The organism is Dyadobacter psychrophilus, from assembly GCF_900167945.1.
Classification (GTDB): domain Bacteria; phylum Bacteroidota; class Bacteroidia; order Cytophagales; family Spirosomataceae; genus Dyadobacter; species Dyadobacter psychrophilus.
In genome coordinates this window covers 57,672-173,014 of sequence record NZ_FUZA01000001.1, presented here as the reverse complement: position 1 = coordinate 173,014, position 115,343 = coordinate 57,672, and the positions used below count along the sequence as shown (strand labels likewise).

106 protein-coding genes and 1 other RNA gene (1 of these 107 only partly in view) are annotated in these 115,343 nt (G+C 44.6%); 49 read left to right on the top strand and 58 right to left on the bottom strand.

The window, feature by feature from the left end; all coding sequences use genetic code 11:
* Nucleotides 1–20: 20 nt before the first annotated feature.
* Entirely contained in the window at nt 21–1,244 is a 1,224-nt protein-coding gene (locus B5X68_RS00805) for a M20/M25/M40 family metallo-hydrolase (protein WP_082212781.1), read from the top strand.
* Here the strand turns inward: B5X68_RS00805 and B5X68_RS00800 are convergent.
* On the bottom strand, nt 1,241–1,753 hold the full coding sequence (locus B5X68_RS00800) for a metallophosphoesterase family protein (RefSeq protein WP_082212780.1): 513 nt from the start codon (nt 1,751–1,753) through the stop codon (nt 1,241–1,243). The genes B5X68_RS00805 and B5X68_RS00800 overlap by 4 nt on opposite strands.
* Nucleotides 1,754–2,028: 275 nt before the next feature.
* On the opposite strand from B5X68_RS00800, the gene B5X68_RS00795 reads away from it, so the two are divergent.
* From B5X68_RS00795 to B5X68_RS00775, 5 genes are all read left to right on the top strand, one after another.
* The gene (locus tag B5X68_RS00795) at nt 2,029–4,833 is read left to right on the top strand and encodes an outer membrane beta-barrel protein (protein ID WP_310588562.1); all 2,805 of its coding nucleotides are present in this window, start codon (nt 2,029–2,031) and stop codon (nt 4,831–4,833) included.
* 17 nt (nt 4,834–4,850) lie between these two features.
* Nucleotides 4,851–5,603 (top strand): GLPGLI family protein, encoded by a 753-nt coding sequence (locus tag B5X68_RS00790; protein ID WP_082212778.1) that lies wholly within the window; start codon nt 4,851–4,853, stop codon nt 5,601–5,603.
* A gap of 188 nt (nt 5,604–5,791) precedes the next feature.
* Nucleotides 5,792–6,679: an OmpA family protein gene (locus B5X68_RS00785; protein WP_082212777.1), complete on the top strand. Its 888-nt coding sequence runs from the start codon at nt 5,792–5,794 to the stop codon at nt 6,677–6,679.
* Between the two features lie 76 nt (nt 6,680–6,755).
* Nucleotides 6,756–7,709: a threonine ammonia-lyase gene (locus tag B5X68_RS00780; RefSeq protein WP_082212776.1), complete on the top strand. Its 954-nt coding sequence runs from the start codon at nt 6,756–6,758 to the stop codon at nt 7,707–7,709.
* A 143-nt stretch (nt 7,710–7,852) separates the two neighbouring features.
* Nucleotides 7,853–8,329, top strand: a complete 477-nt coding sequence (locus B5X68_RS00775) for a hypothetical protein (RefSeq protein WP_082212775.1) — start codon at nt 7,853–7,855, stop codon at nt 8,327–8,329.
* A gap of 309 nt (nt 8,330–8,638) precedes the next feature.
* Here B5X68_RS00775 and B5X68_RS00770 read toward each other — a convergent pair whose 3' ends face one another.
* Genes B5X68_RS00770 through lpxK form a run of 4 tightly spaced genes read right to left on the bottom strand, consistent with a single transcriptional unit; the run spans nt 8,639 to nt 15,257 of the window.
* Nucleotides 8,639–11,545: a PD-(D/E)XK nuclease family protein gene (locus tag B5X68_RS00770; RefSeq protein WP_082212774.1), complete on the bottom strand. Its 2,907-nt coding sequence runs from the start codon at nt 11,543–11,545 to the stop codon at nt 8,639–8,641.
* Nucleotides 11,546–11,565: 20 nt separating this feature from the next.
* On the bottom strand, nt 11,566–12,165 hold the full coding sequence (locus B5X68_RS00765; RefSeq protein WP_082212773.1) for a MiaE family protein: 600 nt from the start codon (nt 12,163–12,165) through the stop codon (nt 11,566–11,568).
* Between the two features lie 15 nt (nt 12,166–12,180).
* Nucleotides 12,181–14,196: a putative porin gene (locus tag B5X68_RS00760; protein WP_082212772.1), complete on the bottom strand. Its 2,016-nt coding sequence runs from the start codon at nt 14,194–14,196 to the stop codon at nt 12,181–12,183.
* A gap of 8 nt (nt 14,197–14,204) precedes the next feature.
* Entirely contained in the window at nt 14,205–15,257 is a 1,053-nt protein-coding gene (gene lpxK, locus B5X68_RS00755; protein ID WP_082213923.1) for a tetraacyldisaccharide 4'-kinase, read from the bottom strand.
* A 67-nt stretch (nt 15,258–15,324) separates the two neighbouring features.
* Here lpxK and B5X68_RS00750 point away from each other — a divergent pair, with 67 nt between their 5' ends.
* The gene (locus tag B5X68_RS00750) at nt 15,325–16,407 is read left to right on the top strand and encodes an o-succinylbenzoate synthase (RefSeq protein WP_082212771.1); all 1,083 of its coding nucleotides are present in this window, start codon (nt 15,325–15,327) and stop codon (nt 16,405–16,407) included.
* Here the strand turns inward: B5X68_RS00750 and hemF are convergent.
* The gene (gene hemF / locus B5X68_RS00745) at nt 16,378–17,295 is read right to left on the bottom strand and encodes an oxygen-dependent coproporphyrinogen oxidase (protein WP_082212770.1); all 918 of its coding nucleotides are present in this window, start codon (nt 17,293–17,295) and stop codon (nt 16,378–16,380) included. The genes B5X68_RS00750 and hemF overlap by 30 nt on opposite strands.
* A 378-nt stretch (nt 17,296–17,673) precedes the next feature.
* Here hemF and B5X68_RS00740 point away from each other — a divergent pair, with 378 nt between their 5' ends.
* Nucleotides 17,674–20,910 (top strand): SusC/RagA family TonB-linked outer membrane protein, encoded by a 3,237-nt coding sequence (locus B5X68_RS00740; protein ID WP_082212769.1) that lies wholly within the window; start codon nt 17,674–17,676, stop codon nt 20,908–20,910.
* A gap of 34 nt (nt 20,911–20,944) precedes the next feature.
* Entirely contained in the window at nt 20,945–22,708 is a 1,764-nt protein-coding gene (locus B5X68_RS00735; protein WP_082212768.1) for a RagB/SusD family nutrient uptake outer membrane protein, read from the top strand.
* 75 nt (nt 22,709–22,783) lie between these two features.
* Here the strand turns inward: B5X68_RS00735 and B5X68_RS00730 are convergent, their stop codons facing one another.
* A complete protein-coding gene (locus B5X68_RS00730) occupies nt 22,784–23,218 on the bottom strand; it encodes a PepSY-like domain-containing protein (protein WP_082212767.1) in 435 nt (144 codons plus the stop codon).
* Between the two features lie 159 nt (nt 23,219–23,377).
* On the opposite strand from B5X68_RS00730, the gene B5X68_RS00725 reads away from it, so the two are divergent.
* From B5X68_RS00725 to B5X68_RS29345, 7 genes are all read left to right on the top strand, one after another.
* Nucleotides 23,378–25,687, top strand: a complete 2,310-nt coding sequence (locus B5X68_RS00725; protein ID WP_082212766.1) for a TonB-dependent receptor — start codon at nt 23,378–23,380, stop codon at nt 25,685–25,687.
* 235 nt (nt 25,688–25,922) lie between these two features.
* Nucleotides 25,923–26,294, top strand: a transfer-messenger RNA (tmRNA) gene (ssrA, locus tag B5X68_RS00720).
* Between the two features lie 247 nt (nt 26,295–26,541).
* Entirely contained in the window at nt 26,542–27,756 is a 1,215-nt protein-coding gene (locus tag B5X68_RS00715) for a site-specific integrase (RefSeq protein WP_082212765.1), read from the top strand.
* 312 nt (nt 27,757–28,068) lie between these two features.
* Nucleotides 28,069–29,121, top strand: a complete 1,053-nt coding sequence (locus B5X68_RS00710; RefSeq protein WP_082212764.1) for a DUF932 domain-containing protein — start codon at nt 28,069–28,071, stop codon at nt 29,119–29,121.
* 550 nt (nt 29,122–29,671) lie between these two features.
* Nucleotides 29,672–30,145: a helix-turn-helix transcriptional regulator gene (locus tag B5X68_RS29390; RefSeq protein WP_082212762.1), complete on the top strand. Its 474-nt coding sequence runs from the start codon at nt 29,672–29,674 to the stop codon at nt 30,143–30,145.
* 169 nt (nt 30,146–30,314) lie between these two features.
* Complete coding sequence (locus tag B5X68_RS00695) at nt 30,315–31,499, top strand: hypothetical protein (RefSeq protein WP_082212761.1); 1,185 nt, start codon at nt 30,315–30,317, stop codon at nt 31,497–31,499.
* A 114-nt stretch (nt 31,500–31,613) separates the two neighbouring features.
* Nucleotides 31,614–31,745: a hypothetical protein gene (locus B5X68_RS29345; RefSeq protein WP_255712325.1), complete on the top strand. Its 132-nt coding sequence runs from the start codon at nt 31,614–31,616 to the stop codon at nt 31,743–31,745.
* A 108-nt stretch (nt 31,746–31,853) separates the two neighbouring features.
* On the opposite strand, the gene B5X68_RS00690 is transcribed toward B5X68_RS29345, so the two are convergent.
* Nucleotides 31,854–33,116: a Y-family DNA polymerase gene (locus B5X68_RS00690; protein WP_082212760.1), complete on the bottom strand. Its 1,263-nt coding sequence runs from the start codon at nt 33,114–33,116 to the stop codon at nt 31,854–31,856.
* Nucleotide 33,117: 1 nt separating this feature from the next.
* Complete coding sequence (locus B5X68_RS00685; RefSeq protein ID WP_082212759.1) at nt 33,118–33,558, bottom strand: LexA family protein; 441 nt, start codon at nt 33,556–33,558, stop codon at nt 33,118–33,120.
* Nucleotides 33,559–33,721: 163 nt separating this feature from the next.
* Between B5X68_RS00685 and B5X68_RS00680 the strand changes: the two genes are divergently transcribed.
* Nucleotides 33,722–34,429, top strand: a complete 708-nt coding sequence (locus B5X68_RS00680; RefSeq protein ID WP_082212758.1) for an SOS response-associated peptidase — start codon at nt 33,722–33,724, stop codon at nt 34,427–34,429.
* A gap of 101 nt (nt 34,430–34,530) precedes the next feature.
* Here the strand turns inward: B5X68_RS00680 and B5X68_RS00675 are convergent, their stop codons facing one another.
* From B5X68_RS00675 to B5X68_RS00660, 4 genes are all read right to left on the bottom strand, one after another.
* Entirely contained in the window at nt 34,531–36,642 is a 2,112-nt protein-coding gene (locus B5X68_RS00675) for an ATP-binding protein (RefSeq protein WP_082212757.1), read from the bottom strand.
* A 249-nt stretch (nt 36,643–36,891) separates the two neighbouring features.
* A complete protein-coding gene (locus tag B5X68_RS00670) occupies nt 36,892–37,695 on the bottom strand; it encodes a HEPN domain-containing protein (RefSeq protein ID WP_229208239.1) in 804 nt (267 codons plus the stop codon).
* 64 nt (nt 37,696–37,759) lie between these two features.
* On the bottom strand, nt 37,760–38,104 hold the full coding sequence (locus tag B5X68_RS00665; RefSeq protein WP_082212756.1) for a nuclear transport factor 2 family protein: 345 nt from the start codon (nt 38,102–38,104) through the stop codon (nt 37,760–37,762).
* A 151-nt stretch (nt 38,105–38,255) separates the two neighbouring features.
* The gene (locus B5X68_RS00660; protein WP_082212755.1) at nt 38,256–39,200 is read right to left on the bottom strand and encodes a hypothetical protein; all 945 of its coding nucleotides are present in this window, start codon (nt 39,198–39,200) and stop codon (nt 38,256–38,258) included.
* A gap of 119 nt (nt 39,201–39,319) precedes the next feature.
* Between B5X68_RS00660 and B5X68_RS00655 the strand changes: the two genes are divergently transcribed.
* Nucleotides 39,320–39,541, top strand: a complete 222-nt coding sequence (locus tag B5X68_RS00655; RefSeq protein ID WP_082212754.1) for a helix-turn-helix domain-containing protein — start codon at nt 39,320–39,322, stop codon at nt 39,539–39,541.
* A 185-nt stretch (nt 39,542–39,726) separates the two neighbouring features.
* On the opposite strand, the gene B5X68_RS00650 is transcribed toward B5X68_RS00655, so the two are convergent.
* From B5X68_RS00650 to B5X68_RS00625, 6 genes are all read right to left on the bottom strand, one after another.
* On the bottom strand, nt 39,727–40,173 hold the full coding sequence (locus tag B5X68_RS00650) for a DUF6691 family protein (RefSeq protein ID WP_229208317.1): 447 nt from the start codon (nt 40,171–40,173) through the stop codon (nt 39,727–39,729).
* Nucleotides 40,174–40,321: 148 nt separating this feature from the next.
* Nucleotides 40,322–40,885 carry a YeeE/YedE family protein gene (locus B5X68_RS00645; RefSeq protein ID WP_082212752.1) on the bottom strand — a complete coding sequence of 188 codons (564 nt, stop codon included), beginning with the start codon at nt 40,883–40,885 and terminating at the stop codon, nt 40,322–40,324.
* A gap of 16 nt (nt 40,886–40,901) precedes the next feature.
* Nucleotides 40,902–41,207 (bottom strand): rhodanese-like domain-containing protein, encoded by a 306-nt coding sequence (locus B5X68_RS00640; protein WP_082212751.1) that lies wholly within the window; start codon nt 41,205–41,207, stop codon nt 40,902–40,904.
* Between the two features lie 4 nt (nt 41,208–41,211).
* On the bottom strand, nt 41,212–41,403 hold the full coding sequence (locus B5X68_RS00635) for a YgaP family membrane protein (RefSeq protein ID WP_229208316.1): 192 nt from the start codon (nt 41,401–41,403) through the stop codon (nt 41,212–41,214).
* Between the two features lie 66 nt (nt 41,404–41,469).
* The gene (locus B5X68_RS00630) at nt 41,470–42,891 is read right to left on the bottom strand and encodes an MBL fold metallo-hydrolase (protein ID WP_082213921.1); all 1,422 of its coding nucleotides are present in this window, start codon (nt 42,889–42,891) and stop codon (nt 41,470–41,472) included.
* A gap of 109 nt (nt 42,892–43,000) precedes the next feature.
* Nucleotides 43,001–43,801 (bottom strand): sulfite exporter TauE/SafE family protein, encoded by an 801-nt coding sequence (locus tag B5X68_RS00625; RefSeq protein WP_082212750.1) that lies wholly within the window; start codon nt 43,799–43,801, stop codon nt 43,001–43,003.
* Between the two features lie 113 nt (nt 43,802–43,914).
* Here B5X68_RS00625 and B5X68_RS00620 point away from each other — a divergent pair, with 113 nt between their 5' ends.
* The 3 genes from B5X68_RS00620 (at nt 43,915) to B5X68_RS00610 (ending at nt 45,940) form a co-directional block, all read left to right on the top strand.
* Nucleotides 43,915–44,550 (top strand): Crp/Fnr family transcriptional regulator, encoded by a 636-nt coding sequence (locus B5X68_RS00620; RefSeq protein WP_082212749.1) that lies wholly within the window; start codon nt 43,915–43,917, stop codon nt 44,548–44,550.
* Between the two features lie 192 nt (nt 44,551–44,742).
* Nucleotides 44,743–45,015: a hypothetical protein gene (locus tag B5X68_RS00615; protein WP_082212748.1), complete on the top strand. Its 273-nt coding sequence runs from the start codon at nt 44,743–44,745 to the stop codon at nt 45,013–45,015.
* Nucleotides 45,016–45,073: 58 nt separating this feature from the next.
* The gene (locus B5X68_RS00610) at nt 45,074–45,940 is read left to right on the top strand and encodes a universal stress protein (protein ID WP_170916547.1); all 867 of its coding nucleotides are present in this window, start codon (nt 45,074–45,076) and stop codon (nt 45,938–45,940) included.
* 473 nt (nt 45,941–46,413) lie between these two features.
* On the opposite strand, the gene B5X68_RS00600 is transcribed toward B5X68_RS00610, so the two are convergent.
* The 7 genes from B5X68_RS00600 to B5X68_RS00570 form a co-directional block, all read right to left on the bottom strand.
* A complete protein-coding gene (locus tag B5X68_RS00600; protein ID WP_082212745.1) occupies nt 46,414–46,950 on the bottom strand; it encodes a hypothetical protein in 537 nt (178 codons plus the stop codon).
* A 45-nt stretch (nt 46,951–46,995) separates the two neighbouring features.
* The gene (locus B5X68_RS00595) at nt 46,996–47,517 is read right to left on the bottom strand and encodes a flavodoxin domain-containing protein (protein WP_082212744.1); all 522 of its coding nucleotides are present in this window, start codon (nt 47,515–47,517) and stop codon (nt 46,996–46,998) included.
* 112 nt (nt 47,518–47,629) lie between these two features.
* Nucleotides 47,630–48,091, bottom strand: coding sequence for an Hsp20/alpha crystallin family protein (locus B5X68_RS00590; protein ID WP_082212743.1), 462 nt, complete (start codon nt 48,089–48,091; stop codon nt 47,630–47,632).
* A 124-nt stretch (nt 48,092–48,215) separates the two neighbouring features.
* Entirely contained in the window at nt 48,216–48,920 is a 705-nt protein-coding gene (locus tag B5X68_RS00585; protein ID WP_212567969.1) for an ABC transporter ATP-binding protein, read from the bottom strand.
* Nucleotides 48,917–50,176, bottom strand: a complete 1,260-nt coding sequence (locus tag B5X68_RS00580) for an ABC transporter permease (RefSeq protein WP_082212742.1) — start codon at nt 50,174–50,176, stop codon at nt 48,917–48,919. The genes B5X68_RS00585 and B5X68_RS00580 overlap by 4 nt, the downstream gene beginning before the upstream one ends.
* On the bottom strand, nt 50,173–51,279 hold the full coding sequence (locus B5X68_RS00575) for an efflux RND transporter periplasmic adaptor subunit (protein ID WP_082212741.1): 1,107 nt from the start codon (nt 51,277–51,279) through the stop codon (nt 50,173–50,175). The genes B5X68_RS00580 and B5X68_RS00575 overlap by 4 nt, the downstream gene beginning before the upstream one ends.
* Nucleotides 51,279–52,154 carry a DUF6544 family protein gene (locus tag B5X68_RS00570; protein ID WP_082212740.1) on the bottom strand — a complete coding sequence of 292 codons (876 nt, stop codon included), beginning with the start codon at nt 52,152–52,154 and terminating at the stop codon, nt 51,279–51,281. The genes B5X68_RS00575 and B5X68_RS00570 overlap by 1 nt, the downstream gene beginning before the upstream one ends.
* A gap of 507 nt (nt 52,155–52,661) precedes the next feature.
* Between B5X68_RS00570 and B5X68_RS00565 the strand changes: the two genes are divergently transcribed.
* The gene (locus B5X68_RS00565) at nt 52,662–53,015 is read left to right on the top strand and encodes a hypothetical protein (RefSeq protein ID WP_082212739.1); all 354 of its coding nucleotides are present in this window, start codon (nt 52,662–52,664) and stop codon (nt 53,013–53,015) included.
* A gap of 52 nt (nt 53,016–53,067) precedes the next feature.
* Here B5X68_RS00565 and B5X68_RS00560 read toward each other — a convergent pair whose 3' ends face one another.
* The 3 genes from B5X68_RS00560 to B5X68_RS00550 form a co-directional block, all read right to left on the bottom strand.
* Nucleotides 53,068–54,264, bottom strand: coding sequence for a S1C family serine protease (locus B5X68_RS00560; protein WP_082212738.1), 1,197 nt, complete (start codon nt 54,262–54,264; stop codon nt 53,068–53,070).
* A 46-nt stretch (nt 54,265–54,310) separates the two neighbouring features.
* A complete protein-coding gene (locus B5X68_RS00555; protein ID WP_082212737.1) occupies nt 54,311–54,793 on the bottom strand; it encodes a hypothetical protein in 483 nt (160 codons plus the stop codon).
* 69 nt (nt 54,794–54,862) lie between these two features.
* A complete protein-coding gene (locus B5X68_RS00550) occupies nt 54,863–55,696 on the bottom strand; it encodes a universal stress protein (RefSeq protein ID WP_082212736.1) in 834 nt (277 codons plus the stop codon).
* Nucleotides 55,697–55,933: 237 nt separating this feature from the next.
* On the opposite strand from B5X68_RS00550, the gene B5X68_RS00545 reads away from it, so the two are divergent.
* Nucleotides 55,934–56,401: a DinB family protein gene (locus B5X68_RS00545; RefSeq protein WP_082212735.1), complete on the top strand. Its 468-nt coding sequence runs from the start codon at nt 55,934–55,936 to the stop codon at nt 56,399–56,401.
* A gap of 14 nt (nt 56,402–56,415) precedes the next feature.
* Here B5X68_RS00545 and B5X68_RS00540 read toward each other — a convergent pair whose 3' ends face one another.
* Nucleotides 56,416–56,661: a hypothetical protein gene (locus B5X68_RS00540; protein WP_082212734.1), complete on the bottom strand. Its 246-nt coding sequence runs from the start codon at nt 56,659–56,661 to the stop codon at nt 56,416–56,418.
* Between the two features lie 262 nt (nt 56,662–56,923).
* Here B5X68_RS00540 and B5X68_RS00535 point away from each other — a divergent pair, with 262 nt between their 5' ends.
* Nucleotides 56,924–57,493 carry a DUF4136 domain-containing protein gene (locus tag B5X68_RS00535; protein ID WP_082212733.1) on the top strand — a complete coding sequence of 190 codons (570 nt, stop codon included), beginning with the start codon at nt 56,924–56,926 and terminating at the stop codon, nt 57,491–57,493.
* Here B5X68_RS00535 and hemA read toward each other — a convergent pair.
* From hemA to B5X68_RS00485, 10 genes are all read right to left on the bottom strand, one after another.
* Nucleotides 57,490–58,758 (bottom strand): glutamyl-tRNA reductase, encoded by a 1,269-nt coding sequence (gene hemA / locus B5X68_RS00530; protein WP_082212732.1) that lies wholly within the window; start codon nt 58,756–58,758, stop codon nt 57,490–57,492. The two genes, B5X68_RS00535 and hemA, sit on opposite strands and share 4 nt — an antisense overlap.
* Nucleotides 58,751–59,785, bottom strand: coding sequence for an alcohol dehydrogenase AdhP (gene adhP, locus B5X68_RS00525; protein WP_082212731.1), 1,035 nt, complete (start codon nt 59,783–59,785; stop codon nt 58,751–58,753). Before adhP ends, hemA begins: the two co-directional genes overlap by 8 nt.
* Nucleotides 59,786–59,906: 121 nt before the next feature.
* On the bottom strand, nt 59,907–60,971 hold the full coding sequence (locus B5X68_RS00520) for a response regulator (protein ID WP_082213919.1): 1,065 nt from the start codon (nt 60,969–60,971) through the stop codon (nt 59,907–59,909).
* A 53-nt stretch (nt 60,972–61,024) separates the two neighbouring features.
* A complete protein-coding gene (locus B5X68_RS00515) occupies nt 61,025–62,290 on the bottom strand; it encodes a PAS domain-containing sensor histidine kinase (RefSeq protein ID WP_082212730.1) in 1,266 nt (421 codons plus the stop codon).
* Between the two features lie 82 nt (nt 62,291–62,372).
* Nucleotides 62,373–62,819, bottom strand: coding sequence for a DUF1801 domain-containing protein (locus B5X68_RS00510; RefSeq protein ID WP_082212729.1), 447 nt, complete (start codon nt 62,817–62,819; stop codon nt 62,373–62,375).
* Between the two features lie 120 nt (nt 62,820–62,939).
* Nucleotides 62,940–63,242, bottom strand: coding sequence for a YtxH domain-containing protein (locus tag B5X68_RS00505; protein WP_170916546.1), 303 nt, complete (start codon nt 63,240–63,242; stop codon nt 62,940–62,942).
* A gap of 54 nt (nt 63,243–63,296) precedes the next feature.
* Complete coding sequence (locus B5X68_RS00500) at nt 63,297–64,142, bottom strand: universal stress protein (RefSeq protein WP_082212727.1); 846 nt, start codon at nt 64,140–64,142, stop codon at nt 63,297–63,299.
* A 107-nt stretch (nt 64,143–64,249) separates the two neighbouring features.
* Complete coding sequence (locus B5X68_RS00495; protein ID WP_229208238.1) at nt 64,250–66,754, bottom strand: cation-translocating P-type ATPase; 2,505 nt, start codon at nt 66,752–66,754, stop codon at nt 64,250–64,252.
* An 83-nt stretch (nt 66,755–66,837) separates the two neighbouring features.
* Complete coding sequence (locus tag B5X68_RS00490; protein ID WP_082212725.1) at nt 66,838–67,506, bottom strand: BON domain-containing protein; 669 nt, start codon at nt 67,504–67,506, stop codon at nt 66,838–66,840.
* Nucleotides 67,507–67,638: 132 nt separating this feature from the next.
* Nucleotides 67,639–68,505 (bottom strand): universal stress protein, encoded by an 867-nt coding sequence (locus tag B5X68_RS00485; RefSeq protein ID WP_170916545.1) that lies wholly within the window; start codon nt 68,503–68,505, stop codon nt 67,639–67,641.
* 164 nt (nt 68,506–68,669) lie between these two features.
* Here B5X68_RS00485 and B5X68_RS00480 point away from each other — a divergent pair, with 164 nt between their 5' ends.
* The 9 genes from B5X68_RS00480 to B5X68_RS00445 all read left to right on the top strand — a co-directional run bounded on the left by B5X68_RS00480 (nt 68,670) and on the right by B5X68_RS00445 (nt 77,835).
* Nucleotides 68,670–70,373, top strand: coding sequence for an alpha-amylase family glycosyl hydrolase (locus tag B5X68_RS00480; RefSeq protein WP_082212723.1), 1,704 nt, complete (start codon nt 68,670–68,672; stop codon nt 70,371–70,373).
* A 74-nt stretch (nt 70,374–70,447) separates the two neighbouring features.
* The gene (locus B5X68_RS00475) at nt 70,448–70,945 is read left to right on the top strand and encodes a P-loop nucleotide/nucleoside kinase family protein (RefSeq protein WP_082213918.1); all 498 of its coding nucleotides are present in this window, start codon (nt 70,448–70,450) and stop codon (nt 70,943–70,945) included.
* On the top strand, nt 70,938–71,951 hold the full coding sequence (locus B5X68_RS00470) for a hypothetical protein (RefSeq protein WP_082212722.1): 1,014 nt from the start codon (nt 70,938–70,940) through the stop codon (nt 71,949–71,951). The genes B5X68_RS00475 and B5X68_RS00470 overlap by 8 nt, the downstream gene beginning before the upstream one ends.
* Before the next feature lie 143 nt (nt 71,952–72,094).
* Nucleotides 72,095–72,247, top strand: a complete 153-nt coding sequence (locus B5X68_RS28775) for a hypothetical protein (protein WP_170916544.1) — start codon at nt 72,095–72,097, stop codon at nt 72,245–72,247.
* A gap of 3 nt (nt 72,248–72,250) precedes the next feature.
* Complete coding sequence (locus B5X68_RS00465; protein ID WP_082212721.1) at nt 72,251–73,126, top strand: DUF6544 family protein; 876 nt, start codon at nt 72,251–72,253, stop codon at nt 73,124–73,126.
* Between the two features lie 112 nt (nt 73,127–73,238).
* Nucleotides 73,239–75,749 (top strand): magnesium-translocating P-type ATPase, encoded by a 2,511-nt coding sequence (gene mgtA / locus B5X68_RS00460; RefSeq protein ID WP_082213917.1) that lies wholly within the window; start codon nt 73,239–73,241, stop codon nt 75,747–75,749.
* Nucleotides 75,750–75,881: 132 nt separating this feature from the next.
* Entirely contained in the window at nt 75,882–76,733 is an 852-nt protein-coding gene (locus B5X68_RS00455; protein WP_082212720.1) for a universal stress protein, read from the top strand.
* Nucleotides 76,733–77,002 (top strand): BON domain-containing protein, encoded by a 270-nt coding sequence (locus B5X68_RS29410; protein ID WP_082212719.1) that lies wholly within the window; start codon nt 76,733–76,735, stop codon nt 77,000–77,002. The genes B5X68_RS00455 and B5X68_RS29410 overlap by 1 nt, the downstream gene beginning before the upstream one ends.
* A 14-nt stretch (nt 77,003–77,016) precedes the next feature.
* Nucleotides 77,017–77,835, top strand: coding sequence for a universal stress protein (locus tag B5X68_RS00445; protein ID WP_170916542.1), 819 nt, complete (start codon nt 77,017–77,019; stop codon nt 77,833–77,835).
* A 28-nt stretch (nt 77,836–77,863) separates the two neighbouring features.
* Here B5X68_RS00445 and B5X68_RS00440 read toward each other — a convergent pair whose 3' ends face one another.
* From B5X68_RS00440 to B5X68_RS00410, 7 genes are all read right to left on the bottom strand, one after another.
* Nucleotides 77,864–78,700 carry a universal stress protein gene (locus tag B5X68_RS00440; RefSeq protein WP_082212717.1) on the bottom strand — a complete coding sequence of 279 codons (837 nt, stop codon included), beginning with the start codon at nt 78,698–78,700 and terminating at the stop codon, nt 77,864–77,866.
* Nucleotides 78,701–78,711: 11 nt separating this feature from the next.
* Nucleotides 78,712–79,551: a putative universal stress family protein gene (locus B5X68_RS00435; protein WP_082212716.1), complete on the bottom strand. Its 840-nt coding sequence runs from the start codon at nt 79,549–79,551 to the stop codon at nt 78,712–78,714.
* A 29-nt stretch (nt 79,552–79,580) separates the two neighbouring features.
* Nucleotides 79,581–79,982, bottom strand: coding sequence for a hypothetical protein (locus B5X68_RS00430; RefSeq protein ID WP_082212715.1), 402 nt, complete (start codon nt 79,980–79,982; stop codon nt 79,581–79,583).
* A 21-nt stretch (nt 79,983–80,003) separates the two neighbouring features.
* Nucleotides 80,004–81,536, bottom strand: coding sequence for a succinyl-CoA:acetate CoA-transferase ScpC (scpC, locus tag B5X68_RS00425; RefSeq protein WP_082212714.1), 1,533 nt, complete (start codon nt 81,534–81,536; stop codon nt 80,004–80,006).
* 4 nt (nt 81,537–81,540) lie between these two features.
* Nucleotides 81,541–82,056, bottom strand: a complete 516-nt coding sequence (locus B5X68_RS00420; RefSeq protein ID WP_082212713.1) for a hypothetical protein — start codon at nt 82,054–82,056, stop codon at nt 81,541–81,543.
* Between the two features lie 3 nt (nt 82,057–82,059).
* Complete coding sequence (locus B5X68_RS00415; protein ID WP_082212712.1) at nt 82,060–83,190, bottom strand: L,D-transpeptidase family protein; 1,131 nt, start codon at nt 83,188–83,190, stop codon at nt 82,060–82,062.
* Between the two features lie 120 nt (nt 83,191–83,310).
* Nucleotides 83,311–84,450: a sensor histidine kinase gene (locus B5X68_RS00410; RefSeq protein WP_082212711.1), complete on the bottom strand. Its 1,140-nt coding sequence runs from the start codon at nt 84,448–84,450 to the stop codon at nt 83,311–83,313.
* Nucleotides 84,451–84,658: 208 nt separating this feature from the next.
* Here B5X68_RS00410 and B5X68_RS00405 point away from each other — a divergent pair, with 208 nt between their 5' ends.
* The 13 genes from B5X68_RS00405 to B5X68_RS00340 all read left to right on the top strand — a co-directional run bounded on the left by B5X68_RS00405 (nt 84,659) and on the right by B5X68_RS00340 (nt 101,659).
* Nucleotides 84,659–85,405, top strand: coding sequence for an SDR family NAD(P)-dependent oxidoreductase (locus B5X68_RS00405; protein ID WP_082212710.1), 747 nt, complete (start codon nt 84,659–84,661; stop codon nt 85,403–85,405).
* A 530-nt stretch (nt 85,406–85,935) separates the two neighbouring features.
* Nucleotides 85,936–86,934, top strand: coding sequence for a 2-hydroxyacid dehydrogenase (locus tag B5X68_RS00395; RefSeq protein ID WP_082212708.1), 999 nt, complete (start codon nt 85,936–85,938; stop codon nt 86,932–86,934).
* 31 nt (nt 86,935–86,965) lie between these two features.
* Nucleotides 86,966–87,526 carry an NAD(P)H-dependent oxidoreductase gene (locus B5X68_RS00390; RefSeq protein WP_082212707.1) on the top strand — a complete coding sequence of 187 codons (561 nt, stop codon included), beginning with the start codon at nt 86,966–86,968 and terminating at the stop codon, nt 87,524–87,526.
* Nucleotides 87,527–87,540: 14 nt separating this feature from the next.
* Nucleotides 87,541–90,201, top strand: a complete 2,661-nt coding sequence (locus B5X68_RS00385; RefSeq protein ID WP_082212706.1) for a cation-translocating P-type ATPase — start codon at nt 87,541–87,543, stop codon at nt 90,199–90,201.
* A 183-nt stretch (nt 90,202–90,384) separates the two neighbouring features.
* Entirely contained in the window at nt 90,385–91,068 is a 684-nt protein-coding gene (locus B5X68_RS00380) for a response regulator transcription factor (RefSeq protein WP_082212705.1), read from the top strand.
* Nucleotides 91,065–92,444 (top strand): sensor histidine kinase, encoded by a 1,380-nt coding sequence (locus B5X68_RS00375; RefSeq protein WP_082212704.1) that lies wholly within the window; start codon nt 91,065–91,067, stop codon nt 92,442–92,444. The genes B5X68_RS00380 and B5X68_RS00375 overlap by 4 nt, the downstream gene beginning before the upstream one ends.
* A 94-nt stretch (nt 92,445–92,538) precedes the next feature.
* Complete coding sequence (locus tag B5X68_RS00370; protein ID WP_082212703.1) at nt 92,539–92,979, top strand: Rieske 2Fe-2S domain-containing protein; 441 nt, start codon at nt 92,539–92,541, stop codon at nt 92,977–92,979.
* Entirely contained in the window at nt 92,979–93,893 is a 915-nt protein-coding gene (locus B5X68_RS00365; RefSeq protein WP_082212702.1) for a DUF5777 family beta-barrel protein, read from the top strand. The genes B5X68_RS00370 and B5X68_RS00365 overlap by 1 nt, the downstream gene beginning before the upstream one ends.
* On the top strand, nt 93,883–94,443 hold the full coding sequence (locus B5X68_RS00360) for a YceI family protein (RefSeq protein WP_229208237.1): 561 nt from the start codon (nt 93,883–93,885) through the stop codon (nt 94,441–94,443). Before B5X68_RS00365 ends, B5X68_RS00360 begins: the two co-directional genes overlap by 11 nt.
* 41 nt (nt 94,444–94,484) lie before the next feature.
* Nucleotides 94,485–98,843 (top strand): CusA/CzcA family heavy metal efflux RND transporter, encoded by a 4,359-nt coding sequence (locus B5X68_RS00355; protein WP_082212701.1) that lies wholly within the window; start codon nt 94,485–94,487, stop codon nt 98,841–98,843.
* A 9-nt stretch (nt 98,844–98,852) separates the two neighbouring features.
* Nucleotides 98,853–99,980 (top strand): efflux RND transporter periplasmic adaptor subunit, encoded by a 1,128-nt coding sequence (locus tag B5X68_RS00350; RefSeq protein ID WP_082212700.1) that lies wholly within the window; start codon nt 98,853–98,855, stop codon nt 99,978–99,980.
* A gap of 51 nt (nt 99,981–100,031) precedes the next feature.
* Nucleotides 100,032–101,132 carry a VIT1/CCC1 transporter family protein gene (locus B5X68_RS00345; RefSeq protein ID WP_082212699.1) on the top strand — a complete coding sequence of 367 codons (1,101 nt, stop codon included), beginning with the start codon at nt 100,032–100,034 and terminating at the stop codon, nt 101,130–101,132.
* Nucleotides 101,133–101,167: 35 nt separating this feature from the next.
* Nucleotides 101,168–101,659 carry a heme-binding domain-containing protein gene (locus B5X68_RS00340; protein ID WP_082212698.1) on the top strand — a complete coding sequence of 164 codons (492 nt, stop codon included), beginning with the start codon at nt 101,168–101,170 and terminating at the stop codon, nt 101,657–101,659.
* Nucleotides 101,660–101,811: 152 nt separating this feature from the next.
* On the opposite strand, the gene B5X68_RS28770 is transcribed toward B5X68_RS00340, so the two are convergent.
* The 11 genes from B5X68_RS28770 to B5X68_RS00290 all read right to left on the bottom strand — a co-directional run bounded on the left by B5X68_RS28770 (nt 101,812) and on the right by B5X68_RS00290 (nt 112,108).
* Nucleotides 101,812–102,090 carry a hypothetical protein gene (locus tag B5X68_RS28770; RefSeq protein WP_170916534.1) on the bottom strand — a complete coding sequence of 93 codons (279 nt, stop codon included), beginning with the start codon at nt 102,088–102,090 and terminating at the stop codon, nt 101,812–101,814.
* A gap of 135 nt (nt 102,091–102,225) precedes the next feature.
* On the bottom strand, nt 102,226–102,540 hold the full coding sequence (locus tag B5X68_RS00335; RefSeq protein WP_082212697.1) for a metal-sulfur cluster assembly factor: 315 nt from the start codon (nt 102,538–102,540) through the stop codon (nt 102,226–102,228).
* Nucleotides 102,527–103,807, bottom strand: a complete 1,281-nt coding sequence (locus tag B5X68_RS00330; RefSeq protein ID WP_082212696.1) for a hypothetical protein — start codon at nt 103,805–103,807, stop codon at nt 102,527–102,529. The genes B5X68_RS00335 and B5X68_RS00330 overlap by 14 nt, the downstream gene beginning before the upstream one ends.
* A 5-nt stretch (nt 103,808–103,812) precedes the next feature.
* Nucleotides 103,813–104,646 carry a DUF2249 domain-containing protein gene (locus B5X68_RS00325; RefSeq protein WP_082212695.1) on the bottom strand — a complete coding sequence of 278 codons (834 nt, stop codon included), beginning with the start codon at nt 104,644–104,646 and terminating at the stop codon, nt 103,813–103,815.
* Nucleotides 104,647–104,665: 19 nt separating this feature from the next.
* Complete coding sequence (gene ric, locus B5X68_RS00320; protein WP_082212694.1) at nt 104,666–105,619, bottom strand: iron-sulfur cluster repair di-iron protein; 954 nt, start codon at nt 105,617–105,619, stop codon at nt 104,666–104,668.
* Between the two features lie 62 nt (nt 105,620–105,681).
* Nucleotides 105,682–106,449 (bottom strand): ABC transporter permease, encoded by a 768-nt coding sequence (locus B5X68_RS00315; protein WP_082212693.1) that lies wholly within the window; start codon nt 106,447–106,449, stop codon nt 105,682–105,684.
* Nucleotides 106,449–107,210, bottom strand: a complete 762-nt coding sequence (locus B5X68_RS00310; protein WP_082212692.1) for an ABC transporter ATP-binding protein — start codon at nt 107,208–107,210, stop codon at nt 106,449–106,451. Before B5X68_RS00310 ends, B5X68_RS00315 begins: the two co-directional genes overlap by 1 nt.
* On the bottom strand, nt 107,207–108,454 hold the full coding sequence (locus B5X68_RS00305) for a nitrous oxide reductase family maturation protein NosD (RefSeq protein WP_212567968.1): 1,248 nt from the start codon (nt 108,452–108,454) through the stop codon (nt 107,207–107,209). The genes B5X68_RS00310 and B5X68_RS00305 overlap by 4 nt, the downstream gene beginning before the upstream one ends.
* A 24-nt stretch (nt 108,455–108,478) precedes the next feature.
* Nucleotides 108,479–109,516, bottom strand: a complete 1,038-nt coding sequence (locus B5X68_RS00300) for a nitrous oxide reductase accessory protein NosL (RefSeq protein ID WP_082212690.1) — start codon at nt 109,514–109,516, stop codon at nt 108,479–108,481.
* Between the two features lie 124 nt (nt 109,517–109,640).
* Nucleotides 109,641–111,617: a Sec-dependent nitrous-oxide reductase gene (nosZ, locus tag B5X68_RS00295; RefSeq protein ID WP_082212689.1), complete on the bottom strand. Its 1,977-nt coding sequence runs from the start codon at nt 111,615–111,617 to the stop codon at nt 109,641–109,643.
* A 29-nt stretch (nt 111,618–111,646) separates the two neighbouring features.
* Nucleotides 111,647–112,108: a c-type cytochrome gene (locus B5X68_RS00290; RefSeq protein WP_082212688.1), complete on the bottom strand. Its 462-nt coding sequence runs from the start codon at nt 112,106–112,108 to the stop codon at nt 111,647–111,649.
* A gap of 287 nt (nt 112,109–112,395) precedes the next feature.
* On the opposite strand from B5X68_RS00290, the gene B5X68_RS00285 reads away from it, so the two are divergent.
* From B5X68_RS00285 to B5X68_RS00275, 3 genes are all read left to right on the top strand, one after another.
* On the top strand, nt 112,396–113,040 hold the full coding sequence (locus tag B5X68_RS00285; protein WP_170916541.1) for a Crp/Fnr family transcriptional regulator: 645 nt from the start codon (nt 112,396–112,398) through the stop codon (nt 113,038–113,040).
* Nucleotides 113,041–113,219: 179 nt separating this feature from the next.
* Nucleotides 113,220–114,275: a hypothetical protein gene (locus B5X68_RS00280; protein WP_082212686.1), complete on the top strand. Its 1,056-nt coding sequence runs from the start codon at nt 113,220–113,222 to the stop codon at nt 114,273–114,275.
* 1,049 nt (nt 114,276–115,324) lie between these two features.
* Nucleotides 115,325–115,343, top strand: partial view of a PAS domain S-box protein gene (locus B5X68_RS00275; RefSeq protein ID WP_082212685.1) — the start only. It continues 2,429 nt past the right edge of the window; only the first 19 of its 2,448 coding nucleotides appear in the window; it begins with the start codon at nt 115,325–115,327; its stop codon lies beyond the right edge, outside the window.

Below are 115,343 nucleotides of genomic sequence, written 5' to 3'. Positions count from 1 at the left end.
GCCTAACCCTGAGTTTTTCCATGAAATATATCCTTTGGTTCGTCTTTGCCTGCACTTCTTTGTCGTCCTATGCACAAAAATTTCAAGCGGCGTCCATCCGTAAACACATTGAATTTCTTGCTTCCGATGAAATGGAAGGACGTGGAACGGGAAGTCTGGGAGAGATCAGGTCGGCTAATTACATTGCTACGATCTTTGGTGAACTGGGCTTGAAACCTGCCGGAATTGACGCTGGCTTTTTCCAGCCGTTTCAGGTTAAATACTCAATTGAAGGCAATCTCCACCAGGTAACAGGAAGAAATGTGGCTGGTTTTTTGGACAATGGTGCTAAAAAGACGATCGTGATCGGCGCGCATTATGATCATTTGGGGAAAGGTTTTCAGGGAAGCTCACTTTCACCGGATAGTCGTAATAAAATCCATAATGGTGCGGACGATAATGCTTCGGGAACAACGGGGCTGCTGGAACTGGCCGGATATTTTGCCAAAAACAATATTACTGAAAAGCATAATTATCTTTTCTTAGCCTTTTCGGGTGAGGAACTTGGCCTGCTGGGATCCAAACATTTCACTGATAATCCAACCATTCCACTTGCGTCCATTTCCTGCATGATCAACATGGACATGATTGGCCGGCTGAGCGATGAAAAAGGCATTATCGTTTCGGGCTGGGGGACAAGCCCGGTTTGGGGGAAATTGATTCCTGAACTTGCCAAAGCGCAGAACCTGAAATATACCGTTGATTCCTCGGGCGTAGGAGCATCAGACCACACATCATTCTATTTGAAAAATATTCCTGTTGTCCAATTCTTTACGGGCGGACATGGAGATTATCATAAAGTGAGCGATGACATTGAACGCATTAATTTTGACGGCGAGGCTAAAATCCTCACCATTATAACCGGCCTGCTCGAAAATATTGATAAAGAAACCACTGATCCGCAATTTGTGACGGCCGCAAACCCGCACACAGGCAACAGAACTACAGATTTCAAAGTCACATTAGGCGTAATGCCCGATTACAGCTATTCCGGAAAAGGTCTCAAAATAGACGGCGTTTCAAAAGCGCGCCCGGCCGAAAAAGCGGGAATACAAGCCGGTGATATCATTACCAAACTGGCCGGAAAAGAAATCACATCCATTTATGATTATATGGAAGTGCTCGCAAAGCATGAGAAGGGCGAGAAAGTAGAAGCAGAATTCCTGCGTGGTTCCGAAACCAAAAAGGTGTCTGTAACTTTTTAATCAACGATCGCCCCGCGTTTTCCCAGTTCAATCGCCTCCATCTGGCTGATAAGCCCTTCGTGCAGATTGAAACGCAGCAATGTCCGGAATTTGTGAAAGCCTTCGCGACCAGCCGCGCCGGGGTTAATGTAGAGCATATTATTTAACGATTTGTCGCGGATCACGCGCAGAATGTGTGAATGCCCGCACACAAAAATGTCCGGTGTCCGGGATTTCAGTTCCGGCATCACCAGCGGGTTGTAGCGTGGTGGCGCGCCGCCAATGTGCGTGATCCACACCCGGAACCCTTCCAGTTCAAAATGCAGATTTTCCACCGTCCTGGCCCGGATATCATTATTGTCGATATTCCCGAAGACAATCCGGCAGGGTTTGAATGCTTCGAGCTGATCAATAATTTTGACTGATCCGATATCCCCCGCATGCCATATCTCATCGCAGTTTGCAAAATGGTCGAACATTCGCTCATCCAGATAACCGTGCGTGTCTGATATAAGGCCAATTGTTTTCATTTGTTCAAAAAATATTTGGTGTCATGGCGGATAGCATCCGCATTTTGTAACCGCAAAATAAATTAATTTATTTTTCTTTGAGATTTAAGTAACTTATATATAACGTTTTTATATATTGGGGCATTGAATCTTAATTTAAGTTAATTTTTTATTAACATCTTATAAAACAGCCGTCAAACTAATTAGTTAGTTGTAAAGTTGCAGCAGTTTGTATATTATTGCGTATTGTAATTTATCAGTTACATCTACTACTCACATAACCACCAAAACCAGCCTTGAAAAAAATCCTACTTCTGTTCTACTTATGTCTTCAACTAATGGTTGTGCACGCACAAACCGGAGGACGCTTCACGCTTAAAGGCGTGGTCACGGATACCTCGGGCGCGGTGTTACCCGAAGCCACGGTAATGCTGCTGCTACCCAAAGATTCATCGCTGGTCAACTTTGGAAGAACGAACAAAGAAGGTGTATTTGAATTAAAAAACCTGAAACGTGCACAATACATTTTCAAAGTTTCCTATGTAGGCTTTGTTCCTTATCAGGAAACGGTTAATCCAAAAGATGGCGATGTGACCGATTTAGGCAGAATGAAAATGAAAGTGCTTCAAAAGGAGCTTTACGAGGTCGTTATTAAAACCGCGAGGGCGCCGCTAAGCATACGGGGCGACACAGTGGAGTTTGACGCCCGTGCATTCAAAGTTCCGCCAGGATCAACGGTGGAAGACCTGCTCCGGAAATTGCCGGGTATGCAGGTTGATGCAGACGGAAACATTAAAGCCCAGGGAGAAGAGGTCAAACGTGTAACGGTAGACGGTAAGCGGTTCTTTGGCGATGATCCGAAGATGGCAACGAAAAATCTTCCCGCAGAGGCTATTAATAAAGTTCAGGTTTTCAATGGCAAAACGGAGCAGTCCAAAGTGACCGGTGTGGATGATGGAAAACGTGAAAAGACGGTCAATCTGGAATTGAAAGACAGCCATAAGAAAGGCGGTTTCGGAAAGGCGATTGCGGGAGTAGGAACGGATAAGCGACTGGAAGGGAAAGTGAGCTACAACCGGTTCGATGATAAGCAGCAATTTGCCCTGCTGGGATTTGGAAATAATACGAACCAGTCGGGTATTGCCCGGAACGATTACCAGGACTTCAAAGGAAGCCAGTCGTTCAACTGGGGTGATGACGGTGATTTTGGTTTCAACAGCGGTCGTTATTATGGAGGCGATGACATTACTATTCAGCCCAACTGGGGTGGAGGGGGATCAGAAGGCTTTACCAAAAATTTCGCAGGCGGGGCCAATTATAATTATGATAACAAGAAAACGAAGCTGAGCACGAGCTACTTTTACAACCAGACCAAGGCGATCATGGACGTGCGTTCAAGCACAGAAAATTTCCTGACAAACGATTCGTACAGCTCGTTAGCCAACTCCAAAACAATCGGATTTACAGGAAACCATCGCCCAAGCTTCCGTTTTGAAAAAAATATTGACTCGCTTAATACAATCATCCTGATCAGCAATTCAAGGATCAATGCAGGTGATGATCATTTCGACAGTTATCAGCGGTCCTTCCGTAACGAAGGCGTGGTCACCAACCAGTCGACTGTGAAGAATTTCAGCGAATACAGTTCATTCGCAATGGCTAATCTGCTCCTTTACCGGCATAAGTTTAAGAAAAAGGGCAGGAATTTCGCAGCAAGTATCGGGTACAACATCAATAATGCGGATGAGAATAAGGACCTAAGCTCAAACAATGTCTTTTTCCAGGATTCTGCGAGAAACAGCATCATTAACCAGCTCAATGAAACGGAAAGCACCAGGGGCAATTTGAAAGGCAGTTTATCATACATCGAGCCTTTTGCTAAGAAATTTTTCTGGGAGACATTCTACAATTACAGCATGCGCAAGGACAAAGTGGACCGTGATGTGTTTGATGTCTCAGATGCGGGACGGGAGGTTAATCCGCTGCTGACGCGGTTTTATTCCAATGATTTTACTTACAACCGCGTAGGAACCAGCGTGCGTTACTCAAACAAAGGACTCAATCTGTCGGCCGGGCTCGCTGGTGTCCAGTTTGAACTGAGAGGAAAGTTCGCCGCGGATAAAGCCGCTTCTGACTTTATGCGGGTGACCAAAAGCTATTTCACACTCGTACCAAACGTTTCTGTGAACTACGATCTGAAAAATAACCGCTATCTGTACGCAGAATATGGTCTGAATGTCCGCGAACCATCGATCACCGACTTGCAGCCTATTGTGGATAACAGTAACCCGCTTTTCATCACGGAGGGAAATCCGGATCTGATCCCGTCATCCACACACAGCGTGTATGCAGGCTATAACATGTTCAATCCTGCGAATTTTATCAACCTTTACATTGGCCTTTCATATAATTATAATGTAAATCAGATCGTCTACAACCGGACTGTGAATGTCGAGAACCTGATCACGACTACGAGGCCGATCAATGTTTCCGGCGGATACAGTTACGGGAGTTATGGTGGATTTGGCTTTCCGTTGAAGAAAACCAAAGCGACAATGAACCTTAATGCGAGCATTAATTATAACAACAACATCACTTACATTAATGATGTTGAAAATGAGACCAATACAAACAGCTACAATTTCGGGACCCGCCTTGACCTGACGCCAAGCGATGCTTTTACTTTTTATGGTAATGCCAACTGGGGTTTCAGCAATTCGGAATATTCAATTAATACGAATCAAAACCAGAAGATCTTCAATGCAACTTATGGAGCGGATGTGAATGCGAAGGGGCCGAAAGACATTTACTTTAATGCAAAGTTCAATTACAGGATCTATAAAAACGATCAGTTCGGCTTTGATCAGAAACTGCCGATCCTGAATCTTTCTGTCTACAAAATTGTCCTAAAAAGTAAAAAAGGGGAAATCCGCCTTACTGCCAATGACGTGTTCAAGAAAAACCTGGGCATTACGCAAAACGTGAACCAAAATTATTACACAGAGAGACGCGTGGCGACCTTATCCAGATATTTTATGCTGAGCTTTACGTATAACATGCGGGGTGTAACTGCTTCTGTACGTCGCAGTAACAACTATTAAACACTGAAACAAAACCTATGAAAGCCGTTTTAATATCAATATTGTTGCTTGTTACTGTCGTGTTTTACGCCGATGCGCAAAAGACGGAGGGGGAAATCACGTACGAGAGGGTTTTCCACTGGACGCGGGTGTATTCACGGCTAAGTTATATGAGCCAGGAAGAGAAGGACAGGATGAAACTCACCTGGGGCAATGATGACGAATCAAAGCAGGAAATGCTGCTGATTTTTAATGATAAGCAAAGTTATTATAGCTATCCCAAAGTGGAAACACTGTCAGAGGGTGGTTATTCCTGGACCAAGGAAGAATTTAAAAGTTATCGCGATTATGAAAATGGTAAAATGACGGATTTGATCGCCATGTTAGGAAAAACCTACCTTATTGAGGATTCATTGCAAACATTTAATTGGAAAGTGATGAACAAGATTAAGGAAGTGGCAGGTTACATGTGTATGATGGCAGTTACGGAAGACACCGTGAAAGGTCAAAAAATAACAGCCTGGTTTGCAGACAATATTCCGGTGTCGGGAGGGCCGCAATTATTCGGAGGTTTGCCGGGAATGATCCTTGAACTGGATGTGAATGACGGCGACATTGTGACGACTGCAAAAGAAGTGAAATTCCGGCCGGTAACCGAGGAAGAGCTTGCCATTCCAAAAAAGTTGAAGGGCAGGAAAATTAATCATGCAAAATACCAGGAATTAATGAGCACGCATATCCGGGACAGCATTAAAGCTCACCGAAATCCTTTCTGGTCAATACCTTATTAGTTTTTCATTAGAATTATTCTAAAACCTGAAAAAGGAAAGATTGTTCCGGACAATCTTTCCTTTTTTTGTACCTTTGCGACTTGAAAGCGGCCGTGACCCACAGTGGTTTGGCTCGATATTTTTAGAAACCGTTCACGTACCAATTTTTTTATACTTAACTCAATAGCTTTAATTAACCACCCTTTATTATGAAAAAAACGCTTTTGGCCGTTGCTATGCTCTTTATTCTTGGCTCTTGTGCGAGCAAGAAAAAGTTGCTTACTGCACAAAAACAAGCCAGTGAAATCCAGATCCAACTAGATAAGGCGCGCGCTGATCTGAATGATTGCGATAGCAGAACTGCCGGACTTAATAATGATTTGAAGGCGAAAAATGACGAGCTTACCAGCAAAAATGCAAAATTGAAAGAGCTGGAAGAACAAGTTGAATTCTTGAAAAAGAACAATAACAACCTGCTGGACCGTATGTCTGACCTTTCTGTTATCAGCAAGGAAGGATCTGAAAGTATCAAAAAATCGCTTGCTATGATGGATGCGCAGGGCACTCAGATCCGTGATCTGAATTCCAGCATTCAGAAAAAAGATTCTTTGAACATGGCGTTGGTATTGAACCTGAAACGTTCATTAGCTGATGTTAGCGACGAAGATGTTCAGATCGAGGTGAAGAAAGGTGTAGTTTACGTTTCACTTTCTGACAAAATGTTGTTTAAATCCGGAAGCTCGGTAATTAATACACAGGCTGAATCGGTGTTGAGCAAAGTTGCCAAGATCTTGAACGACTACAAAGAAATCGAAATCCTGATCGAAGGACACACGGATAATGTGCCTATCGCTACGGATAAAGTATCTGACAACTGGGATCTTAGCGTTTTGCGTGCTACATCGGTTGCACGTACGCTTCAAAAGAAATATGGTGTTGAGCCTGTTCGTATGATTGCTGGTGGTCGTGGCGAATATTTACCCAAAGTGGCAAATGATTCAGCGCCTAACCGCAGCTTGAACCGTCGTACTGAAATTATCATTACGCCGAAATTGGATCAATTCTTTAACCTGTACACGCCAAACGCTGGCAAGTAACAGTTTGATTGCATTATTTCCAGAGCCCGTCCGGTACGACGGGCTCTTTTTTTGAGAAAATCAAAACACAAATCCAATGTCTGACACTGTACCAAATCGCGAAACCATCGAGAAAGCGCATAAGCTGATCGCGCCATACATTCACCACACGCCGGTTCTTACTTCCAGTTTTTTGAATGACCTGTGTGAAGCGGAAATATTTTTCAAATGTGAGAACCTGCAAAAAATTGGTGCATTTAAGGCAAGGGGAGGGCTTAATGCAATCCTTACACTCACGGAAGAGCAGCTGAAAAACGGCGTTACCACACATTCAAGCGGAAACCATGCGCAGGCCATCGCGTTTTCGGCTGCCAAAGTAGGAGCGAAGGCGTACATTGTCATGCCCGATAATTCGCCGTTGGTTAAGATCAAAGCGGTGGAAGGTTACGGAGGAGAAATTACTTTTTGTAAAAACACACCCGAGGAACGTGAGCATACAGTTCAGGAAATTATAAAAAAGACCGGCGCTGCTTTTATCCATCCATTCAACAATTATGCGGTGATAGCCGGGCAGGCAACGGCGGCAAAGGAACTCATCGAAGATTGCCAGGAAAAGCTGGACATGATTTTTGCGCCGGTCGGCGGAGGCGGGCTGTTGAGCGGCACTGCCTTATCTGCACATTATTTTTCGCCGGACACGAAAGTTTACGCAGGCGAGCCGGAAGGCGCGGCCGACGCAGTGCTTTCATTCAGAAGTGACAGGATCGAAAAAGCGCCGTATGTCAAGACAATCGCGGATGGTTTGCTGACGTATCTCGGCGATAAGACATTCCCGATCATCAAGCAGCATATTACAGACGTTTTAACTGTTTCAGACGAGGAGATCATTCAGTCGATGCGTTATTTGTGGGAGCGGATGAAGCTGGTTGTGGAGCCTTCCGGGGCTGTTTCTTTGGCCGCCTTCATCAAGAATAAGGATCATTTCAAGGGCAGGAAGGTAGGCATAATACTTACCGGAGGGAATGTGGACCTCGGGAAATTGCCGTTTTAGGCCCTTTCGGGATCGACTTTTGTAATAAAATGTAATTTAGTTGCGGCTGAATATGCGGTTAACACTGCATTGCCGTTATTAGTAGAAAATTGCCGCACTCCGGCTTATTGAATTTAGATGTTATTTACTCTTAATGTTAATGTATGAAAAAGCTGATTTTTTGCTGCCTGGTTGTTTTGATGGGTTCCTGCAAAGATAAAAATGATGATCCGGAACCGGAAGTAGACTACGCACCGGAATATGTGGGAAGCTACGGAACGCTTGTTGTGGACGGGCCAACGTCGGTTCAGAATGACTGGGTGATCACGGCTACTGGAAAAAATCAATTGAAAATTGTTTACACAAGGAACATTCATGTCGAAATAGCCGGAGCAGAGGTCGATGTAGTACAGGAGTACAATCTGGTTGATGTTAAATCCACCAAAGACTCATTTACAATAAATGAGACTGTGGATGTTATACAGAGTACTGGAAAGCCGCTACGCCACTTGGTAACCGGGCTTGCGACAAAAGTCGCTGGCGCATCAGGTGAGCCACAGCTAAATACAAACATTAAGCTGGCTGATCCGTCCAACGGGAAGTCCTCCTATGAAGGTTATCTGGAATTCAAAAAGAAATAATAGGGCCTCAATAAATGAAAAAAGCGATTGGTTCTCCAATCGCTTTTTTCGTTTTCAATCGCCACGTCTCTTTGATTTTATCAAACCGAAGTCCCGTCTATCACCGTCCTCAGCTTTTCATATATTACGATCAAAGGAAATACCGTGCCCATCACCAGGCAGGTCAATGCAAAGGCCACTAGCCACAAAATAAAGAGGGTTAATTTAGCAAGAACGACCATATTTAATTGAATTTTATTTCTCTAAAGATCGCTCTGAATGGCATTTGGTTGCAAGCTGAAAATGTTATTTTTTGTTAATAAAAAGCCGCTATCTGCCGCAGATTCCAACGAAATCACAATATTGGCAACTGCTGAGATCCGGCGTTTTCCGGAAAGGAACATCCGGGTCCAGCAGCACATTTAAAATGTCGGTTAAAATCACTTCGGACTTCTCGATAAACTCCCCGGGAGCGAGCTCTTCGGTCAGGTCCAGCGGATTTGAAATCAGATTTTTGGGGTCGCGAAATGAATAAAAACCGGACTTTACAGCATAGTCTCCGAAAGCGTAATTTTTATCACCGATTTTCAAGCCCTGCTCATCCAGCATCTTCCGGTACATCAGATATTCGTACATCCAAAGCTGTCTGACGTAACCCATTTTGCGGTCGGGATCACTGCGGAGAACTTCTTCGCGCCTTACGGGATCGGCAAGCTTTTGCTTTCCGGTCAGTTCCACACTTCCGGTTTTGTAATCCATCACATACAATGTCCCGTCTTCGCTTTGTTCAATACGGTCGATTTTCCCGCCGATGCGCACCGGCGTGTAAGCGCCTTGGAGGATCAGCTGGATTTTTGTGCTTAATGGTTGTTCAGCCGCCAGGATTTCCCTTCTCGGCCGCTGCGACATCTGGTGTTTCAGAAAAACAAGGATCTGGTTTTCACCTACCTGATAATAAATCCTGTTCAACCCCATATCCGTCACGTAGCCCTTGAATTGATCATCAAATTCTTCCCTTAAAACTGTTTTGATCTGTTCCTCGGACGGGTCTGTCTTTTGGAGAAAAAATTCTTTATCCAATCTTTCCAGCGCCGCGTGCAGCCAGGTTCCGATCTCGTCCATTCCCAGCTCTTCTTCCACCTCTTCCTTCTCCTTCACACCCACAATGTGTTTGAGATAAAACTGCATGGAACAGCGGATGAACTCATTTAAATGCGTTGGAAAAATGCCCTTACCGGCCAGATAATGTCTGATCACAGCGAGCATTGCTTCATCCTTATATACTACTTCTTCCAGCTCGTCCTGCTTGCGGTTTTCTAAAACAACCGTTCTGTTCTGAATTTTGATAAGCGGATTGTATTGCGCCAGTTCATATTCCACCTGTCTGATAAAGCGACTTTTTTCGCCGCCACCGGGCGCATCATTTGTGCTTGTATAAAGCATATGCACTTCTTTTGCGCGTTGCAGCAACCTATAAAAATGGTAGGACATAACCGCTTCCTGGTGCTGATGCGTGGGCAGTCCAACTGCCTGTGCCGCGTCATACGGAATGAGCGAGTTCTGGCGTTTGGACTGTGGGATCATTCCTTCATTCACCGAAAGAATGATAATCCGCTCAAAATCAAGCGCCCGGGTTTCGAGCATTCCCATAATTTGCAGATTACTCACCGGCTCACCGCTGAACGGGATTTTCGTTTGCCGGATCAGTTCAAACATAAACGACCGCAATGTCCGCAAGGTAATCAGCTCCGATTTTTCCTCGATCGTCTGTTCAAACTGTTTCAGTAGCGTGTAAAAAAGATAGAGATATTCCGTTTCCAGCGCATTCTTGTAATCTTTGTACACTTCCCTGAGCAACTCAATAAGCTGGTAAAATGTCTGAATAACCTGTCGCGAGTTGTTTTTTTGCCAATGTGTAAAAAGGATTTTGAACAACGGATGATTGTCGCTAAGCGCCATCAGGTCTACCGGGCTCAGAAACACCTGGTTGCCGCTCGTTATAGCCCAAAGCGTTTTCTGAATGATCGTTTGTCCATCATTGAGCGGGCGTAACGCAACATGCTCGTAATGTCGTATAAACGGGTGGTTAAGGACTTTATTTATAGATTTGTACCCGAATTTGGGAATGCGGACTAATTGACCTTTTTTGTTTTTAAATTCAACCACATTCTGCTGCAATTCGAAAATGCTGTCTATCAAAGTGTAAAGCAGCGAATTCCGCATGGAAAGTCCCATAGTGACATTCAGGTCCCGGACGCTTTCGTCCAGCGAATACAACATGGGCGACAGTAAATTTTCATCCGCAAGCACGATGGCGGTAGGGATGGCCTCACCCTGCGCGTCCAGCTCCCGCATTTGCTGATAAAGCTGCCCAGCCACTTTTGTCTGCAATGTCGCGTTGGGCACGCCGTAAATTGAAATCTGTTTTTCCGACGACATTAAATGATCCGTCGTCCAGCTCCATGTGCCAAATGCTTTGCTTTTTTGATATTCCCGCAGGCTCTTTCCAGCTTCCACGCCCACATTTTCAGACATATAATAGCGGTCCGTGTCCCAAAGCACCTCCGCTTTGTGGGCTTTGATCAAGGCGCTAACGATCACTTTTTCGGATTCTGTAAAAGCATTGAATCCTGCAAAATATAGTTTTTCGAAATCGCCTTTCCCCAGCAAAAGTCCTTCAACATCTTCTGCAACTTCACGGTAAGCCATGCCCCGGTAAGCCTTGCCCTTGCCGAGTAAGCGGTTGCGAAATGAAATGTAAACTTTATTGATATTTTCAAAAAGCGAGAAATATTGCTTTGTTCCGCCCTCGGTTTGAAGCGTTTTGCCAGCCGGCATGCTTTCCTGCCAGCGCGTTATGGCGTGCGCTTCTGTCAGATATTCAAACAGATAGGAGGTTTTTACAAGATATTGATCGATTCGGTCGAGGTCATTGAGCAGCACCGAAGCCCAGCCCATGAAACGGTCAAACTGCACGTCGGGGTCAATCTCCTTGAATGTTTCATAGAGGTCAAACAGCAAATGCACCGGATCTTCGATTTCCAATGTGGACATGCTTTCTACGAAATCATCCACAGCCACCACATTCGGGCTCATAATGGCCTCTGTTGTTTCCTTTGCCAGTTCCTGCATCAGGAAAAAAGCAGCCCTCCGTGTGGGCACAATGATATTTACCCTTTCCAATGTTGCATGGTTGCCGAGAATGTGTTTTGCAACGAGATTAAGAAAGGATTGCATAGGAATATATTCGTAAAAAGTTAATGTATCCTGTCGCCTCTGGGTGTCAGCGACCGCATGATTTCGGCTTCCTGGTGGAGCAATTCTTTCCACCGCAACCTCACTTCTTCAACCGGTGTGTATTTTTCTGCGAGTTCAATAAACGTGCGGTAATGACCTGCTTCCGAGATCATTAGTTCCCGGTAAAATTTTTGAAGCGATTCGTCTTCGAGGGATTCGGATAGCAACTTGAAGCGTTCACAGCTCCGTGCTTCGATTAGTCCGCTGATGAGCAGACGGTCCAGTAAAGCGCCTTCATAGTCACCCTTATTACGCACCAGTTTCATGAGTTGGCCTACATACTCATCTTTGCGTTGCCGTCCCAACGGAATGTTTCGTTTTTTCAACTCCTTCAAAACACGCTGAAAATGGCCCCATTCCTCCGCCACGATCGGCGTTAGCGTTTCTACCAGTTCTGTTTTCTCCGGATAATGCACGATCATGGAAATGCAGGTGGAAGCTGCTTTTTGCTCACAATACGCGTGATCAATTAAAATTTCATCCAGCTGCATAGCCACGATGTCAGTCCAACGCGGATCGGTTGGCAGTTCAAGTCCCAGTGTGGTGAGCGATACAGCCATAATGTTCAAGAATGATTAGTCAAATAAGGGCCAGTTGACGCCGAAAGAAAATGATCTTGCAAGCCCGAGATAATTGGGAGCGATATAATAGCCTTTTGGAAAAAGCCCGAAGTTTCCGCCCTGGTTTAAATATTGCATTTTGAAAAACAGCCTTACCCGTTTGATCCGCACATTGGCAAAACCATCCACGATAAGATTATCACCTAAGCGGTAATCATTTTGGATGTGGAACTGCTGGGTAACAGGCATATAGCTGTCTGCGAGGTAACCCGAGCGATAGCGTGCCGCTAAACCCAACTGGATAAAAAGCACTTTGGCATACACAAAATCATAGGTAACCTCTCCGCTGGCAAACAACGCCGGAATGCGGATTACATCGCTGTTATCATTCAATGTCAGGAAGCCCATGGTTGTGAAATTCCATTTTTTGAGGTTGATACCCGAATTAAATCCAATCCTTAGCAATCGAAAACCGGAGTTCAGCTGTTTGGGCAGCGCCAGCGTATCATAATAAATATAGTCATTGACCTGATGGATCTGGATTTCGGGAACGAATGATATTTTGTTTGTTTTCAAAGGCAATGACGCATAAATGGTCTGCACTTTGGTGGGGTCGAAATTATTCCGCCAGTCAAAATGATTACTCAAATAACGCTGAGCGAGCAGATCAGGAGCCGTTTGAATGCTTTGGAAACCAGCTTTTCCCCATCGCGTGCTCAGTTCTGCTTTCAGGCGGTATTCTACATTGGCAGCCAGGTTAAGGTCGGCTTCCGCGGTTAGATAGTTAACAGAATCTTTTAAATAATAGCCCAGCCAGGCGCCGATAATGTTGTCAAATTTCAAACCGGTCCGGTAAGTCGTGTAAGTTTCACCGATCTCGTTGCCCAACTGCGTGGCCGCACGCATGCCGTAAAAACGCTGGCGAATGTAGGCGCGATAATTAAAGCCCGAATAAAAGCCCTTGATCCCGATTTTGTTATCAAAAAGCTTATAATAAATGTCCTGCCGCGTTTTTGCGGAATCGTATTTTGCAGCCGGATATACTTCTTTTTCCAGCCCACGCGCAATTGCAAGATCGGTGTAACGATCAATGACAGTGGAGTAATCCGCTTGCTGGAACACCTGGAAACCATTGGCAAGCCGATATTGCTGATAAATGTGAAGTCCCTGGCGCCGTTCCCACGAATTGGCATCGTCGCTGATCCGGGCCGCGCCGTCATAAGAATATTTGTCCACAACGCCATCTTCTCCCACATTCGGGATCACGCCGCCCTGCTCGCGCACTTTCGTGTTCATGTGTCTGTAATGTGCGAGGATCAGGTATTTTTTGTTTTTGGAAAAAAAACTAGTGTGCATGAGCAGCGTCCAGTTTTGACCGAGAAATGCTCCTGAATTTAATGTGTTGACAAATCCATATTGTTTATTGGAAGTAAGCCTTCGAAAACCCAGCCCAAAATTGAAACGGGAATGTACATTCTGGGTGTAAGAAAAGCTTCCTAAGGATGTCTTACGCGCACCGGAAATGAAATTCAGTTCCGTATGCTGCGATTTTGTATCCATATATTGCACTTCCTCTGGTTTGATCGCATAGGCGTCGTAAGATCTGAACCCTAGTTGTGTTCCAATATCTTCACGTGGCTGAAAAAGCAGGTTTCGGGTCGCGGTAACTGTGTTGCCCAGATCCGTAAGCTTTCCCCACGAACGGTCCACGGGCGTCCAGCGATGGAAGTTTGTCAAGTTGGTATCCACTCGGTAACGCGTTGAATCCCGGTTATTAAGGATGTCGTTTTCGAAATAATGGTGGGTTGTGGCCGGGCCGTAAATGTTCTTCGTACTGTCATCGAGGATCACGCCTCCGGTTTGCGAACCGCCGGTGGTGCCTGTGTTGCCCTGCTGGCCACGGGACCCGCTGCTGCCCGTGTTACCCGGCATCTGCATGCCGCCTGGCATCCTTACCTGCGCCTGTATGGTCGGGGTGAATAAAATGAAGCTGCCTAAAAAACACAGTGTTATATAAAAAGCAATTCTCATAGAGGAAACTATCGTTCTGCCTGAAAAAGGTGACCGGTTTGTTTGAAAATCCATTCATGGAAGCGTCCGGTATCACTGCCGAAACTCACTTTAACAGGAATATAGGCAAACTTTCCTGCCGCGCCCGACGCTTCAACCAAAGGTTTTAACTTGACCATATCCTTTTCGGTTGTTACCACAAAAGTATCGTTTTTTAAGTTCTTAATCAGTTCTTCCACGTCTGCGGGCGTGTAATTATGATGATCCCGAAAAACAACTTCATCTGTAACGTCAAACCGTGCCCGCAGATATGCAGCGAAGGGCAAGGGATTTGCTATGCCGGCGGCCATTTTAACTTTCTTTAACGAAATGTCACCTCCCGCGTAGCTTTTTGGGGCTCCATATTCAAGAGATGAAAAAAAAATGGGTGTTTCAGGTTTGCTGAACTGGCGAATGGCCCGGGTAATGTCTTCCCGCAAATGGCCTGCGAGCGTGAGTGGCGCTTTCGTAACAATGATGGCATCGGCTCGTTTGGCGCCGTTTCTGGTTTCGCGCAAACGTCCGGCAGGGAAGGGAAGATCCTGATAGAACGGCCTTTGAAAATCATTCAACAATAAATTGACATCCCTTGCAATGGCTCTGTGCTGAAAGGCGTCGTCCAGCAGCAGCAGCTTTCTTTCCGGGGCACTCAGCGCAATGTTTTCAGCACCTACGAAGCGGTTTTCACAAACAGCCACCAGCACATCCGGATTGAATTTCAGAAAATACTGCATTGGCTCATCGCCGATCTCAGCAGGCGTTGAAGCTGAACCGGCTTCGATGAAACCGCGTGTTTGCCGTCCATATCCGCGGCTTAGTATTGCTGTGGGGGCATTGCCAGAGAAAAGACTTGTGAGATATTCAGTAACAGGCGTTTTGCCCGTTCCGCCGACGGTCAGGTTGCCGATGGAAATGACAAATTGGGAGGCTTTTTTTGAGGCGAATAACTGGTGATCATAACCCAGATTGCGAAGGTTGGTAATCAAACCATATACCCACGAAAACGGTGTCAATGCGATTTTTATCCAATTATGTTCTTTCATAACTGGTGCATAATTACGTATTTTTTGGCTAATATTGTGCCCCGAAAAAATCTGACACCTCAAAAACATGCCTCTAAAAATTGTGTATAAACCCTACACGCTGCATTTTCGCAATGAAGCGCGCACCTCCCGAGGGGTCCTTACACAAAAGACTTCGTGGCTGCTCAAAATAACCGATTCCGATAAGCCGGGCGTGGAAGGTTATGGCGAATGCGGCCCGCTGCCAGGTTTGAGCGTGGACGATATGCCCGATTATGAACCGCAATTGGCAGCAGTCTGTGATCTTTTCAATGATATGGATCTGGACGTTTTTCCTTTCAATCTTGGCATCATTCTCGACCAGGTTATCCCACAGCATTTGCCTTCCGTGCGGTTTGGTGTTGAAATGGCTTTGCTGGACATTATGAACGGAGGCGAAAGGGTTCAGTTCAAAAATGCTTTTTCAAGAGGTGAAAGCGGCATCCTAATGAATGGACTGATCTGGATGGGCTCCTATGAAAATATGTCAGAGCAAGTGCAGGACAAGTTGGAGCAGGGTTTTTCTACATTAAAAATGAAAGTCGGCGCGATCAATTTTGACCAGGAATGCCGCATTCTGGAATCAATCCGTAAGCGTTTTGACAAAGAGAACATTACATTAAGAGTGGATGCCAACGGCGCATTCGAAGCGGATAATGTGGACGATAAGCTGAAAAGGCTGGCGGAATTTGACCTGCATTCGATTGAGCAGCCTGTGAAGCCGGGACAACATCAGCTCATGCAGGAGTTGTGCGTTTCATCGCCGATTCCCGTTGCCCTGGATGAAGAGCTGATCGGCATTTTCGATTACCGTGAAAAATTCGCCATGCTCAAAAAGCTGATGCCTCCTTTTATTATTTTAAAACCCACATTACTGGGTGGTTTCCGGCATACGGCAGAATGGATCGAAATCGCGAACCGGCTCAACATTGGCTGGTGGATCACTTCTGCTTTGGAATCCAACATTGGCCTCAGCGCAATTGCCCAGTTCACGGCATCTTACAATAACCCGCTTCCACAGGGTTTGGGAACCGGCCAGCTTTATACCAACAATTTCGAATCGCCGCTGAGTGTCGAAAACGGTTATCTGATCTACGACAAATCAGGAAGCCCAATTCAGCCCTTTTTTTAATGCTTCCAAGGTTTTGGCTTCCGGCGAGCCAGCTACCGGCTCGAAATTATATTCCCAATTAGCCTGAGGCGGCAAGCTCATTAATATAGATTCCGTGCGGCCATTGGTTTCCAACCCAAACTTCGTCCCACGGTCCCAAACCAAATTGAACTCTACATAACGGCCGCGTCGCAGGAATTGCCATTGTTTTTGCTCTTCCGTATAGGGTTCGTCGCGGTGCTTTTGCATCAATGCCGTGTATATCGGAGCAAACGACTCGCCGATTTCCTTCACAAATGCAAACAACGCTTCCTTAGACAAATTGTTTCCGTTTCCCGCATCATCCGGTTTCAAATAATCAAAGAAGATGCCGCCTATGCCGCGGGTTTCATTTCTGTGCTGGATAAAAAAATAATCGTCGGCCCACGTTTTAAACTTAGGATAAAAATCAATGTGGTGCCTGTCACAGGATTGTTTCAGGTAATTGTGAAAAAATGCTGCATCAGCTTCATTAATATAATGAGGAGTTAAATCAATGCCTCCGCCAAACCAGCAGGTTCCGTTGCTCAGCTCAAAATAGCGCACATTCATATGGATAATGGGCACGTGCGGATTATAAGGATGCATCACGATCGAAACGCCGGTCGCCGTGAAATGAAAGTCGTCGTTTTCACCCAGGTTCATTTGCTGGCGAAGTCGCGGGTGTACTTCTCCCTGCACCTTGGAAAAATTAACGCCGCCTTTTTCCAGCACGCTTCCATGCTGGATCAGCCGCGTCCTGCCGCCTCCTCCTGAATGGTGTTCCCAAAGATCTTCTTTGAATTTTCCTGTCCCGTCCGTCTCCTCAATCGCGCGGCAAATGTTGTCCTGCAATTCTTTAAAAAATCCTTCTATCTCGTCAACCTTCATACTTAACCGTTATCGTAGCAGGCAAAATTACGATAAATCTCAAAACGCCTCGTGTGAATGTTTGAAACCGGCAACGTCAATCATCAAAGCAATTTGCGTATATGCTTATAAAATTGGATTAAGTAAATTTTACAGTTGAATCGTTATAAAAAAGTATACAAATGGTGACTTATGACCGAAAAAATGCTCACAACGTCGTTTGAAAGATATTGTTGTCAAATCCGATGCGATTTTCTTGATATCTATGATTTTTTCTATAATTTGCCAGTAATAGCCTATTTTCCATCAGACGCCCGTTTTCAGCCCAGCCCTGTTATGTGACAGTAGGTTACAAATTCTTCTTTTTTTATTAATATTTTAAACAAACCCGAACAGTTAATGAAAAAAAATCTCTACCTGACTATCTTACTGTGTTTCTCTGTCCTGCACGTCTGGGCACAAAACCAGCTAAGCGGACGCATTACTGATGCAGCCGAAAATGTGCCTTTACCCGGGGTAAGCGTCCTGTTAAAAGGAACGACAACCGGAACAACTACGGATGCAGACGGTCGTTTCTCGCTTGCTACTCCATCCTCCTCAGGAACACTTGTTGTCTCCTACATCGGTTACTTTACCCAGGAAGTTGAAATCGGAAACCGCAGCACAGTTGACATTGCCATGAGCGCGGATGTGAAATCACTTACGGAAGTGGTTGTAACGGGTTATGCCGCACAGCGCAAAAAGGACATTACCGGTGCTGTAACGGTAATTAATACGAAAGAACTGACTGCTGTGCCTTCTGCGAGTGTTACACAAATGCTGCAAGGGCGTGCGGCAGGTGTGACCGTTGGAAACGATAACTCGCCGGGCGGAGGAACAATGGTCCGTATCCGTGGTTTCGGGTCTATCAACAACAACAGCCCGCTGTATGTAATCGACGGTGTGCCTACGCAGGGAACACTTAACCAGCTGAACCCGAATGACATAGAGTCCATGCAGGTTTTGAAAGATGCTTCTGCTGCTTCTATCTATGGTGCGCGTGCGGCAAACGGGGTTGTGATCATTACCACCAAAAAAGGAAAGCAAGGCGATCCAAGCATTACATTTGACTTCTACACCGGCACGCAGCGACCAGGCAAAATGCTTGATTTGTTGAATACGCAGGAGTTGGGTCAGTATTTGTATCAGTCTGATCTCGGCGCTGGTAAAAATCCTTCTGCGACTTCACCCTCTGTTCAGTACAAATTTGATGAAAACGGCAACCAAACCATCGCGGATTACATTTATCCAAACGTGTATGGTGAGTTGCCTGCCGGCACTACTTACACCAACGACATTGCAGATCCGGCGCTTGGTAAAACTGCCTTCAATATTACGAAAGCCAACAAAGAAGGAACTGACTGGCAGGACGTGATCTTCGATCCCGCTCCGATTTCCAATTATCAGATCGGCGCGAGTGGCGGTTCAAAATCTGCAAAATATGCGATTTCTGCTAACCATTTCAAGCAGGACGGTATTTTGAGATATACCAAATACAAAAGGTATTCTGTGCGTGCCAACACCGAGTTTACAAAAGGTAAGATCACTGTGGGAGAGAACCTTACATTCTCTTATGATGAAAGACAAGGCATTACCAATAATGATGAGGGTAACCCGATCATGTTTGCGATCCGTGTTCACCCGATCATTCCTGTGTTTGACATTACAGGCGGCCCGACTGCTTTGGGTGGAACCAACACCTCTGCTTACAACGGATTTGCAGGAAGCCGCGGTAGTAACCTGGGTAATGCGCCAAACCCGCTGGCACGTCTCTATCGCGAAAAAGACAACATTACAAGAGGTACGCACGTGTTCGGAAACATGTTTGCGCAAGTGGACATCTTGCCTGGACTGGTAGCGCGCACAAGCTTTGGTCTTGAATACAACCAGACAAACCGCTCGGAGTATTTCCACCGGGACATTGAAGCAGCGGAATCCAGAAATGCCAACAGCATGAACGTAATCAATAACCTGGACCGTTCGATTACGTGGTTCAACACATTGAATTATGCCAAAACTTTTGGTGTACACAACTTCAATATTTTGCTGGGAACAGAAGCTGTTAAAACCTATTTTGCCGCCTTCCAGGCTAGCAGGAGTGGTTTTGCATTCGATGACCTGGACTACCGTTACCTGGATGCAGGTTCGGCGGCAGGTTTGGCCAATGCAGGGGCAGGTGCGGAAAGAACTGCGCTTTTCTCGCAATTTGGTAAAATCAACTACGGTTTCAAAGAGCTGTTGCTGGCTGACTTTACATTGCGCCGAGATGGTTCTTCCCGTTTCTCGGAAGCCAATCGTTACGGTATTTTCCCTGCATTCTCTGTGGGTTTAAGGTTGACGGAGCTGGAATTCATGAAGCCAACCAAAAAGGTTTTGGATGATCTGAAACTACGTTTTGGCTGGGGTAAAACAGGTAACCAGCTGATCCCGAACGTTTACAATGCTTACACACTGTATGCGCCGGACCCTCAAAACAATGCTTATGATATCAACGGAACAGGAACATCTATCGTGGGTGGATTTGACCTTGTGCAGTTTGGTAACAACAATGGTAAATGGGAAACCAACACTTCTACCAACATTGGTCTCGACGCCGTGTTGCTGAACGGTAAACTGGAATTTGTGCTTGACTTATACAACCGTAAAACAACGGATATGTTGACGCAGATTGCCATTCCAAGAACAGCCGGAACAGGAACGATCCCTTACACGAACATTGGTGAAGTAAGCAATAAAGGATTTGACATCGGACTTAATTTCCGTGATAAAAAAGGAGATTTCTACTATGCAGCAGGCGTGAACTTCGGTCACTACAAAAATGAAGTGATTAAGCTGAACAACGACCCTAATGCAACGATCTTCGGTTTCACAACACGTCTTCCGGCTATGTCGGCCTCCAAGGCAGGTTATCCGATCGCGAGCTATTATGGCTATTTTGTTGATGGTGTAATCAAAGACCAGGCAGAAGCGGATGCCGCGCCAAAATTCGGTTCATATACACGTGAAGGAACTTTCAAATTCCGCGACGTGAACGGTGACGGTATCATTACTGCTGCTGACCGTACCATCATTGGCAGCCCGCACCCGGATTTCAACTACGGTGTGAACCTGAATGTGGGTTACAAAGCATTTGACCTGACTGTGTTCGGTCAGGGAGTTCAAGGCAATGAGATCTTCAATTATGTGAGATACTGGACAGATTTCAATGTTTTCCAGGGTAACAGGTCGAAAGATATGCTATACAATTCCTGGAAAAAATCAGGTGATGACGCCAAATTGCCGCGCCTGAACTCAGGTGATGCAACAAGCCAGCAGGTTTCTTCCTACTTCCTGGAAGATGGTTCTTATTTCCGTGTGAAAAACGTTCAGTTGACTTACACTTTGCCGGTTAAATTGCTGAAAAGGGTGAAAATCGCTTCGGCGCAGGTTTATCTGCAAGGCCAGAACCTGCTGACATTCACCAAATACACAGGACTTGATCCGGACATTAACCTGAGAAGATCTGGTAACAACAACGAAGACAAGCATATGGGTGTGGATGAAGGTGCTTATCCTGTATCTAAATCCTATCTGGTAGGCTTACGTTTTGGTTTCTAATCCTCTGACATTCACGAAATATCATATCATTACAATGAAAAAAATAACCATATTAATCGTTTTAATTGGACTGAGCTTTTCCTGCTCTGACAGCTTTTTCGATCTAAAACCACAAGGGCGCGCTTCCCTGGAACAATTAAGCAACAAGAATGGCGTAAACGCCTTGCTAATAGGCGCTTATTCGCTTGTTGACGGTGTTGGGTCCGGAAATACAGGCCGCCAGTCTACGGTTTCAAACTATGTGTTTGGCGGGATTGCGAGTGACGATGCCGTGAAAGGAACAGATGCGGGTGACCAGCCTGAACAGTCTTTCATTGAACAATACAACTGGCTTTCGGATAACACCTATTTCCTGGGCAAATGGTGGCATCAGTATGACGGCGTTGCAAGATGTAACGAAGTGATCCAGATCGCAAGGGGGGAATTGATAAAGGATATGACCGAGGCAGAGATCAATCAGGTTGTTGCAGAGGCGCGTTTTTTAAGAGGTTACTTCCATTTTGAGGCTAAGAAAATGTGGAACAACATTCCGTATATCGATGAAACGGTATATGTGTCTGCTGATCCCAATTCTACCAAAATTCCTAATACAACGGATATTTGGCCTAAAATTGAAGAAGATTTCAAATTTGCAGCAGACAATTTGCCAACGGTCCAGGCGCAAAAAGGAAGAGCAACACAGTGGGCTGCCAAATCCTTCCTGGCCAAATCATTATTATTCCAAAAGAAATGGGCCGCAGCAAAAACTTTGCTGGATGACGTTGTGAAAAATTCAGGTAAAAAACTGGTTGCCAATTATCATGACAATTACAGAACAACCGGAAACAACAATACCGAATCTATCTTCGAAGTTCAGTTCTCTGTGAACGACGGAACGAATGGTAATAATGGTAACGCAGGTGACAACCTGAACTGGCCATACTCTGCCGGTGCTCCGGGACGTGGCTGCTGCGGTTTTTACCAGGCCTCACACAACCTTGTAAATGCTTTCAAGACCGAAAACGGTTTACCAATGATCGGTGCAGCAGGCGATGGTTCGCTTGACACTTATAACAAAGTGGATCTGCCAAATGATCAGGGAATAGTAAGCTCAGCTGCATTTACACTGGACAAAACAGTTCCCGTAGATCCGCGTCTTGACTGGACAGTTGGCCGTCGTGGCGTTAATTTCCTGGATTGGGGCCCTATGCCTGGCTCAGCCTGGATTCGTGATCAGGTTTATGCAGGTCCGTTTACTGGTAAAAAATGGATGTATTACCTGGCCGAGGAAAACAGCACAACGCATTCAACCAGCAAGCGTAACGTAAACAACAACTTCCGTATGATCAAGCTTTCACACGTGTTGTTATGGCTGGCAGAATGCGAAGTTGAACTTGGAAATCTGGCGGTTGCAGAAGGTTATGTAAACCAAATCCGTCTGCGCGCCAAAACAGGTTCAGTTCAGGATGCTTCGGTAACTTACAAAGTGGAGCCATATCCGGCAGGAACATTCGCAAGCAAGGGAGCTGAATATGCAAGAAATGCTGTCCGCATGGAGCAGAGACTTGAATTTGCGATGGAAGGCCACCGTTTCTTTGACCTGGTTCGCTGGGGCATTGCAGCCAAAGTGCTTAACAAATATGCTGCCGAAGAAGCCGTTCCGGGCAAGGAACCATCTGGTCGCACATTTAGCAAAAGAGGCTACATGGCCGGAAAGACCTTTACTGAGAAAAACAATTACTATCCACTTCCACAGGATGAGATCCTGAACAGCCAGCTGGATGGCAAGCCTACATTGACGCAGAACCCAGGTTATTGATCTGCTTAAAATAACAAACGAGGGCGGCCAATTGGTCGCCCTCGTTTTGTTATTACACCCACCAAATAATATGAATTAATCGTCAATTCGAAGGAATGTGCCGCTCAAATTGAAGACAAGCTCTTTATTATCCGACAAACTTACTTCCTGCGTTGTTTTATTTTTCTCCCAGTCGGTAATGAATTTATCAGAATGGTTTTTCTGAACATATTCCAGGATTTTCAGTGGGATCACGCTGTCTGGTAATTTGTCATTTGCATTGCCATCCACACTGAAACATTCTCCCTGCTTATCAAATTCCAGCTCAACCTGATTGTCGAGGATCACGTCAAAACTGGTAAGCAGGTCGTCGCGGTCGCGCACGACACGGGCAATGCGGGCATTCGGAAAATGAGCTTCAATGAACTCGGAGGCTTGTGGCGGCAAGTTGGTTTCGTCTACAACTTTCTCATTATCACAGCCCGACACGGCCAAAAGGATCAGTAAGAAGTAAATTGAGAGCGCTTTCATTATTTTATAATTGGTTAAATTGAAACATTACTTCGCCTTTTGACAACTCAAAAACAAGATCCCCCTACGCAGTTTGCATGTTTTTTGAATTTTTTTGAGCAGGACAGTTAGTAAACAGGAAGACACTATTTTTGTGGACATTACTTTACTCGTTCTCAAATGCTCAGAATTTTACTCTGCCTGCTTGTTTTTGCCACACCAGGGCTCGCCCAAAGTTTCACTTCCACCATTCGCGGGACAATTAAAGATGCCGATACTGGCATGCCATTACCAGGCGCTACGGTTTTACTTTCTCCCACCCAAACAGGTGCGATCACAGACTCCCAAGGCGCATTCAGGTTTGAGAACATTAATGTGGGCCGTTACCAGTTGAACGTTTCTTACCTGGGTTACACAACCGCTCTGATTTCGGAATTGCTTTTGGAGTCAGGAAAGGAAAATGTGCAGCAGATAAGACTGCTCCCGTCCGGAAAGCAATTGAACGAGACAACCGTGACTGCGACCCGGCCGGTTTCGTATAACAGCATTCAGGAAATTACAATAGAGCAAACATTCAGGTACGCAGCCACTTACATGGATCCCGCACGGGTGGCTACGTCTTTTCCGGGAGTTGCTGCCGCTAATGATCAAGCAAACGGACTGGTAATCAGGGGAAATTCGCCCAATAGTATGCAATGGAGACTGGAAGGTGTTGAGATCGTGAACCCTAACCACTTGTCCAATGCAGGCACTTTCAGCGATCGCCCGACGTCAACAGGCGGCGGTGTAAACATTTTAAGCACCCAACTTTTGGGGACGTCCCAGTTTTTATCGGGAGCCTTTCCGGCACAGTACGGCAACGTGAACGGCGGGATCCTGGATATGCATTTGCGAACCGGGAACGATGAGAAAACAGAATTTACCGCACAAGCCAGCTTGCTAGGGCTCGATTTTGCGGCGGAAGGGCCATTTTCCAAAAAATCAAAGGCATCCTATCTCATCAATTATCGCTATTCATTTACCGGTTTGCTCGGAGCCATGGGTGTCAAGTTTGGCGGAGAAGATATTCGGTTTCAGGATTTGTCATTCAATCTCAATTTCCCGACGGTCAAAGGGGGGAAGCTTACAGTTTTTGGAATGGGCGGAGTGAGCAGCAACACTTTCGAGCCTGAGAAGGATACCACAACCTGGGAGTTTGCGAAGGATGGACAAAGTATTTTATACAAAAACAGAATGTTCGCCAGTGGATTAACATTCGAGCAACCGCTCGGCAACAAATTGTCGTTCCGCGCAGCACTGGTAGGCTCGACATTATATAGTTCCAGGGTCGCATATGCCGTCAACAGCAGGAATTTTGAAAAAAACGAGCTTCTGGATGATCAGCAACTTATTAACGGTAAAGTTTCGCTGAACACGACATTAACTTATCGCTACAACCCGCGATTCAGATTTCAGGGAGGACTTTTTGTAACATTGAATCACTATAAGACAGATGTCTGGTCCGCGAATACTGACCTGAAAAGCCTGGTTATTCAGCCATTTGTGAAATGGTCATTCCAGATTGCACCCAGAATTTCAGCGGAAGTTGGACTTCACGCAATGCTCAGCCAGGTGGAAAGAACCGATAAATTAAGTGCATTGCCGGAGCCGCGCGCTGCGGTCAAATGGCAGTTTAATGAGACGGATCAGCTCAATGCATCTTTTGGCCTTTACAGTCAAATGCAAACGGCCGGTTTGTATGCCACACATATTTATGATACAGATTATTACAATAACAGAAACCTTTCTCCGACACGTTCACAACAAATTGTTTTGGGGTATCAAAAATCACTTCCAAAAAACAGCAGCCTGAAAATAGAGGCCTACTATCAGCATTTGTTTGACGTGCTGATAGGACAGGGGTTGCGAGATAATTACTCGGGGGTCAATTTGGTTGAGGAGGTTCCTTATGAATTTTTGAAAAACAGCGGAACTGCCAGGAATTATGGTGTCGAGGCAAGTTTTCAAAAACTCCTGACCAATGACTATTATATGCTGGTTTCCGCTTCACTGTATGATGCCACTTACGTCGATTTGTTCGGTGAAAGGCATGAAGCGCGCTTTAATGGAAGGCATACATTCAGCTTTACAGGTGGGAAAGAATTCAAGTCGGGCAGTGAAAATTTGTGGGGTGTTAATGTGAAAGTACTATGGCTGGGCGGATTTCGGGATAAGCCCATTGATGTGAAATATTCCGAAACGCTAAAAACCACGCTTTACGAGGCGCAAAGTCATTACTCTGTCAAAATGAAAGACTATTTCCGGCCCGATCTCCGGATTTACTGGAAAAAAAGCAAAGCAAAATTCAGCAGAACTTTGGCGATCGACCTGCAGAATGTTTCCGGGACAAAAAATGAGGCATATCGTTATTTTGACAAGCGAAAGGATGCAGTTGTAACACAATATCAGCTTGGTCTGATTCCGGTTCTGAGTTATCGGTGGGAGTTTTGAAATAATGAGTTGATGGTTGAATGTGTGAATGAATGTGTGAAGGATTTGGGTTAAATAATTTGTGGTTGCAGTGGGTTGTTGTTCAGTGTTTTAGGAATTGTTACTTGAATTTTTGATGCCTGTTAAAATATCTGCTGAACTTTTTGGATTTAAAAAGTGTAACTTTCTATGCAATGAAACTTTAACCTGGCAGCGTTTAGCTGCTATTGTGAAGTCCGAATGCCAACTTAATAATGGGGGTGACTGGAATTGACAGCGGGTTGGAAGTCTGTGTGTAAGCATGTCGGGAGTTGAGATTACCTCCCGTAAATAATGGTCTCAAACAATAACTGGCGAATCTACTTACGCCATGGCAGCCTAATCCGGAGGATTTAGCTAATGCCATCATCCCTCCAACCTACGTGCTGATGGTTGGGCTCGGGGGTGTCGCAAATCAGCGCTGGTTGAAATAGTGATACGGAAATTCAACGAGACACCAGTATCTAAGGTCATGACGCGGGTCCGCCGCGAACCTTGTCTGGCCCGACAACCTAATCGAGGATAAGCATGTAGAAGGCGCAGGGTTTCCCTGTTCTGGACCAGGGTTCGACTCCCTGCATCTCCACTAGTACCAATTACAAAAAGTATCAAAAGCCTGCAAATCAATGATTTGTGGGCTTTTTCTTTGTTAATGCTAGCTCAAAACGTTCAATAATTCTCAATTATGTGGTGAGCGTTTCGGTGAGCAAATTTTTACACTGAAAAGTGCTCACCAGAATTAGCTTAACATATTGATTAATAAGATGTTCACCGCATGTACATCTTGATTTTAAATAGCTGCAATTTTATTTTTATCAATCTTAAATTGCTAAGTTATGCTAACAAAAAGCTTCACGCTGCTCTTCTATTTGAAAAAACGCAGCAATTACTTAAAAGGGAAACTCCCAATCTACATGCGAGTTACGGTAGATGGAAAACGTGTGGAAATCGCTACAAAGCGAGAATGCGAACCTGCAAAGTGGAATTCGTCTGCCGGAAGGGTATCGGGCAATAAGGAAGAGGTAAGAAGTACAAATTCATATTTGGATGTGCTCCAATCCAAAGTTTATGAGCTTCATAGAAAACTTATTGCATCGGAAATTACTATAACCGCAGAATTGTTTAAAAATAAGTTAGTTAATGATGATGAGCAAAAGAAAATGATCCTGGAAATTTTTGAGAAGCATAATCGTGATATGGCTTGTTTGGTAGGTTCCGAATACTCAAAGGTGACTTTGGTTAGATATAAAACCTCACTGGAACATACTCGAAATTTCATAAAATGGAAATACAATTTGAGTGATTTAAGCATTCAAAGCCTGGATTACGACTTCATTGCACAGTATGAGTTTTGGCTTAAAAGCCAACGAAGATGCGGGCACAATGCTACGATGAAATACCTTGCAAACTTCAAGAAGATTGTATTAAGCTGTGTAAAAAAAGGCTGGCTAAGTAGAGATCCCTTCTACGGATTCAAATTTGCCAAACGTGAAGTGGATCGGTCTGCATTGTCAGAGAGCGAACTCGAGAAAATTATGAAGAAAGGTTTTGATAGTGCGAGATTAGATCAAGTAAGAGACATTTTTCTATTTTGCTGCTTCACAGGCTTGTCATATGTTGACGTCTTCAAGCTGCAACGTTCGGAGGTTATTGAAGGGCATGGAACTGAGCTTTGGGTAACTATTAAAAGACAGAAAACAGACACAGCATCACGGGTGCCAATATTACCAGCGGCTCGCAAAATATTACAGAAGTACGAAAATCATCCGCAATGTTCTGTGAAGGGTCAGCTTTTACCGGTACTTTCAAATCAAAAAATGAACTCTTATTTAAAAGAGATTGCGGACGTGTGTCAGATAAACAAAAACATCACTTTTCACTTAGCAAGGCATACATTCGCAACCACAGTGACATTGACAAATGGTGTTCCTATCGAGAGCGTTTCCAAGATGTTGGGGCATCGAAACATCAGGACAACTCAACTTTACGCTAAAATTGTCGACAAGAAAATAGGAGAGGATATGAAGAAAATAGAAAATCTATATTCTTAGCATTCTAATTATAAAGATTATTATTTGACAACCAAACTCGGAAAAGCGCAGCTAAACTAGTGGCCCTATGTTCCGCAGATTATTAAAAGCCGCCAAAAGCTTACGGCATAATGGCGGCTTTTTTATTGTTTGATATACTTCAAGCTTGAGCCACCAGCCCCCGCGGCACTTATTCCGTTTCCTTTTGGCTTATTGAGGGCCACTGTTAGAAGGGCTTTCTTTTTTCTCGTTTTTTCTTTGTCAAACATTCATTTTAAAGGGAGCGAGAAGAAGAAGAAAGAGAATTATTTCTAACTTCTAATATGTAAAATCATGGCTCACAACATTAGTTTCAATGAAAAAATCGACAGTTATAGCTTTTTTTCTGTCAGAGAAAAAGCCTGGCACGGGCTCGGACAAATTGTCGATCAGTACCCAACCAGCCAAGAGGCAATCGTCCATGCTGGATTAGATTACCAAGTTGAAAAAACCAAGCTTTTTACCGAAGGGCACCTTAAAAATGAAGGACAAATTATGCCTGCAATTTCAGTCCCCGGCTTCTTTGCGACCATGCGGACAGACACTAACGCTGTTTTTGGAGTGGTTGGAAAAGATTATCAAATCGTACAAAACCGCGACGCATTCACTTTTTTCGATAGCATTCTTGGTAGCGATGGCATCAGGTATGAAACAGCCGGAGCGTTGGGCAAAGGTGAGCGAATTTTCATTACGGCTAAACTGCCGGGATACATTGAGGTCGGGAATGATGACCTAATTGAAAAATATTTATTCCTCACTACTTCCCATGATGGGAGCGGAAGTATTACGGCTGCATTTACACCTGTCCGCATTGTCTGCGCCAACACATTAAATGCAGCTATGAAAAATATGACCAACGTTGTGAAGATCCGGCACACCAGCAACGCTGCTGAAAGGTTAAGAACAGCACATAAAGTGATGGGGGTAGCGAGCCGGTTTAGTGACGAAATTGGATCAACATTTAACCAATGGTCAAAGAAGCCAATCACAGATCCACAACTAAAAAAGCTGATCGAGATTGCTATGGCACCTAATAAAGAAGTGTTGGGAAATTTGAAAGATGGAAAAGTACATGCTCTCTCGACCCAATTTATAAACATTGTCGAGGATGTTTATGAATATGCCCTTGCTAATCCAACACAGCAATTACCGACAACGATGGGCACGGTGTTCGGTGCATACAATGCTGTTACCGGCTATTTTCAGAATGTCAGAAAGTTTCAAGATGACGAAGCAAAATTAAAATCGATAATGCTCGGCGGCACTGCACAGCTTCGTACACAAGCTGCCTTCAACATTTGTGCTGAGTTTGCACGTGTTGGGTCAGCAGCTTTTAGTCTAAATTAGTTGGGGGAGCTTGTCTCCCTTCTTTTATCATCAAAGCGGACCGCCGCGGATGCGAAGCTTAAATCAGCTCCACATCCGCGGCGGTTAACTGTTTAAGATAACAGTAGTTTAGTTTACTGTCGACTGTTGAAAAGTTCAATAATGGTTAAAAATATCCCTGATACTATTGCCAACGCTGAGATAATCATCAGCAGACCTTCCATAGTCGACGTTATGACTGCCGACCAGTAGCTACTATATTGTTGTGTCCCTCCAATGCCTCTTCGGCTAAACCTGCGTTGCCCCACAAAGAATCGCAGTCCCACGCCAACAATAATCAAAACCGCTCCATAGATCGTCACCGACGTGATGCCAAATGCTAGAATCATAGCCTTAATATTTATTAATGAATAATTTAGGCAAATTTGAAGATTGCTGGCAGAATGATCAAGATCTGATACAGGCCTGCACGGAATTTCATTCAACTAGCCAGATCTTACTTCCTTGTCTAGGATGGTATGAAGGCACGTATTTGATGTAGCCAAGCATCTCAAGCTCCTTCAAATAGTACATGGCTGTAATTCCTTGGGCATCGCTTCCGTTCTTCGCATTCTTTCGGATTCACCAGGTACCAGAGGCACTATTAACAAACATAGGTTTTATAGTGATTACTGTTTTGTTCATTAGACGGTCCATTCAGGAAAGTCGGGAAGAATATGATCGGCTGAGTAAGCTGGCAGGCGGAGACGGGGAAATCTCATTATCGAAACTTGATTTGATCGATCAAATGGTAAAGCAGTTGCAGTCCAGCGAAATTTCTCCTTCACAGCGTTTCGAGATTAACTTGAATACAGTAGGGCTCACCACAAGGGAGAAAGAAATTGTGCGATTGATAAAGGTTGGTAAGACTTACAGGGTCATTGCCGATGAACTTTTCATCTCCGAGCGGACTGTGAGCAAGCATGTTCAAAATATTTTTGAGAAACTTGGCGTATCAAATCGGGTTGAGCTACTCAACCGGTTGAACATTTGGGAAAGTGGCTAATTTGCGCACCAAATCACAAAATACGTGTTTATGCGTAGATGATTTGCGTCTTTTTGCGTAGGTCTTCAGCATTCAAATAGTTGTTTTCTCGTATTTACTTACTCTCCTAAATCACTGAGTTTTGTCCCAGACATTCACTTCTATGTGATGTGCATTTAACTTATATGGTATGGGACAAGAGTATGCCTTGGACTGGCTAGACCAGATGGTTAACGAGCTAGATCCGGAAAGAACAGAACCAGAAAATTTCGACGATTGTCAATCCATGGAAATTGTTGATAAAGCCGCGAAGGAAGAGAAGCGGCTTATCCAAATGTTTAAACAGTTCGTTTTTCAAGAACCGAAAACCAAGCAGATCAGAAATTCAATTAACCACTATCTTTCTGCGGCAGTAAGTTTGATGAAAGTTGCTGTCAAAAATCTGAATCAGATCCCTACCAGCGCGGACAATTGTCGCGTTGCACTAGAAAGCGTACTTTCCTGTCTTCGCAAAGTCTCTGCGTTTATAGCATTCCGTTACAAGAATCTGGTCGATCCGGATCTATCTTTGGGCATGATCGATTTTGATCAAGGAGCACATGACCTACAGAGCCTTGGAAACAGTGATGTCATGAAATGTAATCCTGGACTATCCGAGCTCGTGATTAAAGCATTCAGTGATATCTTCGTTGATCATCGAGATGGTGATATCACGATGCGGAAGCTTGATTATTGGGTAAGTGTTAGTCATGCTGTTACCTACGCTGATGGCTCCTTACAGGTGACAGAAACATTGGATCGATTGGAACTGATCATGATAGAGCGCAATTTCAATTCTCCAATGTTCGTGAAATATTTAACTTCGAAATTTTCTAAGATAATCGCCGATTCTACCGATCCAGATCTAGCGGCACAAGACCTTACCTTTCTGCAAAAAATATTCAATCAAATTCCGGTCATGAAGGATATGATTTTTAATAAAGAGTTTGATGATTTGAGCCTTACCATAAATGCCTGGTTCATTCAGGAGATCGCTTTCCAATCGAAAAGAATCAGCATTGCATTAAGTGAACCTGGCGAGCGGCCGCAAAAATCCGGAAAGAAATATGAAAGAAAGACTTCCGATAAGATCTTGTGCAATCTTACCGTAGATCAACTCTCGCTGTTTTTCAAAGCTGCCGATCTGTCGAACATTATATCAGCGCGTTCATTATCGGCAATCTTTCATTCAGTGGCCCCATATTTATCTACGCCACATCGCACCAACATTTCCCATAGTAGCCTCCGGGTGAAAAGCTATTCGGTTGAGGAACGAGATAAGATCTTACTGATAGAGATAATGACCAAGTTAACCGAGCAAATCAAGGATCTGTAAAGTTGATTGTGATTCGTTGTGGCTGATCGCAAAGCTCAGGTAATCCGAGTAAGGGCGCAATTGATGGCATAGCTTTTTTATCCTATCTATTTATAACACAACGCAATCATCGAAATGGGAATCAAAACAGGACCTAAAAAAGTTGCCAAGTCGACCGACGAGCCAGACAAGCGGCAACGGGACAATAAGGAATCCCCAGGCAATACGCCTTCCTTAAAACCGCACAAGCATAAAAAAGGCGACTAGCTTTTTTACAGCTTGGCGAATATCGCAAGTAACTATAATTAGGCTAGGATCATTTCTAGCCTTTTGTTTGTCCTGGAAGCAGTTCTAGAAATGAATCAGTTTGTCACTTTATTTAGCGTGAATCGTGATGATCTCTTGCATCCGGGTGCTATAACGGGGAGAAAGTTTGTCCTGCTTCATTTTCCAACGCGTGTTCAAGTCCTGACTTGCTAGCAGCACCTTGTTTTGACCCATGGATTTATTAAGCTTATCGACTACCGCCATCAAGTGGCCGTGACGGGGATCCGTGTTTTCAAAGATCTGCTGCTGCTTGGCATTTGCAGGAGTCAGATCCATTACAATTACTCCTGCCTTTTTGTAGCCATAACCTTCTTTAAATATTTGTTTCAATGCACCCAATGCAAAATGGGCAAGTTCAATGGCAGAATTTGTCGGAAAAGGGAGGTCAATGGTTATTGATTTATTGTACTGCGGCTGATCGGGCCGGAAGGTATTTGTATGGACAAAAAGTTGCAAGACGTTACAGCAACTATCCTGCTCGCGAAGGCGCTCGCTACAAATTGAAGCGAATGTGATAACCCTTTCTTTCACATCTTCAAAAACGGTGAAGTTTTGATTGAAAGACCTGGTTACGGCAATGTTCTTTTTTAGTTGAGGCAATTCAAGATCGAGCGTCTTGATGCCTGCAAGCTCTTGTTGAAGCCTCAGGCCAAGAATGCTCATATTTTTCTTCACCCATTCTTCCGGTAGCAGAGTGAAGTCCAGGACTGTTTCTACGCCAATAGCTTTTAACCGCTTCTCGTGTTGGCGGCCAATTCCCCAAACGTCGCCGATTCGAAAAAATGCAATTGCTTTAAGAAGCTTATCTTGCGTGTCAATGACATGCACTCCCCCGGTTTTATCGGAAAACTTCTTGGCGATTTTGTTGGCCAACTTTGCAAGTGCCTTTGTCGGTGCCATGCCTACGCTGATCGGGATGCCAGTGCTTTGCGTCACTGTTTTCCGCATGTCCTCCCCAATCTTCCGGAGATCCCAATGCTTATTACCGTCGAAGCGAAGGAAAGCTTCATCGATGCTGTAAACTTCCATTGCAGGTGAGTAGCGGCCGAGGAGCGTCATCACCCGATTACTCATATCGCCGTAAAGGGCATAGTTACTACTGAAAACATGGATATCCTGTTCTTTGAACTTCTTTTCAAACAGGAATGCAGGAGCTCCCATCGTAATACCCAGCGCCTTTGCTTCATTTGATCTGGCAATGACACAACCATCATTGTTACTTAGCACAACCACAGGTTTTCCGTTCAATTCTGGCCGGAACATCCGTTCGCAGCTTGCATAAAAGTTGTTACAATCGACCAGAGCGAACATTTTAGAAGAATTTGATAACGCTTACAACAATTCCCCAAACCAAAAATTCGGTGTCCGCGGCGACCCAGATCGGTGCGTATTGATCGCTTTCGGCTACCAGCCAGCATCCACCTTCATCGTATCGTACCCTTTTTACCAGGAATTCGCCATTCAAAAAACAAACAGCAATGCAATTGTCTTTGCACGGAAGGCTTTTGTCGATTACCAGAATATCGCCGTCATCGATGTGGACATCACTCATACTGGTGCCCTTAACCCGCCCGTAAAAAGTACTTGCCGGATTTTTCACAATCTCCTTTTGCAGATCAATTTCCAGGTCGATGAAGTCGGCCGCAGGGGAAGGAAAACCAGCACTGATCGCTGGAATGAGTGCTGCGAGCCAGTTCTTGCTGGTAACCTGTCGATAAATACTTAATGATTGAACGCTGTAAATCTCCTCCATCACCTTTCACTTTTTACAAAGGTTGCACCAGCGAAGCAAGAAATCAAGATCTTTTATGGAATTATTCCACTATTGTGGATTTATTCCATTTTTATTATCTTTGATGATCTTTACGGTGTAAAGGTGGATCAATCCAATGTTTCTGACTTAAAATAATGAGGTTATGTGTTATCATGTGTCGAATGAAAGTGATGTTGAAACTTTGAAAGCTGAATTTAAACTGCCTGTTGACAAGCTCGAACAGTTCAAGAAGAGATACGATTTCAATGGCTTTGAAAAGCCGTTTCTGCCTGTAATGACCTCACCGAGATCACTTGATCTGTACAGGTGGCGACTCGTTCCACCGAATGTTACTGACGAAAAAGCTTTCAGGTTTAATACGTTGAATGCGACCCATTATGATTTGTTCAACCGAGACAAGATGTGGTGGAAGTATGCGAAGCATAATCGATGCCTGGTTCTTTGCACTGGATTTTTCGAGCCTCACTATCCCGATTTGAACAACAAGAAGAATTATGAATCCTGGTATATCAAACCATTGGAGAAGAAATTCTTTGCAATGGGCGCGATATATTCGACCTGGAAGGGAATGAACACTTTTGCCATTGTGACTCAGGACGCGAGTCCGTTGCTCGGTGCGATACATAATGATGGGAAGCGACAGCCACTGATATTGAAAGGAGATGCAGCACTGTCCTGGATGATTCCAGGCCTGAATGAAAATGAGATTATGGATTTGACTTATTTTCAGTATCCCGATGGCAAACTTTCGGCTTACAGAGTTATTGATGGAGTTTACAGCAACCAGATAGATACTAATTTGCCTCAGGTGTTGGATCCTTACGGGCAGCCGGTTCGAAGGGCTGCTTGATGCATATGTTGTATTGCCTATCCGTGTAGGAAGCTAATTGCATGAGTTCACCGCTTAACGCGAATCGCGTCATCGTTAAACTGGGCACTGCTCCATGAATCTTAGAGCTTGTCAATGAAGATACTATTTCTCCTCTTGGCCCTCTTCAATAGTGTTGAATATTTTATAACTTCTGTATAGATCGAACCATTAGGTCTTCCATCAAATCCGTTAACCTTCTCGGCAGGGCGAAATAGATAATCGAAATGGTATGAATGTTCGTAGCTACTTACACGTCCAAGCACATCTCTCGGTTCAATACTTTCGCCAATAAGATAGCCGTAGAATGTCATTATCTGAAAATATTCCTGTGTGTAGTTTCTTATTAAATTAGCATACAAATCGATCTGGGTCAAATGATCCGAGACATTGACTTCTGGGGATTTAAATTCCAGTATAATGCACTTACCCTCCTCAGGAAATAGGAGTACATCGGGTCTTTTAATCTTCCTATTTTCACCTAGTGAGAGTAGATATTTGTCTTCTTCAATGGTAAATTCGCTTTTGAATACCGGTTTTCCATTCACTTTCAATTTACTTAGTTGCCTTTCTGAACTTCCACTAAAATAAATGAAATCCTCATTTATTATCCATAAGTCGCTACTTTCCGGCTTATCCGATCCTTTCTGAAATAGAACATTATGAATTAGTGCTTCATCTAAGTTTCGACCATCAGAATTCTGGATTAGAAGTTTGCGATCAAGTATTTTTCCAAACAGGTCGAGAACCAATTTCCGCCTAGCAACATAGTGTGTTAGTTGAGTACGATTTTGCTGAGGAATAGCTCGGGTAAGTTCATTGACTTCTTCAAGAAATCGGTCTCTAAAATTAGGAGAATTAGGGTCAAGATTATCAAGTAGATCGACACGCTTCTTGATTTCGGCATCACGTCTAGCTATAAGCTTTGCATCGGCTCTATAAACTTTTTCTAAGATATCCTCGTCAGTGTCAGTCAGTTTAATCTTTACCTCCTTGATTGAGTTTGGGTCAAGCAAAAACATTTTTTGCAACTTCTCTACTTCTTCTAATTTTTGAGTAGACCTCTTTGCGATTTCCTCATACATTGCAAGAACTTTTTCATTCGCCTTTTCTCTTATATCGTCAAGAACAATTTCTTCTTCACCAAATAGCCAACTGACTTCGCTACTCTTACTCCTAAACTCTTCAATTGTGGGAATTTTTAGTGCCCCGCGATTATCCGAATCACGCTCATCAATATAACTGCCAGAAATGAGGAAAAGATACCGATTGCCGTCTATCTCATCATCCACAAGCATACTATCTAACTTAATTTCTTTTGCAATCTCACCTTTGCTGGTAAGCTTAAGACTATTTTTTTGCAGCCTTGACTTATCTATTTTAAAGCCTTTGATGTTAAGCTTTTCGGACTTTTGTATCCTTTCGATAGATTTCCCATCGTTGGACGATTTACAATAGTGGACAATTATATCGTCCTGCTTATCGATGGTGGGAATATCAGATGGCAAAATTTCACGCGATTCTAGCGTTTCAAGTTGCGAAAGCTTTTCAATAATTATTCTTGGCAGTGCATCTCGATTTTCGCAAAAAAATGGCAGATATCTATTGATGATGTTATCCTTCAACTCAGATATCGATAATTCGTTGTAAAATTTGCGATCCTTGTCGTTAAGAATTGAAGACAGCACTATTGTTGTAGTCGGTGATTTTGCATTGGTCTCAATTAAGCTATCATGCCTAATTATTGCATTATACCTTAAAAAAGCAGGGGATTTCGATAGCGTGAACTTTCGCTGTCTGAAGCCAGTACTAGATGATTTGTCTTCGAAGATGCTTGTGTATTCAGTTTTGTCGAAAAAATGCAAAAACTGAACACGTCCGGATCCCTTATTATTAAATCCCTTTCGAGTGTCATTTAGGTTGATCAAGCGCTCATATTCGTCATTATTAAAACCTATTCCCGAATCCTCAATAGAAATGGAATAAAATTCATAAGTATCGAAAAGACCTTTTGTATAGTGTAGTTTGATCTTTATTACGCCTTGCTCAGATTTAGTTGACAATAACCTTATTGCTTCTAATGAGTTCGTCAGGGCTTCATATAAAGGTTGCAATTTCTCATTTGATTTTGGAATTTTTGAAAGAGCTCCAACATAGTGAATTCCGTAACCCTGTATATAAGTGCTTTCTACCATATAATTGTGATTGTCAATAATTTTGTAAACTCAATTTTAGCATGGTAAATAATCCCGAATTGGCGGTATATAGCTTCGATGCATGTAAATTGTTTAAAGAAGCTTAATTCGATAAAATTAATACTCATAGCCTAACTATTTCAATTTGTCTTTTGAATAGCGTACAATGAACTGCTGGTAGTGTAATTTTGTCTCAACGAATTTGACTATCAACAAACTGCGCAATCCGCTCCCGACAAATCCGCTCCGTCAAATCCAACAACATGACCCGACTCCCCAAATACTCCAACTCCACCTTATCAATCTTGTAATTCCTGTTATACCTCGCATCGATATACGCCTTTTTAAGAAGCACAACAGCCGCTTTTCCTCCTCAGTCTTCATCGGAAAAACAGTAGCAAATTCTGCGTGCTGTTTAATAACTTGATTTCCAAGAATCTCAATGTCATGGATTCTTGGCTTGTAGTCTGTGAAAACAAGGAGTATTGCCGCATAGTATCTTTCCGTAGCTTGGTGAAGTAAAAAGGCCGCTTCCTTGTACCAGGTTTTTTCAATCTGGATATACGCAGTTTCCAAAAACCGGCTAGCTCCCTCAAACCAATGCTCAAATTCCTCAGTCGATTTCTCTACCCGTTGAGTCGGATTAAGATCTTTTGGCTGAGATAAGGTGAATTTTCCAGAATCGAAAAGCATGACACCTTCTTTCAGAATATCGACAAAGAAGTAGTAATTCCGCTCGATCTTGTCGTTTACAAAACCAACGCTGTGATATATGATGCTCGTTCTCGTGATTTCTTCATTGGCCATCAGCTCCTCTTCCAGCTCCCGCGATTTCTTGACTTGCTCCGCTGAATTTTTGTCTTTGGTGACAATCAGAATATCGAAGTCGCTTACATACTCGTATTTCTCCTGATAATCCTCGACCCAGTCACCACGCGCATAGCTGCCGAATAGAATGATCATTTCAGCCGCGACTTTGTCGAGTACAATTTGGGTTAGCGCTGTTAACTGGTCTTGTTTGTTTTTTGGTAGATGAGAGAGGGAGGTCTTCATTCGTGTGTGGAGGTTTTGAAATTTTGGTAAGATACAAAATTTCAAAAATCATTAATGGCGAACCCTAATGTTCAATTGCCATCATCCTCACTTTTCCATTTTCAAAAGTGTAGACGTGAAATAATAGTGTGTCGTTTAATACTTGACCGTCCATATCTTTTACGACTTGATGGACTTTGATCGCAATCCGACCATCCGGCTTCGCGTCAAATGACACCGGCTCGACCACAGGTTCAATCTCTTGCCATTGCCGTAACCAGTAAGCACGCACTTCCTCGTGCCCGGATACATATCCGCCCTCCCAGCCATTGGGCCAGCATACGTCCGTATGCAAATGTGCTAGTACTGAATCGATCTTGCGTGCATTGAAGTCCTGGTAAAGCTGACGGAGGAGAGTTTGATAATCCATAACATTGTTGGTTTAAGATCCCAAAACTACATCCTGTCTTACTTTTCCAATCTCGGTAATGGTTGAGATTTAGTCGCAATTATCGGCCACATTTGACGGTTCTAGCTATTTACCGTGTTACCTAAGTTATCCGCGTTAAGATAATTTTGTGTCATATGTAGTATTTGATGGCCTCGCCTTCAATTATTCTTCCTAAATCGCTTAGAAGGGTCAAAAATTTCTGCACTTCGCTCAAAGAAAGAGGATACTTTCTATCTATTAGATGGTTTAGGTCTGGCACTTTGGTCACGAAGTCTACGTCAACGACTCCCATATTGTGTTCGAAAATATGTCTTACCTGAAACATTTGTCTTAGAAATCGGTAATCAGAAACTTTTGTCTGTATGTCCAGGTCGAAATTTTGAGCCAACACCTTCTCCAATTCATCAATATTTTGAAATAGGTTTTTTGGCCTTGCGGGAAACTTATTAACCAATTTTTTCCTGAGTTCTTTACCAAGGCCATCGAATGACGATATCGCATTGCTCAAAATAAATTTAAGATTTGCTAGTTCTACATCTCTATCATTTTGAAATTGGCTAAACAAATCGATTTGTTTTTTGCAGACCTCCAGTGACTTCTCGAATACAGCAAAAGCATTTAGGTGTTTACAATCCGGACATCTTGAGAATACCCCGTATATCGCAAACTCAAGCTGACAATTGTTGCATGTTAGATGGGTTTCAAGCTCAGCTTCATCGTAATACTTTATTGGAAAAAAGGGTTTACTTCTTTTTGTTTTTATTTTCACCTGAAAGAGACTTCCTCTTGTCGATGTTTCTAACCTTTTTAAAGATTTTGCAAAATCGTCTAACAAAGGCTCGATCAACTTTTCATAAGCCACTTGTTTCCCGACACTTTGGGAATAATCGATTTGATCCTGTGTCCAAAACGTATTTTGGTCGCCCTCGTAGTCACAGTAAGGACAGTGGCAATACTGTGTAGGCAAGCCTGTCCCTGGCTTAATTTTGAAGTACTTTTTACATTCTAAGCATTCTCGACCAACAAAACCCTCATCGTCGGTCGGAATTGTTATCTGAAATGAATGTTTGCTCATATCGGCAGGAATTTACTGATCGCGGAAATCTGCAAGACACATTCCATATTTGTCAGCCAGTATCAACTCACATGAAGGAAGTTCTACCAATGTACAAAATTTGAAGCTCCCAGCATTGGATGGCATTTGCGCTAAAAGCCATCACCGGTCGCGCCACCCATCAGCATATATATTTGAGGACGGTTGAGAAAGCCAAGGAAATGGTGCGCAGCAATTCACTTGCTACGGGAAACGTGGCTTATACGTTGGGCTCTGAACGTCCAACGTCTTTCAACAAATTATTCAAACAGAATACCGGCATGTCACCCGCTGCTTTTCGTAAGTCGGTGAATTCGAAATAGAAACTAACCGTGGTTGATGTAAAGAGGCGATTGACATAAATCCCGACCTATTCACCGTGAATGAAGCAAATTTTACGATAAAACTCCTATCAAGCACCTTAAAATGTACTTTAACTCTAGGGCTGCAGAACCACAATCAAGGTCGTAAGTATGGGAAAAAAATGACGTTTGGTGAGATTGAAAGATTAATGCGGAAGCAGCTTTCGAAAGCGTCCGTAAACCCAGGTACCCGCTATTGCACTGAGTAGTGGTATTACAACCACTGTTGCTCCAAAGCCTATCTGCGCAAATAATGGGCCAGGGCAAGCGCCTGTCAAGCCCCAGCCTAACCCGAAGAGCAAGCCCCCATAAATTTGCCCTTTGTTAAATTCCTTTTTAACAAAGGTAATGTGTTCTCCATGTACCGTTCTTATTTTGAAGGCTTTGATCAGCCATACAGCGAATGCTCCCACCAGCACTGCGCTTCCAATGGTCCCGTACATATGAAATGACTGCATACGAAACATTTCCTGTATCCTGAACCAGCTGACCACTTCGGCTTTGACAAATACAATCCCAAACAAAATGCCAACAATCAGATATTTGATGTTGTAATACCACCGGTGACTTTGCTTACTTTCGTTGATGCACATGGCATCTGTCGCTCGAATTGCGTGTTCCTCTTCTATTCTGATTGTGTTTCTCATAGGATGAGCTGTAATACTAGAAAAAACTACTGTTGTCTGCCTAATGCAAATTTCCTCTCGGCGAATCGAATTTTTAATTTGGATTTTGGTGCAGCTATAAACTCAAGATCATCGGTAAAATCCAGTTGACCATGATAAATCCTCCAATCATAAAGGAGATTGTTGCGACTAACGAAGGCCACTGTAAAGTTGAAAGGCCCATGATAGCATGACCGCTCGTGCAGCCTCCGGCATAACGTGCCCCGAAGCCTACCAGAAAGCCACCGCCAACCATTATGATAAGGCCACGAACGGTAACGAGGTTTTCCCAGCTCACAATATCCACGGGTACTAGGGAAGAAAAGTCCGTTATACCATATACGGCAAGTTCTTGCAAAAGAGTTTCATCAACTTTTATTGTCGAAGGATTCCCAATAAAAACGGCAGCAAATATTCCTCCCAAAAAAATACCAAGCACAAAAACCAGGTTCCAGATCTCTTTTTTCCAGTCATATTGAAAAAAAGGTACCTTGGCGGGAAGACATGCTGCGCAAATATGACGCATGGATGATGAGATCCCAAAAGATTTGTTCCCTAAAATGAGCAGGGCAGGAACAGTAAACCCGATCAGTGGCCCTGCGATATACCAGGGCCACGGTTGTTTGATTAGTTCCAGCATAATGGCGCTTTATGTTTTAGATTTTTTGTTTAAGACTGTCCCAGGCACCGGCATTGTATGCGTCGATACCGGCAGATTTGAGTTTCTCGACAGCCATGCCGCTTCGGGATCCGCTACGGCAGCAGGTGATAACCGGTTTTCCCTTTTTGAGCAGCATGTCTGTTTTTGTACTGATTTGATCCAGGGGAATATTAATGCTTCCCTGAATATGTCCGCCGGCATATTCCTGCGGGGAGCGGACATCGACAACAATTGCACCTCGCTCAATCATAGCCTTGTAATCCGTGCTCTTTGCTGTGAATAATGAAGATAAGAGTCCCATAGGTTTATTTTTTATTTCTGGTGGAGATACTGAAAATCGTGTAGAGAGGGCAAAAATTCAGAAAGGACGTTATCAGCAATACGGCCCCGATCGCCATCAACGCCATCCCTAGAGTTCCAGATGTGATGCCTGTGAAGTATAACATGACAGCCGCAATGGCGAGTAACGCACGGATTATTTTGTCAGCAGATCCCATATTTGATTTCATAATGATGACATTTAAATGGTGAAAAATCTTGTCGGACATGGTAAATACTTTGATTTACAGCATAGTACTTGGGCAGACGTAATTGCTTATCTGAAAAAGGCCAGATTCTTTAATTGCTGTAAAGCCTCCTTGGACATCAATCAGATTATCGTAACCCCGGGCTTTGAGGATCGAATTAAAAATCATTGAACGGTACCCGCCCGCGCAGTGAACCAGATAGGTTTTGTCTTTACTGATTTCAGCCAGGTGGTCATTGAGGTAGTCTAATGGAATATTCTCAGCGCCGATTACATGCTCAGAGAAATGCTCGCTGGCTTTTCTTACATCCAGCACGGTTAAGTCATGGTTGCTTGTAAGTCGCCGTGCCATTTCGACCGCAGTAACGGACTCTATATGATCTACTTCTTTACCTGCTTTTTTCCACGCCTCGAAGCCGCCATTTAAATAGCCGATCGTATAATCATAACCGACACGGGCGAGCCGCGTTACCACTTCTTCTTCTCTGCCGTCATCAGCGATCACCAGTATTTGATGTTTGATATCGGGAATCATCGCACCGACCCACGGTGCGAAACTTCCGTCAATGCCGATGTTGATTGAATTGGGAATAAAGCCCCTGGCAAAAACCTGAGCTGCGCGCGTATCGAGCAAGATGGCGTCGGTTTCATTGGCTGCCGCTTCAAAAGCATCGGGATCAAGCCCATGATTTCCGCGCCGCAGCACTGTATCAATACTGTCGTATCCTTTGATATTCATCATGACGTTTTCAGGGAAATAGGCGGGCGGCGGCATCAATCCATCGGTAACCTCTTTCACAAATTCCTCCTCCGTCATGTCTGCACGCAAAGCGTAGTTGAATAGTTTCTGATTACCTAGTGTGTCGCTCGTTTCTTTACTCATATTTTTACCACAAGCACTGCCCGAACCATGTGCAGGATACACCATAATATCATCTGACAGCGGCAGGATCTTTGTCCGTAATGATGTGAATAAATGTCTGGCCAATTTATCCTGAGTGAGATCAGCCACGACTTTTTGTGCAAGGTCGGGACGGCCAACATCTCCGATAAACAACGTATCGCCGGTGAAAATGGCGATGTCTTTGCCAGTTGCATCGCTGAGTAGAAAACACGTGCTTTCCATTGTATGGCCGGGCGTGTGCAATACTTTAATTGTCACATCTCCGAGTCGCAGTACTTCGCCGTCATTTGCCACATGAGCTGTAAACCCGGGCCTGGCTGTTGGTCCAAATACGATCTGTGCCCCTGTTTTTTCAGCCAGGTCAATGTGGCCCGAGACAAAGTCGGCATGAAAGTGTGTTTCCAATACATATTTAATTTTCGCGCCGCTCTTCTCCGCACGCGTTATGTAGGGATCTACTTCTCGGAGCGGGTCTATCACGAGGGCCTCTCCATTGCTTTCAATATAGTAGGCACCTTGTGCAAGACACCCGGTATAAATTTGTTCAATTTTCATATGATTTTTATTTTGTTCTTGATGTGTACAAATTTCAGGAATCGGATCAGCGAAATCGGTGACATTTGTCACCCAACAATAAATCTTATATCAAAAGGAAAGACTTTGCTCAAAGGGCCGAGAACAGCTCTTTGGTAATAATGAAAACGCCCATCGCAAGAACAAACCAGCCAAAACCTTCTTTCAATTGATTGGATTTTATCCGTTTGCTGAGCCATGTGCCAAGCACAATCCCACTGATTGCCACCGTGGTCACTTTGGAAAGGAATAACCAGTCAATTGTAAAATGTCCGAGGTCTCCCAAAAAGCCGATCAGAGAGTTAAGTGCAATAATCAAAAGTGAAGTGCCGACAGCTTCGCGCATCGGCATACCCAGGAACAATACTAGCGTCGGGATCAACAGAAAGCCACCTCCTGCGCCCAAGAGGCCGGTAGTCAGACCAATTCCAATGCCGCTCAGCAGCAATCTGATGAGATTACCCTTCAAATTGCATGTAAGGCATCCCGGCTTTTTTGTTTTGTCCCTAATCATACCTACTGAAGCAGCCACCATCAGTATCGCAAAGAGGATCATGGTAAGCAAAGGCTCGGTAATCGTAAAATTGCCTAAGTGAAAAAGGCTGTTGGGGATCAAGGGTATCAGCAATTTTCTTGTCAGGAACACGGTCGTGATTGAGGTTAGTCCAAAAAGCGTGGCTGTTTTAACGTTGACCAGACCCTTGCGGTAGTTTGTAAACGCGCCAACCAGGCTGGTCGACCCCACGATAAAAAGCGAATAGGATGTGGAAACCAATGGGCTGATCCCGAACAGATATACCAATACCGGGACTGTCAGAATGGAGCCACCACCACCGATCAGGCTGAGCGATATGCCAATGAAGATCGAAGCCAGGTAAGCAAGTGTTTCCATGTAAATGTGCTTTTTCGAGCACAAATTTGACAGACCGAATTTTGCTGGTCAGTGATAAATGTCACATTTAAGAAGATGATTTGATTCTATATTTGAGTCTAAAATGAGGTAATATGAATGAGGAAATAGGGGAGTACCTGGATAAGGTTTTTCCAGCTTTTGAACCAGAATTAAAATCAAGGCTCGCACAGGAATCAACGCTGAAACTGATCCCGGCAGGGGAGGTGATCATGCGCACCGGGCAGTATTTTAAGTATACTTTATTGATTGCGAGGGGAAAAGTGAAGTTGTACCGGGAAGGCGACGATGGCGAGGAAGCTTACATTTATACCTTGCAAGCTGGGAATGCCTGTGCGCTTTCAATGATCTGCAACACCAGGCAGCAGACCAGCGAGATCACGGCCATTGCTCTGGAAGATACTACCGCCATCATGGTTCCCATCCAGCTCATGGATAATTTGATGCAGCAATACAAAAGCTGGTACTATTTTGTGATAGACAATTACCGGTCGAGATTTGAAGAGTTGCTGACGGTCTTGGACAGCGTAATTTTCAAAGGCATGGACCAGCGGCTTGAATTTTACCTGAAAAACCAGGTGAAAAGCCGCGGTACCAGAGAACTTGCCATGACCCATTCGGAGATAGCCAATGACCTGAATACATCCAGGGAGGTGGTTTCCAGGTTGCTGAAAAAAATGGAGCAGGATAAAAAGATACAGCTCTTTCGCAGCCACATTGCCTGGCTTTAAAAAGCATCGTAGTAGACATGTACAGATTGTACGGCCATTACTCACTGCAACATAATTTGGCACTCCCTAGTTTAGGGGAGTTAGGTTCGTCTATGATTAAGATCATATAGGGGATGCGCGCAAGTCATCATTAAAAGCTTGCATTGAAATTATTTTTGCGGCTTACCGATTTGAACTTAAACCTAGAAGGTAATGAAAGCTGAAAAACTCCAGAGAGTTGACGAGATCGTCACCGCACTTAACCGGAAATTGAAAATTGATGCAGAAACTCAGCAGACCAGAAAGCTGGAAAAGGAAATTAGAAAAATAGCCAAGAATCTGATAAACGACGTTAGCAAAGTCGAAGAAAACAAAATTAAAAAGGAGCTGAAGCTCTTCGATGAAGAATTGAAGCGGCAAAAACGGGAAATGAGGATCGCAGCTGCTACTAGGATATTGTCTGGCAAAATGCCTCTGGCCAGATGAGCCAGTGAAGTTAAGATCTGGAATGCTAAACGGACAAGATCAACCCTTCTCAATGTCTATGAAAAAAATCCTGGTTCTCACCGATCCTTCCGAAAACGCTCCTGACCTGACTCAGGCAGCGGCTAAACTTGCCAATGAGCTGCATTGTGACGTTCTTTTATTCTCTGTCTATCAGTCTATACCGATGACCACCTTTTATGGGGCCAGCCCATGGATTAACGGCAATGACGCATCTTGGCAGCAGGAAAGCAACGATAAGCTTAGTGTAATAGCATTTGAATTACGAGCATTCATTCTACTCTCTCTGCCTGGTGAGAGGTGGCGGCCAGAAGTTACGTTTCACTGCGAAGCAGGTGATTTGTCAGATAACCTAAAAAATGTCCTCGAAAGTGAGAATATTGAAATGATCGTGATGGGCGCCAGTAAACAGAGCGGTTTCAAGCACTTTTTATTTGGAAAGAATACCAATTTAGTGGTTTCAAATGCGACAAGACCAGTGCTCATACTTCCTGGTAAGTTTGAATTTAAAGACGTTCAAAAAGTGTTGTTCGCAACTGATTTCAGCGTTTCCGATCTGAAGGCAGTAAATCTTCTTGCTAAATACGCGGAAGCACTCCATTTTGACCTTGAACTCGTCCATGTTGAGGATATCGAAGACAAGCAAAGTGAAGAGAATGTATCCAAACAGGTTTTTTTAAATATGCTTGAAGATATTAACCATCCGAATTTGACCCATTTAGAAATTCATGGAAAGAATGTGGTTCAAAGTTTGAAGCGGTTATGTTCCAGGCAAGGGATTGACATGCTTGCTTTGTTACACCATCAAGATGCGTTATTAATAAGAATGCTTAAATCAAGCACAACAAAGAACATTCTTGACCAGCAAACCCTGCCCGTTATTGTGTTCCCTTCTAAGATGAAATAGTGAAACCATATCTGCCAATTCAGTCTTTTATTGGCTTCATAATGAACCCTTAATGATTAACAGAACGGCCGCACCTGTAATAGACCCTTCGCGAAGAGCGTTCAATGCAGTATTAGCCTTATTCAATGGGAAAAACGTTACCTGAGTTGTCACAGGCACCTGACCGAGCAATCCTATAAATTCCTTAGCATCATCTCTGGTCAGATTGCCTACAGACAATATCCTTCTTTCTTCCCATAAAATTTGATAGGGAAAGGATGGAATATCGCTCATATGGATTCCACCGCAAACAACAGTACCTCCTTTATCAACTGAATACTTAATTGGTAAATGTCGGATTGATTACGATATGTGCTTCGGATGCATCTACCCCCAAGTGGTAGTTATGTGGTGCGGCAATTAAAGTTTTTGTTGTTTCAATGTTGTGGAAGGCATAGAGCACATTACCGGTGAAATTTGTATAGACCGGCGTGTTAAGCGGCGGCAAATATTCGACTGAGATATGGGTAAGCAGCATCCGAAATAACTACTGCGGTCTGGCCCAGAGGCAGCAATTGAAGTTCTATCGGCACCTGCGGGTGAAGCGGCGGAAAGACGGTGGTAGAATAAAGTGAAGCAATCGTAGCTGGCTTGCCGGTTGGCTTGTCTAAAATGTAGCCTGAACTGGCCTGGACTGAGGCATTTGCAATGCGTTTTACGTGCAGTTTGATTTTGAAAGTGACGTCTATCGTATTGGGGTTCTGGCTGAAACGGTGCCAGGCGAATTGCATAGGCAGTACCACATCCGGATTTTGCGGGGTGATAGTAGCAAAAATGTCATTGATTGTTAATCCTTTGGCGAACTCTGCTTTTGCAATTTCAAACTCGCATGGATAGAAGCGAGGGGTTCCATCCAATCTTTCGCAATGCTTTTCCGGGTCTGGAATATCGTGGTCCGTACATGAAATCGCGAGAGCAATTGTTAAAACTGTAATGGATGGAAGTAGTTTAATCACTTGGTTGATCTTCATCTTATTTCATTGGTTAAACGGTGTAGATTTGCAAAAAGCAAGTAATTAGTGCGCCGTAACGGCAAATGCTCGTACTGCGATATCAAGATCAATCAGATTGTCTTCTGAAACTGCATCGATCCCATTGGTCATTACCCTTTTCCGTTCCGGGTTTTTTTCAAAAAAGGCAGCTATTCCTAGCATTAGGCGGTCGAATACTGTAAGTGCTCTTATGTCCAGTTTCCCAGGTAGAAAAAAGATTTGTTCTTCCTTCATAATCGTCTTAGGAATATTCTCCTTTAAAATTCTCTTCTGTTCCCTTTGGTCGGAATCCGGAGTTGCACAAGAAATAAAAATGAAGACTTTCTTGTGTTTTAGTACTTCCAGATGTTTGACAAGAAATGGGCTCAATAACATCTTACCATAGTAGACCGAACTTCCCAGAATGATATAATCAAAATCATTCAGGGTTTGACCAGCGACCAGGTCCGCGTCTAAGCATGGCAATTCTAAATCGTCGCTAAGCCACTGCGCATACTGCTTTGTTGCACCATACTTGCCTTTGTATACCACCGCTCCACTTTTCATGATTGTTCTTTTATTGAAAATTATTGGGTATCCTTTAAATAGCGGAAGGCGCACCAGTCTACAATATTGGAAAACCGGTGCGCCTTCTGGCGTCTCGTTAAACGACTTTTAGCTAGGCGATGGCAATTTCCTTTTTAGGCGCAGGCAAAGTGATCTCTTTTTTTGGCAGTGTCAGCTTTAGAATGCCGTCCTGATATTGGGCTTCTATTTTATCGGTTTGCGAATTTTCGGGAAGCTGGAACGATCTCGAAAAGCTTTGATAAGAAAACTCTCTTCTTCTGTAATTGTCTTTTTCTTCGTCGCTTTCTTGTTCTTTTTTAGAACTGATAGTCAGCATATCATTTTCTACTTCGATCTTAAAATCCTTTTTCTCCAACCCTGGGGCCGCCAGCTGAATGGAGTAATTCTCGTTATTTTCGGTGATGTTAACCGAGGGGATTTTTGCTGAGAGTCCATACCTGGAAAAGTCACTGTCGAAATCAAACATAGCTGAAATATCCACCGTGTTGTTATCAAAAAAATCATTTAAAAGCAGTTTGGGGAACAGGCTCCCATTTCTTTTTACGAGTGACATAATTTTTGTTTGTTAAGGTTGAACAATAATTTATCGTCGTCATAAAAGTAGGGGAGGTAGAGCTTCTTATTAATGATCATTGGTAGCACTGGAAGTGATCGTGATCAGGGTTCAGAATCAACCGTTAGACCAAATCTGTAACTGCTATGTCATTTATAATCTGACCATCCTCCATTTCGATATTCCTGCTCGTTTTCCTTGCGAAACTGGTGTCATGGGTAACAATGAGCATCGTCTGGTTATACTCTTCGGCAAGACGTTTAAATATCTCAAATACAAGTTCGCTGTTTTTTTTATCAAGGTTACCGGTAGGTTCATCGCCCATAATGATCATCGGATCGTTGATCAGGGCTCTGGCAATAGCTATCCGCTGCTTTTCACCTCCCGATACATGGTTGGCATTTTTGAGCGCAAGATCGCCGATGCCAAGCATTGTCAGTTTCTCCATGGCGCGGTGCTCCACTTCTTGTTTAGAATATTTATTGAGCTTTAATCCGGGAAGCATTACATTTTGAAGGACCGTAAATTCTTTTAACAAATAATGAAACTGGAATACAAAGCCGATTTTCTCATTTCGGACCTGGGCTAGCTGTTCTTCTTTTCTGTTTTTCATCAACTGGCCGTCAATCCAAAGCTCGCCTTCATAAACAGTATCCATGGTCGACAGGATATAGAGCAAAGTAGACTTTCCGCATCCGGATTTGCCGGTCACAGACACAAACTCTCCCGCCTTGATCTCAAAGCAGACATCTGAAAGCACTTTGACCCGGAGAGGATCTGCGAATTCCTTAGAGATATGTCGGGCCGCAAGTACAATTTTTTCCATCATTTCCCTCTTATAATAACAACCGGGTCGACTTTACTTGCCTTACGAGATGGGAGCCACCCGGCAAGCAGGGTGGTAGCCAGTGAAAATACAATCCCGATGCCGTAAAACCAGGGGTCATAATTCACAGGGTAAGTCGTGATGGTTGGCAATGAAGGTGTCACGAAGGGAATTTGATCAACAATGACCGAGATACCAAAACCGGCAAGCAATCCGAGTAACCCCCCAAATAGCCCGATGACGAGTGCAATGAGCAGAAACACAGTCTTCACATCTTTGCCCGAAAAACCCGTCGCCTTCAATATGGCAATCGTATCCATTTTCTCGTAGATCATCATGTTGAGAATATTGTAAATACCAAAACCCGCTACAATCAGAACGGTAATGCCAACTGCATAAGAAATAAGGGTCCTGATAAAGCTGCCGGTTTCAAATTGAGCATTAGCTGTCTGAATATCTTCGGCATCCGTTTCGAAAATTTGGGCAAATTTTTTCGCTACTGCCGGAGCCTGGGTTATATCTGTCAATTTGATTTGAATGTCCGTCACATAACTAGCCGTTTTTCCCAGTAGCTTTTGCACCACATTCACAGAAGCGTAGCTTTGTGTCTTATCATACTCTTGTATACCCGATTGAAAAAGGCCAACAACCTTAAGTTGAAAAACTTGTCCCTGGGTGGTTGTTAACTGGATCACTTCTCCTACATCTGCTAATAAAAGGTCGGCTAAGGTCTTTCCGAGAATGATGCTGTTCGGCATTTTGGACAGATCAGCTGCCGAGCCAGAGATCATGTATTCATCAAAGTTGAATAATTTGTTTTCCAGTGCTGGATCAATGCCCTGTACTATTCCGGTGAGATCGATATTGCCGTCATTGAAAAATACCTGCGTTGTGATCCTGGGCGTGGCACCGATAACAAGATGATCATTTCTGAGATAGGTCAGGATTGCCTGACTATTGCGGATCTGCTGACTTGCATTGACTGCCTTCACAGAGCTGATAAAATGATAGTGTTTTCTAAATCCTGGGACCTGCATGACGGGTTGCTTCTGGCTTGGCCGAATGGACTTGTATAAACGCACATGCGGTACCCTGTTCAGGATTAGTCCATCTAGCAACACATTTAACCCTGTCATAAAGCCCAGCAAAGAAATAAACATGGCGATGCTGAATGTGACACCTGCGGCCGCAACCAAAGTCTGTTTCCATCTGGCAAGCAGAAGTGCCCAGGAAATGTCCATGATCAGTTTCAATTTCATGGCTCTGGGTTAAAAATGTGCTCATTCTGCTGTAATCCGGCCACAATCTCAACCCGTTCATAGTCCATTAGCCCGGTTCTTACCTTTCGTTTTTTATTATGCTCCACAAGCACGTACCCGCCATCAAGCAAATAATCTCTTGGGATAGTAAGGGTTTTAGGCTTCTGGCTAATAATAATGTTTGCCTCGCATGTCAGGTTAGCATAAAGCGTCTCCGGCTTTTTCAAAAAATGTCCTTCCACGGTAAATGATTTTGAACCCTCATTCATATACGGCACAATTTTGCCTACTTCCCCCTCAAAGACCTGGCCTCTGTAACTATCCATCGTGATGGCTATCCTCTGGCCGGTTTTCACCTTGATGATGTCATATTCATCGATCTGCATCTCGATCAAAAAATCATCACCTGCGCCGATGATTGCGACAGCGCTTTGAGGTGTGACCATTTCGCCTGGTTTTTTAAGAATACTATAAACTTGGCCATCCTGCTGGCTTGTTACTATGTACTCTTTTGCTGTTGTTTTGGCGATCTGCAGGTTTTTTCGGGATTGCTGCTCCTGAAAGTTGAGTTGTTTTAATGTCTCCGTATACCGGAGTTTAGCCGTCTCGTAAGCGTTAAGTGCGTTGTTGTAACTGAGTTCGCGTTGCTCAAACTCGTTGCGCGTACCGATTTTTTGCGCCCAAAGGTTTTTTTGCCTGGACCAAAGAGACTGCTCATTTCCCAACTTAAGTTTGGCCAGCGAAAGTGCGTTCTTTAACTCATCCAGACGCTCGGTATTTGCGGTGGTAGAGGCGTAGGCGACTGCTAATTCGGCATTTTCTGCATTAAGCCGGGCCACATTACCAACCAGGCTCATGACCGGCGTGCCTTTCCGGACCAGCTCGCCTTCCGAGACAAGCACCTTATCGATCAGGCCGTTTACAGTTGAATAAACCCGGTACTGATTCGCACCTTTTATAATGCCCGAAGCGTAAACAGACTCCATGATATTTTCCATAGCGGGCTGAGTCGTTTCAGGCTTTCTGTGACAGCAGATCATCAATGCAACAATGGCGCTGAAAAGGGCCAGCTTTATAACCGGTATAGACCAATTTAAGTACATTAGAAAACTTCAGTTTTATTGAATTCAACTCGGTTTATTGTAAGCTTTAGATATGGAAAATATCCATCAGTCAGCTGCCATCCCGCTTCCAACTCATTTGGTATGAGCATTCCGTTCCTGGATTGATAATCACTAAATCTAACCACCCACTTTTCTTTTTTGCCATTCCACTGCCGGTAGGCTTCCATTCTGGAAATTTCCTGCTTACTGTTAAAGAAAGCCCTACAAGTGTTCAGTGCACCTTTATTACTGAAGGTCACCAGGGCCGATGCGGGATCAATTGGTGACCATTGAATGTTGCCACTGGGCAGCAAGGTGGTAGGATGAAACGTACTTTCTGCTATCCAGCGCAAAAGCTCCCCTTCATCGCTTCGAGATTTACGCGCTGGAAAGAAACCAAACCGATATACAACAGAGTTTCCGCTGCCCGCCAAATACGAATCCCTGGAAGACAGCATGTAACCTTTGCCATGCCAAACAAAGCCGGGTTGCCAATTAGTAATGTATTGCTGGGCATTAATCACTATCCAATCTTTTTTGATGCCAGCCTTAAACTGCCCGTTCATAAGCATCCGGACTGATCGCACAGGCATTTGGCCTTCCTTCAAAACATGTTTAAGGTAACCCTGAACAGGAGAGGGTAGCCCGCTGAGTTGATGGTATGAAAATGGCTTTGGATGCTGTTTCGCAGGGTTTTTATAAAGCTGCTTTACAGCATTTTCAAACTGTACGGATCCATAGAACTCACCGGCTGCAGGGACGATCACCGCGATGATAAAAAGCAACAATAAAGCGGTCATTGTTGCCGATGAAGGCTGCTTAGGTTTTAAAGGCGTAGCTTTTCTGGCGATTGAAAGTTCGCTAATCGTTCTCATGGTATTCAGAGTTTAAGACCTAAACCTTGAACCTGCTGCTGATTTGGTTTCATTATGCAGATGTAAGATTTATTTCTTTAAAACTATATTAATCCCTTCGACGCGCTAAGTCTATTGATCACCTTTAAAAATGAGATATGTCATAAGAAGCAACCGGGAGCGGCCAGGGCTTTTTTTCGAGCACTAAATAGAATCAGGAAATTGTATGAGGGGCATTTCTCTCGGTGCTGGCGGCTGTATTGGAAGACTTTCGGGATCGATCTCGGGGAATCCTGGGTTAACTGGTTCTGCAGGTATAGGAATGAACTCAGGTACTTTGGCGGGCACTGGTATTTCTGGAAGATTCAATTTTTTGTTCATGAGTAGATGATGGGTAAGTATTAGGTTAATCAGGCGTACGACAAAAGTCACACACAATATTGAGGCGGGTCATTCTTAATGAGCCGCCGTTCTACTCTATTTGTGATTCTACAGTAAACAGGTTCATCAATTTTACACCGGGAAGCCATGATCAGGTATTTGTTTGTTTTCGTAATGTTAATCCACGGTTTGATACATTTGGCAGGATTTGCAGCAGCATTCGGTTATGGCAAAATTGGCCCTATTGCTAGTGAGATAACCCGCGCTGGCGGCGTGTTGTCGTTAATTGCTACTATATCATTAACCCTGACTACAGTTTTCTTTTTACTAAGAAATGAAAATTGGCTTTGGGGGGCAATTCTTTCCATATTGGTCTCTCAGACAGTGATATTAATGGCTTGGCAGGACGCAAGATTTGGAACAATTTTCAACATCATTATTGCCCTTGGCTTGTTAACAGATATTCTCACTAGAGAGATAAACGTCATTTTTCGAGACTGAAATATTAATTGATCCACAGTAACTTACAGTCACGAAGTCCGATACGCGCTTACTATTTAGCAATGCCCGAGCCGCCCAATAATATAATAGCGTTTTGGATATGCCTTTCGTTTCTGACCACCTTCAACAGCAGCCGCTGGCCTGGGTAGGAGCAGGCAACTACCTCGCTGAGCTCGGCCAACGATTCCACCGGTACCCCGCAAATACTGGTGATAATATCACCGCGGGCCAAACCAGCCTTATCAGCTGCGCCTCCGTTTTCGATGCTGCCTATTAAAATACCTGCGACCACACTGGTTTTCAACTTAGCCGCCGTTTCCGCATCCATTTCAACCGCTGTCATGCCAAAGCTGCCGCGTCGCACGTGGCCATAGTTGTGTAAATCAGCAGTGGTTTTTTTGACTACTTTAACCGGAATAGCAAATGAATAACCGGCGTATACCCCATTAGGTGAGGCTATTGCTGTTACAATCCCAAGGAGTTTTCCCGATAAATCCAGTAATGCACCCCCACTGTTGCCAATATTGACGACCCCATCAGTTTGGAGATAGGATTGCAGCGTCCATTGCTCTGAGCTATGCGCAATGTTGCGTGCTTTGTAGCTGATAATGCCCTGAGTTACAGTAGATGTAAAGTTTAGCGGATTGCCTACGATTAAAACAATGTCCCCCACAGCGGCGGAATCTGAATTGCCAAACTCAATGAAGGGAAGGTTTTCTGCCTCGATTTTAAGTAAAGCCAGATCGGTTGCTTTGTCGGTGCCGACTACTGTCGCAGGATAACTGTGCCTGTCTGCAAGGATAACTTCAATACTTTTCGCAGTGTTAATGACATGATAATTAGTAACTATATATCCGTCCTCACTGATCAGCACACCCGATGCGCTGCCGGTATTGTCTTGGCGGCCGTCACCAGAAGGCATCCTATAGGGACCGACATAGTCTTTATTGAAAAATTCATAGTAGAAATCGGGTACGGGCAGGGGTGCTACTTCTGGGAAGATAGACTTTACTTTTACGGTCGCCAATGTAGACATGCGCGCTGCGTGCCGGAAACTCAGGACATTAGAAGAGCTCACCCCCGCGACAGTTTTTCGATGCCCGGATTTTTGTTGTGAAGCGAAAGGATCGCTTCTATTTTGGGGCATTTCCTGTGCATTTCTTTGACACCCGGCCAGGATCAGATAAAGCATCAATACAATTCCCAATCGACTGTATTCCAACCTGGGAAATAGAAAATTCACCATCATAATTGTACACTTAAAATAGCGCGAAGGCTTTTGAACATCTAGCGCGTTACCGAGTCTTTCCGGTAAGAACAGTATGGCTTGGCGACTTTTGTAGATAATAAAGTGCAAGGGCAGCGAATGCTGACGCTGGAAAAGCAGCTCTCAATCCTAGTGGAAATAGCGCTATTAACAGGATCATTCCGCACCAGCAACCCAGAACGAAAATCAAGCCTTTGCGTGTCAATGCAATTGAGGCTAATCCCTGGCAACCGGCAGTTATCCAGAGTATAGGTTTACTCAGATCTCCCAAGGCTTTGCCGAGAAAGAAGTGATAGGGCAGGGTGATGATTTCTGCACCTTTGGCATAGAGCCAGGACATTTCCATAGCCTTTGATATATTGATTAGGCAACAAGCCGCAAAGAAAAATGAAAGCATTGCGCGACCAGCGTCAGGATGTTTTATTGTTATCCAAAGCAAGAGAAGGGTGGTAAGGTTGCTACCAATATAAATGGCCCAGAAAATAAATGGTGCCAATAGTGTGTCTTCCATGACTTCTGTAGTATAAATGTTTGTACGGATTTTAGCGGTTTATGAAAATCGATTTTCGGAATTGGCTTATTAGTCTGGTTTCAAATGATAGACTAGCAATGGCAAGTGCGTATCCAATACCAATTTTTTAGTTAGACTTGGATTGATCAAATACTCTTCGATCAACCCTCTCTCCCTTGCGGAGACAACAATCAAATCCGCTTGCACCTGATCGCAGTACGCCTCGATTCCGTTTATTACCTTCTGATTTTTCATAACAACTATATCATCAGCGGCCACGTTAAATTGTGCTCCAATCTGATCTATGAATTGCCCATCAGGCTGGATGTCGGGCTGTGTCCAGGCATCCACTTTTAAGAATGTCAATGTGGCTCCAAGGTGCTTTACCAAATTTTTGACCTGCGCAATAATATCGTTTTCCTCATACTCGAGTTGGGTGGCATACACGACCTTTTTAAATGAAAACTTAGTTGTTTGTGCTGGCACAATCAATACCGCGCAGGGTGCATCCCTAGCTATGGAAGTGGTAGAACTTCCGACCAACTTATCCAGAAAACTTCCTTTTCCGGTCCTGCCCATCACGATCAGGTCTGCCTTCGATTTCCTAGCTTGCTTAATAATCTCTTCCCCAATGGTTCCCCCTAGCCAGATGGCTTCGGCGCTAAATTCTTCCCTATTAAGTTGATCTACATGATTATGGAGTTGTTTGCGGTGATCTTCTTCCAATTGTTGATATGCAGGTAACGAATAAATCGTTTCTGAAATAGCAATGTCGGATACATAAGCGGGATAGACATACATTAGTATGAGCTGTGAGCCTGTTTTTGCTGCAATACCTTTTGCAACAGAAAGAGCCTTTTCTGAGGATGCCGAGAAATCAATGGGAACAAGGATCGTTTTCATTAACGGGTCGTTAAAGTTTGGCTCAGGATATTCTGGATGGCAACAATGCGATAAAAGTAGATGGTTAATTTAGGTTGTATTATGACTTAGGTCACAAGTCATAATGATAATATGCGATTAATAGTTTGATCAATGTTTTATCAACTGGGATATATATCACTTCGTAAAATGATCAGGCTCATACCCCGGCGCTTGTGGAAATGGTAGACTTGCGTTCAAAAAATCACATATCAAAAAATGGAACGACAACTAAAAACACAGACGCTTCTTTCTCTCTGGAAGGAAGCAAGGACACGTTTTTCTACTCAATTAATTAACCTTCAATCCCAGGACCTGATTCGAAAACTGCCTCTCACACAGAATACCGTGGGATTCCTGATCCGGCATATCGGAGATGTGGAGTTGTTGTTTGCCAAGAACGTCTTTGGCAGCAAAATCTCTGTGAGCGCAAAAACATTAATTGCCCAACACGATACAGGAGAATGGACCGATCTGCCCAGCCTGCTTGAATATGTGTCTCATTCAGCCGAAGCGTTGGAAATCGCTATTGGTCTGCAAAGTGATCAGGATTGGGATACTGATATTGTAACCCAGGAGTTTGGGGTGAAAACGAAAGCGGAATCGCTTGGAAGGATCATATCTCATACTGCACACCATGGTGGGCAACTGGCCATTATCCTCAAATATGCAGACGGCGCGAAATAGCCGGGTTCAGAATTTCAATTGATGTCAATTACCTGCTCACTACAAAATTGCGATTTACCTTGCGACCAGATCAATTGTGCCAGCCATTGGCCTTTTTCTAAAATCTCAGTAGAAATGGCGTGAACCGGTTTACTGGTCGGGACGATCTTGAAAGAGAAGTTCTCAAGACTTTTAGAAGATTTAGAGAATACGATTTCAGCTTTCGTGAAGTACATCGGTAAAACGAATGTTACCTGCTGGGAGTTAGGTTGGTAAGTCATATCACGGAGTAGTAAATGTGGAACAGAAATTGAGTTGGAGCCCTTGTTATCAGCAAGACAATATTATAGCAGTTCTTACTAAAATACCATGATCGAGGTGGCAGTTAGATATGATATTTCTCATGAAATTCGGATATAGTTAAAGCTTTATCAAATGTTTTGCAAAGCATGATTGTGGTCAATTAAAAGGCAAGCTATTGTCATAATCCAGTTGCTGTTCTAATGGTACTTTGGTAGATCATTTATCTGATCCCGCTAGCACATGAAAAAACTGGTATATCTTTTGGCAATCCTTGCAACAGCATGCAGCCCGGAAATCCGGACCTACTCTGATTATGACAAAGAATTTGATGTGTCGCAGTTTCGTACCTATAATTGGTCAAAACCTTTGCAGGCCGACCGGGAACGGTATCCTTTATACTATAATGAAATAACCGACCAAAGGATCAGATCAGCGGTAAATGACTTGCTTGCTATACGGGGTTACGTGTTGACCGATAGCAGCGCTGAGTTTACACTGGATTACACGATCACTGTTGAAGAACGATCGGTATTCCTGCCGGATCCTTATGGGTATATGTATTGGGATTACTATATGCGGCCAAGACCCGATGTATTTAACTATCGGGAAGCCACTTTGACACTGGATGTATTAAAGGCACCGGACGGGCACCTGCTATGGCGTGGGTGGGCGGTGGGAGTGCTGGAAGTTGTAGTTTATGAAAGCCGTGACGTGGAGGTGGCGATCCGGTCTGCCATAGCTAAAATTCTCAAGGACTTTCCAGAATCGGTAAAAAGACAAGGTGTAGATATGACGATCAAAATACGCTAATAGTCATCAATGGAATGGTGTAAGTTCTTTTTTTCGAGGTTGAACAGGTCTTGTAAGGCCTCTACTAATATTTCTGGCGCGCCTTGTTTGCACGCCTGTTTGAGTTGAAGAACGGGTTGTTTGATGATCTTCTGAATGATACTGCTGGTGATTCGTTCCACATTTTCAAGTTCTTGCGGTGACAAGCCCTTTGTAGCTCGGGCAATTTCCTGGCTCCGGATTTGCTCGAGGGCCTGCTTTAATTGTTGAACCACCGGTTGCATGACCATCTGCTTTGACCAATCATCAAAATCGGAAATGGCCTCTGAGATGATCTGATTTACCATTGGGATCGCCTGCATTCTTTGTGCCAGGCTTTCGTCAGTCCTGGCGCGTATCCCATCAATGTTATAAATTAAAACGCCGGGGATGTCCTCTACATCCGGGCTTACACTGATTGGTACCGACAGGTCGATCAGGTATTTGAAAGTGTAGCTGCCAGAGCGGACCAACATATCTTTTGTGAAAAATGGCTTATCCATTACGATAGAGGAAATGATCACATCGGCAGCAGCAATCTCGCTTTCCATGTCATCAAAATCCGCAGTCCTGTGGCCATATTTTGAGCCGAGCTCTTCGGCCTTGCTTTTTGTCCGGTTAACTAATGTTACCTGGGTGACTGGTGGAAGGTTCTTGACCACATCGGTACCAATTTCCCCCAAGCCCACAACCAGGATTTTTGGATTCTGCACCAGATTTTTCAGAAGCTCTACGGTTGCGTAGGACGCAGAGCAGGCTCCGTCCCGGAATGCTGTCTGTTGGACCACTCTCTTATTGGCGAAAAATATCGTGTGTAGAAGCCGGTGAAGGAAAGGGCCAGCCAGATCAAGGTCGATACTGCATTGGTATGCCTGCTTGACCTGGTTTATAATCTGCATATCACCAATCACCTGGGAGTGTAAGCCCAAAGAAACTTCAAACAAGTGCCGTACTGTATCTTCTTCGCAGACAAGTTGTTTAAAATAGCTCAAATACTTCTCCGTGTGATTTATCTGTTTTTCAATTAACAAGAGTTTGATGATGCCCTCGTTAAGATCTTTGGGTGATGAATAATAGATCTCTGTCCTGTTGCAGGTCGAAAGCACCAGCACTTCGCTGACCAGAAAATACTCCTTTATCCGCAGCATGAGCTGTTTAGCTTCGGTGTCATTGAGCGTGAACAGCCCTCTGACATGCAAAGGCGCATTGCGATAGGAGAGGCTAACTACCTTAAATAAATTAGGCATCGGCAATTTTCATCACAACCCGTCCCTGAATTTCACCTGCCTTCATATGAGTAAAAACGTCATTAATGTCCTCCAAACGAGCCGTAGAGACAGTGGCTTTCACTTTACCGTCTAGGGCAAATTCTATTGCCTCGTGCATATCTTTTCTGGTGCCTACAATGGAGCCGCGAATAGTAAAGCGGTTGAGTACTGTTTCGAAAATAGGCAGATCAAATCCGCCAGGGGGCAAACCGTTCAATGCAAGGGTTCCTTTTCTTCTCATCACGGAAATGCCTTGTTTGAACGCGGTCGGCGATACTGCGGTAACCAATACGCCATGCATTCCACCAGTTTCTTTTTTCAAATACTCGCCCGGGTCGTCTTCCAATGCATTAACGGTCAAATCTGCTCCCAGACTTTTTGCAAGCTCTAATTTATCATTTGCAATATCAATGGCTGCTACCTGCATGCCCATTGCTTTGGCGTATTGTATTGCAAGGTGCCCAAGGCCTCCTACACCTGAGATCGCAATCCATTCTCCCGCTTTGGTTTCTGTTTCCTTAATCCCTTTGTAAACGGTCACACCTGCGCAGAGAATTGGCGCCATCTCGATCATATCCGTTCCGGCTGGTAAATGCGCAACATACCGGGCATCGGCCACAACGTATTCGGCATAGCCGCCGTCGACACTGTATCCGCCGTTTTGCTGGGTTTCGCATAACGTTTCCCAGCCAGTGGTGCAGTAATCGCAGCATCCACATGCGCTGTATAACCAGGGCACGCCTACGATATCACCTTCTTTTACATTGGTAACTTCCGGGCCAACTGCTGCAACATAACCGATGCCTTCATGGCCAGGGATCAGGGGGAGCTTGGGTTTGACAGGCCAATCACCATCGGCAGCATGCAGGTCCGTATGACAAACGCCACTGGCAACAACTTTAACCAGGATTTGGTGATTTCCTGGTCTTTTAACTAGCATTTCTTCGATTTGAAGGGGTTTTCCGAACTGTCGAACAACCGCGGCTTTCATTGTTTTTGGGAGCATCACAACAAAGTTTAGAATCTGATTTACTTTGAGATGGTAAATTTCAGTTCTTAATAGTTTTGTTGTCAGGAGTGTGGTCAGAAGAAAGACTGACTTTTGTCAGCTTTTCTGATAGGCAAGGCTAATTTCTAATACGGACTAACTTATCATATTCCAGAACGGTAATTAGACTGCCTTTCATGTCGATAAGGTGTTCTTCTTTAAAATCTGATAATGTACGTATTACAGTTTCAGTCGCCGTGCCGACTATTGAGGCGATGTCTTCACGGGCGATAGCCATTGAAAAAGGCTTGGTATGATCATCCTGGTAGCGCTGCGCAAGCATCACCAATGCTTGGGCTACCCTCTTACGCACGGAGTTATACGCAAGGTTCAGCAACCGTTGTTCCCTTTCTTTTATTTCATTAGAAAGCATCTTGATGAATTTTGAAGACACCTCCCGGTTGCCTTGTAACAAATTGAAAAAGTCATCTTTTGGAATGATTGACACTTCGACCTCTTCAAGTGCAATAGCAGTTTCCTGGTAGGGTTCGCCCTGCAACAAGTCAAGATACCCAAAGAAATCGCCTATTTTATATAGCTCGGTGATGTATTCTTTACCTGTATCACTGGACTTGTATGCTTTCACTTTCCCTTTCAGAAGAAAGAAGATATGGGACGGAAAGCTGCCCTCTGTATAAATAGTTTCTTTTTTGCGAAAGGCTTTTACCTTCCTGTCCTGTCCAAGTTTGGATAGCAAATCAAAAGATCTAGCCTCTTGAATGAACTGATCAAATCCAGCCGATGAGCGTTCGAATCGCTTACGTAAATTTTGATTTTTCTTTAAACGCACTTCAACAATATGAAGAAGCTCAAGGTCATCGTAAGGTTTGGTAAGATAGTCATCTGCTCCCATGGTCATGCCTTTGCGATAATCTTCTTTTTCCGCTTTTGCAGTCAAGAAAAGAAATGGAACATGGGCTGTATTCTCGTCCTTACTCAAAAGGTGCAGCACTCCATAGCCATCAAGCTCAGGCATCATAATATCGCATATAATGATATCGGGCTTGAATTGCGTGGCAAGCCGGACGCCCTCTTTCCCGTTTTGAGCAGTTTGGACCTTATAGTTAGCTAATTCCAAAATTTCGGCCGTATTCTCGCGCATTTCTGGATTGTCCTCAATGAGCAAAATCTTCTTTTGTTCCAAATTATTCTTTATTTTAGGTTCAACTCTCAAGCAAAAGTCGAAGTTGAAAACATTTACTCTGGATTTTGGGTTTCCAGGATCATATTAGGAAGATTTACATAGAATTTCGTTCCTTTTCCTACTTCACTAGACAGTGAAATGGATCCTCCCATCAGCTCGACATAGCTGCTTACGATGTTGAGACCTAAACCTGTGCCCTGGACCGTTCCTGCATTAGTTGCCCTATAAAAGCGGTCAAAAACATGCACCTGGTCTGCAATCGGGATGCCAATGCCCTGATCGCAAATCTCTATACTGATCATTTCTTCCTGGGCAAGCACATTAAGAAAGACAGGTTTGCTGTTTTCAGAATACTTGATCGCATTGGAAAGCAGGTTGAATAAAATGTTCCTAAGCAGCTGTTTGTCTAGCCAAACCTGGGACGTCCCTGAATAACTGAAGTGAATTTTTTGACCTTCTTTACATAAACCCTGTGCTTGTTCAATAAGATTTGTACAAAAGTAAGGCAGTTCGACAAGGACCGGGACACACTGGATACGGCCTTCTTCCAGTTTTCCAATGGAAAGAAAATCATTGAGGATTTCAGTAAGGTTGGTGACCGCTGATTTAATCCTGTCGACGTGTTTTTGTCTTTTATCCTGCTCCTCAGTAGTTGCGTAGCGCCCAATCAGAGAAGCCGATGAGAGAATGGTTGCCAGCGGGGTGCGGAATTCATGAGAGGCAATATTGACGAACTGGCTCTTCATCGTATTAAGCTCTTTTTCCTTTTTCAACGCGCGTATAACTTCTTGCTGAGATTCTTCTATTTTTTTAACAGCTTTTGCTAATTCTCTGGTTCGCTGCTCGACGCGAGCTTCCAATTCGGCATTTAGGTTTTGTATTTCCAGATTGGCCTCCTTGATCTTGTCTTCTTGGTTTTTTCGCTCAGTAATGTCAATAATAAAGCTGACCACAAATTCACCGTCACTGGTTGTAAATGGACTCAGGCTTACTTCTACGGGAAATTCGCTTCCATCTGATCTTTTAGCAAAAAGATCGAGTGAATGGCCCATACTCCTTGCTTTGGGATATTGAAGGTACTCGTCTCGGTAACGTACATGGTTTTTTGCAAAACGCTGGGGTATGAGTGTTTCGATTTGCTTGCCAATCAGACCCTGGTCAGTGTAACCAAAAAGCTCTTTTGCTTTTGGATTAATCATGACAATTTCACCTGATTTTTTAACCACCACAATGCCCTCCGTAGCATGTTTAAATAGAGCGTCCAGCATCTCAATATGTCGTGAAATTGCCTTGGTTTGTATCAAAATGTCACTAAACATGGACAATATAGGTTAAGGAGGTGAATTAGGCAAGCGATTAACAAAAGCATCATAATGCCATCGAGGGCGCAGCCAAACATTTTTATCTTTTGATGCGGCCCTCGTAAAGGGTTATCCATTGAGGGGCGGAAATTTTTGACATCAAGTCAGATATCAGCTCATAAGGTATCAGATCAGGCTTCTTAAAACGTATACAGCCCTTACCCATATCCAATTTTGTTGAAACTTGCTTAGCATATTGTGAGCTAAACCGTTGGAACAGATCAGGATCGGCGTAAAGACCCATGTGATGTAAAGTGATCACGTTTTTTTGCGAGGTGATGCTGACAAATGGCAAGGGAAGTGCGGAATTGCAATGGTAGCCACCGGGATATAAGCTGTGAGGAACCGTATAATTCAGGCTGTTTTCACTAAATGATTCCTCAAACCCTTCCGGAATACTATTTACTACACAGTCACGAAGCCTGGTAAATGCTAGTTGTCTGTCGGCAGGAAGCACATCAATAAATTGTTTTAGCGATATAGTCATTTTAAACGGTAGCTGGTTAGATCTAAAATTAAATCAATATGAGATTATTTCAAGAGCTAGATTACCCGGCACAGTTTCACGATCGGCAAATCCTGGTAACCAGCTATACTCATAGCGTTCTTATCTCATGATACCGGGTTGCTTGCTTTGTGTGGGTTGATCCTTTGACTCCCCATGGTTAAAGTGCTGCTGCGGATTACACATCAGCTTATTTCTTAATTCCGTGCACTTCTTCTGCGTCTGACGTTTTAAATCGTCAAATGAATCTTCAATTGTTTGCTCAAGTTCTTCCAGGGCGTCCTGGCCTAAATACTGAATTTTTCTTCGGGTTCTCGCCCCGCTGTTGGGAGCTATTAATATACCAACAATGATCCCTGCTCCTGCGGCAACTAAAACACTTAATAACACACTGGTCTTTTTCATAATATCATTCATTTAATTCATAGGTGGTTTACATAATGGTAAGTACATGATAATTTATGCCTCCGGTGCCGAGTAAGTCCAGACGGCTTCCGGGCAATGGTTTACAACGTTTTCGGCAATACTGCCCAGCATGAAATGTGTTAAACCGGTATGTCCGTGGGTAGACATCGCAATGATTGAGAATTCGAGTTGCCGCGCGAATCTGATAATTCCTTCTTCCTCTGTTTTGGCTTGCTTGATTACTGCCAAGTAGTTTTCTAGATCATAAAAGCGCGCAAAGTTTTCCAAAGCCATCTTCAATTCGTGATCTTTCTGCCTGGATTCCGGGGTTTTCACATGTAGCAAATAAAGCCTCGCATTAAAAAAAGCTTGCAATGCTTTCACTTTTTCGATCAACGCACCCTTATTCAATTCAATCGTAGTAGGGAAAATAATATTCTTTATTTGCTCGGCTTTCTGGTGTTTGTGAATGGCGAAAACAGGAACAGGGGAGCTTCGGACTATTTTTTCAGTATTGGAGCCAACGAGGATTTCGCTGAGCCCGCTGGCACCGTTTGTTGCCATCACCACAACATCAGCATTATGCTGGTGAATAGACTTTAAAATTGCATGACTAATCAGACCTTGTTCAATAGCGAGTTTCACCGGGACGTTACCCGTATCTACCTTTTGCTTTAATTCATTAAAATCGGAAGCGGCTTGTCGTTTCAATTCAGCAAGAATAGACATTGAGTCTACATAATATGGATTTGTTTCAAGGGTCTGGATGTAGTCGGGGGTCAGGTTAATGACATGTAAAACAGTTACTTCTCCTTGGCTTAGAGCCGCAATTTCAATAGCAAATCGAAGCGCCTGCTCAGAGGCCTTCGAAAAGTCACAAGGAACCAGAATATTTTTCATGAGATTAAGTTATTGGTTAGTTGCAGAGCTAGTCCATTTCCAAGATAAAATAAGGGGATCGTGGACTTTAATGCCTTGATAAGGCTTAGCCCAGATTATGATTTTGATCAATAACTATCTTTAGTCCCATCCTCCTTCCAGTACTTATATATCTCATGCCAGCTAACGGAAATAAAGCCAACCAAAATGCAAAGCAAAGCCTGGGCTATATTCACAGCGTCGAGCTTAAACAAGGTTCTCAGGGTTGGGTTAAAAAGGATTAGAAAGCATAGGGAGACCGAAATGGTTAGGACCCATCCAATGAGGGTATTTTTGTATTTCAAGGTCGTAAAGAGTGATTTATGAAATGAGCGGTTGGATAGCGTCAGAAAGAAATTAGCCGAAATAAGACTGATAAAGACCAGCGATCTGGTCATAGCCTCTGAGCAGCCGGTGTTAAGCCCATACCAGTAAACGCCAAATAAACCTGCCGTAATGATCAGGCCCTGAACGAAGCTAAGCAGCAGTTCATTTGCACTAAATAGGCTGCTGGTGAAAGGGCGCGGCGGCTGCGATAAAACATCTTTGTCGGCAGGCTCATTTTCGTAAACGATCGAGCATGTAGGTCCCATAATCAGTTCAAAAAAGATCACGTGCACCGGAGTGAAAATCTGAGCATACTTCCATCCTAGCAGCAGTGGTACAAATATGGTCAGGATAACGGGTATGTGAATGGAAATGATGTACCGGATCGCTTTTTTCAGGTTGGTATAAATTCTTCTCCCGGCAGCAATGGCGTCCACCATTCCGGACAAATCATCATTTTGCAGAATGAGTGCAGACGCTTGTTTGGCAATCTCACTTCCTTTTTTGCCCATGGCTATGCCAATGTTCGCCGCTTTGAGCGCCGGGCCATCATTTACGCCATCGCCGATCATGGCCACAATTTCTCCGTTGGCTTTCAGCGCATTGATGACCCGAAGTTTGGCCTCGGGAAACATACGTGCAAAAATCCAGGTACCTGTTACCGTTTTTCGAAGATCCTGATCATCCTCTCCGATAAGGCTCTGGCCAAGCAGGACATTTTCCGTGCCACGAAAACCGATTTGGGATGCAATGTTCTGGGTTGTGGCGGCATTGTCGCCGGTAATTATCTTTATCTGTATACCAGCTCTGTAAAATGATTCGAGTACGGATTGGATGTTCTTCTTAGGAGGATCGTAAAATGCAACCAGTCCTGCAAAACGGAATTCGATTTGCTGCTGTTGTTCCGGAAACTGCTTCCTGGAAAAGCCACTCTGGCCCACACCTAATACCCGGTACCCTTTTTTGGTGAATTCATTGACTGCATTTAAAACGCGCCTGTTCTCTTCGCCGCTCAACCTGCATACCGATGAGATAGCCTCTGGCGCGCCTTTAGCCGCCACGATCCTTATTCCAGCTCCGTTCTCAAATATGTGTGTCATCATCGGCGGCAAGCCACTCAGCGGGTATTCATGTACCATCTGGAAGTCATCTCGCTCATCTTTGCCAGGCAGCTCTTGATATGCCTGATGCAGTGCGATTTCCATAGGATCGAACGGTTCGGGCTCACTTGCCCACATGGCTGTTGACAAGAGGTGAATGGTTTCCTTGCCTGGTTTATCAGCGATCGAAACGATTGCATTTTCGGTAGGGAGATAGATCCCGGCCAGCGACATCCGGTTTTCAGTGATCGTGCCTGTTTTGTCCGTGCAGACCACGCTTGCGCTTCCCAGCGCCTCAATAGTCTTTGCATCTTTGACAATCACGCCCCTTTTCATCAGGCGAAATGCGCCGAGGGCCATAAACGTGGTAAAGGCAACCGGTATTTCCTCGGGCAAGATACTCATTGCCAGAGTAAGTGCCTTCATTAAACTATCCAGCACGTTTTGTGATCTGCCGTAGTTGATGGCCCAGACAAATACAAACACGACAGCCCCAATGAATGCCATATTTCTTACCAGCTGATTGATCTGAATTTGCAGTGGCGTTTTCCCTACTTCAATTGAGTCAAGACTTTCGCCAATCTGGGCCAGGCGTGTTTTATTTCCAATAGCTGTCACCTTGCAGACTGCACGGCCGCTGGCAACGAGGGTACCCTGGTAAACGGGCTGGGAAACATATCTAAAAACAGACAATGATTCGCCGGTTAAAATCGATTCGTCGACTGAGAAATCGTGCGCCTTTTTAACTGTGCCGTCCGAGGCGATCCGCACGCCCTCTTCCAGGATTAACAGATCCCCTACAACAATGTCTTCAACTGGAATCTGAGATTCGATACCATTTCTGATAACAAGGCTTTTGGGCTGGGTAAATTGCCTGAGCTTTTCCAGCGCGCTTCTGCTTTTCGTATCCTGATAAAGCGAAATAATGGAGATCAGCACAATTGCGCCAACCATCATAAGACCTTCCTGGACAGAGCCTGTCAAAAAATAAATACTGGCAGCGATCATGAGCAGTATCAGCATAGGCTCTTTCACTAGCGATATCAGTGCTTCAAAAAATTCGCTTCGCGATTTCTCTTTCAGACAATTCCGGCCAAACCTATCCCTTGATGCCAGAACTTGCGCATCATTTAAGCCCGGGCTTTCAATAGTATTTTCAGTTTGCACAGGAATATTTAATGGTAGCAGGAGCCAGGAAAAAAATAAGCCCGCGATTTGCCGGCTTATTTTTTAAACTGCACCTCAACTTTTTACAATGCATACTCTTCCTCTTCTACCACCAGATTGTTGATGACCTGGCTTACACCCGAGGCGGCCCAGGCAGCATCTTCCGCATCTTCTCTTTCACTCCAGGAGCGGACTGTTCCTGATAAAGTGACTTTATTTCCGGACACAGAGACCTTTACCTTTTCTGAATCAATAGAGGCATGACGCTGGAAGGCAGATCCGATCTTTTTGATAATATCCTCTGTGATAGGTCTGGCTTTTATAGTAATCGTATTGACAACCATGCGGACACCAGCCAGATTCTCGATCGCATGGACCGCCATGGTCCGTTCATAGGACCAGTCAACTTCACCAGATAAGGTCACAAATCCGTCTTCCACTTTGATCTTGATTTTTTCGGTTGCCACAGCCGAATGCCATTCAAGCGCATTGGCTACGGCCTCTGCCAGTTCTGTATCCGTTTTTTGTTTCTCCGGATAAACATGTACGATGATGTCTTCTGCAATAGCTTTCACTCCGGACACCTTTTTTGCAGCTTTCTCAGCAGCCAGTTTTTTAGGATATGAGTTAACTAGTCCAGACAGCGTTACGATCCCATTCTTGACAGAAACGCCTATTTCAGCAGCGTCCAGGCTTGGCTGCCAGCGTAATTGATCTATTACATTTTTTTGAATTTCCAGGTCCGTTTTCATTGTTGAATTTGTCTAAGTTTAACATCGGCTATAGCACTCGCCTTGTTTCAAAATTATTTTCTTTAAGCTTGTAACGGAATGTTGCTAATCAGCTCCTTCAATGATTGTCATCTGGTGGGTCAAGTCCGACGATCAGCCCAGGATCACCATTGGTGCTTTAAGTCCGTCTTTAACAGACTCTTTGTGATAGACCAATAGTGGAACCTGGGTATCCACCGTCAACTTTTTTGTCATCGAGGAGTTAAGGAGCTTTTCAAGAAAGCCTCTACGGCGGTTAGAAACGATCAGCAGGTCCGCCTTTATTTGACCGCAGTAATTCTCGAGCCGGTCCATCACATGGTCACTATTTAGAATAGTAATCTCGCCGCGACCAATGCCAAGCTCATGCTCTATTTCATCAATATACTGCCCATCCGGTTGGATGTCGAGCTGCTCATCCGAATTCACTTTTACCAGTCGAAGCTTACTTTTTAACTGTTTAGTCAAAGCGATGACATCAACGAGTATTTCCTTCTCATCAAATTCCAGTTGAGTAGCATAAACAAACTGATCGAACTGAATCACCTCATTGCTTGGTGGTATAATGAGAACTGGGCAATGCGCATGCAGTGCTATACCGGTCGCAGCGCTGCCTATCAATCTGTCGAGAAACGCTGCGTGACCAGTTCTTCCGACAACGATCAGATCGGCGGAGGTTTCTTTTGCTTGTTTGAGTACAGCCGTTTCTACGCCGCCGGTTTCCCATATGGCATCCGCCAGGTAGCCTTCCCGTTGAGCCTGGGACACTCGCTCGTTTAGTTTTGTGCGGTAATCGTCTTCCAACTGCTGATAGATGGGCGCAGTAACGATGGATTCGGGGATCATAAAGTCGCCTACATAAGGCTGGTAGGCATACATGATCAGTAACTTTGCACCGGTTTTAGCTGCGATTTGCTTGGCTGCCTCTAGTGCCTTATCAGCATTTTCGGAAAAGTCTAAGGGTACTAAGATCGTTTTCATAGGATGTATTGGTTTGAGAGGAATGCTTTGAATCAGTGTATTGCAAAGTTCGCGGGAGCAGGCTTGCAAGAGAATGACGAAGGTCATATCGTTTCAGAAGCGTAGTCAGTCAGCTATATCTTGTTGGCCAATAGCTTTGCTTACATAGGCATAACCTTATGAATATGAGCGGAAGCAACACAGTGAATTCTATCTTTGATATTGATCTGTCACCTAAGCCAGGTAAGACCTACTGGGCTGATGGTAACCGGGAGTGGCGTGAGGAGTTTATCTACTTTCTTTTAATAGACCGCTTTCATGATGATCTTGAAAGAGCGCCTGAGGACAAACCAAACAGACAAACGGGTTTTGGGAATGCAGATCAGCTTCAAAGAATTTGTGGCGGGACACTCAGCGGGATTACCCGTCACCTGGACTATATCCGGGACCTGGGCTGCACTGCATTATGGCTGAGCCCTGTTTTTCAGAATAACGCCTTTTCTTACCACGGTTACGCGGTGGAAAATTACCTGGAAGTAGACCAGAGATTTGGAACAAAAAAGGATCTTGAAGACCTTGTCGAAAAGGCACATAGTTATGATATCAAAGTCTTTTTGGATATCGTCTTGCATCATTCCGGGGACAACTGGACTTATCCGGGCGATGAAAAATATTACTATTATCAGGGAGCAGTATTTCCATTTGAGTCTTGGCGCTCCCAGGATCTCCCTGTCCCGATTGAGCTGAGAAATCCCGAGCTTTACTGGCGAAAAGGGCAAATCCGAAATTTTGATGCCTACCCCGAAACGCGAGAAGGCGATTTTGAGAATCTTAAGAGCTATAAAAATGATGCTTCTCCGGAGGCTTTGCTGGTTCAGCAGATCCTGACGAAGATACATTGTTACTGGATCAGGGAAACAGACGTCGACGGTTTCCGGATTGATGCCGTCAAGCATATGGGTGAGGAGACCGTCAGCCAATTTTGTTCACACGTACGTGAGTACGCTTACAAGTTAGGAAAGCGTAATTTCTTCTTTTTTGGAGAGTTTGTCGGTCCCGAAGAGATGTACAACCGGTATATCGGCCCGAAAACTTCTGTGGTGATAGAAGATAAGGCCATTTATTTTGGGCTTAATTCTGTGCTGGATTTTCCGCTCTACCATATTCTGGCTGATGTGATCCGTGGTGTCTCTAAACCGCAAAAGCTGGTCGAGCGTTATGAATCACTCCGCCAGGGAGCGATGGGCAGAGGTGAGTTTGGTGAGTTCCTGGTAACCTTTATCGATAACCACGATCAGCTGGGGCAGCTGATAAAGCGGCGTTTTGGTAAGGAAGCTTCTGAAAACCAAATTATTGCAGGCATCGGATTTTTGCTGTGCGCACTGGGTACGCCCTGCATTTACTATGGCACTGAGCAGGGCTTTGACGGCTCAGGTGAAAAGGATTTCAATGTTCGCGAAGCGATGTTCAGCTTAGAGGATCCCAAAGTAAATGCTTTAAATAAATCCTGCCGGATCTACCAGCAGATCGCTGCTCTGGCCAAACTCAGAAAGGGAAATGCGGCGCTCAGGTTCGGGCGTATGTATATGCGAAAACTTTCGGTTGACGGAAAGGATTTCATGCTTCCCACATTTGAAAAGTGCCTTCTGGCGTTTTCCAGGGTCCTTTATGATGAAGAAATTGTGGTTGCTTACAACAGCTCTCAAGATGAGAACGATGAAGAGTACGTCCGGGTAGATCCGCTACTGAACCCGCAAGGGAGCTCACTTAGGTTTATTTACGGACAGCAAGGCAGCGTGAATGTCCTTTTGAATGAAGAGGGTAATAAGCATTTTATCAAGCTGAAACTGGAACCCGGCCAATTTGTTGTCCTAACTAACAAAAGCTAACCGTTTACGATAGCTTATTATTTGGTTGACATGTAACTTATAAAATCTTCAAAATGGGAAATGCAAAATCTGGTTTGGTCATCATTGTCTCGGGACTACCAGGCTCAGGTAAGAGCTACTTTGCCCAGAAACTGGCCGTGACGCTTAAAGCGGTTTATTTGAGTAGCGATAGGATTAGAATTTCGCTTCAAGCCAAGGGGAAGTATACATTAGACGACAAAATGTATATATACCGGACTATGGCTAAGCTGACGGATAAGCATTTGAGCAGGGGGGAAACGGTCGTAGCAGACGCAACTTTTTATCACCACGCCATGCGAGACTTGTTCTCTGGCATTGCCTCAAAGCGTAATTCCAAGATTGCTTTTATATTGGTTATAGCCAGCGAGGAGCTGGTGCGCGAGCGGTTAGCTGAGCTAAGAGCGGACAGCGAAGCAGATTTGGGTGTATACGAGAGCATGAAAGAGCTTTTTGAACCTTATCTTGATGAGCACCTGGTACTTCGTTCTGGTACTGACAATATCTCAGAGATGCTCACACTGGCAACCAGTTACCTGAGGAGATATGAATGAGGGCGAGATTCACGTACTAGCCGAAAAAGGTATTTATAACGGGAAACCACTTTGCGCGCAATTGCAAGAAACGCACATATCCTGGATCCTGCTGACCGATACTCTGGCGTTCAAAATCAAAAAGCCGGTTAAGCTTTCCTTTCTGGATTTTTCCGAATTGTCTACAAGAAAAGCACTCTGCGAAAAGGAATTGGACCTGAATAAACGCTTCTCACCAATTTACCTGAAAGTACTTCCAGTTACTAGTCATGAGAATGGATTTGAGATCGGTGGCTTACACGGCAAACCAGTTGACTATGCGTTGATGATGAAGCGGTTACCAACTGAAAAGAGAATGGATCACTTGCTTTCCAAAGAGAAAATAGGCAGCAATGAAATGATAGCATTAGCTGAGAAAATTGCCCAAATGCATCGTGACGCTCCGGTTGTCTATCAACCGTTTGATCTGTTGGCACAGATGGCCACATTCAACGACATCGCTGGCATACGGCCATTTATTTTAGAGCATTCCAGCGCGTGCTACCAGGAAATCATTGATCATGCTATTGCATTTAGTGACGCATTCATTACTCAATATGCGGGCAGGATCAGAGAGCGGGGAAGGCTTGGATTTATAAGGGACATTCATGGCGATTTGCATAGTGGCAATATCTTCATTGATGATAAACCGATCCTCTTCGACTGCATTGAGTACAATGATGCTTTCAGGCAGATCGATGTGCTGAGCGATATCGCTTTTTTGTGCATAGACCTGGAATATTTTGGCCATGATGCGCTCTGTGAAATTTTCCTTTCTGTTTATTGCGACCGCTTTCCAGCCTTTCAAACTGCTGTTGATAACCGCATCTTCCTTTATTATAAATGCCTGCGCGCAAACATCCGGGCGAAAGTAAATGCATTGAGCGCTATGGAGTCAGAAGGTACCGCAGATTCTCAGGGACACCTGGACGCGGCAGAAAACTATCTTCGCCTTATCAGCAGTTACATCAATCAACTAGAAGCCTAGCCTGATTATTCTCATAAGGAAGGCTGGCTCGGATCATGTTTTTGGAGAGTTACAGGGGATAATTTTATCGATATATTTTGATTTCAAATCGTTAAAAGGAAGTTTCGACTAAAATCCATCACAAGACCTTAACCAGCTGCCCTATGAGCACATTTCAAACCAGTTTCATCAAAGTCCTTACCGGACTTTTTGTCAGCGCCAAGCAAGAACCCGAAAAAGTTTTCCCAGCCAAAGCTGACGGCTTTGAAGTGTTCCTTTCCCGGATTAAAGCAAATAGCCATAGCATTAGATCATAACAAATGGGAACGACAAATATCTACGCTCAGGTCGCGTCCACCCTACGAGACAAGGCGGCCTTTTCCGCTTCGTTTAAAGTCATGATTGCAATTGCTGCACTACTTTGCTTGATTTTTTTGATGGGCCGCTTAAACCTTTACCTTAAATTCACCGACGAGGTAGCACAGCTATTTAGTGACTCAAAAGACATATCATCCCAGAAGTTTACAGCCAAGCAGCTCGACGGGCTTCCGGATCCTGTCCAGAAGTATTTTCGGCACGTGCTTAATGAAGGGCAGCCGTATATTAGCAATGTCCACCTGGTCCATAATGGTTTGTTCAAAACCGATTTAAAGAAGGATTGGATCAAAATTTCAGGCGAGGAATATTTTACCGCTGATAAGCCAGGGTTTGTCTGGAAAGGAAAAACGACAGCCTTTACTGCGAGGGATATGTTCATTAACGGCAATGGGAGGCTGGTAGTCTCCTTGTTTTCACTGTTTACCATTCAAAACCAAACTGGTGAGAAGTTTGATAAAGGGGAGCTAATGCGTTGGCTTGGGGAAAGCGTTTGCTTTCCAACCAATTTACTGCCAAGTCAACATTTGAGATGGTTGCCTATCGATGACAACTCTGCTAAACTTGAATTCGATTATGGGGATTTGGCCGTTTCTTTCACTGTTATCTTTGACGCGCAGCATCAGATCGCAGAATTACGCACATTACGTCATATGGGCGATGGCCCAAGACAACCATGGGTTACTAAGGTAAGCCATTACAAAAGTTGGAATGGTGTTTTGATTCCTACAGTCCTTGAAGCCGGATGGGAAATTGAAAAAAAATACCTGCCTTACGCCCGCTTCGCCATACAGGAGCTCACCTATAACGAGGGATTCTGACTTAGCGCCCTAACTCATATTCTCCGCTGATCAACATCATAAATGGGCGCCTATACCTTGATGACCTTTGCATTTGGATCTTGCCTATCAATATTTAAATGTTTTAAAAGTCATGTTCGTAAAGAATATCCGCAGCCTGCCGATAAGCACTGTTTTTGACCTGCTTGACAGCAATCTACATGGTTTAAATGAAGACATTGTCAGGGACCGACAAAAGCAAAACCTGAAGGAGAATATCGGAGATTCAGAACTCAAAAAAGGCCTGAAAATATTCATCAGACAATTCACCAGCCCACTGGTCCTCTTACTTGTGATCGCCGTATTACTCTCAGCCATTCTTGGAGAGATTTCGGACACACTGATCATTTTTTCTATTCTTGTAGTCACTGGCCTGCTAAGCTTTTGGCAGGAGCTACACGCCGGTAAAGCAGTAGAAAAACTACGGGAGATGATTGAAATCAAAAGTCTTGTGGTTCGTGATGGTAAGGAGGAATTGGTCAATACAACCAAAATTGTTCCGGGGGATATCCTGCGTCTCAAAGCCGGTGATATTATTGCTGCCGACTGCCGGATTATTGAAAGCAATGAGCTGCATGTGAATGAAAGCAGCCTTACCGGCGAAAGTTATCCAGCAGAGAAAATGGCGGGTATAACCGATGAATCGGCCCCACTTGCAAAAACATTCAACTGTCTCTGGGAGGGCACCAATGTTGTCAGCGGAACAGCAACGGTTGTGGCAGTGTACACGGGAAATGACACCCTTTTTGGTAAAATAGCCGCCAGCCTTTCAGATACGCATGAAACAGCATTCGAGAAGGGCATCAAACAATTTGGTTACTTCTTGCTGCAGATTACCGCCGCCTTAACGCTGATCATTTTTGCGATAAATATTTATTTCCACAAACCCCTTTTGGATTCGCTACTATTTTCCCTGGCGCTGGCTGTCGGGATGGCGCCTGAGCTGCTGCCCGCCATTATGACTGTCGCCATGTCATCTGGGGCGACAAGGATGATGAAAAAGAAGGTGATCGTTAAAAAGCTTTCTTCCATTTTCAACTTGGGGGAGGTAAATGTTTTGTGCTCCGACAAAACAGGGACCATTACAGAAGGCACTGTCGTAGCGAAAGATTTTGTTGACGTATATGGAAAGCCGGATGATCAGGTCCGGCTCATTGCATTTTTGAATGCATCCATGCAGAAAGGCTTCGCTAATCCGGTAGATCAGGCGATCTGCGCCCTGGATCTTGATACTTGCGGTTTTGTCAAGCTTGGAGAAATACCATACGATTTTATTAGAAAAAGGCTGAGCGTTCTTGTCGGCTTTGAAGATAAAATAACCATTATCAGCAAAGGGGCTTTGGCCAACATTTTGGAAGTTTGCGAATTTGTGAAGTCGGAAACAGGAGAATTACAGCCGCTGGACAAACAGATGCGAAGTCATATTAATGCTCGGTTTGAAGCTTTTTCAAAAGAAGGCTTCCGGGTATTAGGTATTGCGTCAAAATTATTTTCTTCTGGCAAGATGATCCGCGAAGATGAGAAGGAAATGACATTCATGGGTTATCTGCTATTGGAAGATCCATTGAAAGAGTCGAGCATGGCCTCTATCGGAAGGCTCAGGGATATGCAGGTCCAGTTCAAGATCATCACAGGAGACAACCGTTATGCAGCGGCACATATCGCGCAGAAACTGGGTGTCAGCCAGCCTCAGATCCTTACTGGTGACGAGTTGAACAAAATGTCACCTGAAGCATTGCTGAACAGGGCACTCAAAACGGATGTGTTTTCAGAGATTGAGCCCCATCAGAAGGTCCGAATTGTGAAGGCCCTTCAAACGGCAAAACGAGTCGTCGCCTACATGGGTGACGGTATTAACGATGTCGCTGCCATCAATGCTGCCGACGCAGGTATCTCGACTAGTAACGCGGTGGACGCAGCTAAACAGGCAGCTGATTTTGTCCTGCTGGAAAAGGACCTTTCTGTACTGGCCGATGGGATCCAGGAGGGAAGAAAGTCATTTGCGAATTCTATGAAATACATTTTTATTACCACAGGTGCCACATTCGGTAATATGTTCAGTGTGGCTGCCGCATCGCTATTTCTTCCTTTTCTTCCAATGCTGCCCAAACAAATACTACTTACAAACTTTATCACCGATTTGCCCGCTCTGGCCATCGCGTCCGATAATGTGGATCAGCAGCAACTTGCTTCGCCCGGCCGTTGGAACATGAAACTGATTAGGAATTTTATGATCGTCTTCGGGCTTCATAGTTCTGTGTTTGATTTTTTGACGTTCTACGTGCTCTATTTTTACTTTCATTTGACCGGGGCTGCTTTTCGTACAGGCTGGTTTCTTGAATCGGTGATTACCGAGCTGTTGATCTTGCTGGTAATCCGTACCAAAGTATCGTTTTTTAGAAGCAAGCCCGGTAAGTTGCTGCTGCTCATCACTGTTTTTGCACTGATATTAGCAATTTACCTGCCCTGGTCGCCTTTTGCACTTTCTTTGGGCTTAACAGGTGTTCCCTTCGCGCAGGTGTTAGTGTTACTAGGCATCCTGACTGCGTATATGATTACCGCCGACTGGTTAAAGGTGTGGTTCTTTCAATTCAATAAAGCCTGAGTATTACCTAACCGTAAGTCGACTGCTGTAAAACTGACTAATGTCAGTTAGGAGAGTAGGCTGGGTCATCGGAAATAGCTCCATATCAGGATAATTTGGCAGAAAAAATAGCTCACCTTACTATTCCTGCACATGAAAACGATATTAGTACCTTGCGATTTTTCAAAAGCTGCCCGCCAGGCAGTGGAGTTTGCCAAAGAAATTGCCCTGGTTAGCCCTGGGGAGATAAAAGTGCTCCATGTCGTTGAACCTGAATACTTGTATGGTAACGGCATGGCCGGTCAACCGTATGTCTTCAACGACCCTGTATTGCCGATCAGTGTATTCATTCAGGATGCTGAGCATGAATTTGAAAATATGAAAACGGCATTAGGTGATGCGACGGTGAAGATCACTCTTGTTGTCGAACGCGGTCCTTTGATTGAAACAGTCCTCAATGTGGCTGAGCGCGAAAATGCTGACCTGATCGTTATGTCAAGTACTGGCGCGAAGGGCTTACGGGAATTTTTTATCGGATCAAATTCCGAAAGAATCGTGCGGCGCGCGCCAATTCCCGTATTTGTGACCCACCAAACGCAGCATGTAAACGATATACGGGATATTATCGTGCCTACATCAATGGACTTGACTGAAAATGAGTTTTTGACAGAGGTCAAAAAACTGCAAGCATTCTTTGGTGCAATTCTGCACGTGCTTTACATCAATAATTATCCAATGAGCTTGGTCCATGATCAGCAGGCCACAGCCAGCTTGCAGAGCTATGCCAACTTCTACAACCTTGAACGGTATACACTGAATGTGCGCCGGGGTGCAAATTTGGAAAAAGGAATTTTAGATTTTGCTTCTAAGATGCCGGGTTCGATTATCGCCATGTCCACACATGGATACAAGGGATTTGAGCATTTGCTAAAAGGAAGCGTTGCCGAAGGTGTGGTTAATCATACCACCGGAACTGTTTTTACTTACGCTAACCCGCAGAATTGATGCTTTACGAGCCCATAGAAAGGTCATCTAACATGAAAACATGGATAAGTGACGCCTTGCTTATGAAGCATATCGTCAGCACCCTGCACCAGAACTCTCGTCTTCATGATGAAGATATACGGGTATCTGTCAAAGAGGGATGGGTATCTCTGGAAGGAAAAGTAGATCAAGAGTCCGACAGACAACTTGTCCAGGAAAGTGTCGAGAGTGTCCTGGGCGTTTATGGCATTACGAACAATCTAACCTTTTCCCGACTTCACTCCAATTAATACTCTCTGGGGAAATGCAAAAAATACTTGTGCCTTGCGATTTTTCCGTTTCAGCGCGACGTGGGCTTGAATTTGCTGTCGAATTAGCTCAGGCAACATCCGGAGTCGTTATTGTGCTGTCGGCAATTAGTCAACAGCAAGTAGACGAAAATCCGATCGTTTCGGAGCGTTATAAAGCCGAGTTTGAAAACTTCGTGGTAAAGATCAGCCAACCGATTAATATTATTCACACGATTCGAATTGGTAGGCTATTGCCAGCGGTCTTGGACCTGATTACTGAAGAGTCAGTGGATCTGATTGTGATGGGCACGCGCGGCTCCCGCGGGTGGGAGAGTACATTTATCGGTTCAAATGTTGAAAAGATTCTCCGACGCTCTCCTGTGCCAGTTTTTGCTGTCAATCAGCAGTCGCATTTGAAAAATCTCAGAAATATAGTTTTTCCCTGCGATCTGGTTCTGGGAAATAACTATGGAACGGGCCAGCTTAAAAAGCTGCAGGCTTTGCTGAATGCGCGGCTGCATTTGCTGCGGGTTGATACTACCCTCGGGATAAATAAATTGATCTTAATGCAAGAATTGAAGGACTATGCAGCGTTTCACGGTCTGACAAACTTTACCATTAACATCGTCAAAGACACCGACGAAAAAGATGGTATCCTTCACTTTGCCAAAGAGATCAATGCGGATATGATCGCTATGACCACTCATGGGTCAATGGATGCTGCACATATGTACCGGTTTAGCGTTTCGGCTGACGTGGCCAATCACGCACACTTACTAACCTGGACCTGCGTGCAGCAATCTCAGGCATCGAGCTTAATAAAGGCAAAATGACCGGGCATGTAGCCCGGTCATTTTGCCTTTATGTATGTGCTATAAAAAGTGGGCTATCCAATTTTTCCATAAGCACGTCTGCCATACTTTGACGAAACCACCGCGACACCAGGCTTCGCTGATAAGCCCCTAATACAACCAGCGGTGGCCGCTCACTTTCTTTTAAATACTTCACAATTTCTTGTTCCGCAGCTCCATGTAGCACATGATAACTGGCATTGTGAAAGTGTCTCCTGGAAAACTCCTTCATAAGGCGGTTGTCCGGCACGTGCAGGTTCTCATCCTGTGGTTTAACGGTTAGTATTTCCACTGGAAGCATTTTCATGAACGGTAACAAATAGCTAAACATCTTGATGGCAAACATGGAAGAAGGCTGCCCGTCGTATAAAAGTACAATCTTATCAACTAGCTCGAAATCTTCGGGTACTACCAGCACCGGGCACTGGATATCACCCAATAGATCACGCAGAAATCCGGTGGGTGGCACGTGCGGAAAAGGGGACAAGGTTTCATTTTTTCCAATGATCAAAAGATCGGCGTAAACCGTTTCGTGCAATAATTCTGGCAATGCAAAATTCCGGTCGTGGTGGATGTTAAATTCAATGTCGGCTTTATGGCAAAGCGCGGTAAATTTCTCAACCGATTCTGCCCTTGAAACAAGGTCTTGCTCATTAAGCTTGCGGAGTTGCTGCTCCCAGGGTTCGAGCCGGGGCGCCAGCTCATAAATGGAATAACTATGATAGCTGAAATCTTCAAGAAACACCCCGACCAGATGGGACTGAGTTTCACGGGCAATCTGAATGGCAAATTGTACAGTACTTTCTGCGTATTTAAGGCCGTCGATGGCCGCAATGATCTTTTTCATAAGTTTCTGGTTTAATGGTGAGCAAAAAAGAATGGCAAGTCCAGGTTTTCCAGCAGCGAATCGGCTGTGCTCGGCAATAGCAGCGTAGAAAATGAAGTTCGGCCATAAGAACCCATGATGACCAATGTTCTTTTTTTATTATACAAGTGTTTGTAGAGTTCAGAACCTGCTTTACCAGTCGTAATTTTGAAGGCGGCATAATTGAAGTGTGCGCTTAGCCAGTGCGAAAGCTTTTCTCTTTGTACTTCATTCTCATGCCCACTTTCATTTACATGTAGCATCGTTAGTTTTAATTCGTCCATTTCCGGAAAGAGATAGCTGAACTGTTTGACGGCAAATGCCGAGGAACGGCTTTCATCATAGGCCAGCAGGATTTCATCAATTTCGGTAAATGTAATGGGGGCCACTATCACAGGGCATTCGGCTTTGGCAATAATATCTTTTACAAAATCCGAGGGTGACTGTCCGGTTTTGTGTTCTAAACTGGTATCCCTGGCTATTACCAGCAGATCCGCGAACCTACTTTCCTGGATGAGTCCGTCTAGTGGGGAGGTTAGATCCTGGTTTATGCTGTGGCGCACGCCCCTGTCTTCACAAATTTTCGTGAATGTCTCCTGGTATATGGCACGCATTTCTTCATGCTCAGCATAACCGGGCAGGTCACTGGCAAGGATCGTCTCCACGTAAGGTACGCCAAAAACTGTTTTCAAAGCGGGCGATTTATCTGCCAGGTGCTTTTCTACAAAAACGGCGGTAAGTCTGGATTGTGTCAGCTGCGCCAGGTAGCATCCAAACTGCATACACGGAATGCTGGGTTTTTCCGGATTGATTGCTAAAAGAATATTTTTCATTATTGCTTCGATTTGGATGAGCCTTTTGATTAAATCGTGAAACTAATTCGGTTGCCATAAATGACCGACCCATCGTCAAGGATCGCGTAAGCCCGGTAGTAAAAAAATGTTTTTCCGTTGATAAAATCCTTTGTATAATCAAACTGGTTGATTCCCAACATGAACGGAGTGTCAAATATGATTTTGATATCATCAACGGTTGGGTCCAGCTTGTGATTGCCGGCACCCCGGAAGTAGGCAGTGTAAACAATTCCGTATTCGATCACAGGCTTTTTACCTTGATGATCAACCTGAATTTTAAAAATCGTGGTTGTATTAACGTGCTCGAATGGCAGCGTTTTAAGCAATAGATTGCCATTAGGGATGACGTGGTCATCGCATGAAAATGTCAACAGTATCAACGATAGGATAGCAATCGGTAGAGCTTTCATGTTTTATTGGTTAGAAGTCACTTAAAGCTTATCTAGAGAAGACTCTTGAATACTGTGTTGCCGTTTCATCGACCCGGTCAGTCGCAGATCCTTATACCAGTCGAAGGCTTTTTCAATAACATGAGGCGTTTGGCCACCTCGTTTGCAGGCTTCCATAAAATATTCTTCTAGCATGTCTCGGTATGCAGGGTGGACACAGTTTTGCAAGATGGCCTTCGCTTTTTGGCGTGGCGCAAGGCCTCGTAGGTCAGCTAAACCCTGTTCTGTAACCAAAATATCGACATCGTGCTCAGAATGGTCTACGTGCGATACCATCGGCACAATTCGGGATATGGTGTTTCCCTTACAAGTCGACTCGGTCACAAAAATGCTCAGATAGCTGTTCTGAGCGAAATCAGCCGAACCTCCAATCCCATTCATGATATGTGTGCCCGCGATATGGGAAGAATTAACGTTGCCATACAGATCACACTCCAGTGCAGTATTGATGGCTATGACGCCCAGCCTGCTGATCACCTCAGCGGCGTTTGTAACATCCTGGGGGCGAAGCAGGATTTTGTCTTTATATTTCTCCCAATTGTTAAAAATGTGCTGATAGCATGATTCAGAAACAGTGATAGAAGACCCCGATGCGAAATCAACTTTACCGGCGTCGAAAAGATCGAAGGTGCTGTCCTGCAACACTTCTGAATAGATGGTTAAATGCTCGAAATCACTGGCGGCAAAACCCTGCAAAACTGCATTGGCAACTTTCCCAATACCTGCTTGCAGCGGCAAAAGCGCTTTCGTCAAACGCCCCGCACGCACTTCATTACCAAGAAATTCCAGAATACAGGAGGCTATTTTTTCGGTTGTTTTATCAGGCGCAAGAATATCGGCAGGGCTGTCTTTTTTATCCGTGAACACGATACCTGCTATCTTTTCCGGGTTGCAGGGAATGCTGCTGCGACCAACGCGTTGCCCAGCGCTGGTGATAGGTATCACTGCCTTGTCGGGGTATTTTCCAGTCAGAAAAATATCGTGGATGCCTTCTATATCAGCTGGAACGGATAGGTTAATTTCGACAATGATCTGCTTGGCCAGCGCTGCGAAAATCGCAGAATTACCCACGGAGGTGGTCGGTACAATACTTCCGTCCTCCTTGATGGATGATGCTTCAATGACTGCTATGTCGATATCGCCAAAGACCCCCGTTTTAAGGTGCATCGCCGTTTCCCCCAGGTTTTCATCGATGTACATCAGCTGCCCTTCATTGATCAGCGTCCTCATAACAGCGTCAGCCTGAAAGGGCAATCGTAGTGATATAGCTCCCAGGGTGGCTAGACGGGCGTCGGTTTGCTGACCGAGCGAGGCGCCTGTAATCAATGTGATTTTTAGGGGATCAAATTCGGCCCTTTGTGATAAAGCCAAAAGTACGGCCTTGCTGTCGCCTGACTTTGTAAAGCCGCTGGAAGCAACAACCATTCCATCTTGGATCAAGGAAGCGGCATCGTTTTCATTTGTGATCTTTGAGATCAAGCCCGTATTGGCGATCCGTGATAAGTCCTGTTTCATGATTTTATTTTAATGCGTGAGCAGCGATCCGTGACAGCTTGGACGGTTTTTTCTTTTTAGCCTCCACACCATCATTCTTCTGCAATACAAATAAGGCTACTGCCATCAAAAGGGTTGCGGGGAAAGCAGCATATAAACCCAGTGGGGCGATGCTGATCCCGAAAATAATGCCAGCCCAGCACCCGGTAATGAGAGGCTGGCCTCTGAATAGCATTGACAATGCAATCAAAAGTTGTGCGAGTGCAATGAGCAGGATCATCGGCGTAATGATAGCTTCAAAGGCGCCCAGAATAAATTGTTTGTAAAGAGGAACAGCGGTATCGGCATAATCCTGATAAGCCCAAGGGGAGTCAATGGCCATGTAGGTATTCGCTGCCGCAGCCCCAATAAAAATCATAAAAAAAGCGGCCCTGGTAAATCCAGGATGCTTTTTAGCAGTCCAGATTAGGGTTATGGCAACCAGATTGCTGGCAGCATATGCACCCCAGAATGCGAGCGGTGATATTCCGTATGTTTCCATTGTTTATCGGGTGAAAGTGATGGGTTTATTGGCAAGTGCTTTATAGATATCCTGGTAATAGACTAATCCGGCATCTGCTTCCACCAGCATGTAGGTGATAACAACCGGGACGGTGTGAGGTAGAGGATATGATTTTGAAGGCAAGTTGTTGTAACGGGCTTCTATAAACGCATCGGAGAGCCATTCTTTTCCCATTAACAAGTTGGCAAGTTTAACGGGCTCGGCGACCCGGATGCAACCATGACTAAGAAAGCGGTATTTTTTGCTGAATAACTCCCGATGGTTGGTATCATGCAGGTACACGTCATAAGGGCTGTCCAGATCAAATTTGATCACTCCTAATGCGTTGTCACATCCTGTAGATTGTCTTAAACGGAATGGGAAATTTTTCGCTGACAAACTTTTCCAATCGATCATTTCCGGACTAATCAGTTTACCTTGTGGCGAAATCACCTGCATTTTCATATCATCCAGAAATCCGGTGGGATCCTTCTTTATTTTCGGTAGAAATTCCTTCACCGCTATCGATCGGGGCACATTCCAATAAGGATAGGTTATAACCCTGGTCAGGTTTGCGGCAAAAATAGGTGTGGGTGTGCGCGGGCTTCCCACGATAACTTTGCACTTTAAAATCACGCGCCCAGCTGGATCAAGAACCCTGAGTGTAGCCGACGGAAGGTTGACCAATACAATCATTTGGCCGGCCAACCGGTTGATAATCCGGTATTCGTTCAAAGCATGCGCGATTGTTTGCCATTGGAGCAAGGAATCACTTCCAGCTAATGAGATCGAATCAACGGTTTTGCGAAGTTCCCTGTAAGGTTCTGCCAAAGGTTCAATAGCAAGAACCTGCAATTTCCATTGCGAAGTATCCTTTAAAATGCGCCCAACCGCCTGGCCTATCTTGGCAGAATCTATCGTTTTCAGCAGCTGATTAGGAAAGCGTTTATCGGTCGATCCGTATGCGATCGTATATAGTGTCCTGCTTAATTCCGCACTATCGGATAGTCTGCCAACCGTGTCCATTCCAGCTGTAAGCCTGGCATATTTCCAACTCAAATGCGATTGCGCAATCAGGTTTTGATTGATCCAACTGGCTAGCAATAATGTCGATATCAGTGCAAGGAAGCGCATAGTTAACTATTGATTTCTGTGTCAAAGTAACGGTATGCAAGGCTCGAACAGGCTGACGATGAATAGGTGACGATATGATTTATGTCAGCTTTCACTGGTTGTGAAAAATGAATATCTCGGCTAAGCAGGTTGTAAAGACACTTTGAAACAAGATCCCTGACCTATTTCACTGTCGACCTGGATATGTCCCCCCAAGGCTTCAATCTGAAATTTTGTAATAAATAACCCGATCCCCTTGGCATCCGCATTTCCATGAAAAGTCTTATACATTCCAAATAGATCCTTGCCGTGTTTTTGCAGGTCAATTCCAATCCCGTTATCCTTAATGCGAAATTGTAGGTGGGTGTCGGTGCAAAACGTGTCAATATTGATTTTCGGGGCCCTGACGGGATGTCGGTACTTCAAAGCATTACTAAGAAGATTTAAAATAATGCTTTCCAGATAGGCCGGATGTGCCAGGACGTGCAGCCCCGGGTCAACATTGGTTAATACCGAGGCATTCAATGATTTAATTTGCAGGCTTAAAGAATTGATCGTCGTTGAAAGGTGTGCGAGCAAATTGCAGGGCTGATATTTATTTTTATCATGATTTTGAATTTTGACCATCTCCGATAAATGTTCGACCATGGATGAAAACCCCTCGGACAGGTCTTTCAGCATTTGGATCACTGCCGTTTCTTCTGCGTCATCTTCGGCTAGCTCGTACAACGTCATCAGCGAGCGCAGATTACCTGCATATGACCGCAGGACATGTGCGACGACATTCGCGAAATTTGCCAGACGTTTGTTTTGTTGATTGATCACATTATTGGACTTTGCCAGCTCTTGTTGCAGTAATTTAACATCATTGATGTCAGCTACGTGCACAAAGAACCCAAGTACTTTTCCATCTACTAGGTCCGGGTAATAGTTGGCAAGTGTGTATCTTGTCTTGCCATTCGGAAGCATAATCTCCCGCTCGAAAGTTTGGGCATTGCCACCGAGAACACCCTGGATGTATGGTAGATTTTTCTCATAAAGTGGGCCTAGTAGCTGGGGAAGCGTAATTTTGTCGATCATGTCTTCACTTTTCTTGCCAAACCATTCCAGGTAAGATGCGTTTGCATATCTGCAAACTAAATTCTTATCCCAGTAGGCGATCATAGCGGATATGCGATCCACCACAGACTGGACTGACAATGCTTTTTTCATAAGGAGTAATATTGATTCATGCTGCCGGATCTCTTCTAAAAGATGCAGCACCAAGTCGTGAAAGGACATGTAATTTCTTATTGAAAATGCTAACCCCTGATGATTGCTATCTGCTTTTGGTATGATATGAATCAGGGTTATGGTAACACTAAGATCCTAGATTCTTAAAAAGCGAGTTAAACCTGACGAATATCATAATGGATTGCCGCGCACGTCAATTAATCCAGCTACGAGTCTGAATACCTTCGCCAATCTTTTTACTTAATATGAAGGCATCATGCAGTTACTAAACAAAGTTGCAATCGTTACCGGAGCTGGTTCCGGAATTGGCAGAAGTGTAGCATTAGCCTATGCCGCTGAGGGTGCCAAGGTGGTCGTTTCAGATGTTCAGCAGAAGGAAGGGCTGGAAACCGTGGATATGATAAAGCAGGCAGGAGGAGAATCTTTCTTTTTCAAGGCAGATGTCTCTTCCCCAAGTGACAATGCGGCACTTGTCGATGCGGCAGTTGCGACTTACGGCGCATTACATATCGCTTGCAACAATGCCGGAATCGGTGGTGCTTCAGCACCAGTGGGAGAATACCCGATCGAGGCCTGGAACAAGGTGATCGGTATCAATCTCTCCGGTGTCTTTTATGGAATGCATTACCAGATTCCTGCGATGCTCAATACCGGTGGGGGCGCGATTGTAAATATGGCCTCGATTCTGGGAAACGTAGGATTCGCAAACAGTCCGGCTTATGTTGCTGCCAAGCACGGGGTTGTTGGATTAACAAAGAATATAGCATTGGAATATGGCGCAAAAGGTATCCGGGCCAATGCAGTAGGGCCTGCCTTTATTAAAACGCCGCTGCTCAAGGACATGGATGCTGGTACGCTCGACTGGCTGGTGACCAAGCACCCTATTGGCAGGCTGGGAGAACCTGAGGAAGTTGCTGAATTAGTGTTATGGTTAAGCAGCTCAAAATCGTCATTTGTTACAGGTTCATATTATCCAGTCGACGGAGGGTACCTGGCAGGTTGATCACAGCCTGTTCAGTGGGCTGTAGGCCTTAAACGTTAGAAAGATGCCGGTAAAGATAAGTATAATCTCGGTTATCAAGGCCGGCAGGCCATTTTCAAAACTGTTCATACAATATTGCGGGAAAAGCATGCGGATTATCCCTAGCAGCATTCCAAGCCACCCTATACCTGTTAGGCAAAGACGCCAATCTCGGACCCAAGTATTATGCGTGCTGACAATTGAAAGACCAGCAACAAAAAATAGGACACCCGAAAAGTAAACAAGAGGCAGAATCTGAGAGTCATATAGGGTCGGATTCCAAAATTTCATTTCTGATGATACCATTACAATCAGGGTAGGCCCGACGATACGCGCAATCGACTTTGACTTTTGCATTTTTGATTGTATTAGATGAATTTAGGTTGTGCGAAAAGTGCCACGAAACTTCGGCAAGATGCTTGTCAAAATATACCTTAATAATCTCTTTTTTATTTGAAGCGATCTGTATTACGAATGAACAAAGAAATGAATAATTGAAACGACCCAAGCTGATGAAGATCCTGTTTTTTTCTGCTAAACCTTATGATAAGCAGTTTTTTGACCTGTATAATGAAGATTATGGATTCGAAATAGAGTATCTTGAAACCCATCTCGGCCCACACATTGTAAACACAGTTCAGGACCAGCAGGCGGTTTGTGTCTTCGTCAATGATAAAGTCAATGCGGAAGTAATTTCGATTTTGGCCAAGAAAGGGGTGAAGATCATTGCGCTACGGTGTGCTGGCTTTAACAATGTGGATCTTGATGCCGCGCGTGCTCATGGCATCCGGGTGTGCCGTGTGCCTGAATACTCGCCTCAGGCTGTCGCCGAACATACGGTGGCGATGCTTTTGACCTTGAACAGAAAAACACATAAAGCCTATAACAGGGTACGCGAGCAGGACTTTTCATTGAATGGGTTAATGGGTTTTAACTTGTATGGAAAAACGGTTGGCGTAATTGGGACCGGTAAAATTGGAGGCGCTTTCTGCCGGATTATGCTGGGTTTTGGCTGCAAAGTTAAGGCTTACGATTTGTACCCAAATAAAGAGCTTGAAAGTTCGGGCGTCGTGTACACAGCATTGGAGGACGTGCTGGTAAGTAGTGATATCATCTCCCTGCACTGCCCCCTTAATGAGGATACCCATTATATAATTAATGAAAAGACGATAGCCACCATGAGAACCGGCGTCGCATTGATCAACACCAGCCGCGGCGGGCTGATTAATACTGCTGACATAATTGAAGCGCTGAAAAGCAAGCGGGTAGCTTATCTGGGGATTGACGTTTACGAACAGGAAGAAAAGCTGTTTTTCAGGGATCTTTCAGGCAGCATAATCGATGATGATGTGATCCAGCGCCTGATTAGTTTTCCCAATGTTTTGATCACCGCGCATCAGGCATTTTTTACTCAGGAAGCACTCTCGGAAATAGCTCAGATTACTTTGAAGAGCATCAATGACCTTGCTTGCGGGCAGAAGCCAGAGAATAATTCTATTGTTTTGGTGTAAACAGGCTGTCAATCATTAAACATTATATTTCATGAATATCTACATTTTGCTAGCTCACCCCGACAAAAATAGTTTCAATGGACGGCTGGCGGATGCTTATGAGCAAAAAATGCTACTGGCCGGGCATCAGGTCCGCAGACAGAATATAGGTGAAATGCAGTTTGACCCGGTTCTGTGGAAAGGGTATTCCGTTATTCAGCAGCTCGAACCGGATTTGCAGCAGACGCAGGAGAATATCTTGTGGTGCCAAAAATGGGTGATCATATACCCCGTCTGGTGGGGCTCGGTCCCGGCAATTTTCAAAGGTCTTTTAGACAGGGCATTACTGCCAGGATTTGGTTTTAAATACCATGAAAAAGATCCATTCTGGGACAAATTCCTGGGCAAAAGGTCAGCTCACGTTATTACTACCTCGGACGCACCGGCGATCTGGTTATGGTGGCAATACTCCAACAGTGATATCAAAGCCATCAAGAAAGCAACACTGGAATTTTGCGGGATCAAACCTGTAAAGGTTACCCGCATTGGCAGGGTCAAATATCTGGACGAAGAAAAACGCAGTAAGATTATCAAGGATATAGCCGCAGACTAGCCCTTTTAAAACATATGACCAAAACCTTTCAAGAAGTCAGTCCGCAGCAATTGGCCCAGACCCTTCAAACGGACATTGAAAAGGGTCTTTCCAGTGCCGAAGCCGAATCCAGGAATCAGCGTTTGGGACGCAATGAGCTGAGCCGCGAGAAGCCTGAGAGCCTCTGGGCGATACTGCTCCGGCAAATCAACAGCTTGATTGTGTGGATACTGGCAACAGCATCGGTAGTCTCATTTTTAATGGGGGACACCGTCGAAGGCTTTGCCGTCCTGGCTGTTATTGTCATCAATGCGGCAACCGGATTCATACTCGAATACAACGCGCGCGAATCCATGGAAGCGCTTCGCAAGCTGGATACGACGCCGGCCCGGGTTCAAAGGGACGGGCTAATCATGGAGATACATTCTGAAAACGTCACCGAAGGGGATATACTCGTGCTGGAAGCCGGGGATCTGGTGCCAGCGGACGCCAACATCGTGCAGTCCAACCAACTTGAAGTGGATGAATCTGCTTTAACGGGCGAATCGCTCCCATCGGCAAAACGTGTTGAACCCTCGGCTGCTGATGCGCCACTGGGTGACCAGCACAACCGGTTGTTTAAAGGTACAGCTGTAACTAGCGGGAATGCCAAAGCCATCGTTACCGGCATTGGTCAGGCGACGGAATTGGGCAAAATCGCGACCATGGTGCACCAGGCAAAACGCACTGCGACACCGCTTGAAGCTAAACTCGATTCGCTGGCCAAAGTACTGATCTGGATCACTATTGGTTTGGCGATGCTGTTTTTGGTAGTAGGCTTGCTGCGGGGAGAGCAGACCAAGCAGCTAATAGAAACTGCGGTTGCGCTGGCCATTGCCGCGATACCGGAAGGAATGTCGGTTGTGGCAACCGTCGCACTTGCATACGGGATGCTCAGACTTGCTGAAAAGAAGGTGATCGTAAAAAGACTTTCGGCGGTGGAAACGCTCGGCGGCACTAATGTGATTTTTACAGATAAAACCGGCACACTGACCCAGAACAAGATCGAAGTACAGCAACTGCATTTTCCGGCAGGTGATTTGTTGGTTACCCTGCGCCCAGGAAAAAATGGAAGAGAAGAGATGGAACTGGCTGGCGAGGATTTAAACCTTTCCAGCTCAAAGGAATTTGAACTGCTGGCGCGGGTAGGGGCATTGGCTAACAATGCGCAGCTGAATTCGGGGGAGCCCGATAGTAAGCAGATCGGCGATCCGGTGGAAATTGCGCTGCTACGTTTCGCTGAGGGCGCGGGCATTGATCTGCACGCTTTTAGTTCGAAATACATCAGAAAGGCAGAGCAGGCGTTCAGTTCGGACACGCGCATTATGGGGACACTGCACGAGTCGGAAGGTACATACTATGTTTCTGTGAAAGGAGCCGTCGAGGAAGTATGTGAGCTTTGCCATTGGGAAAGCGATAGTAAAAGACAAGAGGACCTTGCAATTTCGGAACTTATGGCAGCCCAGGGACTTCGTACACTTGCCTTTGCTTACCGCGAATCAGGGCAAATACCTGCTGAGGATTTTACAAGAGAAGAAAAGCTCGCTTACCTGGGGCTAATCGGCTTTCTGGACCCGCCGCTTACAGAAGTTACACCAGCCCTGCAGGCTTGCAGTAATGCCGGTATCAAAGTGATTATGGTAACAGGGGATCATCCTGCTACTTCATTGAACATTGCCAGACAGGTCGAGCTGGTCGGGCCCGATGAGCAACTTGTTCTGACCGGGAAAGACCTTCAAGCATTTGATTTTTCATCCGAAACAGATCGGGATAAAATCCTGAGATGCCAGGTTTTTGCGCGGGTCAATCCGGCTCAGAAACTGGACATGATTGATTTTTACCAAAAACGTGGAGACATTGTCGGCATGACTGGTGACGGTGTAAACGATGCGCCAGCATTGAAGAAATCAGATATTGGCATTGCGATGGGACTGCGTGGTACGGCCGTAGCCGCAGAAGCGGCCGATATGATCTTGAAAGACGATTCTTTCAGCTCCATCGTGAAAGCGATCGGGCAGGGGAGAGTGATATTTGAGAACATACGAAAATTCATCGTTTTCCTGCTTTCCTGTAACATGAGCGAGATTTTCGTGGTAACCTTTGCAGGCTTTCTGGGCGTCGGTAACCCATTGCTGCCACTGCAAATCCTATTTATCAACATCATTACCGACGTATTTCCTGCGCTTGCGCTCGGTGTTGGAAAAGAAAATAACAAGCTCATGCATTCGCCACCAAGAGATCCCAAGAAGCCCGTCCTTGAAATGAAAGACTGGCGCAGGATTGTTTATTATGCACTGGTGATAACTGTCTGTGTCCTTGGTGTTTTCTGGTATGGAACCAGTCAGCTGGGACTGAACCAGATGGAAGGCAATACGGTGACTTTTTATACATTGTCATTGGCCCAGTTACTGCACGTGTTTAATCTTTATTCTAGTAAAGGCAGTTTTTTTTACAATGAAATTACCCGCAACAAGTTCATCTGGCAGGCGCAAGGTTTGTGCATTCTGATCCTGCTGAGTACCTATTTTATTCCATTGCTGAAACAAGTACTTTCCCTGCATACGCTCGACATACAATCTTTTATACTAGTACTGATAGGGGCCATACTACCGCTCCTACTCTCCCAGTCAGCACGTATGATCTCATCTTACTTGTAAGTTCAGGGCACAACAATCACATTGGTTCTTTACAGGAGATCCTATATATGCGGTAAAAAGATATTTTAAGAATATCTTAAGAAAACTTTAAGAGTCTTTATAGGTCAGAGATAGTTACTTAGCAATTGGCGTTGGCAATTACGAATTCGGCCTTCATACAGCACAATCCGAAAAGTAAGACCTATGAGAATCCTGATAATAGAAGATGAAAAAGGTATTCTGAACTTTCTCAGACAAGGCTTAGAAGAAGAATCATATGCAGTGGATACGGCCTGTGAAGGGACGGTAGGCCTGGATATGGCACTTTCTGGCAATTATGACCTGCTACTTGTGGACTGGATGCTTCCTGGCAAAAGCGGCGTGGAGATCTGTCGGGAATTTAGAAAACGTTTTGCAAAGACGCCGGTGATCTTTCTCACCGCCCGTGACACGGTGCAGGACACTATTTTTGGGCTGCAGGCTGGCGCCAATGATTACATTAAGAAGCCGTTCAGTTTTGACGAGCTTCTGGAAAGGATCAAAGTGCAGCTGCGTCCTGCCACGGGTGAGCAGGCCGAATTCACGCTCGGGCCCATTCGCATTGACACGCACTCTCACCAGGTGTTTAAAGGGGATGAAGAAATAAAGCTCACCCAAAAGGAATTTGGATTGCTTGAATTTCTGTTGCGTAATAAGGGTAAGGTGTGCCGGAGAACCCGGATTATTGAAAGTGTCTGGGACATTCATTTTGAGTATAACACCGGCGTGATTGATGTGTATATCAATTCGTTGAGAAAAAAGCTTAAATTGGCCAAAGAAGAAGATTATATTCAGACTGTCCGGGGCATGGGCTACATTGCAAAAGAGATCGGCCAGCCCACATCATGATTACTTCCTACAAAAATAAAATTGCTGCCGACTTTACGCTGAGCACCGCACTTTTGGTGACGGTCATATTTTTTGTGATCTACTATGTGGTAAGCCTGGCAGTTTTCAATGGTTTGCAAAAAGATATCATTTTTGAAGCCGACAAGCATTTTTACGAAGTGGGCGTAAAAGATGGGGCGCCTTACATTGCTGACAAAGCCGAATGGTTTGAAAGAGAGCATAGAGAGCTGGAAGTGAATCCGGTATTTGTGCAGATTACGGATCAAAACGGTATTGCCATTGAAAAATCCCCCAATCTGAAACAGGATGCGTTGAGCACGGATCTTTCCAAAAAAGACAAGGTATTTTTCCGGAGCAAACTAAAAGGGCTATCCATTGCCCAGATCCAGGTGGCATTGAAAGAAAAGGACAAACTCGCGGGGTATCTGGTCGTTGCTATCCCTATTGCTGAGTCAGAGCGGGTTTTGGACACGCTGAAAAATGTGTTGCTGATCGCTTTTCCTATTGTTCTCCTGGTGTTGTTTTTTGTGACAAGGTTCATTGCAGGCAAAAGTATTCAACCCGTATTGAGCGTGATTGATACCGCCAGCAAGATCACCAATGAAAACCTGACTGCCCGAATACCATTGCCGCTGGGTAAAGACGAGCTTGGCAGATTAGTGGTTACTATCAATGATCTGCTGGACCGAATAGCAAATGCCGTAGAGCGTGAAAAGCAATTTACCTCCGACGCATCTCACGAGTTAAGAACGCCTCTTGCAGTTATCAAAGGAACGCTGGAAGTTTTGATCCGTAAACCGCGGTCCGCGCAGGAGTATGTCGAGAAGGCAGCTTATTGTATCACAGAGATTGACAGGATCAGCTATTTGGTTGATCAATTGCTGCTTTTGGCCAGGTTTGAAAGCCAGAAAAAAGCGCTAGACAGCCGGAGCACTGACCTTGCCGAATTGACAGCTATGATCCTCCAAAGGCAGCAAGATCATATTCTTAATAAAGGACTTTCCGTTGAGCTCGAAATAGGTGATCAGTACGACGTTTATAGTGATCCGTACATGGTGGAAATAATTATTGAAAACCTGATTTCCAATGCCATTAAATATTCCGATCCTAACGAAAGCATTCGAATTGGGATCAACAAGCTAAATTCCGAAATCACTTATACTGTTATCGATAAAGGAATTGGCATAGCCGCCGATGAGATCCCGAAACTTCAAGAACCCTTTTACCGCTCAAATCCTTTACAGCACCCACACATCACAGGAAACGGCCTGGGACTTTCGATTGTAAAAAGAATGTGTGAACTGTTGGCGATTCAGTTCGAAATTGAAAGCCAGCCCGGTGCAGGAACGAAGGCCAAGCTGATTTTTGAATCTTAAGCAAACCTTAAGATTTCCTTGAGAATACCCTAAGAACGGCAGGTTTACTTTTGAATAGTCTTTGAGACAAAAGCAATTTTAAACAATACATCTTATGAGTTTTGAGAAAAATGATGCCAATATCAACCGCCACGATTTTTTGAGACAACTGGGCTTTGCCGGTTCAGCGCTGGCAGCGGTTTATTTTGCAGGCCATCTGCAATCCTGCACCAACGATCGGGTAAGCCCCCAGCCAACTAACCTGACATTGGATCTAACAGATCAGGCCAATGCTGCCCTGAAAACCAATGGAGGATATGTGATTAAGGATGGTGTGGTGATCGCCCGAAGCAACACCGGCGCATACATTGCTGCAACCCTTACATGCAGCCACGAGGGGAAAAACGAGATTACTTACCAGACCGATCATTTTTACTGCACCGCACATGGGGCCAAATATGATAATGCCGGAAAAGGACTGAACAGTGAAGGGAAAAAGGGAATCAGGACATACACCGCAAGTCTGGCAGAGAACATTTTAACCATTACTGCCTGATGAAAATTAGTTTAGCGATTGCGATGGCCATGATCAGCTCATGCGCCTTTGCACAAGACGACCTGCTGAAAGAACTGGACAAGGTCCAGGATTCCGTAGCAACTTACAGCGCTGCCACTTTCAAAGGCACGCGCATCATCAACGGACATTCGGTGGAAACGGTCGGGAAAAGCAATATGGACTTTATCATTTCCCACCGGTTCGGCGCAGTTAATTCGGGAGCAAATAATTTCTTCGGCCTGGACGAATCACAGATCAGGCTGGCTTTGGAATATGGGTTAACAGATCGCTTAATGGTGGGGATCGGCAGAAGCAGTTACCAGAAAACGATTGATGTATTTGCCAAATACCGATTGCTAAGACAGTCGTCGGGCTATCGGAATATGCCCGTATCCGTTACGCTATTTGCCAGCGATGCCAATAATTCCAGCACGTCATCAACGGACCTTCCCTTCTACACAATCGCCCAGCGCCAGACCTACACTTTTCAGGTTTTGATCGCAAGGAAATTCAGCGAGAAACTTTCTTTGCAATTGACGCCCACCGTTATGCACCGCAATTTGGCTGAGAACCAGACCGATGCAAACAACCTGTACGCATTAGCAATGGGCGGGCGCTACAAACTAACCAAACGGACCTCATTCAATGTCGAATACTGGTACACCCCGAAAACCTTTGCAGGCACGCCCCAGAGAGATCCAAGGTTCACCAACACACTTTCGCTGGGCTTTGATATCGAAACCGGCGGCCACGTATTCCAGCTTCACCTGACCAATTCAAGAGGTATGATCGAAAAACAGTTTATCGGACAAACAACAGGCAAATGGAGTAGCGGGGATATTTTTTACGGCTTCAATGTATCGAGAACATTCAGTTTTGACAAGAGCAAAAAAGGCAAAACCAGTGGATACTAAAACATTTAAATTAATGCTGGTGCTGATGATCAGTCAGTTTGTCGCCATCGCCTGTTACGGACAATTGTATATGACCAAGACAGGCGAAACCAGCTTTTTCTCGGAAACGCCGCTAGAAAATATTGTCGCAGTCAACAAACAGGTTTTGGTAATCCTTAATACGGCCAATGGTGAGATTGCTATCAAAATGCAGCAGCGAAGTTTTCATTTCCCCAATAAACTCATGGAAGAACACTTCAATGAAAATTACATGGAAACAGAGAAGTATCCCGCCGCTGTATTTGCCGGAAAAATCATGGAACCCATTGACTATGGCAAAGACGGAACATATCCTGTCCATGCGGATGGCGTGCTGGACATGCACGGCATAAAGCAAAATCGTAGCCTGAAAGGTCAGATGGTAATTAATGGAAGACAAATCACGCTCACGTCGGATTTCGATATAAAACTGGCCGACCATAAAATAGAGGTGCCAACCCTGGTTATTACCAAGATCGCAGAAGCCATTGCCGTTAAAAACAAGTTTGTATTGGTGCCAAAAAAACCCTGATGCGGAATTTAACTCTGAAAATAGGTTCGAAATGAATTATTATGCTCAATAAAATCATCGCGTTCTCTGTCGGTAACAAGCTCATTGTGGGCTTGTTTGTATTGGCATTAATTGGCTACGGAAGCTATGAGCTAACCCGGCTGCCGATTGATGCCGTACCGGATATAACCGATAATCAGGTGCAGGTGATTACCATTGCACCTTCCTTTGGCGCTACCGATATTGAAAGGCTGGTAACTTTCCCCATTGAGCAGGCCAATAGCAACATCTCTGGTTTAAAGGAAATCCGCAGCTTTTCACGGTTTGGATTATCGCTCGTCACAATTGTTTTTCAGGACAATGTGGACATCTATTGGGCCAGGCAGCAGGTTTCTGAGCGTCTTTTGAAAGTGCAGAATGAAATCCCAAAGGGAATCGGTACGCCGGAATTAGGGCCTATCAGTACGGGACTGGGAGAGATTTATCAATATGTGGTCCGGCCAAAAGAAGGCTATGAACATCGGTACAATGCAACCGATCTGCGTACAATTCAGGATTGGATTGTGCGCAGGCAGTTACTGGGCGTTATAGGCGTTGCGGAAGTAAGCAGCTTCGGTGGAAAGCTCAAACAATTTTCCATCGAAATTGACCCGCAAAAACTTTTATCCTATGGGATTACGATCAATGACGTCTTTACGGCATTAGAGAACAACAATCAAAATACCGGAGGGGCCTACATTGAAAAGGGCCCAACTGTGCTTTATATCCGTAGTGAAGGCCTGGTGGAAAACCTGGAAGACATCAAGAACATATCCGTCAAATCACTTGCAGACGGCCAACCTTTGTTTATCAGGGACGTGGCCAATGTAAAAACAAGTTATGCAACGCGGTACGGCGCAATGACCTACAATGACAAGGGGGAAGTTTCCGGTGCGGTGGTCATGATGCTGAAAGGTGCTAACAGCAGTGAAGTAATTAAGAATGTGAAGGAGCGGGTTGACCAGATCCGCAAGACGCTGCCTGAGGGTTTGGTTATCGAGCCGTTTCTGGACAGGACAAAGATGGTTAACAATGCCATTGGGACCGTTGAGAAAAACCTGCTGGAAGGCGCATTGATCGTGGTTTTTGTGCTTGTGCTATTCTTAGGAAATGTGCGGGCGGGTTTGCTGGTAGCTTCTGTGATCCCGCTTGCAATGCTGTTTGCCGTTATTATGATGAACACATTTGGCGTGAGCGGAAATCTGATGAGCCTGGGCGCGCTGGATTTTGGGTTAATCGTGGATGGCGCGGTCATTATCGTGGAAGCGGTCATGCATCAGATCACCCGTAATAAAAAGTTCGCGGGGCTGGCCCGGATCAGTCAGCAACAAATGGACGACGAAGTGAATGAATCCGCTGATCGGATGATGAACAGCGCAGTTTTTGGCCAGGTCATCATCCTGATTGTGTATCTGCCTATTTTCACGCTGGAAGGAATTGAGGGCAAAATGTTCAAGCCTATGGCGCAAACTGTTGCATTTGCATTGCTAGGCGCATTCATTCTGTCACTGACCTACATTCCGATGATGAGCGCGGTTTTTCTAAGCAAAAAAGTAAAAACCCAACCCGGATGGTCCGACCGGGTTATGGACAAGCTAGCCAGCAAATACCGTTATGGCCTGGAAGGCGTCATCCGGCACCCAAAAATGATCCTGCTCTCTGTGCTGATCCTTTTTGCATCCGCTGTTTACGTGTTGACCACGTTGGGTGGAGAATTTATCCCGGCACTAGAAGAAGGTGATTTTGCCGTGGATACTCGTGTGCTCACCGGTAGCAGCCTGACAACAACGATTGAAAACACGCAGAAGGCAGCGCATATTTTAAAAACACAGTTTCCGGAAGTTTTAAAAGTGGTTACCAAAATCGGGAGTGGTGAAGTCCCTACCGATCCGATGCCCATGGAGGCCAGTGATATGATGGTGATTTTAAAAGACAAAAAAGACTGGACGTCTGCCAAAACATTCCCGGAACTGTCTGAAAAGATGGGAGAGGCTCTCAAGGAAGTTCCGGGCATCACGGCCGGGTTCCAGTTTCCCGTTCAAATGCGTTTTAACGAACTAATGACCGGCGCGCGTCAGGATGTGGTCTGTAAAATTTTCGGGGAAGACCTGGATACGCTGGCGCTATATGCCAAAAAACTTGGCGCGCTGGCCAGCCGTGTGGAAGGAACCAGAAATTTATACGTAGAAGCAGTCTCAGGTATGCCGCAGATCACAATCCGCTACAACCGCAATGCGCTGGCACAATACGGGCTGGATATTTCGGCAGTTAACAAAACCGTTAACGCAGCACTGGCAGGGCAAAGTGCTGGAATGGTCTTCGAAGGTGAAAAGCGCTTCGATCTTGTGGTCAGGCTTAGCGGCGAACGCAAGAAAAACCTGGAAGATATCCGTAACCTGCTGGTTGCTGCTGCTGATGGAGGGCAGATTGCATTATATCAGTTAGCCGAAGTAAAGATCCGGAATGGCCCCAACCAGATCCAGCGGGAAGATGCAAAAAGACGCATTGTAGTTGGCTTCAATATAGCCGGCCGGGACGTGCAAACCATTGTAAAAGAGCTGCAAATGACAGTGAATCAGAACTTGAAACTTCCGACTGGGTATTATATCACCTACGGCGGCTCTTTTGAAAACCTGAATGTGGCCAAGCAGCGGCTTATGATCGCGGTGCCGGTTTCGTTAGTCCTTATTTTTGTGCTTTTGTTTTTTGCCTTCAAGTCAGTGAAGGATGGATTATTGATTTATTCGGCCATACCACTGTCTGCGATTGGCGGCATATTTTTTCTGGCAATACGCGGTATGCCGTTCAGCATCAGCGCCGGAATTGGTTTCATAGCGCTTTTTGGCGTGGCGGTTTTAAATGGCATTGTGCTGGTAGCCGAATTCAACCGGATCAGAAAAGAAGAACAAAAAGACATTAAACAAGCGGTCCTGGAAGGAACGCAGCATCGGCTCCGGCCTGTATTGATGACCGCTTTTGTAGCGTCACTGGGGTTCTTTCCGATGGCAATTAGCAATGGCGCAGGTGCAGAAGTGCAGCGGCCACTCGCTACTGTTGTGATCGGCGGATTGCTGGTCGCTACTTTTCTAACGCTTTTCGTACTTCCCGTTCTATATCTCTTTTTTGAAAATGGTTTTAAGTTCAGACACAGGCGCGTGTCAAACCTGGCTTCGTGGTTTATTCCTGCTTTGATCTTGCTGGGTAGTATCAATTGTTTTGCCCAAAATAAAGTGGACTTGAAAACGGCCACAAACATTGCTTTGGCAAACAATCAGAACCTGAAAACAGAAAGGCTTAGAGCGGAATATCAGAAATCGCTGATCAAAACGGCGGTAGTATTGCCACAAACCGGAATTCAGATCGAGGCTGGCCAGATCAATAGTTTTTATACGGATACGCGGTTTAATATTACACAGTCACTGAGTCTGCCAGTAGTTTATGCCAGGCAAAAAACGCTTTTACAGCGTGAGCTTTCGGCCAGTGTTCTCAACGTGGCGGTAAGGGAAAGTGAATTGAAGAGAAACGTCGCACAGGTATTTTATTTGTTTTTGTACCAAAAGCAGAAAGAAGCCTTACTGATTTCGCTCGACAGTCTTTACACGGGCTTTTACAAGCGGGCGCAGCAGCGGTTTGAGAAAGGGGAGAGTGATGTGCTTGAAAAAACAACGGCGGAAACCCAGCTCGCAGAAATTCAAATGCAATCCCAGCAGCTGGAATCAGATCTAAGTTTGTCCAGGCTCCAATTTCAGCTTCTGCTCAATACAGGCGGCAACCCGGAGCCCGAGCCGACTGATAAGTTATACATTCCAGCTGTTATTTCAGATTCAATTCATGCTAGTAACCATCCTCAAATGCGATTACTGATGCAGCAGCAACAGATTGCGGCAGCGGGTATCGATGTGGAAAAGGCTAAGCTCTTGCCACAGCTGAATTTGGGTTATAACAACATGAGCATGCGGGGCATGGGCGCCGACGATAAGTCCTACAATGCTTCCCAAAGGTTTCAATCGGCGCAGCTGGGCTTAGGCATTCCGATTTTTGCCGGCGCTCAGAAGGCCCGCATCAACAGTGCCCGGATCAGTCACGACATCAGCAAACAGGGTTATCAGGCTGACTTGCAGGTCCTTCAATCGCAATATCTGTCTGCATTAGCAGCATATCGCAAGCTGCTGACAACAGTGCGTTACTATGAAAATTCGGGCCTCAAAAACGCTGATCTGATCACTTCAACGGCAAACCAGCAACTGGCGGGCGGTAGCATTAATTACCTGCAATGGGCCCAGCTGATCAACCACGCCACTTCCGTCCGAAGCCAGTATCTGGATGCGGTGATGAAGCTGAACAGCAAGGCAATCGAGCTCGATTTTTACCTTCAAAATTAATATGGTAAGATGAAATATCTGATATATAGTGTGCTTCTTGGCCTTTTTGTTTCTTGCTCAAAAAAGGCTGAAAAAGAACCGGAAACAACAGCAGACGCAACAGCAACCAACGTTGCATCGCTGAGCGAAAAGCAGATCCAGAATGCGGGGATTGTCACGGCTTTACCAGAGAAAAAGCAGATCTCCTCTGTTTTGAAACTGAATGGAAAAATTGATGTGCCGCCCCAAAACATTGTTTCCATCAGCGTACCCTTGGGTGGGTACCTTAAAACCACAAAGCTATTGCCAGGAACAAGGGTGAAAAGAGGGGAGGTCCTGGCGGTGATGGAAGACCAGCAGTACATTCATTTGCAGCAGGATTACCTGACCGGACAAGCGCGTGTAGCCTACCTGGAAAATGATTATTTGCGCCAAAAAGATCTCAATAAGAATAAATCGAGCAGTGATAAGATCTTTCAGCAGGCCGAATCGGATTACCAGGGCCAGCAGGTGATGATGAAATCGTTATATGAAAAGTTAAAACTGGCCGGTATCATTCCCGAGAAACTGACAAAAGATAATATTTCAAGAAGCGTCAGCATTCATTCTCCTATCAATGGGTATGTTTCCAAAGTCAATGTCAACATTGGCCGGTATGTCTCTCCGACCGATGTGCTTTTTGAATTGATCAATCCCACGGACATCCACCTGGCGCTAAAAGTGTTTGAAAAAGATCTGGACAAGATCAAAATCGGCCAGCAGATCATGGCCTACACCAACAATGCGCCTGACAAAAAATATCCATGCGAAATTATTCTGGTCAGCAAGGATTTATCGCCGGAACGGACCGCCGAAGTACATTCGCATTTTGAAAAATACGAGCCCGGGCTCCTTCCTGGTATGTTCATGAATGGTGACATTCAGCTCGACAGCCGCTTCGTGCTGGTACTGCCCGATGATGCCATTGTTAGTTATGAGGACAAGCAGTTTATCTTTACTGCAAAAGGGAAAAACAGCTTTGAAATGAAACAAGTAAAATCCGGAACATCTGAAAACGGCTTTACTGAAATTGTTGGCGAACAGCTGGAAAATCAATTATGTGTTGTTAAAGGTGCTTATTCGCTTTTAATGTCTTTGAAGAATAAATCGGAAGAGTAAGGCAGATGAAATAAGCCCGCATTAAAACCAAACTAACAAGTCATCCTGATCATGGTAAATCTTAAAAACATTCAAACCGAAATTGATGCAAGCTTTCTTTATGGGATCCTTGCTGATAACGAGGATGATGAAAATGTGGCCAGTGTTTTTCGGCAGATGAGCGAGATAGAGCATGGGCACGCATTGGCATTCATGGCTAAGCATGAGCTGCATTTGTCCAAGTTGCCCGGCCCTTCTAGCAGAGCAAAGACCCTGAAATTGATTGGAAAAGTTTTTGGCTACGATTACATTCTGGGTGTCATGCTGGATACGGAAAAGGGCATTTCTGCTTCTGTTGTTAATTCCAGAAATAAACACAAGTCGATCAGTTCAATTTCAGATACGGCGCACGTGGCGATATTGAAGAGTATACTGGACAATCATCCAGAAGTTTCCGGTTCAACGCTTACACGGTTCGAGAAAAGACACCGATCTGTGGGTGGCAATGCGCTGCGAGCAGCGGTACTGGGTGGAAACGACGGGTTGGTTTCAAATTTTAGCCTGGTGATGGGCATTGCAGGTGCAGCGATCGGGCAGAAAGAAATCCTGCTAACTGGACTTGCAGGCCTGCTTGCAGGAGCTTTATCGATGGCTTTGGGAGAATGGATTTCGGTCAAAAGCTCACAGGAGCTCAGTGAAAATCAAATGCAGTTGGAAATGGATGAGCTTGAAACCAATCCTGAAGGCGAAGAAAGGGAAATAGCACTTATTTATCAGGCCAAAGGAATCCCACAGAAACAGGCCAGAAAAATGGCCCAGGATATCATGTCAAACAAGGACAATGCAATAGCAATCCTGATCAAGGAAGAGCTCGGTATCAATGTGGAAGATTTGAAAGGCTCTGCCATGGAAGCGGCCATCACTTCATTTCTGCTGTTTTCTGTGGGCGCAATCATCCCGGTAATACCGTTTTTCTTTTTAAGCGGAACGCTGGCGATTCTGGCAAGCACGGTTTTTAGTGCGGTTGGCTTATTTCTGATTGGCGCAGCCATTACTTTGTTCACGGGTAAAAGTGTTTGGTTTTCAGGGTTCAGACAAGTTCTTTTTGGGCTTTCAGCCGCTGCGATCACTTTTGGCATTGGAAAACTAATTGGTGTTTCAGTAGCTGGTTAAGTAGCTTCCATTCTTCACTATAACAAATTGCAATCATGTTTAAGAGAATCTTGATTGGTGTGGTAGTTGCCCTGGTCATCATCCAATTTATCAGACCTGAGAAAAACCTGTCCGATGATCAGACGCACAGCATTACAATGAAATATCCGGTTTCGGGTGAAGTGAAAGAATTACTTAGAGTTGCTTGCAACGACTGTCATAGTAATAAAACGGCCTACCCATGGTATGTCAATGTTCAGCCGGTTGCCTGGTTTTTGGACAATCACGTGCAGGAAGGAAAAAGAGAGCTTAACTTCTCTACATTCACCAAACTTCCAGTAGCCGTTCAAAACCATAAATTCGATGAGATCATTAAAATGATCCAAGAAAAGGAAATGCCGCTAAAATCGTATACGTTTTTTGGATTGCATAAGGAGGCAAATCTATCTGATCACCAGCGACAGGTACTAACCAGTTGGGCCCGCCAGCAAATGACGATGCTACAAAGTGAATATCCTGTCGACAGTCTGAAAATAGAGGGAAGGTGACTGTAACTTAGAATGCGTTACTAACACCTGATATAAGAGAGCAAAAAATACTTCAGTTTTTTAAGAAAACCTGCCATAGGAGAGTATTGTTTAAGAGATCCCGGGTGTCCTGGCTGCTAAAAGGCGCTATATCAGGTTATGGAGGTGACGTCTTAATCAGCAATCCGGCACTTCATTGAAGGGCGTAAGCAATTTTGAAAATACTTCGCTTTGAGGTCGATGAGCTTTTGGCGAGCCTCCAAGGCTTTGTTTTCCCGACTATTGATCAAAAATAATGAGCTTTCACCATTGGAAAACCGCATTTTTTCGGCTTTGACCAGCTGTTGGTAATTCGCATAATTTGAATTTGCAAGCCGATCTGCTGTGGTAATGGGGTATAACCCAACATACAAATATCCGCGGTCCATCAGCAGCACATTGATCGAAGCCATGCATTTTTAGCAGTTTTTCCGCAGCCATCTTCCAAAGTTGACGGATGTCCGCGAGCTGGGGCAGCCTAATTTTACGTCCCTTTCTTAACCAATTTGCTTTTCAACGTTTTGGATAGGAATAAGCCGACTGATGACCTAATTAATGCCTAGTTGCTGTTTGCCACTCTCTGTCACCATTTCAAAGCTCCACTGGGGATCCCATATCAGAATTACAATCGGTTTTCTTTGCGGAAACTGATCTTGCAATACATTTTCAACTCCGTTAGTGATTGCCTCACCTAATGGACAGTGAGGTGTAGAAAGTGTCATTTTGATTTTAATTGTTTCCGGCTCCGAGAAATCAATATTATACACCAGACCTAAATCGATAATATTAACAAAGAGTTCTGGGTCAATAACGCCTCTCAGCGCCTCTATGGCCTGTCCGTAATAGATACTATCGTGCTCCATTTTCGTTGGTGGTATTTGGTTGATGAAACATTATCTTAACGATGTTGGCAGCATATAGTCCTGCAAGCAATATCCACAGAATCGAAGCCAATCTTATGATGAGTAAATTATTGACGATCATGCCCGCAACCAGACTTGCGAGAGCAAATAAATATATGTAAAACTGGCATTTGAGAATCCGTAAATTATATAGATCACTGGGAAGCGGTACTGAGCTCCTGCCTGTTAGTTTTTTGTAATGCTCATTCCAGACAATAAAGGGCAGCGTTTTAAAGGTTTGTCCAAGAATGATGGAAGTGATCCAGCCCAATAGCAATAACAATCCGTATATCAATGTCCATTTCGCGCTAATACTGTGATGTGCAACCGGGATGGTCATAAGTGCGGCAATCAGAAAAATGAAGGATACCAGCGTGTGTTTCATTGGTAAATCTATTCGTTTTCGGAGCCTGTTTCTAAACACATCATACAGGAAGTAAAGCCAGGCGATGATGCCCAGGCCGCAGACAAAAGCGTAAAGCATATCCCGGCCTGCATTGTTGTTGAGGTGGTTATCAAAAAGAAACAGGATCAAACCTGTATTCTGTAATATCCATGCAGCCTGCACCCATTTGGTTTTCCCGGGTTTGGAAATTAAAAACATCGGCACGAGCTTGACGCTGACACCTGTGATAAGCTGCAAAAACCACCCCGCAAGTCCGGCATGTGCATGAAGTTTCATGACATCAAGGTGATTTCGGCTCATGAAAGGATACCTTAGGTTAACAGCCAGGCAAAGCCCTAATGTAACTGTTACCAGCAGCCAGAGCGCCGAACTGGTCAAAAATCTTTGATGGATCAAATGATTGTTAGTGCTTTGTGCGGTAAACAGTACGTTTAATACATAGCAGAAGGTTGCCATAAATACCAGTGAGCCGCCGGTGATCATAAGCCCTCCTGCCTTGAACCACCAGAAAGCCGGAATCAGATGTGCGATACCCGCAGTAAGCAGAATGTACGAAAGGATAGCAAGGCGTTTGCTGTACAGATCGCGCTCGCAGAAAACAGGCAGAAGCTCGTACGCAGCACCGAAGATGATCATCGTGCCCCAGCCCAATGCAGCCGTATGGACAACAGCCAGCAGATGCGGGCTGAAATAATGCCGGGTCAAATCCTCTGCTGACAAGAATAACAGTATAGTCAGCACCAGAAAAAAGACGGCACCTGTTGCGTAGAAAGGCAGCACGATCCAGGCCGGAGGCGCTTTCCCGATGTGAATGTCGTTCATTTCTCTCAGCCGTTTTTATAAATCAAAAGCCGCACGTCACCTTCCGCCAGGTTAAGAACATGTACGGCAAACTGCGTCTCATTGAGTTCTTCCAACAGGTAAACCGGCACCTTTTTGTGATATACATACAGCGCATCGCTATCGCCGAGGCCGGTCAGGGCATCAAGAATTGTCTGCATGGGAGCGGGCATCAGAAGATGCCTTACGTCGATGCGTTTCACCGCGGGTTCGGGGAAGTTTGCCAGCGCGGCCGCAAAGGACGTTTCGTCATCCATGATTAGCGCTTTGCCAAGGGTTTTTTCGACAGAAGGGTTTACCTCACAAAAGCGTTTCAGAAACCAGGTGTGATGTTCTGAGGGGCCGATCTGTGCCGTGAATGTGAGCGACTTGCCAGCAAGCAGGCTGATCAGTGGATAGGGGACAAATGAGTTGATGATACACAGGACTTCGCCGTCTGTGATCGCGCCGAATTCTTTCACAATCGCTTTAAGCGGATCGTCACCGGAATCCATAACCGGACGAACGTCAAAATCGGAAATTTTGTCGTCTGGAATAGTAAGCAGCCACTGCGGTTTTTTTTCGATTTCTTCTTTTTCGTTGGCAGCGCCCTCTTGATCAAAGCTGAACCCCAGCGGTATTAATGCCTGCATGAACATATCAAGGTCACAACCACTTATATGCGCAGCTTCTGACAATGTAATGCGTGAAGCCATTAACTTTCTAAGTAGCGGATTTTTAAGCTTTTCCAATGGCTTTGCAATTGCAGCTATTGCGTCAATGCTGTCAGAATTAGCCAGGATAATCTCCGATAGCTTGGTATGATTTGTGATTGTGACCATGATATTGTCCGTTTGAGATTTATACCCCAGTGCCAGTCAGCTGCTGCATTTGCAGGGCTTTTGGAAACAGAATATTGTTTTCCAAATGGATATGGTTAAATAAATCGTTTTCAAATTCTTTTAGTTTTTCAAAAAGATAGGTGTACGAATTACATGCGCCCTGCGGCAGCTGATACTGATTGGTTATTTTCCGCAGGCTCCGCAGATCCTCTCCAGCTGATTCGTGTTCCTGCTCCATAAGCGCTATCGCAGAAGCAACCACAGTGTTGTCGCCTATTTCTCCGGTATTTATAGCAGAAGCCAGATGTTTTATTGCCGGAAACAAAATGTTTTCTTCTTTGTCTAAATGCTGGTAAAGATCTGCAAGAAGTAATTGTACCTGCTCTGAAAGTGCATAGAGTTCCGGTTGGCGGTCCCCGTGGCGGTCGGCTACTTTGTTGGCAAGCCCTTCAATCACAGGGCCGTTTTCGCGGATATAGTTATGATGTACATTGGTGATATAGTCGGCCAGAAAACCGGGTTGCCACGCTGCAAAATTCAAGGGCTGCTGAGCGGCTGGCAGCTGAGCAGTATCTGCCAGGGCGGCTTCCAATTGCTTCTCGCTGATGTTGGCGGCATGCATCGCCTGTTTTAGTGTCCTTTTACCGCCGCAGCAGAAATCTATTCCCAACTTTTTGAAGGCTTCTGCTTTGCGAATGTCTTTTGAAGCAATTTGCCCGACGGTTTCATCCGCAGGCAGCGATCCTTTTTTTGTGATTTTAACCTGCCAGTGTTTTGGGCCTTCTTGCAGATAACTCCAGGTGAAAATATCACCTCTCTCACCAAGCAGCTGATAATACAGCGGTTTTGGATCGTGGTCATTAAAAATAATAAATGTCTCGCCCGGATTCAATATATCAAAATGCTGGAAAATCGTGGAATGTTTAAGGCGTGGTTCTATAACAGTTACATCTATGGTTTGAATCGTTTCCATTGTTTTTTAATTAAAGTGTATATTATCTATTTGGGGTAATTAACTGCAAGGCTATTGAAACCTCATAAGTCTTTGTTGTTGAACCTGATGGTGGAAATACTCAATGGTACAGCGATCCAAGTCATCATAATTGCCAGGGCGATCACCATACCAACTTCACTACCGAAAAAGCTTTGGAAAACAGCTCCGGTGTAACCCATCATGGCCGATACATCAATTCTAAGTAGAATGAGCACTCTGCTCAGGTCGATCGGATTCAGGAACGAAAGTGCAATCATTCCTTTTTCAATGGGGTAGTCAGAAAATTGGAAAAGTAAGAACAAGACAAGGGTATCAAATAGCATCGAAAAATAAAGCCATAGCAATATTGCGGTACCAATACCTTTTGCTTTGTCCCTAATTTTGACTGAGGCCAGCATGGCAATGGCTGCAAACACAATGGAAAGCAATACGCCACAACCAAGCATGATCGCGCCTGTCATCGACCAGGCATAGAGCAGGATTACGATACCGGCCCCGGCAAAAAATGCCAGGCTCAGCGAAACGGCCAGTCCGGTGAACATGCTCAGCCATATTGATTTTCTTTGAAGCGGCTGGCTCACCAGCAATTCTATAAATTCGTTGCTGTTGTATATATAGATAGTAGAAAATATAATGCTGACCAGTGGAACGATAAACAGGATGATGTTCAAAAGGCTGAGAATCCCTTTGGCCGGATTGTCTTCTATACTGAAAACGGAGAATGAAATCACCAGCAGCACCACTGTATAGGCGATCATGATCCGGCTGCGGAGGATGTCTGCAATGATATATTTTACAAGCTTCTTCATCAGTTCCTTAATTCGGATGTATTAACTCTCGCCTCCTGCAAACCGTCACTTTCGTCTTGTTGGCGCATCACCCGGGCAATTGCCCTTGAGAGCTTTTCTTCCCCAGTATCTTTTCGGAGCGCGTGCAAACTTTTTTGAAACAGCATGCGGCCGTCCTGCATGTAGATCACCTCGGTGATCAGATCGTCCAGCTCGCTCAGAACGTGGGAGGTGATAATGACCAGCTTGCTTTTTTCTTTTTCAATAAGGATTTTTTCCCGCAGTATTTCTGACGAGACCGGATCCAGACCGGCAGAAGGTTCATCCATAATAAGCGCCTGCGAACCGAACATAAAGGCCAGGCAGGCACTTACTTTCTGGCGTGTTCCACCAGATAATGTCCCCATCCGTTTGTCGAGCAGCTTATTTATTCCAAATGATTTTATGAGGTCTTCGTCCAGAAGGTTTTCCGGTATTTTGCGAATGTCCTTCATCATGCCAAGAACTTGCCCGATGCTCATATTCTCGGGATAGCGGCCCATTTGTGGCATGTAACCAATGTCGCTGCGGTAGTTGTAGTCATTAGCTATGCTCTTGCCCCTAAACGTAATTGTGCCACTGTCGGGAATTACCATCCCAAGTATCGACTTGATGATGGTTGTTTTGCCGCTTCCGTTAGGGCCGATGAGCGCAATACACTCGCCTTTGTTGCAGGAAAAAGAAACGTCGGTGAGCACTTTAAATCTGCCAAATTGCTTGGATATATTTTGTAGGGAGATCATAAGTTCAGCGGTTTCATAACAGGCATGGTATCTTTGAGCTGCTCAGGTGTCATGCCGGGGATCATTTTTTCTGTACGGTCCAGCAGGCTTACCATAAAACTTCTGAACAATATCATAGCCGGAGGATACCGCTCGACGATCATTGAAAAAAGGCTGACGGGGCGGTAAGGCACATCTCCGACTCCGTCTTTGTTCAGGTCATATCCTTCATATTTGTCCCAATAATTGTTGTCAAAGTTGTTGAGTACCAATGAACTGTTTGTAGCAACGTCAAATGTGTTTGCCCGGAAATTGTTCCTTTCGATACGGTTGTCCATACAGCTGGCCTGTATTTTCAAAGCCCAGCCGTTGGCGTTGAACCGATTGTTATTAATGCGGATACGGGAAGCGCCTTCCATAAAGATCGCGGTTGTGTTGCCTGAAAATAGATTATCTTCAATATGGCTGTCAGAGATTTCTTTTAACAAAATACCGTAGGCCGAATCCCCCCAGTTGTCTTTGAAATTATTGCTTTTCATATTGACATGATTGGTGTACATCACAGCCACCCCGGCGCCATTGCTGCTAAATGTGTTGTGCGTGTAGTTGTTATGGTGGGCAAACATGAAATGAAGCCCATAACGCAGGTTTCCGTGGCTGGTGTTATGCTCTACATTGCTGTTGGTTGTAAATTCGAGATACATGCCATCGCGATGACCCTGAATGTGGTTGCCATAAATGGTCAGGCTATCGCTTTTCCAGCTATGAATGCCGTTGCCAATCAGATGCTCAGCTTTTCCATACGCTTTGAGCCGGTTATTTTTTATCAAGCAATGCTTTGACTGCTGCAGGTAAATTCCAAAAAAGTTGTCTTCCAGAACATTCCCGGTTACACTTACATGATGGGTGTTGTAAATCCGGATACCGGCGATGTCTTGCATGGACGACTGGCCCGATGCTTTTATCACAAATCCCTCAATAACAACATGGGGGGATTTTACCGATATGATCTCGTATTTTTTCTGCCCGCTCAGTACCGGCGTTTCTATGCCTTTCAACACCAGCGGTTTGTCGATGATGATATTCCCTTCCTGATATAATCCTTTGTCGACCAGTATTGTATCTCCTGCCAACGCCACGCGGATCGCCTGCCGGATGCTCGTTACAGACTGTGTTTTTCCAACCCGGATCGTCCGGGCAGAGAGCTCCATCACAGTTGCGGCAAGCAGCCAGAGACAGGCAAGTAAGGTTATAATTTTAAGCATTTTTGGCATGGTTGTCGGGCGACATTATTTTAGAAGCTCCTCCCATTTTAGTTGCGTCCCAGGAAATTTTTCCTGTGCCAGGCTAAGATCAGCCTGGGTTTTAAAACCCGCTAAATTTCCTCCCATGGGGCTCCGGAAGGCTTCGCTGTGTAGAATGTACAAGTCTTTTGCCACCAATAGTTGTCCGTTGTTATGAAAGTCGGCAAGATAAAAAGCCTCTACATCCGTCTTGCTGACGGTACCATCTTCCAGATAGGATAGCATGCATTTAAGATCATCGAATTTATAAGCCCTCCCTTTATTGGTAACAAGCTCGCACCCGAACCGAGCATCGCTGATCGTCATTTTGCAGTGGCTACAAGCGTCTACGCCAATCTGAATTGGCTGTGCTCCCTTGACACCGCACGACTGGGCTGCCGCAATTCCAACAGAAAGTAGGGCCAGTGTAACCATGAGCCGGCTGGATGCTGTTACTGAAATTCTCCTTCTGCTGGTCTGCCATTCACGGAACATGCAGCAGGCTGCTACTATACCTGCCAGGATAAATATCCAGCCACCTACTGCGGGGATGGAATAGGCGCCAAAGTTTAATAACTGCTTAAAACCGATCAGCGGTGGCTGGTAGGACATGCCGGGCACAATAATGGCAGCTTCCGGGTTCAAATTATGGCCGTAATCATACTCCCATTTCCAGAAATCGACCATCGCAAGAATACCGAAAAGAGCAAACAGGCCCAGTACAGTATAGCCAGCAAATCGTTTTCCCCATATCCCGGCACCGATAAATGCAAACGCAAAAAAGATGATAAGATAGGGCAGGATAGTGAACTCGACAAAATCATCGGTATGCAGCGTTTTCATACCAATATAATGGTTTAATCCATTGATGATATCCACATTACCCGCCAGCTTATCGCTATAAATTAATAGTTCCAGACCCTCCGGATACTGGGGTGCAGTAAGTTGTATGAGCCAGATAGGAAAGTAATTGACGAGTAACAATGCAATGCCACATAAGATGAGCAGCAGACGGTTAATGCCAAGCATACTGTTATTTTTCATAATTGCCGCGGTTGATGTTCAGTTGATTGCAGCCCCTTAGCCCGGGATCATTTAACATTAACTTGTAAGTTTTATGTTAAATAAACTTGTCCTGCCGCTTCCGGGGCTGCTGTGAACCTTGTCTCTATTCTGCGGGCATGTTAGTGCCGGTGTTGCCTATTAAAGCCACCTTGCTTCCTGCTGGCGACACTCTTACATATCCGGACATTTCCTGGTGCAGCGCGCTGCAGAAGTCTGTACAATAGATCGGGAAAATGCCCACACGGTCCGGCACCCATTTCAGGGTTTGGGTCTCCCCGGGCATTACCAGCAGTTCACCGTTATTAGCACCTTTTACAGCAAATCCATGCGGCACATCCCAGTCCTGTTCCAGGTTAGTGAGGTGAAAATAAACCTCATCACCGATGCGTATCCCCTCGATGTTGTCCGGCGTCAGGTGGGAACGGATCGCCGTCATGTACACATGCACTTTGTTTTTATCGCGCATTACCTTGGTTTGAGCCTCTCCTTTGCTAGCATATGGATGCTTGTTTTCCTCCAGTTTAAATATCTTGATCGATTGATCCTTTATTTTATCGGCTCGGATCGCCTGGGCATAATGCGGCTCACCTATGGTAGGGAAATCCAGGATCAACTTCATTTTATCTCCGGAAATATCAAATAGCTGGGCACTTTGCGCCAGTTCAGGTCCGGTAGGTAAGTAGCGGTCTTTGGTGATTTTATTGTAAGCGATCAAATATTTTCCGTCTGGTTTTTTTGAATCCCCACCAGGGATCATCAGGTGACCAGGAGAATAGTAAACTGGTTGACGGTCAATCACTTTCAGATCTTTAATATTCCATTTAACAATTTCAGAAGATACGAACATCGTAGTGACCGCATTTCCTCTCCCGTCAAATTCCGTATGCAAGGGTCCCAGTCCCGGTTTCTGCACCTCGCCGTATAAGGCGGCTTCATATTTGATGACAGGTATTCCGCTGTAATCACCCTCGAAGGATTTGCTTTCAATCGCCTTGATCATTTTACTGAATGAGAAAACAGGAATCAGCGCGGCGAGTTTTCCGCTACTTACCATGTATTCTCCTGTCGGGTCTATATCAATGCCGTGAGGAGATTTTGGACAAGGAATGAAATAGCACAGATCTTTCAATTCTTTCGAGTTCAATACAATCACTTCGTTCTTGAATTCCGAGCTCGAAGTGTGGCTCACTTCGCTGTATTTGTTGTGGGCATATTTTACCTTCACTTTTTTGCCTTTTCCGGCTTTCAGGTATTCTTCTGCTTTTTTCCAGTTCACCGCCATGATAAAATCTTTATCGTTTTTCGAGGCGTTTACTTCCAGCAGGGTGTTGGCCTGTTCGGTATTATAACATGAAAAGAAAAACCATCCGTGTGAAGGGCCTTTTCCCGCTCTGCTTAAATCAAAATTCACACCCGGTGTTTCGATCTGGAAAGCAATATCCATATTTCCATCCTTCTGGTCTACACGCACAAAGCTCAGTGTTCCCTTGAAGTTTTTCTTGTAGGTATTAATGGGTACGTCCCCGTCTGCGTCGTCGAGCGGCACACTAAAGCGGGTTCCGGCTACCACGTATTCTGTATTTTCGGTGATGAATGGAGAAGAGTGGTTCCCGCCGCTGTTAGGCAATTCCAGTATCTCAGCAGTACGGAAAGTTTTAAGGTCAATGCGGGCGAGCCGGGGCGTATTGTTGCCGTTCACAAATACCCACCGTCCATCATTTTCGCCATTGGTTTTGGACAGCTGAACATGGTGCAGATCATCCCAGGGAACACTGCCATGAGAGGTATTGAGCATCGGCTTGGTTTCCTCACTGAATCCCCAGCCCTTCTCAGGATCCTGGGAAAATACCGGGATTACCCGTAATAAACGACCTGACGGTATACCATATACGGAAAGCTGCCCGCTAAAACCGCCTGAAACAAAATTGTAGAATTCATCGTACTTGCCTGGTGCAACATAGGTTTTCGCAGCAGCATCGCCACTAATGGCAGTGTCAGCACTTTTAGGTTTGCAGGATTGTATGCCACCTGCCAGCAAAGCGACTGAGACAGCGCCCATTAAATATTTTAACGTTTTCATAAAATTGTGTTTAATCGGAAAATGAGGGGTTATTGGACGCCGTCGTTCTGGCGCATGAATTCGAGAATATTCCGAGCGTCATCGTCGGACAAATTCTGATTGGGCATCCGCACCAGACATAGTTCAAGTTGTGCCTGCACCTTGGGATCTTTGTCGATCATCGCATCGGGGCTGGTTATAAAGTTCATGATCCATTCTGGCTTATGCCTGGTACTTACTCCTTTCCAGCCAGGTCCAACCAGTTTCTCATCCGTTAGTTTATGACAACTGGAACATTTAAGGTCAAATACCTCCTTGCCGCCTGCCGCCATTTTCGTATCCAGCTTTTCTGCTATTTCGACCTTGTCAAACTTGCCTTCACCACGTTCAGGGTCATAATCAGAGGTCTTAGGCATTTCTTCAGTACTCGCCGTTTCGCCGGTTTTTTCAGTATTCTGGCTGCATCCATATAACATTAGAACAGGGAGCAGCAGGAGCAACGATTTTTTCATTTTTTATAACGTTTGGTGAAAACACAACTGTTAATGAGCATTTCAGAAAATTAGGAACTGACTACGACTCAAATGTAAATGTCTAAAATCCCTCATTTTATGCGTTCACGCATAAACAGTCATTGCGAACTCTCATAAGAGTATACATCTGTTGCAAGGTGCTTTTATTCAATTAGTTAGCTGCTGCATTGTGATTGTTGATATATGTCATATTTATTCATGGTGATGGTCAGGTCTTTGGCCCACAGATGACTGTAAGTTTGGTATCAAATTCATTTCCCGTAATTATGATTGAGACTGATCTATTACTTATTTACGGAGCTGTTTATAAGAAAGTTTACGAGGACGAGGTCATTTTCAGGGAAGGAGAAAATTGCCTTTTTTATCATCAACTGGTAGAAGGAAAGGTGGGCTGGTCCAACTTCAATGAAGATGGAAGCGAGATCCTGCAAGGGGTTGTCTGGCCGGCTGAATGTTTCGGTGAACTGCCACTGTTCGATCAGCAGCCGTACGCGTGTACGGCTACCGCTCTGACCGAATGTCTGATTATCAGACTTGCGCTGCCTGACTTCAACAGGTTATTGTCCGAGCATTCCGAGGTAAGGCAGACACTCAACCGATTGTTTGCTCAAAAATTGCGCTTCAAGTTATTTCTGGCACATCAACTTGCCTGCCACTCGCCCGAGCGGATTGTCGATGAGGTATTTAAGTACCTTCACCTGCATACCAATAACGTATGCGGCGAATGCAACAAGTTGATGTTGACAAGACAGCAGGTTGCCAATCTGACGGGTATGCGGGTAGAGACTATCATAAGAGCCACGAAAATTCTCGAGAATAAGGGTAAGTTAAAGATAGTCAGAGGCAAGATATTTCTACCTGCACGCATTGAAACCGAAACTATTCACGGACACAGTTATTCAAGTTTGTGAAGCAGATGACAATTCGAGGATGGACCCGTATCGCTTTGTTCAATTTGTTCATAGTGGCGTGCCTGGGACTTTTGATGCGACTGAAGATATTATTGCCATTATTACCCTGGCTTGACCAGCGATTCACGTTGCATGCGCATTCTCATTTCGCCTTTTCCGGATGGATATCCCATGTACTAATGCTATCTATTGCGGTGCTGATATTGGGCCGCAATTTTGATGGAGTACTTCCTATTCGGTATAACCGTTTGCTGGCATTCAATCTTTTTTGTTCCTACGGTATGCTGGTCAGTTTCCTGATTCAGGGATATGCCGCTGTTTCAATTACTTTTTCAACCTTATCTATACTGGTCGGTTTTATTTTCTACAGACTCTGTCAAACAGACATTAGCGTTTACGGGCAAAAGCAGGTTTGGTACAGGTATATCCATGCAGCACTTATTTTCAATATGATATCCAGCTTGGGAACCTTCTTGCTTGCCTGGACCATGGCTACTCAGCCGGGAAATACAGTACTTAGACTGGCATCTGTATATTTTTACCTTCATTTTCAATACAACGGGTGGTTCTTTTTTGGCATCATGGGTTTGTTCCACCAATGGCTTTATCTGCAAAAGATCAGCCTGCCTAATGCTTCGATCCAATTCCGCCTGTTTGTAATTTCGTGTGTGCCAACCTACCTTCTTTCAATTAACTGGATGTCATTTCCTGCGGCCTTGCATGTGCTGACTATTCTGACAGCCTTGATGCAGTTTGTTGTATTCGGCATTTTTGTAAGCGCTTTATGGAAACGAAAGGATAATATAGCTGGGGGCCTTCCGTCTGTTATGCGATACGTTTTGTCAGCCGTTGCAATAGCTTGTGGTATCAAATTTGGACTACAAACAGCATCGTCCCTACCCAATATTGCCCACTTTGCCTTTGGTTTGCGGCCTGTTGTTATTGCCTACCTTCATTTGGTTTTATTAGGCATTATCAGTCTTTTTCTGATCTGCTGGCTTTTCATGAACAAAGCCTTGAAGACAACTCCGGTCACAGCCTTTGGAATTATCATTTTCGTTTCAGGGATCGTCTTCAATGAATTTTTTCTCCTTTTACAGGGTATAGGTTCTTTATCAGATCACTACATCAGCGGTATGCCGCAGGCTCTGGTCGTCGCGGCTTTGATTTTAGTGATAGGTATCGTCGTTATCTTACAAGATAACATTAGTCCTGTTGCAGAGAGCTCTTATTAATGCCTGTCAAGTAACCCGCCCTTTTGATTTGATTGGAAATCCTATTGGTCGGAGAGAATGCCTCGACATTTCAGGGCATAAAAATAAAGCCTTCCTTCAATCAGAGAGTGCTTGCCAGGTAATCCTACAGCTAAAACCGTATTTTAGGTTGTCGGGAATGCTACATGTAAGGTCGTCAGTGTAATTATGATAACCCTCCCAGAGATAACCAGAAAAGCCCTCGGCACTTGGATTTGAAGATATTCCTTTGGATTTTGCGTCGCTAGCAACGAGCTAAGGTTCGAAAGGTGTCTCCAATTCGTCGTTTATCAGTGTGCAAGAAACGGTGGTGGCCGTTGCCGCAGGTGTCGGAATTTTAGTAATTCAAGGAAGATAGAATTATTCCGAAAAGCTGTTAATGGACTCCAGTTATCTCGGCCGATCTCCCTAAGGATTTTTATAGGAGGCAAAGAGGGATTCTAGAAATATAATCCATTTACAGCGATACCCAAGATCTGTATGGTCGCAGCAGGGACTCTCAAATTTCTTAACTTTTACAGCTGCTGTAAACACTGTCCACTATCAATCCCGGGCAAATGATATCCTCGAAGCACGATAACTTTTTTTCTGAATCTCGCAGCGCGACAGTCCACGTGATATAATCTTTTTCTTTTCCATTTGTTGATCACCTTTTGGCCTCTTAAACAATGCTAAACAGCCTTGACAATCATCGTGTATAAGTAGTGTCGTTTTGTCCAATTCATTCTATATTTATCAATTAGATATCGAAGTAATTGGATGGTATTGTTATGAATGATATGGGGAAGGATCGGAACTGCTGAGCAAAAGAAGAGAGCCATTGCTGCATGTCTCGGCTGGACTGGTTGAAATGGATGAGAGTGAAAAAAATAGTTAATATTAATCTGGTGGGTGGCAAGCGCTTAATGCTTTGGTCGGTAACGACAACTAGGCTGTTTCAATGTTAATTGTAACTGCTCTTTGCGAGCCAATGCATTGCGGCAAAATTTTTGTATTAAAATACGCTCCGTCACCTTAAGTTTTAAAGATGTATGGATAATGCTTCACACA

Bases quoted from the DNA above. Each gene is read 5' to 3' on its own strand.
- B5X68_RS00805 (WP_082212781.1), top strand. From the start codon at position 21: ATGAAATATATCCTTTGGTTCGTCTTTGCCTGCACTTCTTTGTCGTCC.
- B5X68_RS00800 (WP_082212780.1), bottom strand. From the start codon at position 1,753: ATGAAAACAATTGGCCTTATATCAGACACGCACGGTTATCTGGATGAG.
- B5X68_RS00790 (WP_082212778.1), top strand. From the start codon at position 4,851: ATGAAAGCCGTTTTAATATCAATATTGTTGCTTGTTACTGTCGTGTTT.
- B5X68_RS00785 (WP_082212777.1), top strand. From the start codon at position 5,792: ATGAAAAAAACGCTTTTGGCCGTTGCTATGCTCTTTATTCTTGGCTCT.
- B5X68_RS00780 (WP_082212776.1), top strand. From the start codon at position 6,756: ATGTCTGACACTGTACCAAATCGCGAAACCATCGAGAAAGCGCATAAG.
- B5X68_RS00775 (WP_082212775.1), top strand. From the start codon at position 7,853: ATGAAAAAGCTGATTTTTTGCTGCCTGGTTGTTTTGATGGGTTCCTGC.
- B5X68_RS00770 (WP_082212774.1), bottom strand. From the start codon at position 11,545: ATGCAATCCTTTCTTAATCTCGTTGCAAAACACATTCTCGGCAACCAT.
- B5X68_RS00765 (WP_082212773.1), bottom strand. From the start codon at position 12,165: ATGGCTGTATCGCTCACCACACTGGGACTTGAACTGCCAACCGATCCG.
- B5X68_RS00760 (WP_082212772.1), bottom strand. From the start codon at position 14,196: ATGAGAATTGCTTTTTATATAACACTGTGTTTTTTAGGCAGCTTCATT.
- lpxK (WP_082213923.1), bottom strand. From the start codon at position 15,257: ATGAAAGAACATAATTGGATAAAAATCGCATTGACACCGTTTTCGTGG.
- B5X68_RS00750 (WP_082212771.1), top strand. From the start codon at position 15,325: ATGCCTCTAAAAATTGTGTATAAACCCTACACGCTGCATTTTCGCAAT.
- hemF (WP_082212770.1), bottom strand. From the start codon at position 17,295: ATGAAGGTTGACGAGATAGAAGGATTTTTTAAAGAATTGCAGGACAAC.
- B5X68_RS00740 (WP_082212769.1), top strand. From the start codon at position 17,674: ATGAAAAAAAATCTCTACCTGACTATCTTACTGTGTTTCTCTGTCCTG.
- B5X68_RS00735 (WP_082212768.1), top strand. From the start codon at position 20,945: ATGAAAAAAATAACCATATTAATCGTTTTAATTGGACTGAGCTTTTCC.
- B5X68_RS00730 (WP_082212767.1), bottom strand. From the start codon at position 23,218: ATGAAAGCGCTCTCAATTTACTTCTTACTGATCCTTTTGGCCGTGTCG.
- B5X68_RS00725 (WP_082212766.1), top strand. From the start codon at position 23,378: ATGCTCAGAATTTTACTCTGCCTGCTTGTTTTTGCCACACCAGGGCTC.
- B5X68_RS00715 (WP_082212765.1), top strand. From the start codon at position 26,542: ATGCTAACAAAAAGCTTCACGCTGCTCTTCTATTTGAAAAAACGCAGC.
- B5X68_RS00710 (WP_082212764.1), top strand. From the start codon at position 28,069: ATGGCTCACAACATTAGTTTCAATGAAAAAATCGACAGTTATAGCTTT.
- B5X68_RS29390 (WP_082212762.1), top strand. From the start codon at position 29,672: ATGGCTGTAATTCCTTGGGCATCGCTTCCGTTCTTCGCATTCTTTCGG.
- B5X68_RS00695 (WP_082212761.1), top strand. From the start codon at position 30,315: ATGGGACAAGAGTATGCCTTGGACTGGCTAGACCAGATGGTTAACGAG.
- B5X68_RS29345 (WP_255712325.1), top strand. From the start codon at position 31,614: ATGGGAATCAAAACAGGACCTAAAAAAGTTGCCAAGTCGACCGACGAG.
- B5X68_RS00690 (WP_082212760.1), bottom strand. From the start codon at position 33,116: ATGTTCGCTCTGGTCGATTGTAACAACTTTTATGCAAGCTGCGAACGG.
- B5X68_RS00685 (WP_082212759.1), bottom strand. From the start codon at position 33,558: ATGGAGGAGATTTACAGCGTTCAATCATTAAGTATTTATCGACAGGTT.
- B5X68_RS00680 (WP_082212758.1), top strand. From the start codon at position 33,722: ATGTGTTATCATGTGTCGAATGAAAGTGATGTTGAAACTTTGAAAGCT.
- B5X68_RS00675 (WP_082212757.1), bottom strand. From the start codon at position 36,642: ATGGTAGAAAGCACTTATATACAGGGTTACGGAATTCACTATGTTGGA.
- B5X68_RS00670 (WP_229208239.1), bottom strand. From the start codon at position 37,695: ATGAAGACCTCCCTCTCTCATCTACCAAAAAACAAACAAGACCAGTTA.
- B5X68_RS00665 (WP_082212756.1), bottom strand. From the start codon at position 38,104: ATGGATTATCAAACTCTCCTCCGTCAGCTTTACCAGGACTTCAATGCA.
- B5X68_RS00660 (WP_082212755.1), bottom strand. From the start codon at position 39,200: ATGAGCAAACATTCATTTCAGATAACAATTCCGACCGACGATGAGGGT.
- B5X68_RS00655 (WP_082212754.1), top strand. From the start codon at position 39,320: ATGGCATTTGCGCTAAAAGCCATCACCGGTCGCGCCACCCATCAGCAT.
- B5X68_RS00650 (WP_229208317.1), bottom strand. From the start codon at position 40,173: ATGTGCATCAACGAAAGTAAGCAAAGTCACCGGTGGTATTACAACATC.
- B5X68_RS00645 (WP_082212752.1), bottom strand. From the start codon at position 40,885: ATGCTGGAACTAATCAAACAACCGTGGCCCTGGTATATCGCAGGGCCA.
- B5X68_RS00640 (WP_082212751.1), bottom strand. From the start codon at position 41,207: ATGGGACTCTTATCTTCATTATTCACAGCAAAGAGCACGGATTACAAG.
- B5X68_RS00635 (WP_229208316.1), bottom strand. From the start codon at position 41,403: ATGGGATCTGCTGACAAAATAATCCGTGCGTTACTCGCCATTGCGGCT.
- B5X68_RS00630 (WP_082213921.1), bottom strand. From the start codon at position 42,891: ATGAAAATTGAACAAATTTATACCGGGTGTCTTGCACAAGGTGCCTAC.
- B5X68_RS00625 (WP_082212750.1), bottom strand. From the start codon at position 43,801: ATGGAAACACTTGCTTACCTGGCTTCGATCTTCATTGGCATATCGCTC.
- B5X68_RS00620 (WP_082212749.1), top strand. From the start codon at position 43,915: ATGAATGAGGAAATAGGGGAGTACCTGGATAAGGTTTTTCCAGCTTTT.
- B5X68_RS00615 (WP_082212748.1), top strand. From the start codon at position 44,743: ATGAAAGCTGAAAAACTCCAGAGAGTTGACGAGATCGTCACCGCACTT.
- B5X68_RS00610 (WP_170916547.1), top strand. From the start codon at position 45,074: ATGAAAAAAATCCTGGTTCTCACCGATCCTTCCGAAAACGCTCCTGAC.
- B5X68_RS00600 (WP_082212745.1), bottom strand. From the start codon at position 46,950: ATGAAGATCAACCAAGTGATTAAACTACTTCCATCCATTACAGTTTTA.
- B5X68_RS00595 (WP_082212744.1), bottom strand. From the start codon at position 47,517: ATGAAAAGTGGAGCGGTGGTATACAAAGGCAAGTATGGTGCAACAAAG.
- B5X68_RS00590 (WP_082212743.1), bottom strand. From the start codon at position 48,091: ATGTCACTCGTAAAAAGAAATGGGAGCCTGTTCCCCAAACTGCTTTTA.
- B5X68_RS00585 (WP_212567969.1), bottom strand. From the start codon at position 48,920: ATGATGGAAAAAATTGTACTTGCGGCCCGACATATCTCTAAGGAATTC.
- B5X68_RS00580 (WP_082212742.1), bottom strand. From the start codon at position 50,176: ATGAAATTGAAACTGATCATGGACATTTCCTGGGCACTTCTGCTTGCC.
- B5X68_RS00575 (WP_082212741.1), bottom strand. From the start codon at position 51,279: ATGTACTTAAATTGGTCTATACCGGTTATAAAGCTGGCCCTTTTCAGC.
- B5X68_RS00570 (WP_082212740.1), bottom strand. From the start codon at position 52,154: ATGAGAACGATTAGCGAACTTTCAATCGCCAGAAAAGCTACGCCTTTA.
- B5X68_RS00565 (WP_082212739.1), top strand. From the start codon at position 52,662: ATGATCAGGTATTTGTTTGTTTTCGTAATGTTAATCCACGGTTTGATA.
- B5X68_RS00560 (WP_082212738.1), bottom strand. From the start codon at position 54,264: ATGATGGTGAATTTTCTATTTCCCAGGTTGGAATACAGTCGATTGGGA.
- B5X68_RS00555 (WP_082212737.1), bottom strand. From the start codon at position 54,793: ATGGAAGACACACTATTGGCACCATTTATTTTCTGGGCCATTTATATT.
- B5X68_RS00550 (WP_082212736.1), bottom strand. From the start codon at position 55,696: ATGAAAACGATCCTTGTTCCCATTGATTTCTCGGCATCCTCAGAAAAG.
- B5X68_RS00545 (WP_082212735.1), top strand. From the start codon at position 55,934: ATGGAACGACAACTAAAAACACAGACGCTTCTTTCTCTCTGGAAGGAA.
- B5X68_RS00540 (WP_082212734.1), bottom strand. From the start codon at position 56,661: ATGACTTACCAACCTAACTCCCAGCAGGTAACATTCGTTTTACCGATG.
- B5X68_RS00535 (WP_082212733.1), top strand. From the start codon at position 56,924: ATGAAAAAACTGGTATATCTTTTGGCAATCCTTGCAACAGCATGCAGC.
- hemA (WP_082212732.1), bottom strand. From the start codon at position 58,758: ATGCCTAATTTATTTAAGGTAGTTAGCCTCTCCTATCGCAATGCGCCT.
- adhP (WP_082212731.1), bottom strand. From the start codon at position 59,785: ATGCTCCCAAAAACAATGAAAGCCGCGGTTGTTCGACAGTTCGGAAAA.
- B5X68_RS00515 (WP_082212730.1), bottom strand. From the start codon at position 62,290: ATGTTTAGTGACATTTTGATACAAACCAAGGCAATTTCACGACATATT.
- B5X68_RS00510 (WP_082212729.1), bottom strand. From the start codon at position 62,819: ATGACTATATCGCTAAAACAATTTATTGATGTGCTTCCTGCCGACAGA.
- B5X68_RS00505 (WP_170916546.1), bottom strand. From the start codon at position 63,242: ATGAAAAAGACCAGTGTGTTATTAAGTGTTTTAGTTGCCGCAGGAGCA.
- B5X68_RS00500 (WP_082212727.1), bottom strand. From the start codon at position 64,142: ATGAAAAATATTCTGGTTCCTTGTGACTTTTCGAAGGCCTCTGAGCAG.
- B5X68_RS00490 (WP_082212725.1), bottom strand. From the start codon at position 67,506: ATGAAAACGGACCTGGAAATTCAAAAAAATGTAATAGATCAATTACGC.
- B5X68_RS00485 (WP_170916545.1), bottom strand. From the start codon at position 68,505: ATGAAAACGATCTTAGTACCCTTAGACTTTTCCGAAAATGCTGATAAG.
- B5X68_RS00480 (WP_082212723.1), top strand. From the start codon at position 68,670: ATGAGCGGAAGCAACACAGTGAATTCTATCTTTGATATTGATCTGTCA.
- B5X68_RS00470 (WP_082212722.1), top strand. From the start codon at position 70,938: ATGAATGAGGGCGAGATTCACGTACTAGCCGAAAAAGGTATTTATAAC.
- B5X68_RS28775 (WP_170916544.1), top strand. From the start codon at position 72,095: ATGAGCACATTTCAAACCAGTTTCATCAAAGTCCTTACCGGACTTTTT.
- B5X68_RS00465 (WP_082212721.1), top strand. From the start codon at position 72,251: ATGGGAACGACAAATATCTACGCTCAGGTCGCGTCCACCCTACGAGAC.
- mgtA (WP_082213917.1), top strand. From the start codon at position 73,239: ATGTTCGTAAAGAATATCCGCAGCCTGCCGATAAGCACTGTTTTTGAC.
- B5X68_RS00455 (WP_082212720.1), top strand. From the start codon at position 75,882: ATGAAAACGATATTAGTACCTTGCGATTTTTCAAAAGCTGCCCGCCAG.
- B5X68_RS29410 (WP_082212719.1), top strand. From the start codon at position 76,733: ATGCTTTACGAGCCCATAGAAAGGTCATCTAACATGAAAACATGGATA.
- B5X68_RS00445 (WP_170916542.1), top strand. From the start codon at position 77,017: ATGCAAAAAATACTTGTGCCTTGCGATTTTTCCGTTTCAGCGCGACGT.
- B5X68_RS00440 (WP_082212717.1), bottom strand. From the start codon at position 78,700: ATGAAAAAGATCATTGCGGCCATCGACGGCCTTAAATACGCAGAAAGT.
- B5X68_RS00435 (WP_082212716.1), bottom strand. From the start codon at position 79,551: ATGAAAAATATTCTTTTAGCAATCAATCCGGAAAAACCCAGCATTCCG.
- B5X68_RS00430 (WP_082212715.1), bottom strand. From the start codon at position 79,982: ATGAAAGCTCTACCGATTGCTATCCTATCGTTGATACTGTTGACATTT.
- scpC (WP_082212714.1), bottom strand. From the start codon at position 81,536: ATGAAACAGGACTTATCACGGATCGCCAATACGGGCTTGATCTCAAAG.
- B5X68_RS00420 (WP_082212713.1), bottom strand. From the start codon at position 82,056: ATGGAAACATACGGAATATCACCGCTCGCATTCTGGGGTGCATATGCT.
- B5X68_RS00415 (WP_082212712.1), bottom strand. From the start codon at position 83,190: ATGCGCTTCCTTGCACTGATATCGACATTATTGCTAGCCAGTTGGATC.
- B5X68_RS00410 (WP_082212711.1), bottom strand. From the start codon at position 84,450: ATGTCCTTTCACGACTTGGTGCTGCATCTTTTAGAAGAGATCCGGCAG.
- B5X68_RS00405 (WP_082212710.1), top strand. From the start codon at position 84,659: ATGCAGTTACTAAACAAAGTTGCAATCGTTACCGGAGCTGGTTCCGGA.
- B5X68_RS00395 (WP_082212708.1), top strand. From the start codon at position 85,936: ATGAAGATCCTGTTTTTTTCTGCTAAACCTTATGATAAGCAGTTTTTT.
- B5X68_RS00390 (WP_082212707.1), top strand. From the start codon at position 86,966: ATGAATATCTACATTTTGCTAGCTCACCCCGACAAAAATAGTTTCAAT.
- B5X68_RS00385 (WP_082212706.1), top strand. From the start codon at position 87,541: ATGACCAAAACCTTTCAAGAAGTCAGTCCGCAGCAATTGGCCCAGACC.
- B5X68_RS00380 (WP_082212705.1), top strand. From the start codon at position 90,385: ATGAGAATCCTGATAATAGAAGATGAAAAAGGTATTCTGAACTTTCTC.
- B5X68_RS00375 (WP_082212704.1), top strand. From the start codon at position 91,065: ATGATTACTTCCTACAAAAATAAAATTGCTGCCGACTTTACGCTGAGC.
- B5X68_RS00370 (WP_082212703.1), top strand. From the start codon at position 92,539: ATGAGTTTTGAGAAAAATGATGCCAATATCAACCGCCACGATTTTTTG.
- B5X68_RS00365 (WP_082212702.1), top strand. From the start codon at position 92,979: ATGAAAATTAGTTTAGCGATTGCGATGGCCATGATCAGCTCATGCGCC.
- B5X68_RS00355 (WP_082212701.1), top strand. From the start codon at position 94,485: ATGCTCAATAAAATCATCGCGTTCTCTGTCGGTAACAAGCTCATTGTG.
- B5X68_RS00350 (WP_082212700.1), top strand. From the start codon at position 98,853: ATGAAATATCTGATATATAGTGTGCTTCTTGGCCTTTTTGTTTCTTGC.
- B5X68_RS00345 (WP_082212699.1), top strand. From the start codon at position 100,032: ATGGTAAATCTTAAAAACATTCAAACCGAAATTGATGCAAGCTTTCTT.
- B5X68_RS00340 (WP_082212698.1), top strand. From the start codon at position 101,168: ATGTTTAAGAGAATCTTGATTGGTGTGGTAGTTGCCCTGGTCATCATC.
- B5X68_RS28770 (WP_170916534.1), bottom strand. From the start codon at position 102,090: ATGGCTTCGATCAATGTGCTGCTGATGGACCGCGGATATTTGTATGTT.
- B5X68_RS00335 (WP_082212697.1), bottom strand. From the start codon at position 102,540: ATGGAGCACGATAGTATCTATTACGGACAGGCCATAGAGGCGCTGAGA.
- B5X68_RS00330 (WP_082212696.1), bottom strand. From the start codon at position 103,807: ATGAACGACATTCACATCGGGAAAGCGCCTCCGGCCTGGATCGTGCTG.
- B5X68_RS00325 (WP_082212695.1), bottom strand. From the start codon at position 104,646: ATGGTCACAATCACAAATCATACCAAGCTATCGGAGATTATCCTGGCT.
- ric (WP_082212694.1), bottom strand. From the start codon at position 105,619: ATGGAAACGATTCAAACCATAGATGTAACTGTTATAGAACCACGCCTT.
- B5X68_RS00315 (WP_082212693.1), bottom strand. From the start codon at position 106,449: ATGAAGAAGCTTGTAAAATATATCATTGCAGACATCCTCCGCAGCCGG.
- B5X68_RS00310 (WP_082212692.1), bottom strand. From the start codon at position 107,210: ATGATCTCCCTACAAAATATATCCAAGCAATTTGGCAGATTTAAAGTG.
- B5X68_RS00305 (WP_212567968.1), bottom strand. From the start codon at position 108,454: ATGCTTAAAATTATAACCTTACTTGCCTGTCTCTGGCTGCTTGCCGCA.
- B5X68_RS00300 (WP_082212690.1), bottom strand. From the start codon at position 109,516: ATGAAAAATAACAGTATGCTTGGCATTAACCGTCTGCTGCTCATCTTA.
- nosZ (WP_082212689.1), bottom strand. From the start codon at position 111,617: ATGAAAACGTTAAAATATTTAATGGGCGCTGTCTCAGTCGCTTTGCTG.
- B5X68_RS00290 (WP_082212688.1), bottom strand. From the start codon at position 112,108: ATGAAAAAATCGTTGCTCCTGCTGCTCCCTGTTCTAATGTTATATGGA.
- B5X68_RS00285 (WP_170916541.1), top strand. From the start codon at position 112,396: ATGATTGAGACTGATCTATTACTTATTTACGGAGCTGTTTATAAGAAA.
- B5X68_RS00280 (WP_082212686.1), top strand. From the start codon at position 113,220: ATGCTATCTATTGCGGTGCTGATATTGGGCCGCAATTTTGATGGAGTA.